Origin of the sequence: Actinomadura sp. NEAU-AAG7 (genome assembly GCF_018603865.1) — a bacterium.
GTDB lineage: Bacteria > Actinomycetota > Actinomycetes > Streptosporangiales > Streptosporangiaceae > Spirillospora > Spirillospora litoris.
In genome coordinates, this window is sequence record NZ_JAHFZY010000004.1 from 337,451 (window position 1) to 451,463 (window position 114,013).

General features: G+C 71.9%; 108 protein-coding genes (2 of these 108 cut by a window edge). 72 read left to right on the forward strand and 36 right to left on the reverse strand.

Annotation, left to right across the window (positions count from 1 at the left end; all coding sequences use genetic code 11):
* Positions 1-724 carry the beginning of a glycoside hydrolase family 15 protein gene (locus tag KLI87_RS20595; RefSeq protein ID WP_246250580.1) on the reverse strand. It extends 773 nt beyond the left edge of the window, so only the first 724 of its 1,497 coding nucleotides appear in the window; it begins with the start codon at positions 722-724; its stop codon lies off the left edge, out of view.
* A 454-nt stretch (positions 725-1,178) separates the two neighbouring features.
* Here KLI87_RS20595 and sucC point away from each other — a divergent pair, with 454 nt between their 5' ends.
* The 3 genes from sucC to KLI87_RS41055 all read left to right on the forward strand — a co-directional run bounded on the left by sucC (position 1,179) and on the right by KLI87_RS41055 (position 5,248).
* Positions 1,179-2,357: an ADP-forming succinate--CoA ligase subunit beta gene (sucC, locus tag KLI87_RS20600; RefSeq protein ID WP_214618306.1), complete on the forward strand. Its 1,179-nt coding sequence runs from the start codon at positions 1,179-1,181 to the stop codon at positions 2,355-2,357.
* The gene (sucD, locus tag KLI87_RS20605) at positions 2,357-3,244 is read left to right on the forward strand and encodes a succinate--CoA ligase subunit alpha (protein WP_214618589.1); all 888 of its coding nucleotides are present in this window, start codon (positions 2,357-2,359) and stop codon (positions 3,242-3,244) included. The genes sucC and sucD overlap by 1 nt, the downstream gene beginning before the upstream one ends.
* Before the next feature lie 159 nt (positions 3,245-3,403).
* Positions 3,404-5,248 (forward strand): DUF6350 family protein, encoded by a 1,845-nt coding sequence (locus KLI87_RS41055; protein ID WP_308166088.1) that lies wholly within the window; start codon positions 3,404-3,406, stop codon positions 5,246-5,248.
* A gap of 7 nt (positions 5,249-5,255) precedes the next feature.
* On the opposite strand, the gene KLI87_RS20615 is transcribed toward KLI87_RS41055, so the two are convergent.
* Positions 5,256-5,696 (reverse strand): DUF4190 domain-containing protein, encoded by a 441-nt coding sequence (locus KLI87_RS20615; RefSeq protein ID WP_156219608.1) that lies wholly within the window; start codon positions 5,694-5,696, stop codon positions 5,256-5,258.
* Between the two features lie 87 nt (positions 5,697-5,783).
* On the opposite strand from KLI87_RS20615, the gene purN reads away from it, so the two are divergent.
* From purN to KLI87_RS20630, 3 genes are all read left to right on the forward strand, one after another.
* Complete coding sequence (purN, locus tag KLI87_RS20620) at positions 5,784-6,446, forward strand: phosphoribosylglycinamide formyltransferase (RefSeq protein WP_156219607.1); 663 nt, start codon at positions 5,784-5,786, stop codon at positions 6,444-6,446.
* A complete protein-coding gene (gene purH / locus KLI87_RS20625; RefSeq protein ID WP_214618307.1) occupies positions 6,427-7,989 on the forward strand; it encodes a bifunctional phosphoribosylaminoimidazolecarboxamide formyltransferase/IMP cyclohydrolase in 1,563 nt (520 codons plus the stop codon). The genes purN and purH overlap by 20 nt, the downstream gene beginning before the upstream one ends.
* 311 nt (positions 7,990-8,300) lie before the next feature.
* Positions 8,301-8,480, forward strand: coding sequence for a hypothetical protein (locus KLI87_RS20630; protein WP_156219606.1), 180 nt, complete (start codon positions 8,301-8,303; stop codon positions 8,478-8,480).
* A 5-nt stretch (positions 8,481-8,485) separates the two neighbouring features.
* On the opposite strand, the gene KLI87_RS20635 is transcribed toward KLI87_RS20630, so the two are convergent.
* A complete protein-coding gene (locus KLI87_RS20635) occupies positions 8,486-9,079 on the reverse strand; it encodes a GNAT family N-acetyltransferase (protein WP_214618308.1) in 594 nt (197 codons plus the stop codon).
* Between the two features lie 194 nt (positions 9,080-9,273).
* On the opposite strand from KLI87_RS20635, the gene KLI87_RS20640 reads away from it, so the two are divergent.
* Entirely contained in the window at positions 9,274-10,122 is an 849-nt protein-coding gene (locus KLI87_RS20640) for a bifunctional methylenetetrahydrofolate dehydrogenase/methenyltetrahydrofolate cyclohydrolase (protein WP_156219604.1), read from the forward strand.
* A 637-nt stretch (positions 10,123-10,759) separates the two neighbouring features.
* Here the strand turns inward: KLI87_RS20640 and KLI87_RS20645 are convergent.
* Entirely contained in the window at positions 10,760-11,494 is a 735-nt protein-coding gene (locus KLI87_RS20645; protein ID WP_214618309.1) for an FHA domain-containing protein, read from the reverse strand.
* Positions 11,495-11,766: 272 nt separating this feature from the next.
* Between KLI87_RS20645 and KLI87_RS20650 the strand changes: the two genes are divergently transcribed.
* The 5 genes from KLI87_RS20650 to KLI87_RS20670 all read left to right on the forward strand — a co-directional run bounded on the left by KLI87_RS20650 (position 11,767) and on the right by KLI87_RS20670 (position 19,634).
* On the forward strand, positions 11,767-12,195 hold the full coding sequence (locus tag KLI87_RS20650; protein WP_156219602.1) for a DUF3017 domain-containing protein: 429 nt from the start codon (positions 11,767-11,769) through the stop codon (positions 12,193-12,195).
* Between the two features lie 128 nt (positions 12,196-12,323).
* The gene (locus tag KLI87_RS20655) at positions 12,324-13,541 is read left to right on the forward strand and encodes an NADP-dependent isocitrate dehydrogenase (protein ID WP_214618310.1); all 1,218 of its coding nucleotides are present in this window, start codon (positions 12,324-12,326) and stop codon (positions 13,539-13,541) included.
* Positions 13,542-13,807: 266 nt separating this feature from the next.
* Positions 13,808-14,797, forward strand: coding sequence for a malate dehydrogenase (locus tag KLI87_RS20660; RefSeq protein ID WP_156219600.1), 990 nt, complete (start codon positions 13,808-13,810; stop codon positions 14,795-14,797).
* Positions 14,798-15,168: 371 nt separating this feature from the next.
* Positions 15,169-16,938: an HSP90 family protein gene (locus tag KLI87_RS20665; protein WP_214618311.1), complete on the forward strand. Its 1,770-nt coding sequence runs from the start codon at positions 15,169-15,171 to the stop codon at positions 16,936-16,938.
* Positions 16,935-19,634 (forward strand): hypothetical protein, encoded by a 2,700-nt coding sequence (locus tag KLI87_RS20670; protein ID WP_214618312.1) that lies wholly within the window; start codon positions 16,935-16,937, stop codon positions 19,632-19,634. The genes KLI87_RS20665 and KLI87_RS20670 overlap by 4 nt, the downstream gene beginning before the upstream one ends.
* A gap of 63 nt (positions 19,635-19,697) precedes the next feature.
* On the opposite strand, the gene galK is transcribed toward KLI87_RS20670, so the two are convergent.
* Both galK and galE read right to left on the reverse strand, forming a co-directional pair.
* The gene (gene galK / locus KLI87_RS20675; protein ID WP_214618313.1) at positions 19,698-20,837 is read right to left on the reverse strand and encodes a galactokinase; all 1,140 of its coding nucleotides are present in this window, start codon (positions 20,835-20,837) and stop codon (positions 19,698-19,700) included.
* On the reverse strand, positions 20,834-21,787 hold the full coding sequence (galE, locus tag KLI87_RS20680; protein WP_214618314.1) for a UDP-glucose 4-epimerase GalE: 954 nt from the start codon (positions 21,785-21,787) through the stop codon (positions 20,834-20,836). The genes galK and galE overlap by 4 nt, the downstream gene beginning before the upstream one ends.
* 347 nt (positions 21,788-22,134) lie before the next feature.
* On the opposite strand from galE, the gene trpS reads away from it, so the two are divergent.
* From trpS to KLI87_RS20695, 3 genes are all read left to right on the forward strand, one after another.
* Positions 22,135-23,214, forward strand: a complete 1,080-nt coding sequence (gene trpS / locus KLI87_RS20685; RefSeq protein ID WP_156219854.1) for a tryptophan--tRNA ligase — start codon at positions 22,135-22,137, stop codon at positions 23,212-23,214.
* On the forward strand, positions 23,204-23,788 hold the full coding sequence (locus tag KLI87_RS20690; protein WP_308166089.1) for a 2'-5' RNA ligase family protein: 585 nt from the start codon (positions 23,204-23,206) through the stop codon (positions 23,786-23,788). The genes trpS and KLI87_RS20690 overlap by 11 nt, the downstream gene beginning before the upstream one ends.
* 123 nt (positions 23,789-23,911) lie before the next feature.
* Entirely contained in the window at positions 23,912-24,922 is a 1,011-nt protein-coding gene (locus KLI87_RS20695; RefSeq protein ID WP_214618315.1) for a YihY/virulence factor BrkB family protein, read from the forward strand.
* Between the two features lie 36 nt (positions 24,923-24,958).
* On the opposite strand, the gene KLI87_RS20700 is transcribed toward KLI87_RS20695, so the two are convergent.
* Entirely contained in the window at positions 24,959-26,158 is a 1,200-nt protein-coding gene (locus KLI87_RS20700) for a D-alanyl-D-alanine carboxypeptidase (protein ID WP_308166090.1), read from the reverse strand.
* Between the two features lie 495 nt (positions 26,159-26,653).
* On the opposite strand from KLI87_RS20700, the gene KLI87_RS20705 reads away from it, so the two are divergent.
* From KLI87_RS20705 to KLI87_RS20765, 13 genes are all read left to right on the forward strand, one after another.
* The gene (locus KLI87_RS20705) at positions 26,654-27,820 is read left to right on the forward strand and encodes a glutamate--cysteine ligase (protein WP_214618316.1); all 1,167 of its coding nucleotides are present in this window, start codon (positions 26,654-26,656) and stop codon (positions 27,818-27,820) included.
* Between the two features lie 385 nt (positions 27,821-28,205).
* The gene (locus KLI87_RS20710) at positions 28,206-29,567 is read left to right on the forward strand and encodes a M20 family metallopeptidase (protein ID WP_246250576.1); all 1,362 of its coding nucleotides are present in this window, start codon (positions 28,206-28,208) and stop codon (positions 29,565-29,567) included.
* Between the two features lie 198 nt (positions 29,568-29,765).
* Positions 29,766-30,836, forward strand: coding sequence for a BMP family protein (locus KLI87_RS20715; RefSeq protein ID WP_246250573.1), 1,071 nt, complete (start codon positions 29,766-29,768; stop codon positions 30,834-30,836).
* 85 nt (positions 30,837-30,921) lie between these two features.
* Positions 30,922-32,460: an ABC transporter ATP-binding protein gene (locus KLI87_RS20720; protein ID WP_214618317.1), complete on the forward strand. Its 1,539-nt coding sequence runs from the start codon at positions 30,922-30,924 to the stop codon at positions 32,458-32,460.
* Entirely contained in the window at positions 32,457-33,692 is a 1,236-nt protein-coding gene (locus KLI87_RS20725; RefSeq protein WP_308166091.1) for an ABC transporter permease, read from the forward strand. The genes KLI87_RS20720 and KLI87_RS20725 overlap by 4 nt, the downstream gene beginning before the upstream one ends.
* On the forward strand, positions 33,689-35,038 hold the full coding sequence (locus KLI87_RS20730) for an ABC transporter permease (RefSeq protein WP_214618318.1): 1,350 nt from the start codon (positions 33,689-33,691) through the stop codon (positions 35,036-35,038). The genes KLI87_RS20725 and KLI87_RS20730 overlap by 4 nt, the downstream gene beginning before the upstream one ends.
* Before the next feature lie 32 nt (positions 35,039-35,070).
* Positions 35,071-35,478 carry a cytidine deaminase gene (locus KLI87_RS20735; protein ID WP_156219592.1) on the forward strand — a complete coding sequence of 136 codons (408 nt, stop codon included), beginning with the start codon at positions 35,071-35,073 and terminating at the stop codon, positions 35,476-35,478.
* Between the two features lie 9 nt (positions 35,479-35,487).
* Complete coding sequence (locus KLI87_RS20740; protein ID WP_214618319.1) at positions 35,488-36,765, forward strand: thymidine phosphorylase; 1,278 nt, start codon at positions 35,488-35,490, stop codon at positions 36,763-36,765.
* A gap of 88 nt (positions 36,766-36,853) precedes the next feature.
* Positions 36,854-38,719: a Xaa-Pro dipeptidyl-peptidase gene (locus KLI87_RS20745; protein WP_214618320.1), complete on the forward strand. Its 1,866-nt coding sequence runs from the start codon at positions 36,854-36,856 to the stop codon at positions 38,717-38,719.
* An 836-nt stretch (positions 38,720-39,555) separates the two neighbouring features.
* Positions 39,556-40,374: a helix-turn-helix transcriptional regulator gene (locus KLI87_RS20750; protein WP_214618321.1), complete on the forward strand. Its 819-nt coding sequence runs from the start codon at positions 39,556-39,558 to the stop codon at positions 40,372-40,374.
* Positions 40,371-40,583, forward strand: a complete 213-nt coding sequence (locus tag KLI87_RS20755) for a DUF397 domain-containing protein (protein WP_156219589.1) — start codon at positions 40,371-40,373, stop codon at positions 40,581-40,583. The genes KLI87_RS20750 and KLI87_RS20755 overlap by 4 nt, the downstream gene beginning before the upstream one ends.
* A 148-nt stretch (positions 40,584-40,731) precedes the next feature.
* Positions 40,732-41,001, forward strand: a complete 270-nt coding sequence (locus tag KLI87_RS20760) for a DUF397 domain-containing protein (protein ID WP_214618322.1) — start codon at positions 40,732-40,734, stop codon at positions 40,999-41,001.
* A gap of 1,122 nt (positions 41,002-42,123) precedes the next feature.
* A complete protein-coding gene (locus KLI87_RS20765; RefSeq protein ID WP_214618323.1) occupies positions 42,124-43,749 on the forward strand; it encodes a TlrC/CarA/OleB/SrmB family ABC-F type ribosomal protection protein in 1,626 nt (541 codons plus the stop codon).
* A 116-nt stretch (positions 43,750-43,865) separates the two neighbouring features.
* On the opposite strand, the gene KLI87_RS20770 is transcribed toward KLI87_RS20765, so the two are convergent.
* A complete protein-coding gene (locus KLI87_RS20770) occupies positions 43,866-44,396 on the reverse strand; it encodes an NUDIX hydrolase (RefSeq protein ID WP_214618324.1) in 531 nt (176 codons plus the stop codon).
* A gap of 461 nt (positions 44,397-44,857) precedes the next feature.
* Between KLI87_RS20770 and KLI87_RS20775 the strand changes: the two genes are divergently transcribed.
* Positions 44,858-45,340 (forward strand): hypothetical protein, encoded by a 483-nt coding sequence (locus tag KLI87_RS20775; protein ID WP_214618325.1) that lies wholly within the window; start codon positions 44,858-44,860, stop codon positions 45,338-45,340.
* Positions 45,341-45,483: 143 nt separating this feature from the next.
* Here the strand turns inward: KLI87_RS20775 and KLI87_RS20780 are convergent, their stop codons facing one another.
* Positions 45,484-45,666 (reverse strand): hypothetical protein, encoded by a 183-nt coding sequence (locus KLI87_RS20780; RefSeq protein ID WP_156219584.1) that lies wholly within the window; start codon positions 45,664-45,666, stop codon positions 45,484-45,486.
* A gap of 252 nt (positions 45,667-45,918) precedes the next feature.
* Here KLI87_RS20780 and KLI87_RS20785 point away from each other — a divergent pair, with 252 nt between their 5' ends.
* The 3 genes from KLI87_RS20785 to KLI87_RS20795 are packed head-to-tail and all read left to right on the forward strand — an operon-like array spanning position 45,919 to position 48,697.
* Positions 45,919-46,779 (forward strand): CPBP family intramembrane glutamic endopeptidase, encoded by an 861-nt coding sequence (locus tag KLI87_RS20785; RefSeq protein WP_214618326.1) that lies wholly within the window; start codon positions 45,919-45,921, stop codon positions 46,777-46,779.
* Positions 46,780-46,797: 18 nt separating this feature from the next.
* The gene (locus KLI87_RS20790) at positions 46,798-48,000 is read left to right on the forward strand and encodes a sensor histidine kinase (protein ID WP_214618327.1); all 1,203 of its coding nucleotides are present in this window, start codon (positions 46,798-46,800) and stop codon (positions 47,998-48,000) included.
* A gap of 4 nt (positions 48,001-48,004) precedes the next feature.
* Positions 48,005-48,697: a response regulator transcription factor gene (locus tag KLI87_RS20795; RefSeq protein WP_308166092.1), complete on the forward strand. Its 693-nt coding sequence runs from the start codon at positions 48,005-48,007 to the stop codon at positions 48,695-48,697.
* A 100-nt stretch (positions 48,698-48,797) separates the two neighbouring features.
* On the opposite strand, the gene KLI87_RS20800 is transcribed toward KLI87_RS20795, so the two are convergent.
* Positions 48,798-49,937, reverse strand: a complete 1,140-nt coding sequence (locus KLI87_RS20800) for a protein-L-isoaspartate(D-aspartate) O-methyltransferase (RefSeq protein WP_250904066.1) — start codon at positions 49,935-49,937, stop codon at positions 48,798-48,800.
* Positions 49,938-50,931: 994 nt separating this feature from the next.
* On the opposite strand from KLI87_RS20800, the gene KLI87_RS20805 reads away from it, so the two are divergent.
* A complete protein-coding gene (locus KLI87_RS20805; protein WP_214618329.1) occupies positions 50,932-51,465 on the forward strand; it encodes a hypothetical protein in 534 nt (177 codons plus the stop codon).
* A gap of 130 nt (positions 51,466-51,595) precedes the next feature.
* Here the strand turns inward: KLI87_RS20805 and KLI87_RS20810 are convergent, their stop codons facing one another.
* From KLI87_RS20810 to KLI87_RS20830, 5 genes are all read right to left on the reverse strand, one after another.
* Positions 51,596-51,961 (reverse strand): Mth938-like domain-containing protein, encoded by a 366-nt coding sequence (locus KLI87_RS20810; RefSeq protein ID WP_214618330.1) that lies wholly within the window; start codon positions 51,959-51,961, stop codon positions 51,596-51,598.
* Positions 51,962-52,046: 85 nt separating this feature from the next.
* Positions 52,047-52,487 (reverse strand): VOC family protein, encoded by a 441-nt coding sequence (locus tag KLI87_RS20815; protein WP_156219580.1) that lies wholly within the window; start codon positions 52,485-52,487, stop codon positions 52,047-52,049.
* A gap of 177 nt (positions 52,488-52,664) precedes the next feature.
* The gene (locus KLI87_RS20820) at positions 52,665-54,083 is read right to left on the reverse strand and encodes a caspase family protein (RefSeq protein WP_214618331.1); all 1,419 of its coding nucleotides are present in this window, start codon (positions 54,081-54,083) and stop codon (positions 52,665-52,667) included.
* Positions 54,067-54,423, reverse strand: coding sequence for a hypothetical protein (locus tag KLI87_RS20825; RefSeq protein ID WP_214618332.1), 357 nt, complete (start codon positions 54,421-54,423; stop codon positions 54,067-54,069). Before KLI87_RS20825 ends, KLI87_RS20820 begins: the two co-directional genes overlap by 17 nt.
* Before the next feature lie 169 nt (positions 54,424-54,592).
* Positions 54,593-55,012 carry an ArsI/CadI family heavy metal resistance metalloenzyme gene (locus KLI87_RS20830; protein WP_156219577.1) on the reverse strand — a complete coding sequence of 140 codons (420 nt, stop codon included), beginning with the start codon at positions 55,010-55,012 and terminating at the stop codon, positions 54,593-54,595.
* Positions 55,013-55,091: 79 nt separating this feature from the next.
* Between KLI87_RS20830 and KLI87_RS20835 the strand changes: the two genes are divergently transcribed.
* The 4 genes from KLI87_RS20835 to KLI87_RS20850 are packed head-to-tail and all read left to right on the forward strand — an operon-like array spanning position 55,092 to position 57,418.
* Positions 55,092-55,457 (forward strand): helix-turn-helix transcriptional regulator, encoded by a 366-nt coding sequence (locus KLI87_RS20835; protein ID WP_156219576.1) that lies wholly within the window; start codon positions 55,092-55,094, stop codon positions 55,455-55,457.
* Positions 55,454-56,521 (forward strand): ACR3 family arsenite efflux transporter, encoded by a 1,068-nt coding sequence (gene arsB, locus KLI87_RS20840; RefSeq protein ID WP_281378165.1) that lies wholly within the window; start codon positions 55,454-55,456, stop codon positions 56,519-56,521. Before KLI87_RS20835 ends, arsB begins: the two co-directional genes overlap by 4 nt.
* Entirely contained in the window at positions 56,508-56,924 is a 417-nt protein-coding gene (locus tag KLI87_RS20845; RefSeq protein WP_156219575.1) for an arsenate reductase ArsC, read from the forward strand. Before arsB ends, KLI87_RS20845 begins: the two co-directional genes overlap by 14 nt.
* Positions 56,921-57,418, forward strand: coding sequence for a GNAT family N-acetyltransferase (locus KLI87_RS20850; RefSeq protein ID WP_250904067.1), 498 nt, complete (start codon positions 56,921-56,923; stop codon positions 57,416-57,418). The genes KLI87_RS20845 and KLI87_RS20850 overlap by 4 nt, the downstream gene beginning before the upstream one ends.
* Positions 57,419-57,470: 52 nt before the next feature.
* Here KLI87_RS20850 and KLI87_RS20855 read toward each other — a convergent pair whose 3' ends face one another.
* Both KLI87_RS20855 and KLI87_RS20860 read right to left on the reverse strand, forming a co-directional pair.
* Positions 57,471-58,034, reverse strand: coding sequence for a dihydrofolate reductase family protein (locus KLI87_RS20855; RefSeq protein ID WP_214618333.1), 564 nt, complete (start codon positions 58,032-58,034; stop codon positions 57,471-57,473).
* 67 nt (positions 58,035-58,101) lie between these two features.
* Positions 58,102-59,034 carry a sigma-70 family RNA polymerase sigma factor gene (locus KLI87_RS20860; protein ID WP_374225463.1) on the reverse strand — a complete coding sequence of 311 codons (933 nt, stop codon included), beginning with the start codon at positions 59,032-59,034 and terminating at the stop codon, positions 58,102-58,104.
* 167 nt (positions 59,035-59,201) lie between these two features.
* On the opposite strand from KLI87_RS20860, the gene KLI87_RS40220 reads away from it, so the two are divergent.
* The gene (locus KLI87_RS40220) at positions 59,202-60,578 is read left to right on the forward strand and encodes a hypothetical protein (protein ID WP_250904068.1); all 1,377 of its coding nucleotides are present in this window, start codon (positions 59,202-59,204) and stop codon (positions 60,576-60,578) included.
* 46 nt (positions 60,579-60,624) lie between these two features.
* On the forward strand, positions 60,625-61,470 hold the full coding sequence (locus tag KLI87_RS20870; protein WP_214618334.1) for an FkbM family methyltransferase: 846 nt from the start codon (positions 60,625-60,627) through the stop codon (positions 61,468-61,470).
* On the opposite strand, the gene KLI87_RS20875 is transcribed toward KLI87_RS20870, so the two are convergent.
* Positions 61,447-61,716, reverse strand: a complete 270-nt coding sequence (locus KLI87_RS20875) for a hypothetical protein (RefSeq protein WP_156219571.1) — start codon at positions 61,714-61,716, stop codon at positions 61,447-61,449. The genes KLI87_RS20870 and KLI87_RS20875 overlap by 24 nt on opposite strands.
* Entirely contained in the window at positions 61,713-61,985 is a 273-nt protein-coding gene (locus KLI87_RS20880) for a hypothetical protein (RefSeq protein WP_156219570.1), read from the reverse strand. The genes KLI87_RS20875 and KLI87_RS20880 overlap by 4 nt, the downstream gene beginning before the upstream one ends.
* 154 nt (positions 61,986-62,139) lie before the next feature.
* Here KLI87_RS20880 and KLI87_RS20885 point away from each other — a divergent pair, with 154 nt between their 5' ends.
* Complete coding sequence (locus KLI87_RS20885) at positions 62,140-62,514, forward strand: hypothetical protein (protein ID WP_214618335.1); 375 nt, start codon at positions 62,140-62,142, stop codon at positions 62,512-62,514.
* A gap of 52 nt (positions 62,515-62,566) precedes the next feature.
* On the opposite strand, the gene KLI87_RS20890 is transcribed toward KLI87_RS20885, so the two are convergent.
* Positions 62,567-62,887 carry a winged helix-turn-helix domain-containing protein gene (locus tag KLI87_RS20890; RefSeq protein ID WP_156219569.1) on the reverse strand — a complete coding sequence of 107 codons (321 nt, stop codon included), beginning with the start codon at positions 62,885-62,887 and terminating at the stop codon, positions 62,567-62,569.
* A 282-nt stretch (positions 62,888-63,169) separates the two neighbouring features.
* On the opposite strand from KLI87_RS20890, the gene KLI87_RS20895 reads away from it, so the two are divergent.
* The 4 genes from KLI87_RS20895 to KLI87_RS20910 all read left to right on the forward strand — a co-directional run bounded on the left by KLI87_RS20895 (position 63,170) and on the right by KLI87_RS20910 (position 65,474).
* Positions 63,170-63,499, forward strand: a complete 330-nt coding sequence (locus KLI87_RS20895; RefSeq protein WP_156219568.1) for an STAS domain-containing protein — start codon at positions 63,170-63,172, stop codon at positions 63,497-63,499.
* 152 nt (positions 63,500-63,651) lie between these two features.
* A complete protein-coding gene (locus tag KLI87_RS20900) occupies positions 63,652-64,512 on the forward strand; it encodes a trypsin-like serine protease (protein WP_214618336.1) in 861 nt (286 codons plus the stop codon).
* A 166-nt stretch (positions 64,513-64,678) separates the two neighbouring features.
* Positions 64,679-65,050, forward strand: coding sequence for a VOC family protein (locus KLI87_RS20905; RefSeq protein ID WP_308166094.1), 372 nt, complete (start codon positions 64,679-64,681; stop codon positions 65,048-65,050).
* 67 nt (positions 65,051-65,117) lie between these two features.
* Positions 65,118-65,474: a cupin domain-containing protein gene (locus tag KLI87_RS20910; protein WP_156219566.1), complete on the forward strand. Its 357-nt coding sequence runs from the start codon at positions 65,118-65,120 to the stop codon at positions 65,472-65,474.
* A 39-nt stretch (positions 65,475-65,513) separates the two neighbouring features.
* On the opposite strand, the gene KLI87_RS20915 is transcribed toward KLI87_RS20910, so the two are convergent.
* Positions 65,514-66,557, reverse strand: a complete 1,044-nt coding sequence (locus KLI87_RS20915; protein WP_214618337.1) for a S1 family peptidase — start codon at positions 66,555-66,557, stop codon at positions 65,514-65,516.
* 326 nt (positions 66,558-66,883) lie between these two features.
* Here KLI87_RS20915 and KLI87_RS20920 point away from each other — a divergent pair, with 326 nt between their 5' ends.
* On the forward strand, positions 66,884-67,405 hold the full coding sequence (locus KLI87_RS20920) for a GtrA family protein (protein WP_214618338.1): 522 nt from the start codon (positions 66,884-66,886) through the stop codon (positions 67,403-67,405).
* Positions 67,406-67,414: 9 nt separating this feature from the next.
* Positions 67,415-68,500, forward strand: a complete 1,086-nt coding sequence (locus tag KLI87_RS20925) for an adenosine deaminase (protein WP_156219563.1) — start codon at positions 67,415-67,417, stop codon at positions 68,498-68,500.
* Here KLI87_RS20925 and KLI87_RS20930 read toward each other — a convergent pair whose 3' ends face one another.
* Genes KLI87_RS20930 through eccCa form a run of 3 tightly spaced genes read right to left on the reverse strand, consistent with a single transcriptional unit; the run spans position 68,501 to position 73,904 of the window.
* On the reverse strand, positions 68,501-69,541 hold the full coding sequence (locus KLI87_RS20930; protein ID WP_214618339.1) for a DUF6177 family protein: 1,041 nt from the start codon (positions 69,539-69,541) through the stop codon (positions 68,501-68,503). It lies immediately after the preceding gene.
* The gene (locus tag KLI87_RS20935; protein ID WP_156219561.1) at positions 69,538-69,912 is read right to left on the reverse strand and encodes a hypothetical protein; all 375 of its coding nucleotides are present in this window, start codon (positions 69,910-69,912) and stop codon (positions 69,538-69,540) included. The genes KLI87_RS20930 and KLI87_RS20935 overlap by 4 nt, the downstream gene beginning before the upstream one ends.
* A complete protein-coding gene (gene eccCa / locus KLI87_RS20940; protein WP_214618340.1) occupies positions 69,909-73,904 on the reverse strand; it encodes a type VII secretion protein EccCa in 3,996 nt (1,331 codons plus the stop codon). The genes KLI87_RS20935 and eccCa overlap by 4 nt, the downstream gene beginning before the upstream one ends.
* Positions 73,905-73,995: 91 nt before the next feature.
* On the opposite strand from eccCa, the gene KLI87_RS20945 reads away from it, so the two are divergent.
* A complete protein-coding gene (locus tag KLI87_RS20945) occupies positions 73,996-74,865 on the forward strand; it encodes a hypothetical protein (protein WP_156219560.1) in 870 nt (289 codons plus the stop codon).
* On the opposite strand, the gene KLI87_RS20950 is transcribed toward KLI87_RS20945, so the two are convergent.
* The 5 genes from KLI87_RS20950 to KLI87_RS20970 all read right to left on the reverse strand — a co-directional run bounded on the left by KLI87_RS20950 (position 74,855) and on the right by KLI87_RS20970 (position 79,223).
* The gene (locus tag KLI87_RS20950; protein WP_214618341.1) at positions 74,855-76,018 is read right to left on the reverse strand and encodes a hypothetical protein; all 1,164 of its coding nucleotides are present in this window, start codon (positions 76,016-76,018) and stop codon (positions 74,855-74,857) included. The genes KLI87_RS20945 and KLI87_RS20950 overlap by 11 nt on opposite strands.
* A gap of 10 nt (positions 76,019-76,028) precedes the next feature.
* Entirely contained in the window at positions 76,029-77,354 is a 1,326-nt protein-coding gene (locus KLI87_RS20955; RefSeq protein ID WP_214618342.1) for an EsaB/YukD family protein, read from the reverse strand.
* A 61-nt stretch (positions 77,355-77,415) separates the two neighbouring features.
* Complete coding sequence (locus KLI87_RS20960; RefSeq protein WP_308166095.1) at positions 77,416-78,357, reverse strand: TNT domain-containing protein; 942 nt, start codon at positions 78,355-78,357, stop codon at positions 77,416-77,418.
* A 173-nt stretch (positions 78,358-78,530) separates the two neighbouring features.
* Positions 78,531-78,836, reverse strand: a complete 306-nt coding sequence (locus KLI87_RS20965) for a pore-forming ESAT-6 family protein (RefSeq protein WP_214618343.1) — start codon at positions 78,834-78,836, stop codon at positions 78,531-78,533.
* A 51-nt stretch (positions 78,837-78,887) separates the two neighbouring features.
* Positions 78,888-79,223, reverse strand: a complete 336-nt coding sequence (locus KLI87_RS20970; protein ID WP_156219556.1) for a hypothetical protein — start codon at positions 79,221-79,223, stop codon at positions 78,888-78,890.
* Between the two features lie 307 nt (positions 79,224-79,530).
* Between KLI87_RS20970 and KLI87_RS20975 the strand changes: the two genes are divergently transcribed.
* The 8 genes from KLI87_RS20975 (at position 79,531) to KLI87_RS21010 (ending at position 88,564) form a co-directional block, all read left to right on the forward strand.
* Positions 79,531-79,836: a hypothetical protein gene (locus tag KLI87_RS20975; RefSeq protein ID WP_156219555.1), complete on the forward strand. Its 306-nt coding sequence runs from the start codon at positions 79,531-79,533 to the stop codon at positions 79,834-79,836.
* Complete coding sequence (locus KLI87_RS20980) at positions 79,833-80,186, forward strand: DUF6507 family protein (protein ID WP_156219554.1); 354 nt, start codon at positions 79,833-79,835, stop codon at positions 80,184-80,186. The genes KLI87_RS20975 and KLI87_RS20980 overlap by 4 nt, the downstream gene beginning before the upstream one ends.
* 155 nt (positions 80,187-80,341) lie before the next feature.
* Positions 80,342-82,753, forward strand: coding sequence for a hypothetical protein (locus tag KLI87_RS20985; RefSeq protein ID WP_214618344.1), 2,412 nt, complete (start codon positions 80,342-80,344; stop codon positions 82,751-82,753).
* A gap of 36 nt (positions 82,754-82,789) precedes the next feature.
* A complete protein-coding gene (locus KLI87_RS20990) occupies positions 82,790-83,440 on the forward strand; it encodes a hypothetical protein (RefSeq protein WP_156219552.1) in 651 nt (216 codons plus the stop codon).
* A 19-nt stretch (positions 83,441-83,459) separates the two neighbouring features.
* A complete protein-coding gene (locus tag KLI87_RS20995) occupies positions 83,460-84,389 on the forward strand; it encodes a hypothetical protein (protein WP_214618345.1) in 930 nt (309 codons plus the stop codon).
* A gap of 190 nt (positions 84,390-84,579) precedes the next feature.
* Positions 84,580-86,871, forward strand: coding sequence for a hypothetical protein (locus tag KLI87_RS21000; RefSeq protein ID WP_214618346.1), 2,292 nt, complete (start codon positions 84,580-84,582; stop codon positions 86,869-86,871).
* 118 nt (positions 86,872-86,989) lie between these two features.
* Positions 86,990-87,874 carry a hypothetical protein gene (locus KLI87_RS21005; protein ID WP_214618347.1) on the forward strand — a complete coding sequence of 295 codons (885 nt, stop codon included), beginning with the start codon at positions 86,990-86,992 and terminating at the stop codon, positions 87,872-87,874.
* 27 nt (positions 87,875-87,901) lie between these two features.
* Complete coding sequence (locus KLI87_RS21010) at positions 87,902-88,564, forward strand: PH domain-containing protein (protein ID WP_214618348.1); 663 nt, start codon at positions 87,902-87,904, stop codon at positions 88,562-88,564.
* A gap of 16 nt (positions 88,565-88,580) precedes the next feature.
* Here the strand turns inward: KLI87_RS21010 and KLI87_RS21015 are convergent, their stop codons facing one another.
* Genes KLI87_RS21015 through KLI87_RS21025 form a run of 3 tightly spaced genes read right to left on the reverse strand, consistent with a single transcriptional unit; the run spans position 88,581 to position 91,486 of the window.
* Positions 88,581-90,200, reverse strand: a complete 1,620-nt coding sequence (locus tag KLI87_RS21015) for a phospho-sugar mutase (protein ID WP_214618349.1) — start codon at positions 90,198-90,200, stop codon at positions 88,581-88,583.
* Positions 90,197-90,997 (reverse strand): purine-nucleoside phosphorylase, encoded by an 801-nt coding sequence (locus KLI87_RS21020; protein WP_214618350.1) that lies wholly within the window; start codon positions 90,995-90,997, stop codon positions 90,197-90,199. The genes KLI87_RS21015 and KLI87_RS21020 overlap by 4 nt, the downstream gene beginning before the upstream one ends.
* 36 nt (positions 90,998-91,033) lie before the next feature.
* Positions 91,034-91,486 carry a gamma-glutamylcyclotransferase gene (locus KLI87_RS21025; RefSeq protein WP_214618351.1) on the reverse strand — a complete coding sequence of 151 codons (453 nt, stop codon included), beginning with the start codon at positions 91,484-91,486 and terminating at the stop codon, positions 91,034-91,036.
* Between the two features lie 127 nt (positions 91,487-91,613).
* Here KLI87_RS21025 and KLI87_RS21030 point away from each other — a divergent pair, with 127 nt between their 5' ends.
* Complete coding sequence (locus KLI87_RS21030; RefSeq protein ID WP_214618352.1) at positions 91,614-92,999, forward strand: NAD(P)H-quinone dehydrogenase; 1,386 nt, start codon at positions 91,614-91,616, stop codon at positions 92,997-92,999.
* A gap of 123 nt (positions 93,000-93,122) precedes the next feature.
* On the opposite strand, the gene KLI87_RS21035 is transcribed toward KLI87_RS21030, so the two are convergent.
* From KLI87_RS21035 to KLI87_RS21045, 3 genes are all read right to left on the reverse strand, one after another.
* Positions 93,123-93,440, reverse strand: coding sequence for a DUF5313 family protein (locus KLI87_RS21035; protein ID WP_156219544.1), 318 nt, complete (start codon positions 93,438-93,440; stop codon positions 93,123-93,125).
* The gene (locus tag KLI87_RS21040; protein WP_214618353.1) at positions 93,440-94,777 is read right to left on the reverse strand and encodes a hypothetical protein; all 1,338 of its coding nucleotides are present in this window, start codon (positions 94,775-94,777) and stop codon (positions 93,440-93,442) included. The genes KLI87_RS21035 and KLI87_RS21040 overlap by 1 nt, the downstream gene beginning before the upstream one ends.
* 134 nt (positions 94,778-94,911) lie before the next feature.
* Entirely contained in the window at positions 94,912-96,681 is a 1,770-nt protein-coding gene (locus tag KLI87_RS21045) for a biotin carboxylase N-terminal domain-containing protein (protein WP_214618354.1), read from the reverse strand.
* Positions 96,682-96,884: 203 nt separating this feature from the next.
* Here KLI87_RS21045 and KLI87_RS21050 point away from each other — a divergent pair, with 203 nt between their 5' ends.
* The 7 genes from KLI87_RS21050 to KLI87_RS21080 all read left to right on the forward strand — a co-directional run bounded on the left by KLI87_RS21050 (position 96,885) and on the right by KLI87_RS21080 (position 102,573).
* Positions 96,885-97,934, forward strand: a complete 1,050-nt coding sequence (locus KLI87_RS21050) for an SPFH domain-containing protein (protein WP_308166096.1) — start codon at positions 96,885-96,887, stop codon at positions 97,932-97,934.
* A 7-nt stretch (positions 97,935-97,941) separates the two neighbouring features.
* Positions 97,942-98,271 (forward strand): hypothetical protein, encoded by a 330-nt coding sequence (locus KLI87_RS21055; RefSeq protein ID WP_156219543.1) that lies wholly within the window; start codon positions 97,942-97,944, stop codon positions 98,269-98,271.
* Positions 98,272-98,418: 147 nt separating this feature from the next.
* A complete protein-coding gene (locus KLI87_RS21060) occupies positions 98,419-98,961 on the forward strand; it encodes a hypothetical protein (protein WP_156219542.1) in 543 nt (180 codons plus the stop codon).
* Between the two features lie 292 nt (positions 98,962-99,253).
* The gene (locus KLI87_RS21065; RefSeq protein ID WP_214618355.1) at positions 99,254-99,526 is read left to right on the forward strand and encodes a WXG100 family type VII secretion target; all 273 of its coding nucleotides are present in this window, start codon (positions 99,254-99,256) and stop codon (positions 99,524-99,526) included.
* 76 nt (positions 99,527-99,602) lie between these two features.
* Positions 99,603-99,836 carry a hypothetical protein gene (locus KLI87_RS21070; RefSeq protein WP_156219541.1) on the forward strand — a complete coding sequence of 78 codons (234 nt, stop codon included), beginning with the start codon at positions 99,603-99,605 and terminating at the stop codon, positions 99,834-99,836.
* Positions 99,833-101,998 carry a hypothetical protein gene (locus tag KLI87_RS21075; protein ID WP_214618356.1) on the forward strand — a complete coding sequence of 722 codons (2,166 nt, stop codon included), beginning with the start codon at positions 99,833-99,835 and terminating at the stop codon, positions 101,996-101,998. The genes KLI87_RS21070 and KLI87_RS21075 overlap by 4 nt, the downstream gene beginning before the upstream one ends.
* Positions 101,999-102,018: 20 nt before the next feature.
* The gene (locus KLI87_RS21080) at positions 102,019-102,573 is read left to right on the forward strand and encodes a hypothetical protein (protein WP_214618357.1); all 555 of its coding nucleotides are present in this window, start codon (positions 102,019-102,021) and stop codon (positions 102,571-102,573) included.
* A gap of 3 nt (positions 102,574-102,576) precedes the next feature.
* On the opposite strand, the gene KLI87_RS21085 is transcribed toward KLI87_RS21080, so the two are convergent.
* Positions 102,577-107,007 (reverse strand): FtsK/SpoIIIE domain-containing protein, encoded by a 4,431-nt coding sequence (locus tag KLI87_RS21085; RefSeq protein WP_214618358.1) that lies wholly within the window; start codon positions 107,005-107,007, stop codon positions 102,577-102,579.
* Positions 107,008-107,371: 364 nt separating this feature from the next.
* Between KLI87_RS21085 and KLI87_RS21090 the strand changes: the two genes are divergently transcribed.
* The 9 genes in view from KLI87_RS21090 to KLI87_RS21130 are tightly spaced (at most 45 nt apart) and all read left to right on the forward strand, a layout consistent with a single transcriptional unit that may run on beyond the window.
* A complete protein-coding gene (locus KLI87_RS21090; RefSeq protein WP_214618359.1) occupies positions 107,372-108,244 on the forward strand; it encodes a hypothetical protein in 873 nt (290 codons plus the stop codon).
* A gap of 2 nt (positions 108,245-108,246) precedes the next feature.
* Entirely contained in the window at positions 108,247-109,221 is a 975-nt protein-coding gene (locus KLI87_RS21095; protein WP_246250564.1) for a hypothetical protein, read from the forward strand.
* Positions 109,222-110,520, forward strand: a complete 1,299-nt coding sequence (locus KLI87_RS21100) for a CpaF family protein (protein ID WP_156219537.1) — start codon at positions 109,222-109,224, stop codon at positions 110,518-110,520.
* Positions 110,521-110,565: 45 nt separating this feature from the next.
* Positions 110,566-111,549 carry a type II secretion system F family protein gene (locus tag KLI87_RS21105; protein WP_156219536.1) on the forward strand — a complete coding sequence of 328 codons (984 nt, stop codon included), beginning with the start codon at positions 110,566-110,568 and terminating at the stop codon, positions 111,547-111,549.
* Positions 111,546-112,463 (forward strand): type II secretion system F family protein, encoded by a 918-nt coding sequence (locus tag KLI87_RS21110; protein ID WP_214618360.1) that lies wholly within the window; start codon positions 111,546-111,548, stop codon positions 112,461-112,463. Before KLI87_RS21105 ends, KLI87_RS21110 begins: the two co-directional genes overlap by 4 nt.
* A 37-nt stretch (positions 112,464-112,500) precedes the next feature.
* Complete coding sequence (locus KLI87_RS21115; protein ID WP_156219535.1) at positions 112,501-112,722, forward strand: Flp family type IVb pilin; 222 nt, start codon at positions 112,501-112,503, stop codon at positions 112,720-112,722.
* A gap of 5 nt (positions 112,723-112,727) precedes the next feature.
* A complete protein-coding gene (locus KLI87_RS21120; protein WP_308166097.1) occupies positions 112,728-113,186 on the forward strand; it encodes a pilus assembly protein in 459 nt (152 codons plus the stop codon).
* Complete coding sequence (locus KLI87_RS21125) at positions 113,183-113,656, forward strand: TadE family protein (protein WP_250904069.1); 474 nt, start codon at positions 113,183-113,185, stop codon at positions 113,654-113,656. The genes KLI87_RS21120 and KLI87_RS21125 overlap by 4 nt, the downstream gene beginning before the upstream one ends.
* Positions 113,656-114,013, forward strand: the 5' portion of a protein-coding gene (locus KLI87_RS21130; RefSeq protein ID WP_250904070.1) for a TadE/TadG family type IV pilus assembly protein. The gene runs 92 nt beyond the window's last position; 358 of the gene's 450 nt are visible here — the first part of the coding sequence; the start codon lies at positions 113,656-113,658; its stop codon lies off the right edge, out of view. The genes KLI87_RS21125 and KLI87_RS21130 overlap by 1 nt, the downstream gene beginning before the upstream one ends.

Consider the following 114,013-nt stretch of genomic DNA (forward strand, 5'->3'; position numbering starts at 1 on the left):
GCGGGTCGCGGCCGTCGGCGACCGCCGTCCCGTCGGGGTTGTAGCGGGCGGCCCACAGCCCGTTCTCGTGCTGGACGTCGGCCAGGAACCGCAGGACGCGGCGCGCCTCCGGCATGTGGCCGGTCACGGTGAACGCGGCGGCGGCGAACGCCGAGTCGCGCGGCCAGCAGTACCGCCACGCCCCGTACCAGGACGCCAGCGAGGCCCCGTTCGGGCGGGTGAGCAGCCGCAGGTCGAGCAGCGCGCGCGAGGCCATGTCGCGGTACTGGTCGCCGTAGCGGCTCCGCTCGGTCCATCCGTCGCCGGGGACGGCGCCGTCCGCGAGCCAGGCGCGGTCGGAGCGGACGACGGCGGCCACCTCCGGGTCGTCCGGCGGGACGATCACCGACGTCTCCGACCCGGACGGGACGAGCCGCACCCGGCCGTCCGCCAGCCGGACGGCCGAGCTGCCCGCCAGATACGTGGCCCCCTTCGCCTCCGAGACCGGCAGCGGCACGCCGGTCACCGGCCAGCCGCTGCCGCCCACCAGCCCGGGGCCGGCCCAGCCGGGGCCGGGGCGGTCGGGGATCGTGGAGCCGGTGGTCGCCACGAGGCCGGCCGCGACCAGCAGCGCGGCCGCGCGCCTGAAGCGCCGCACGCCGCGCGGCGCGGGGCGCGTCCGGCGCCGCGCGGCCCGCGGCGCCGGGCGCATCGGGTACGGCGCCGCGCGCCGCCCGTCGGCCATGGCGGTCCGTCCCCTTTCGGCGAGGTCTGGGTACGCCGCGGACCGTTGTGCAGCACGCGATCCGGGCGCGTCAATGCCTGAGCGCGAATAAGTACATCAAACTATGCCTATTGGTTCATCCCTCTCAGGTGCCACTCCGGTTCTCCCCGCTGGTTCGAGCGTCCCCGTTCCGCGGCCTCGAAACCCTGGCCGCTCCGCCGGGCCGCCACCCCGTCAAGCTGCGCCTTCGCCATCTCCGCGAACCCCCCGAAACCCCCGTGTTCACCCGGCCGAGGCCGTCCCGTTCACCGCGCGTGGCCGACACGGGACGGTGGAACCGACCCGGCGGCATGACCATGGACACGGGTTGACTAGGCTGCATCGACGGAGCGGACCGCAGAGTGCCGGCCGCACGGAGAACCGTGTACCCCCACTCGTGTGGTCATCAGGCTGTCGATCCGTTAAAGGACGCCTCGTGGACCTGTTCGAACATCAGGCGAAGGAACTCTTCGCCGAGTACGGGGTACCGGTGCCCACCGGCAAGGTCGCCCATACCCCCCAGGAAGCCCGGGCGATCGCGGCGGAGCTGTTCGCCGCGGGAAGCTCGAAGGTCGTCGTCAAGGCCCAGGTGAAGACCGGTGGCCGCGGCAAGGCCGGCGGCGTGAAGCTGGCCGACACGGCCGACGAGGCGCAAGCGCTCGCCGGCCAGATCCTCGGCATGGACATCAAGGGCCACACGGTCCACAAGGTCCTGATCGAGGAGGGGAGCGCGATCGCGCAGGAGTACTACTTCTCCTTCCTGCTCGACCGCGCCAACCGCACGTTCCTGTCGATCTGCTCGGTCGAGGGCGGCGTGGAGATCGAGGAGGTGCCGCACGACCGGCTCGGCCTCGTGCAGGTCTCGCCGCTGGACGGCGTCGACCGGGCCAAGGCCCGCGAGATCGCCGAGAAGGGCCGGCTGCCGGAGGAGGCCCGCGAGGGCGCCGCCGAGCTGATCGAGCGGCTGTGGGCCGTGTTCGTCGACGAGGACGCGACGCTCGTCGAGGTCAACCCGCTGATCCTCACCGAGGGCGGCGAGGTCAAGGCCCTCGACGGCAAGGTCTCCCTCGACGACAACGCCGCCTTCCGCCAGGAGCACGACAAGCTGGAGGACAAGGCCGCGGCCGACCCGCTGGAGGCGGCGGCCAAGGCCAAGGACCTCAACTACGTGAAGCTGGACGGCGCCGTCGGCATCATCGGCAACGGCGCGGGCCTCGTCATGTCCACGCTGGACGTCGTCTCCTACGCCGGCGAGGAGTTCGGCGGGCAGCGCCCCGCGAACTTCCTCGACATCGGCGGCGGCGCGTCCGCCGAGGTCATGGCCGACAGCCTGGAGATCGTCCTGTCCGACGCCGACGTGAAGTCGGTGTTCGTGAACGTCTTCGGCGGCATCACGGCCTGCGACGCCGTCGCCAACGGCATCGTGTCGGCCTACAAGCTGCTGGCCGAGCGCGGCGAGACCGTCAACCGGCCGCTGGTCGTCCGGCTGGACGGCAACAACGCCGAACTCGGCCGCAAGATCCTGAGCGACGCCGGGCTGACCGGCGTGCAGCAGGTCGACACCATGGACGACGCGGCCAGGCGCGCCGCCGAACTCGCAGCGGCAGGTGCATGATGGCCATCTGGCTCACCGAGAACAGCAAGATCATCGTTCAGGGCATCACGGGGTCGGAGGGCACCAAGCACGGCCGCCGCATGCTCGCCTCGGGCGCGCAGGTCGTCGGCGGCGTGAACGCCCGCAAGGCCGGGCAGACCGTCGACTTCGACGGCACCGTCCTGCCGGTGTTCGGCACCGTCGCCGAGGCGATGGAGCGCACCGGCGCCGACGTGTCGGTCGTGTTCGTCCCGCCGAAGTTCACCAAGGACGCCGTCGTCGAGGCCGTGGACGCGGGCATCCCGCTCTGCGTCGTGATCACCGAGGGCATCCCGGTGCACGACACCGCCTACTTCTGGGCGTACGCGGAGTCCAAGGGCAACAGGACCCGCGTGATCGGGCCGAACTGCCCCGGCATCGCCTCCCCCGGCAAGTCCAACGCGGGCATCATCCCGGCCGACATCACCTCGCCGGGCCGCATCGGCCTGGTGTCGAAGTCGGGCACGCTGACCTACCAGATGATGTACGAGCTGCGCGACATCGGCTTCTCCACCTGCGTGGGCATCGGCGGCGACCCGGTGATCGGCAGCACCCACATCGACGCCCTCAAGGCCTTCCAGGACGACCCCGAGACCGACGCGATCGTGATGATCGGTGAGATCGGGGGCGACGCCGAGGAGCGCGCCGCCGCCTACATCGAGCAGCACGTGACCAAGCCGGTCGTCGGCTACGTCGCCGGGTTCACCGCCCCCGAGGGCAAGACGATGGGCCACGCGGGCGCGATCGTGTCCGGCTCCGCCGGCACCGCGCAGGCGAAGAAGGACGCCCTGGAGAAGGTCGGCGTCCGCGTCGGCAAGACCCCGAGCGAGGCGGCCGTGCTGATGCGGGAGATCATGAAGAACCTCTGATCGCCCGACCGACCGTCGAAAGTCGAAAGACGCCCGAGCCGCCGGCACGCGGCCCGGGCGTCTTTCGTTGGCGCCCGCTTGGCCGACCCCTGGGACGACAAAGGCGACACGCCGGGCGAGGGAGCCGCCCGCGCGGTGCCGTGATGCCAGCATGGACCGGTGAGCGACGTGAGCCCGGGACAGCGCAGGGCGGAACCCCCGAGAGCGGGCCGCCCACCCGAGGCGCGGCGGCTTCCCGAGCCGGGCCGAGCCCCCGAGCCGGGCCGGGGCCCGGACGCGGGCCGGGGTGAGCGGCCGCCGTCCCGGCCCGGCGCGGCGGGGCGCCCGCTCGCGGTGGCCGGGCTCGTGGCGGCGCTGTGGTGCATCGGCATCGGGCTCGCCGTGCTCACCACGATCACGCTGATCGGCTGGATCGCGGCGCCCAAGACCGCGCTCGGCCACGGCATGTCCGGCGTGTTCCGGACGGCCGTCAACTTCTGGCTCGTGTCCCACCACGCGGGCTTCTCCGGCCCCCACGGACGGGTCGGGCTGCTGCCGCTCGGCCTGCTCGTGCTGCCCGGCGCGCTGCTGCACCGGGGCGGCGCCTGGATGATCCGCGGCCTCGGCGTGCCGGAGCGCCCCCGCGTCGCGGTCGTGCGCGTCGCCCTCGCGCTCGCCGCCCCCTACGCGGCGCTGGCCGGGCTGCTGGCGCTCGCCGCGTCCTCCTCCGCCGTGCGCCCCTCGGCCTGGCAGGCGCTGGTCGCCTGCTTCCTCGTCGCTACCATCGCCGGCGGGCTCGGCGCGGCGCGCGCGGTCGTCGCGGCGCAGGTCGCCGCGCAGGACAAGGGCGAGCGCCTCAGGTCCGGGCTCGGCGCGCTGCTGCGGCTGCTGCCCGACCGCCCCCGCTCGCTCGTGATCGGCGTCGCGGGCTCGCTCGGCGTGCTGTGCGCGTCCGGGGCGCTGCTGGTCGGCGGGTCCCTCGCGACCCACATGTCGGACGCGGACGGCCTGTACGGCGTCCTCGCCCCCGGCATCGTCGGCGGCGTCCTGCTGCTGGTGGTCGAGTTGGCCTACCTGCCCAACGCGGTGATCTGGGGCATGGCGTACGCGATCGGCCCCGGCTTCTCCGTCGGGGCGGGCACGAGCGTCTCGCCCACCGGGGTCTTCCTGGACTCGGTCCCCGCGTTCCCGCCGCTGGCCGCGCTGCCCGAGCCGGGCCCGGCCCCGGCGGTGTCGCTGCTGGCGCTCGCCGCGCCGTTCCTGGCGGGCGGGGTCGGCGGCGTGCTGACGGTCCGGTCGCTGCCGAGTTCGACGTCCGAGGGCGCGCCGCTGTGGGGGTTCGTCTCCGGGACGCTGACCGGCGCCGTCCTCGCGCTGCTGGCGGCCCTGTCCGGCGGCCCCCTCGGCGGCGGGCGGCTGGCGACCGTGGGCCCCTCGTTCTGGCAGGTCGGGCTGATGGCGGCGCTGGAGGTCGGCATCTCCGCCGCGATCGCGGCGTGGATGGCGAACTGGCTCGTCCTGCGCCGCCCGGCCCGCGCCGACGCCGAGGCGGTGCGGCGTCCGAACAAGCGCAAGGCCAAGAAGCGCGAGGCCGCGAACAAGCCCGCCCGCCCGGCCGAGCAGCAGCGCCCCGCCCGGACGCGGCCCGCCGAGCCGGTGGCCGAGCCCGCGCCGCCCGCGATCATGCCGGTGCCCGCGCCCGTCCCGGACGACCTGCCCGCGGCGTCCGCCTCGCCCTACGCGCCGGGCCCGCTGGAGTTCGAGGAGGCCGAGCCGGTCCTCGCGCCCCGCCGCCGGGCCCGCGCCAGGAGCCGGGACCGCGACCCGCTGCCCGACCTCGCGGAGGAGTCCCGGCCCGCGCCGCCGCCCGACGACGGGACGGTCGTCCTCGAAGGCCACCTGGACGACGAGCCCGCGCCGCCGCCCGCGCCCGAGCCGGTCCCGCCGCCGCGCGAGGACCCCGAGCGCACCGAGAACCGGGGCGGCGCCATCTACGTCCTGCGCGAGGAGCCGCCGGGGGAGTGACCGGCGGTCAGAGGCCGACGCCGAGGTCCTCGATCGTCCCCTTGGGCAGGCGCAGCTTCTCGTCCATCTTCGGGTAGTAGTGGTCGTGGCACGCCTGCCTGTCGGCGACGGTGTTGGAGCCGTTGAGGCACTTGTTGAAGCCGTCCAACTCCCGCGCCAGGTACGCCGCGGTCACGATCGCCAGCAGCGAGATCGCCAGGCCGATCGAGCCGAGCACGATGCCGGCGGTGGCGCCCGGCGCGGTCGCGCTCGCCCGCCGCGCCAGCCGCTGCGCCCTGATCCCCACCACCAGCGACGCGATGCCCAGCACGAACCCCAGCGGAAAGAAGAAGAACGTGGTCAGCAGGGCGAGGCCGCCGAGCCACAGGGCCCGCATGCCGGTCCGCTCGGCGGGAGGCCGTCCGGCCGGTGCCGTTCCCCCGCTCCCTTGCCCCTGCCGGTCGCTCACGTCCGATTCCTCCCGTGGATTCCTGGGCGTCGAGCGAGGCCGATAGGCTTCGTGCGAACCGAACAACCCCACGTCCGCCAGGGAGTCATGGTGTCCGCCCGGCTCGTCGTCCTCGTCTCCGGCGCGGGGACCAACCTACAAGCGCTGCTCGACGCGTGCGCGGATCCAGCCTACGGCGCCCAGGTGGTGGCCGTGGGCGCGGACCGGTCCGGCACCGGCGGCGTCGAGCGCGCCGAACGCGCCGGGCTCCCCGCCTTCACCCGGGCGATCCCCGACTTCGCCTCCCGCGACGCCTGGGACGAGGCGCTCACCGCCGCGGTCGCCGCGCACGAGCCCGACCTCGTCGTCTCCGCCGGGTTCATGAAGATCCTCGGCCCGCGCTTCCTCGCCCGCTTCGGCGGACGCACCGTCAACACCCACCCGGCGCTCCTGCCCTCCTTCGCCGGCGCCCACGCCGTACGGGACGCCCTGGCGTACGGAGTGAAGGTCACGGGCTGTACGGTGCATTTCGTCGACGAAGGCGTGGACACCGGCCCCGTCATCGCCCAGGAGACCGTCCAGGTGCGGCGAGGCGACGACGAGGAGTCCCTGCACCAGCGGATCAAGCGGGTGGAGCGCCGCCTCCTGGTCGACGTCGTCGGACGTCTCGCCCGCGACGGCTGGACGGTGCAGGGCCGGCGCGTTTCGATGAAGAGCAGTGATTCGTCCGAATACGAGGGGAGCTCGGCCGGTGAGTCGGGTGGCGATTAGGCGCGCGCTGATCAGCGTGTACGACAAGACCGGGCTGGAAGACCTCGCCCGGGGCCTGCACGAGGCCGGGGTCGAGCTCGTCTCCACGGGCTCGACGGCGGGGCGGATCGCCGCCGCCGGCGTCCCGGTCATGAAGGTGGAGAAGCTCACCGGGTTCCCCGAGTGCCTGGACGGGCGGGTCAAGACCCTGCACCCCAACGTCCACGCGGGCCTGCTCGCCGACCGGCGCAAGGACGACCACCTCCAGCAGCTGGAGGACCTCTCCGTCGAGCCGTTCGACCTCGCCGTCGTCAACCTGTACCCGTTCGCCGAGACCGTCCGCTCCGGCGCGACGCCCGACGAGTGCGTCGAGCAGATCGACATCGGCGGGCCCACGATGGTGCGCGCCGCCGCGAAGAACCACGCGTCGGTCGCGGTCGTCGTCGACCCGTCCGCCTACGGCACCGTCCTGGAGGCCGTCCGCGCCGGCGGCTTCACGCTGGAGGAGCGCCGCCGCCTCGCCGCCCGCGCGTTCGCGCACACCGCGTCCTACGACGTGGCCGTCGCGTCCTGGTTCGCCGGCGAGTACGCCCCCGACGAGACCGCCGCCGAGACCCGCTGGCCCGACTTCCTCGGCGCGACCTGGCAGCGCGCGAACGTCCTGCGGTACGGCGAGAACCCGCACCAGCGCGCCGCCCTGTTCACCGACGGCTCCGGCGGCGGCCTGGCCGGGGCGCGGCAGCTCCACGGCAAGGAGATGTCCTACAACAACTACGTGGACGCCGACGCCGCCCGCCGCGCCGCCTACGACTTCGACGCGCCCGCCGTCGCGATCATCAAGCACGCCAACCCGTGCGGCATCGCCGTCGGCGCCGACCTCGCCGAGGCCCACCGCAAGGCGCACGCCTGCGACCCCCTCTCGGCCTTCGGCGGCGTCATCGCCGTGAACGGCCCCGTCACCGCCGACCTCGCCGCGCAGGTCGCCGAGATCTTCACCGAGGTCCTCGTCGCGCCCGAGTTCGACGACGCCGCGGTCGAGATCCTCACCCGCAAGAAGAACATCCGCCTCCTGCGCTGCCCGAAGGCCCCCGCGACCACCACCGAGTACCGGCGCGTCGACGGCGGCGTCCTCCTCCAGGAGGTCGACCACCTCGACGCCCCCGGCGACGACCCCTCCGCCTGGGAGCTCAAGGTCGGCGCCCCCGCCGACGAGGCCACCCTCCGCGACCTCGCCTTCGCCTGGCGCGCCGTCCGCGCGGTGAAGTCCAACGCGATCCTCCTCGCCGCCGACGGCGCCACCGTCGGCGTCGGCATGGGCCAGGTCAACCGCGTCGACTCCGCCAAGCTCGCCGTCACCCGCGCCGGCACCGACCGCGCCGCCACCGCCGTCGGCGCCTCCGACGCGTTCTTCCCCTTCCCCGACGGCCTTGAGGTCCTCACCGCCGCGGGCGTCCGCGCCATCGTCGAACCCGGCGGCTCCGTCAACGACGACAAGGTCATAGCCGCCGCCGAGAAGACCGGCACCACCCTCTACTTCACCAACACCAGGCACTTCTTTCATTGAGCGCCCTCGGCGTCGGGCCTGGCGGCCCTCCTTCAACGGGCGCTCGGCGATCGCTGGCATCGCTTCGAACTCGCCTGGCGGCTCGCTTCGCGATCAGTTTCTTGCTTCGCTCGAAACTGCCTTCGGACGCGATCGCGGCGTTCCGGTCGGTTGACGGCTGAGGTTAGAACAGCCGGCGGCGAGGTGTGGGTGGGGCTGCGCCCCACCCACAGGCGGCCTGGTCTCTTCACCGATTTTCGTTGGTAGCCTCTGCCTGGCCGCGCTCCTGAACCCTCCCTTGACCTCTGTGGGGCGTCGCCGTTGGAGGTGCGATGGACGTGGTGGTGGCCCTCTTCGCCGGGTCGGTCGTCCAGACCGGCGGCCTGCTGATGGAGTCCCGGCAGGTGATCGGGCTGATCGCCGCGATCCTGGCCGCGATGCTCGCGGCGCAGCTCGGCTGGCACGGCACCGACCGGCTCATCGCCTGGCGGCAGCGTCCCGACGAGGACTGAGCGGGTCAGCGCAGCCGGGCGCGCAGGGCGGTCCCGGCGGCGGGCCAGTCGTCGTCGGTCATGCCGTAGACGGCGGTGTCGCGGACCGAGCCGTCCGCGCGGATCCGGTGCTTGCGGTGGACGCCCTCGAACGACGCGCCGAGACGCTCCAGCGCCCGCCGCGACCGCTCGTTGGACACGTGGGTGTGCCAGCCGACGCGGATCGCGCCGAGGTCGTCGAAGGCGCGGCCGAGCAGCAGGAGCTTGGCCTCGGTGTTGACGCCCGTCCGCTGCCAGCGGGTGCCGAGCCGGGTGTGCCCGATGCACAGCCCGCGGTCGGCCGGCGCGACCTCGTAGTAGGAGGTCTCGCCCGCGACCTCGCCGGTCACCGCGTCGATCTGGGCCCACGGCAGCCGGACGCCGCGCTCGCAGTCCGCGAGCGCCTTCCCGATCGCCTCCCGCGTCTCCTCGACGCTCCGGGGCTGGGCGCTGTTCTGCCACGTCCAGATCGCCGGATCCTTGAACGCCTCGAACAGGCCCTCGGCATGGCTCAGGGACAGGGGCTCCAGCCGCACATAGCGGCCGCTCAGGACCGGACGGTCGTACCACGAGCTGCTCATCCGCTCACGCTAGGACCCGCGATGCCGCGCCCGGCAGGGCCACTTAACCGCTATTTCGGCGGGCCACTCGGCGGATACGATGGCGGTCGACGCGACTGGCGCGGTCAAGGTGGATCACCACCGGGGAGCGAACACAGTCCGGACACCGCGCGCCTGGGTGGACGGGGCCCTGGCGACACAGCGCGGAGGAACACATGACGGCTCAGATCCTGGACGGCAAGGCAACCGCCGCCGAGATCCGCTCGAACCTCAAGGCACGCGTGGAGGCGCTCCGCGACCGCGGCGTCTCCGTCGGTCTCGGGACGGTGCTGGTCGGCGACGACCCCGGCAGCCACTCCTACGTCAACATGAAGCACCGCGACTGCGCCGAGGTCGGCATCGAGAGCATCCGCCGCGACCTCCCCGCCACCGCCACGCAGGACGAGGTGGAGCGCGCCGTCGCCGAGCTGAACGCCGACCCGTCCTGCACCGGCTACATCGTCCAGCTCCCACTGCCCAAGGGCCTGGACGAGCAGCGCGTGCTGGAGCGCATCGACCCCCTCAAGGACGCCGACGGCCTGCACCCGGTCAACCTCGGACGCCTCGTGCTCATGCAGCCGGGCCCGCTGCCGTGCACGCCGAAGGGCATCGTCGACCTGCTGCGCCGCTTCGACGTCCCGCTGAAGGGCGCCGAGGTCACCGTCGTCGGGCGCGGCATCACGGTCGGCCGCTCCCTCGGCCTCCTGCTGACCCGCCGCAGCGAGAACGCGACCGTCACGCTCTGCCACACCGCGACCCGCGACCTGGCCGCGCACACCCGCAAGGCCGACATCGTGGTGGCCGCCGCCGGCGTCCCCGGCCTGATCACGGCCGACATGGTCAAGCCCGGCGCCGCCGTCCTGGACGTGGGCGTCTCCCGCGTGGACGGCAAACTGGCCGGTGACGTGGCCGACGACGTCAAGGACATCGCAGGCTGGGTCGCCCCCAACCCCGGCGGCGTAGGCCCGATGACCAGGGCCATGCTCCTGGCCAACGTCGTCGAGGCCGCAGAAGCCACCCCCTGACCACCGCCCCGAGAGCGCCCTCCGAAGTGACCCCATGGCCACGCGGGCGCGTCGATTGACCGGTGGGGCGATGCCGAAGGCGAGCCCCACCGGAAAGATCGCGAAGCCCGATGCCGCGCCTCGGAAAGCCTTGCTAACCCGCACCGACCTGCACAAGGACGTCCGTAAGCTCAGCCCGCAGTGACCGGAACGTTGCGATCGCGTCCGAAGGCAGTTTCGAGCGAAGCAAGAAACTGATCGCGAAGCGAGCCGCCAGGCGAGTTCGGAGCGATGCCAGCGATCGCCGCAGTGCCCGCCGAAGGAGGGCGTCCAGCGCCCGACGCCAAGGGCGCTGCTTCAGGCACAGCGAGCCGCCAGGCGAGTCGGAGCGATGCCAGCGATCGCCGCAGTGCCCGCCGAAGGAGGGCGCCCAGCGCCCGACGCCAAGGGCACTGCTTCAGGCACAGCGAGCCGTCAGGCGAGTTCGGAGCGATGCCAGCGATCGCCGCAGTGCCCGCCGAAGGAGGGCGTCCAGCGCCCGAGGCCAAGGGCGCTGCTTTAGGCACAGCGAGCCGTCAGGCGAGTCGGAGCGATGCCAGCGATCGCCGCAGTTTTTTGGTGTCGGGCGCCCGAGCGCCCGACACCAAAAAACTGCAATCTAGCTAGCTCTGCGGCCGGCGGCGTGGGCCGGGCGGCCCGGTGCGGTGACGTGTCCGGCGGTGTGCCCCGGAGGGCCGGGTCTGCGCGGTTCGGCGCCCCGGACCCCGTTCGTCGCGCGGCCGTCCATGGGGCGGCCCTGCTGGGGGACGTGCACCGGCGGCAGCGGGCGGACGAGGCCCATCGCGATGACCTCGTTCGCCAGCCGTGTCCGGCGGTTGGCCCCTTCGGGGATCCGGAACTTCTGGTAGAGCCGCAGCAGGTGCTGCTTGACGGCCGCCTCGGTGACCACCAGCTCGCCCGCGATGTCGCGGGCGGTGGCGGGCGCCACGAACGCCTCGTCCGAGAGGGCGGGGCGGCAGAGCGCGGTCAGCACGTCGACCTCGCGGCGGGTGAGCTCGGGAGCGACGGCACGCCGCAGCTCGACGTCCGGGTCGACCTCCTCACGGGGGATGCCCCCCATCCGGCAGCGCGCCGTGCCGAAGCTCACGACGTCGCCGTCTTCCAGGACACGGCGGGCGATGGGCCGGCCGTTGACTCGTGTTCCGTTACGGGACAGGCCCATGTCGACTACATACACATACGGGCCGCGTCGAACGATCTCTGCGTGCAAACGGGACACACTCGGGTCGTCGAGGCGGATGTCGACTCCTCTCCCTCTCCCGACCGTCGTAACGTCGGGGCGCAGCGGCACCACCAGCCCGCTGTCCTCGATCCGCATGAACGGCCCCTCCACGGCAGTCCTCCCAGCTAGTTAGCGACCCCTGTCCGACGGGTTACCCGGGCGCGTCACCGTCACACCCTCCTACCGGTGAGTAGCACCGACGGCACAAGGCATTCAGGACCCACGGGCACCCCGTGCGCCCCATCCGTTTCCGTCGCCGCGCGGCGGCGGAGGGCGCGTCCCGCGCCCGGTGGGGTCGGGAGTCGTCCACAAGCGCGCGGACGGTGTCGTGTCGCGCGCCGAATGGCATTACCGTGAAGGTTCACGAAGGGGGCGGACTGGTCATGAGCACGGAGGTGCACCGGCGCAGGCGGCGGGCGCCGCGCCGCAGGGGGGCCGCGCCGCACTGGCTCGGGCGGCTGCCGTACCTGCTCGTCCTCAGCGGGGTCGCGGGCGGCCTCGCGCTGTGCGCGGTGGACCACTTCCGCAAGGGGTCGGGGCTGATGGCCGCCGCGCTGCTGCTCGGCGCGCTCGCCCGGCTGCTGCTGCCGGAGTCGCAGCTCGGGCTGCTGGCCGTCCGGAGCCGCTCGATCGACTGCTGGACGCTCGTGATCCTCGGTGAGATGGTCGCGTTCGTGGCGTTGAGCATCCCCCCGATGGACAAGACCGGTCTGGTCCTCGCCGGGGCGTTCGGCGTCCTGATCGCCGCGGCGATGGTGGTGCGGGGTCTGCGGTTGCTGATCTCCGGACGGCGGGAGGGCCCGCCGGGCTGACGCCGTCCGCGCCGGGGCGGGAAGGGGCAGGTCGAGCCCAGGTCTCGACCTGGTCACAGCCTCGGCTAGCCTAGCCGGGCGAACCTTACAAGGACTGCTGGCCGGTGTAGGAAAGGGACAGCAACAGCATGCCCAAGATCAAAGTAGCGGCCCCCGTCGTCGAGCTCGACGGCGACGAGATGACACGGATCATCTGGAAATTCATCAAGGACCAGTTGATCCTGCCTTATCTGGACGTCGACCTGAAGTACTACGACCTGGGGATCGAGTACCGTGACGCCACGGACGACCAGGTCACCGTCGACGCCGCCAACGCCATCAAGCAGTACGGCGTGGGCGTCAAGTGCGCCACGATCACTCCGGACGAGGCACGCGTCGAGGAGTTCGGCCTGAAGAAGATGTGGCGGTCCCCGAACGGGACGATCCGCAACATCCTCGGCGGCGTGATCTTCCGTGAGCCCATCGTCGCGTCCAACATCCCGCGGCTGGTCCCGGGCTGGACGAAGCCGATCATCATCGGCCGCCACGCGCACGGCGACCAGTACAAGGCCACCGACTTCGTCGTTCCCGGGCCGGGCAAGGTGACGATCACCTACACCCCCGAGGACGACTCCGAGCCGATGGAGTTCGAGATCGCGAACTTCCCCGGCGGCGGCGTCGCGATGGGCATGTACAACTACGACGACTCCATCAGGGACTTCGCCCGGACGAGCATGCGGTACGCGCTCAACCGGGAGATGCCGCTGTACATGTCGACGAAGAACACGATCCTGAAGGCCTATGACGGCCGCTTCAAGGACCTGTTCCAGGAGATCTTCGAGGCCGAGTTCAAGTCGGAGTTCGAGGCCAAGGGCCTGACCTACGAGCACCGGCTGATCGACGACATGGTCGCCGCCGCGCTCAAGTGGGAGGGCGGCTTCGTCTGGGCGGCCAAGAACTACGACGGCGACGTCCAGTCCGACACGCTCGCGCAGGGCTTCGGCTCCCTCGGCCTGATGACCTCCGTGCTGATGACGCCCGACGGCAAGACCGTCGAGGCCGAGGCCGCGCACGGCACGGTGACCCGCCACTACCGGCAGCACCAGCAGGGCAAGCCGACCTCGACCAACCCGATCGCGTCGATCTTCGCCTGGACGCGGGGTCTGGAGCACCGGGGCAAGCTCGACAGCAACTCCCAGCTCGTCGGCTTCGCCAAGGCCCTCGAAGAGGTCTGCGTCGAGACCGTCGAGGCCGGTCAGATGACCAAGGACCTGGCCCTCCTGGTCGGGCCCGACACCGAGTGGCTGACCACCCAGCAGTTCCTTGAGGCCCTCGACACCAACCTTCAAAAGAAGGTCGGCGCCTGAGCCGCGCCGGCTCGCGCTCCCCGCTGCCGCGGGGGTGAGTCTCCGAAGGCCGTCCCGGATCGACATCCGGGACGGCCTTCGCGCTTGCGCGGGCCGGTCCCGGCACCTGGCCGTCGGGCGGGACGGGCCGCGCGATAGCCTGGCCTCGCAACTGTCTCGACGGCGAGAGAACCCGCGGCGGCGCGGCTCTCCGGCGGTCGGGTTGGAAGGATTTCGCAGGATGGCCGCCTGAGCCCCGTCAGGTCCCTCAGCAGGAGAAGAAGGTAATGACGCGCACCCCAGTCACCGTCACCGTCACCGGCGCCGCGGGCCAGATCGGCTACGCGCTGCTGTTCCGCATCGCGTCCGGGCAGCTGCTCGGCGCGGACGTACCCGTGCGGCTGCGGCTGCTGGAGATCCCCCAGGCGGTGAAGGCCGCCGAGGGCACCGCGATGGAGCTGGACGACTGCGCGTTCCCGCTGGTGTCCGGCATCGACATCCACGACGACGCCGTCAAGGCGTTCGAGGGCGCGAACGTCGCGCTGCTGGTCGGCGCCCGGCCGCGGACGAAGGGCATGGAGCGCGGCGACCTGCTGGAGGCCAACGGCGGCATCTTCAAGCCGCAGGGCGAGGCGATCAACGCGGGCGCGGCCGACGACATCAAGGTGCTGGTGGTCGGCAACCCGGCCAACACCAACGCGCTGATCGCGCGGTCGCACGCGCCGGACGTCCCCGCCGAGCGGTTCACCGCGATGACCCGCCTCGACCACAACCGGGCGCTCGCGCAGCTGTCGAAGAAGGCCGGGGTGTCGGTCTCGGAGATCCGCCGGATGACGATCTGGGGCAACCACTCCGCCACCCAGTACCCGGACGTCTTCCACGCCGAGATCGCGGGCAAGAACGCCGCCGAGACGGTCAACGACCAGTCCTGGCTGGAGAACGACTTCATCCCGACCGTCGCCAAGCGCGGCGCGGCGATCATCGAGGCGCGGGGCGCGTCGTCGGCGGCCTCCGCCGCGTCCGCCGCGATCGACCACGTGCACACCTGGGTGAACGGCACCGCCGAGGGCGACTGGACGTCGATGGCGGTCGTGTCGGACGGCTCCTACGGCGTCCCCGAGGGCCTGATCTCCTCCTTCCCCGTCACCACCAAGGACGGCGAGTGGTCGATCGTCCAGGGCCTGGAGATCGACGCCTTCTCCCGGACGCGCATCGACGCGTCGGTGAACGAGCTGTCGGAGGAGCGCGACGCCGTCCGCAAGCTCGGCCTCATCTGACCCCGGTTCCCCGTTGCGAGCCCCGGACCCGCACGGCGGGTCCGGGGCTTGATCGCGTCCGGCCCCGTCGACCTTCTCGGTCGCCGTCGATCCAACGTCGAGACCGTGATCGTGGCGGGGCGGCTGCTCGACGGGGCCTCGGTCGGCTCCGGCGGGCGCTTGCGGCGTCGCGCGACCACCTCTTTGCGGCGCGACGCCGTCCGTCGGCCGGGCCCCTTCTGACTCACCGCATCGCCTGGGACACCGAGCGCGCCCGAGCGCCGGGACCCCCTGTCGGCCCGGGGCTCACGCATGTGAGAAACCCAGTCAAGTCGCCGGTACCGGCCGCTAAGGTGTGATCCGCTCTTATCGGTGATCGTGGAGGCGGCGGGGTGGCAGAACAGGCGTTCCAGGTCGATCTGCGCGGCGTGGTGGATCTGCTGAGCCGCCATCTGTACGCGAGCCCCCGGGTCTACCTGCGGGAGCTGCTCCAGAACGCGGTGGACGCGATCACCGCGCGGGGTGACGGCGACGGCCGGGTGGTGATCGAGACCGGCGGCGGGACGCTGCGGGTCCACGACGACGGGATCGGGCTGACCGAGGCCGAGGTCCACACGCTGCTGGCCACGATCGGCCGCTCGTCCAAGCGCGACGAGCTGGGTTTCGCGCGCCACGACTTCCTCGGCCAGTTCGGGATCGGGCTGCTGTCGGCGTTCCTCGTCGCGGACGAGATCGAGGTGGTCACGCGCTCGGCGCGCGGCGGCGCGGCGGTCCGCTGGACGGGCCTGTCCGGCGGCAGCTACCGGGTCGAGCCCGCCGAGCGCGAGGAGATCGGCACCACCGTGACGCTGCGGGCCCGGCAGGGGTCGGCGGAGCTGCTGAGCCCGCGGGTCGTGGCCGACCTGGCGCGCTCCTACGGGTCGCTGCTGCCGGTCGAGCTGGTCGTGGACGGCGTCCGCGTCACCGGCGACGGCCCCGCGTGGCAGGGCGCGCACCGCGACCCGGCGGCACGGCGCCGCGCGCTGGAGCAGTACTGCGAGGAGCTGTACGGGTTCACGCCGTTCGACGTGGTCGACCTCGACGTCCCGGAGGCGGGGCTCACCGGCGTCGCGTTCGTCCTGCCGCATCCGGTCGCGCCGACCGCGCGCGCCGCGCACCGCGTCTACCTGAAGCGGATGCTGCTGGCCGAGGGCGTGGAGGGGCTGCTGCCCGAGTGGGCGTTCTTCGCGCGCTGCGTCGTGGACGCGGGGGAGCTGCGCCCGACCGCGAGCCGCGAGGCCCTCTACGAGGACGAGCTGCTCGACTCGGTGCGGGCGAGCCTCGGCGACGCGCTGCGCCAGTGGCTGGTGCGGCTCTCCGAGACCGATCCGCCCCGGCTGCGCGGTTTCCTGCGCCTGCACCAGCTCGGTGTGAAGGCGATGGCGCTGCACGACGACGACATGCTGCGGATCGTGGACCGCTGGCTCGACTACGAGACCTCCGCCGGGCCGATGACGCTCGCGGAGTTCAGGCGGCGCCACCCCGAGGGCCGCTTCACCCCCGGCGTGGACGAGTTCCGGCGGCTGTCGGCGGTGGCGGCCGCGCAGGGCGTCGGGCTGGTCAACGGCGGCTACGTCCATGACACCGAGATCATCGAGCGGCTGCCGGACATCGACCCCGACATCCGGCTCACCCGGTTGGACACCGCCGAGCTGACCACCACGTTCGGGGTGCTCGACCCGGCGGCGGAGCTGGCGCTGCGGCCGTTCCTGGCGGCGGCGCAGCGGGCGGTGGACCGGCTCGGCTGCGAGGTCGTGCTGCGCGACTTCGACCCGGCCTCGCTGCCCGCGCTGTATCTGACCAGCCGCGACGCGCAGTTCCAGGAGGAGCTGTCGCGGGCGCGCGACGAGGCGGGCGAGCTGTGGGCGGACGTGCTCGGCGCGGTCGGCGCGACGTCCGCGCCGGAGCGGCCGCGGCTCGTCCTCAACCACCGCAACCCGCTGACCAGGCGCGTGACCGCGCTCGCCGAGGACGGCCTGATCGAGCTGGCCGTGCAGGGGCTGTACGGGCAGGCGCTGCTGCTCGGCCACCATCCGCTGCGGCCCGCCGACACGGCGGTGCTGAACCGATCCTTCATCGGCCTGCTGGAGTGGGCCGTCCACGCCCCGGAGGCGCCCGAATGAGCATCGACGACGTCTACGCGTTGATGACGCGGTCCGAAGAGCTGCCCTACGGGGAGGCGCGCACCGTCCTGGTCGAGGACGCGCTGCGCCGCGCCGAGGCCGTGGACGACGACGTGCTCGCGTTCCAGGTGCGGATCCGGCTGACCAACGCCTACCGCTACGGCGGCGAGCCCGCGAAGGCGTTCGCGACGTTCAGCCGGACGCTGGCCGACCACGACCGCGACCCGTCCCGCTTCAGCGAGCTGCGGGGGCTGCTGTGGCAGATGAAGGGGATCGTGAACTCGCTCACCGAGTTCCCCGAGGTCCCCCTGGACCGGACGTACGCGGTGCTGGACGACATGGAGCGCCGCTACAAGGCGGCCGGGTACAGCCTCCAGGCGGTGTACCACTACCGGAACCTGGTGGCCCGGCATGTCGGCGACGCCTCCGCCGAGGACTGGTACGAGCGGTGGCGGGGCGCGGAGCGCGACGACCTGTCGGACTGCGCGGGCTGCGACCCGTCCGGGATGGTGAACCACCTCGTCCGGTACGGGCGGCACGAGGAGGCGTTCGCGGTCGCCGCGCCGGTGCTGGACGCGGAGCTGACCTGCAACGAGCAGCCGCAGGGCATCCAGACCGCGATGCTGCCGGTCTACCTGCGGACCGGCCGGGTCGAGGAGGCCCGGGACGCGCACCGCCGCGCCTACCGGGTGCACCGCTCGCAGCTCGCGGACCTGAGCGACATCGCCGAGCATGTGGCGTTCTGCGCGACGACCGGGAACGAGGCCCGCGCCCTGGAGATCGTCGCGCGGCACCTGGGCTGGCTCGACCGCGCGCCGAGCCCGTACGCGGAGATGCGGTTCGCGGCGGCGGCCGCGCTGGCGCTGCGCCGGATCCTGGACGCGGGGCACACCGAGATGACGATCCGGCGGGTGGCGTCGGGCGACCGTCCGGCGGCGGACGTCCCGCTCGCCGACCTGCACACGGAGCTGGCCGGGCGCGCGGGCGACCTCGCGGTGCGGTTCGACGCCCGCAACGGCACCTCCAGCCAGGGCGACCTGGTGCGGGAGGTGCTGGAGGCGGAGCCGCACGTCGAGTTCCTGCCGCTGGGCGAGCACCACCGGCGCGGGCCCGCCGAGGCGGCGGAGCCGGACGTCCCGCACGACGACCTCGCCTCCCTCGACGGCCCCGACGCGCTGCTGGACGAGGCCGAGCGCGCCCGCCGCGCGGGCGACCTGGCCCGCGCGGTCGCGGCCTGGGAGCGGTTCGACGCCGTCGCGGCGGAGCCCACGGCCGCGCAGCGCGCCCGCCGCCTGAACGGGCGGGCCATGGAACTGGAGGCCGGCGGCGACGTCCAGGCGGCGATGGACCGCTGGCGGGAGGCGATCGAGCTGTTCGGCGAGGCGGGCGAGGACGTCCGCCGCGCCCTGGCGCTCAGCCGCCTCGGCTCGGCCCGGATCCGCGAGGGCGACGAGGCCGGGCTGGACGATCTGGTCGCCGCGGCCGACCGCCTCGCCGCCCGGACCGAGGACGAGAGCGGCGGCCTCGAATCCGCCGCGACGCTGATCAGGCTCGCGGGCGGCTGCCTGGACCTCGGGCGCCCCGCCGACGCCATCGCCGCCCTCGACCGCGTCGAGATCACGGCCGAGGGCGCCACGGCGACGGAGGCGCGGGCCGAGACCGCCCTGCTGCGCGGCGGCGCGCACGCGCTGGCCGGGGACCTCGACGCGGCGCTCCCCACCCTGCGCGGCGGCATCGAGACCGCCCGCGAGCTGCGCGACTCCGAGATGCTGTCCCGGCTGACGCTGGCGTACGTGCGGTCGCGGGCCCACCTGGCGCGCGTGCTGGCGTCCGAGGGGCAGGGGCCGACGCCCGCCGGTGAGGAGGAGTTCGCGCTGCTCGACGAGGCGCTCGAACGGCTGCCCGCCGGCACCGCGCTGGCCACGCCCCTGCACACCGAGCGGGGCCTGGCGCTGCTGGAGGCGGGCCGCCCCGCCGACGCCGTCGCCGACCTCGCCGAGGCCGTCGCGGGCTGGACATCGATGGGCGCGCACGAGCAGGCGTTCCGGCTGCGGGTGGACCTCGCCGCCGGGTACCTCTCGGCCGGCCGCCACCTGGAGGCGGCGGAGGTCGCGGAGGAGGCGCTGCCCGCGCTCGGCGAGCCCGGGGACGAGCGGCGCTGCCGCCTGATCCTCGCGCACGCGCAGAAGGAGATGCAGGAGGCGGAGGGCGCGGCGACGTTCCTGTCCCTGGCCGAGGACGCGGCGAAGGAGGAGGACCACGGCGCGACGGCGCACTTCCTGGAGCAGTCCGCCGAGATCCTCACCGGGCTCGACCGGGACGCGCTCGCCGCCGAGCGGTTCGCGCGGTCGGCCGCGTCGTTCGGGGAGGCCGGGGATCCCTACGGCGTCGTCCGCAACCGCCGCCGCGCCGCGATGTGCCTGCTGTGGAGCGGGCGGTCGGACGAGGCCGCCGCCGCGATCGAGACGGCCCGCGAGGCGCTGCCCGGCCTGCCCGCCGACAACGAGCCCGCCCGGATCTGGGAGACGGCGCTCGTCGCCTACGACCAGGCCCGCATCCTCGCCCAGATCGACCGGCTCGCGGACGCGGAGTCGCACGCCTCCGCCGCCGCCGACGGGTTCACGACGCTCGGCGAGACGGACGCGGCGCAGACCGCGACCCGCCTGCGCGACGACCTCAGGTCCGCCCTGGAGTGAGCCGCGCCGGGGCAGGTCGCCCTGGTGAGCCGCCTGGAGTGGGCCGCCTGGAGTGAGCCGCGGTCAGGCCGTCCGCCGCGCCCCGGCCGACGGCACCGCCTCCAGGAAGGCGGGCGGCTGCCAGCCGCGCCTCTCGTAGGTGGCGGTGATCCCGTCGCGGACGCGGGCGGCCCGGTCGGCCGCGGTCAGGACGATCACCGAGCCGCCGAACCCGCCGCCGACCATGCGGCCGCCGCGCGCGCCCGCGCGCAGCGCCGCGTCCACGGCCGCGTCGGCCTCGGGCCAGGAGATCTGGAACTGGTCCCGCAGCGACATGTGCGAGGCGTTCAGCATCGCGCCGAGCTCGGTGACGGCCCCGGCGCGCAGCAGCCCGACCGCGGCCTCGACGCGGTGGTTCTCGGTCACCACGTGCTGGACGCGGCGCCGCAGCACCGGGTCGCGCAGCGAGCCGAGCGCGCCCGCGAGGTCGGTCACGTCCCGCAGGGCGGGGACGCCGAGCCGCGCCGCCGCCTTCTCGCACTCGGCGCGGCGGCGCCCGTAGTCGCCCCCGGCGAGGTTCCGGCTCGCGCGGGTGTTGACGACCAGCAGCGTCAGCCCGGCCTCGGCCGGCGCGAAAGGCACCTTCGACGACAGGCCGCTGCGGCAGTCCAGCAGCAGCGCGTGCCCGGCCTCGCACAGCAGCGAGGCGGACTGGTCCATCACCCCGCAGGGCACGCCGACCTGGTCGTTCTCGGCCCGCTGCGCGAGCCGGGCCAGCTCGGCGGGCTCGATCCGGGCCTCGTGCAGGTCGCGGAGGGCGAGGGCGGTGGCGCACTCCAGCGCGGCCGAGGAGGAGAGCCCGGCGCCCTGCGGCAGGTCGGAGTCGATCAGCAGGGACGCGCCGCCCGTCCCGTGGTCGCGCAGGACGCGCGCCACGCCGACCGGGTAGGCGGCCCAGGCCCGGTCCGGGGGCCAGCCCTCCGCGACGACCGGCCCACCCTCCACGGACGCTCGTACGACGCTCTCCCCGGCCTGCCGGGACACGACCTCGACCACGCCGTCGCCGCGCCGCGCGGCGGCCACCGACACGCCCCGCGAGAGCGCGAACGGCAGCGCGAGCCCGTCGTTGTAGTCGGTGTGCTCCCCGATGAGGTTGACGCGCCCGGGAGCGTGCCAGACCCCCTCCGGGGAGCGCCCGAAGATCTCGGCGAACGACCTGGTCATCGCGAGCGGAGGAAGGTCCAGGCGTCGGCGACCATGGTGTGCAGGTCCCGCTCCACCTTCCAGCCGAGCCGTGTCCTGATCTTCTCCGAGGACGCGACGAGCACGGCCGGGTCGCCGGGACGGCGCGGGGCGATCTCGGCGGGGATCTCCCGGCCGGTGACCTCGCGGCAGACCTCAAGGACCTCAAGGACCGAGTTGCCGCTGCCGCTGCCCAGGTTGAAGATCTCGTGGGTGCCCGGCGCGCCGGCCTCCAGCGCCAGCAGGTGCGCGCGGCCGAGGTCGGCGACGTGGATGTAGTCGCGCACGCAGGTGCCGTCGGGCGTGGGGTAGTCCTCGCCGAACAGGCGCACCGCGTCCCGCTCGCCCTGCGCGGTCTTCAGCACGTTGGGGATCAGGTGGGTCTCGATGTCGTGCCGCTCGCCCTGCCGCCCGTAGGCGCCCGCGACGTTGAAGTAGCGCAGCGAGACCGCGCCGATGCCGTGCAGCCGCGCGTACTCGGTGAGCGTGGTGTCGATCGCCAGCTTGGACGCGCCGTAGGGGTTGGTCGGACGGGTCGGGTCGGTCTCCAGGATCGGCGTCGACTCCGGCTCCCCGTACACCGCCGCCGTCGAGGAGAACACGATGCGGGGGACGCCCGCGACGCGCATCGCCTCCAGCAGCGCCAGCGACTCGCCGAGGTTCTTGTCCCAGTACAGACCGGGCTTTTCCACCGACTCCCCGACCAGCGACTTGGCGGCGAAGTGCAGCACGGCGTCGAACCCGGCGCCGCCGAGCACCTCCGCCGCCGTGTCGCGCAGCGTCCCGCGCACCAGCCGCGCGCCCTCGGGGACGGCGTCCTCGTGCCCGGTGGACAGGTCGTCCAGCACGACGACCTCGTGCCCCGATTCCAGGAGCAGGGCGGAGACGACGCTGCCGATGTACCCGGCGCCTCCGGTGACGAGCAGCTTCACGAGCTACCTCCAGTGGACGGCTGAGCAGACGGCTCTGCGCAGACGGTGCTGAACTAACGGCTGTCGAACTGCGGCTGTCGGACCGCGGCGGGGGTGTCGTCCAGGCTATCCGCAACCGGGTGCGGGGAAGGGGCATCCGGTGGGCCTTGGGCCGTCCGCCCCCCCAGAGCCGACATAGGCGGTGAATATGATGTGCGGGACGCGCAGGCGCGGCGACGCGGCAGACCGTGCCGTCGAGACCGTGCCGTCGGCGCGCGCCCCCGCCCGCGATCCCGCGGGCGGTCGCCCCGCACGAGGCGCCGGCCCGCGAGGAGCCCGGCGGCACCTGAGAGAATCGGTCCGTGGACATGTCCGTAGCTTCCAACCCCGCAGGCGGCTCCTCCTCCGAGGGCGGCCCCGCGCTCCCCCGCGTCTTCTCGGGGATCCAGCCCACCGCCGACTCCTTCCACCTCGGCAACTACCTGGGCGCGCTGCGGCAGTGGGTCGCGATGCAGGACACCCACGACGCGTTCTACTGCGTGGTCGACCTCCACGCGATCACGATCGAGCACGACCCGGCCGTGCTGCGCCGCCGGACCAAGGTCGCCGCCGCCCAGCTCCTGGCGATGGGCGTCGACCCCGACCGCGCCACCGTGTTCGTGCAGAGCCACGTCCCCGAGCACGCCGAGCTGGCGTGGGTGCTCGGCTGCCTCACCGGCTTCGGCGAGGCCGGGCGGATGACCCAGTTCAAGGACAAGTCGTCCAAGCAGGGCTCGGCGGGCACCAGCGTCGGCCTGTTCACCTACCCGGTCCTCCAGGCCGCCGACATCCTGCTCTACAGCCCCGAGCCGGGCCCGGACGCCCCCGACCTGCGGGTCCCGGTCGGCGAGGACCAGCGGCAGCACCTGGAGCTGACCCGCACCCTCGCCGGGCGCTTCAACCACCGCTTCGGCGAGACGTTCGTCGCCCCCGAGGCGTTCATCCCCAAGGACGCCGCGAAGATCACCGATCTTCAGGAGCCGACCGCGAAGATGAGCAAGTCGGCGTCCTCGCCGCAGGGCATCGTGGACGTCCTGGAGGACCCGGGCCCGATGCGCAAGAAGATCATGCGCGCGGTCACCGACACCGGCTCCGAGGTCGTCTACGACGAGGAGAAGAAGGCGGGCGTCACCAACCTGCTGCGGATCTACTCCGCGCTGGAGGGCACGTCCGTCGCCGATCTGGAGGCCCGGTACGCGGGCTCGGGCTACGGCCAGTTCAAGAAGGACCTCGCGCAGGTCGTCCTCGACACCTTCACGCCGATCAGGGAGCGCACGCTCCGGCTCCTGGACGACGAGGAGCGGCTCGAACGGCTCCTGGCGCACGGCGCGGGCCGCGCCTCGGCCGTCGCCGAGCGGACGATGGAGATCGTCCGCGACCGGGTGGGATTCGTGGGACGTGGTCGCTGAGCGGGCGGACGCGGGAGGCCGCGGGACGGGCACGCGCCCGCCCGGCGTGCGGATGATCGGGGTGGCGATCCCGATCCCGGACCCCCACGGCGCGCTGCTGCAACGCAAGCGCGCCTCGTTCGGCGATCCGCTCGCGGGCGCGATCCCGACCCACATCACGCTGCTGCCGCCCACCGAGGTGGACGCGGCGGCGCTCGGGGCCGTCGAGGCGCACCTGCGGGCGATCGCGCGCACCGAGCGCCCGTTCCGCATCCGGTTGCGTGGCAGCGGAACGTTCCGTCCAGTCTCACCGGTCGTGTTCGTAGCTCTGGCCGAGGGAATCGGTGGTTGCGAGCGGCTCCAGGCGCGTGTTCTGTCGGGGCCGCTCGACCGTCCGCTCGACTACCCGTACCACCCGCACGTGACGATCGCGCACCACCTGCCCGACGAGGTCATGGACCGCGCGTTCAAGGACCTCGCCGGATACGCCGCCGACTTCGACGTCTGGGGGTTCTCCCTGTACGTGCACGGCGGCGACGGCGTGTGGCGCCCCCAGCACGACTACGTGTTCGGTTCCGGAAGCGCGGCCCCCTGACGCTGGAGGCGCGGACCCGGGCGCCGTGCCCCGAGGACGCGCAACCCCTTTCGGGCAACGGAATGTTCAACCCGTGATTACCGTGCGCTGCATCGGAGCGCCGGATGTGGGTACGTTCCGTCCATGCGGCAGGTGATCACGAAGGTCAGGCGGGGGAGCGAGGCCCGAATCCAGGCCCGCCTGGGCGCGGGACGTGAGCTGCTGCGGGGCTGGCGCGCGCGCTGGAAGTGGTTCGACCACCTGGGCCGGGCGTTCGAGCGCTACACCGACCGGCGCGGCGAGCGGCTCGCGGCGGCCCTCACCTACCACGCGTTCCTGTCCTTCTTCCCGCTGCTCGCGCTCGCCTACGCGCTGCTCGGCTACCTCGTCGGCGTCAGCACGCAGGCGCGGGACTACTTCGTGAAGGCCGTCAACTCGCTGCTGCCCGGCCTGTCCGACGAGCTCCAGGTGGAGCAGATCGCCCAGTCCAAGACGGCCGTCGGCATCGTCGGCGTGGCCGCGCTGCTGTTCACCGGGCTCGGCTGGGTCGACGTGCTGCGCGAGTCCCTGCGCGACATCTGGGACAACAAGCCGACCGGCGGCGGCAACTTCGCCAGCAAGCGGCTGTGGGACCTCGCCGTCCTGCTGTTCCTCGGCGTGATCCTGATCTGCGGCATCGCGGTCTCGACCATCACCACCTCGGCGACGCACACCGTCCTGTCGTGGATGGGGCTGGAGGACGTCACCGGCGCCGGGACGGCCCTGCGGCTGCTGTCGCTGGCCGTCGCCATGGCCTTCGACACCGTGATCTTCCTGGTGCTGTTCACCCGGCTCTCGGGCACCCGCGCGCCCTGGCGGCGGATCGCGCGCGGGGCGCTGTTCGGCGCGGTCGGCTTCGAGCTGCTCAAGCAGGTCGCGACGCTGCTGATCGGCCGCACCACGCAGAACCCCGTCTACGCCTCGTTCGCCGTCCTGGTCGGGCTGATGGTGTGGATGAACATCGTGTCCCGGTTCGTGCTCTTCGTCGCCGCCTGGACGGCCACGCGGCGCGTCGTCATGAGCGCCGACGAGGGCAACCCGGAGCGCACCGACCCCGGCACCGAGCCCCGGGACAGGATCGACCCGATCCCGAACCGCCCGGCGACCGCCCGCTGACCCCCGGTGCCCCCGTCGGTTCGCTGACCCCGCGGGCTACGGGTTGGGGTCCTCGTAGGACGGCTCGCCCGGCGCGGCCGCCCGCGCGGCGGGCAGCGGCCCGTAGCGGTACCGGCGGCGCCGCCGCAGCACCGCCGCCAGCACCCCGATCGCGAGGACGGCGCCGACCGCGCCGCCGCCCACGAGCAGCCACATCCGGGTCGAGTTGTCGGAGGCCAGCGGGGCGTCGGGCAGCAGGCCGCCCGAGCCGTCCTTGCCGGGCTCGGGCGCGTCGCCGGGCGGCACCAGCGCGCCCACCGGCTTGGTCTTGCCGCGCGCCGCGAACCCCCAGTCCAGCAGCTTGACCGCGTACGGCGAGGGCGGCTGGTCGGCCCGCATCAGCGAGATGACGATCGTGTGCCCGCCGCGCCGGGCGGCGGCCACGTAGGTCTGCCCGGCCGCGACCGTGTAGCCGTTCTTGCCGCCGAGCAGGCCGTCGTAGCCGTACCGCTCGCCCGGCAGCAGCTTGTTGTGCGTGTGGATCGGGTACCCGCCGACCTTCTTGCCCTTCTTGCGCTCCTTCTTGGTGGGCGGCGCCGGGAACTGGAAGTCGATCGCCTGCACGTAGCGGCGGTAGTCGGCGCTCTTCAGCCCCTCGCGCAGGATCAGCGCCAGGTCGTAGGCCGAGGTGTGCTGGGTCCGCACGTCCAGCCCGAGGTCCTTGTCGAGGCCGTTCGGCGACCCGGCGAGCGTGTCGCGGGCGTTGATCCGCCTGGCCTCGGCGTTCATGTCGGCGATGGTCTTCTTCAGCCCGCCGTCCGCCTCGGCGAGCGTCACCGCCGCGTCGTTGGCGGACATCATCATCAGCGCGTGGAAGAGGTCGGACACCTTGTACGCCATCTTCGGCGTCAGCCCGACCTTCGTGCCCTCCACGTCGCACGCCTTCTGCGAGGGGTGGACGAGCCGGTCGGGATCCAGGCGCGGGACCAGGGTCAGCGCGGTCAGCGTCTTCAGCGTGCTCGCCGGCAGGTAGCGGCCGTGCGGGTCCTTGGCCGCCAGCACCTCGCCGGTGTCGCCGTCGGCGACCAGGTACGAGGACGCCTTGATCTTCGGCAGCGCCGGGACGCCCGCCATCTGGTTGACGACGACCCCGCGCCCCGCGAGCTGCGGCCCGCCGACCGGGTCGGCCGGCGGCGCGGCCAGCGCCGGCGGCGCGGTGAGGGCGACCGCCAGGAACGGCACGGTGATCACCGCCACGGCGCGGCGCGTACGGGTCCGCGATGCCTGTAGGTCTGGTAGCAAGCTCCCGCCGCTCCTAGCTTCCGCAGCTCCGCGGCTGCCCCCAACGCCCATGACTCCCCCGAAGACTAGGCGACGTATCCGGAGGAGAGGTACCCGGACCGGGAGACACCATCCTCGGGATGATTCGGGACTAACCGAGCGTAGGGGACACCCATCATCCGTTACAGTCTGTCATGGGCGGTATTTTGGGACGGGCTGACTAGTTCGATCTAGTGGTGTCGCGGACGTGTTCGATGACCGAAAAGTGTGGCTCGGCCTTGTTCGTCGCCCGCCCGTACGAGTCAATTGGTCCACAAAGGGCATGGAGAACCGGCGAGGCGACGGGCGCGGGCGCCATCATGGAACGAACACGTGACCTGGACCGGCGTTTGTCCAGGCTTAGGGACCCGCTGGCTGAATTGCGCCACGTGCCACGCAACGACCTGCAAGGATTGTGGACGGAGGTTGGCCGTGGCCATTGACTTCAACGCATCGAACGGGGCGACGCTCGGAGTCGAGTGGGAGCTCCAGCTGGTCGATGCGGAGACCAGGCACCTGCGACAGGACGCCCGCGAGGTGCTCGCCGCCCTGCCCGTCCTCGGCGAGATCACGGGGCTCCCGAAGATCCGGCACGAGCTGATGGAGTCGACGGTCGAGATCGTCACCGACATCTGCCACACCGTGGGGGAGGCCAAGAACGACCTCGCGGGCACGCTGTCGGCCCTGCGCGGCGCCGCCGCCGAGCGCGACCTGACGCTCGCCTGCACGGGCACCCACCCGATCAGCGACTGGCGGGACGCGGTGATGGCGCCGATGGGCCGCTACGCCCAGCTCATCGAGGAGATGCAGTGGCTGGCCCGCCGCATCCAGACGTTCGGCGTCCACGTCCACGTGGGCGTCTCCGACGGCGCCAAGGCGATCCCGATCGTGAACGCGCTGTCGGCCTACCTGCCGCACTTCCTGGCGCTGACCGCCTCCAGCCCGTTCTGGAGCGGCAGCGACACCGGGCTGGCCTCCTGCCGGGCCGTCGTCTTCGGCCAGCTTCCAACGGCCGGACCGCCCCACTTGCTGGACGACTGGGCCGCGTTCGAGGATTACATGGACACGCTGCTCCGCGCCGGAACGATCCGCAGCATCAAGGAGGTCTGGTGGGACATCCGTCCGCACCCGGACTTCGGCACTGTCGAGATCCGCATGTTCGACGGGATCCCGACGATGCGCGAGGTGGGCATGGCCGCCGCGCTGTGCCAGAGCCTCGTCACGCTGTTCGACCAGCAGCTCGACCGCGGCTACACGCTGCCCAGGCCCGCCGCGTGGGTGGTACGCGACAACAAGTGGAGGGCGACCAGATACGGACTCGACGCCATCGTCATCACCGATGACACTGGTAGTACCGCACCACTCCGCGACGACATCTACGAGCTGATCCGCGAACTGGAGCCGGTGGCCGACCGGCTCGGCTGCGCGGAGGAGCTCAAGGTGGCCGGGGAGGTGCTCGAACACGGGGCGCCGTACGAACGGCAGCGCGCGATCCGCGCCGAGGGCGGCACGTTGGAGCACATCGTCGACGCGGCGATCACCGAGCTCGCGGAGGACAGGTTCGTCACACTGGGGGAGGTCGCACATGCCGGGACCTGAGGGACCGGCCGGCGCAGGCGAGAAACCAGCGGGCCCCCGGCCCCGGCGGCCCGGCCCCCGGCCGGGGGAGCGGGCCGGGGCGGGGCCTGACGCGGGGTCCGGGGCCGAGGCGGGGGCCGACAACGGTTCGGACGCCGGATCGGACACCCGGTCCGGCACGGGACCAGGCACGGGATCCGGCAAGGGGGCCGGTCCCGCACGGGCGGACGGGCCCGCCCCGCGCACGAACAAGCCGGCCCCGCGCGCGAACAAGACCGGGGGGACCGGTGAATACCAGTACGAAAACGAAGGCGAGAACAGCACCACCGACCAGACCACCGGGCGGGCGCCCTACGGCCCCGCCCTCGCGCAGGGGGCGCACATGACACATCCGGGACACGGGGTGATGCCCGGTCTTGAACCTCCCACCGCCCCGGGCCCCGAGGGCTCGCAGGACGACGCCGGGGTACCGGCCGTGTCCGGCGCCGCGGCGGCACCGTCCGGGGCCGGCGGCGCCGCGTCCGTCCTCGGCGGCGCGGCGCTGCAACCGCAGCTCGACGCCTTCCTCACCCGCCACGAGGACGAGCTCGTCGCCTTCCGCCGCGACCTGCACGCCCACCCCGAGCTGGGGTACGCCGAGCACCGCACGACCCGGCTGATCGCCGAGCGGCTGCGCGCCGCCGGCCTCGAACCGCGGATCCTCCCGCGCGGCACCGGCCTGTTCTGCGACATCGGCCCCGCCGACGGCACCACGGTCGCGCTGCGCGCCGACATCGACGCCCTCCCCCTCCAGGACGAGAAGGAGCACGTCCCCTACCGGTCGACGGTTCCCGGCGTCGCCCACGCCTGCGGGCACGACGCGCACACCACGATGGTGCTGGGCGCGGGCCTGTTCCTGGCCCAGCAGGCGGAGGCGGGGCTGCTGCCCGGCCGCGTCCGGCTGCTGTTCCAGCCCGCCGAGGAGACGCCGGGCGGGGCGCTGGACGTGATGGCGGCCGGCGGTATCGCGGGCGTGGACCGCGCGTTCGCGCTGCACTGCGACCCGCGCATCGAGGTCGGCCAGCTCGGCCTGCGCACCGGGCCGATCACCGCCGCGTGCGACAAGGTGTATGTGAAGGTCACCGGGCCCGGCGGGCACACCGCCCGGCCGCACCTGACCGCCGACCTCGTGTACGCGCTCGCCAAGATCGTCACCGAGCTGCCCTCGGCGCTGTCGCGGCGGGTCGACCCGCGCTCCAGCCTGTCGCTGGTGTGGGGGCGGATCTCGGCGGGGTCGGTCGCGAACGCGATCCCCGACGACGGGATCGCCGAGGGCACCGTCCGCTGCCTGGACGACGACGCCTGGCACCGCGCGCCGGAGATGATGAAGGCGCTGCTCCAGTCGGTCGCCGCCGCCTACGACGTGGAGGCGTCGCTGGAGTACGTCCGGGGCGTCCCGCCGACGGTGAACGAGGCGACCAGCGTGCAGATGTTCCGCGACGCCGCCGCGCAGGTGATCGACGAGGAGGGCGTCGTGCCCACGCCGCAGAGCCTCGGCGGCGAGGATTTCGGCTGGTACCTGGAGTCGATCCCCGGGGCGCTGGCGCGGCTCGGCGTCCGCACGCCCGGCTCGCCCGGCGAGTACGACCTGCACCGGGGCGACTTCGACATCGACGAGCGGTGCCTGGCCGTCGGCGTCCGGGTGCTCGCCGCGACCGCGCTGACCGCGTTGTGGGAGGCCGGACGCCCCGGTGACGCCGAGCCGATCGAGGGCGCGGCCCTGGCCTAGCCGTCCGGCATCCGCACTCACCCCCGGGACGTCCCGTCCCGGGGGCCTCTGACCTGTGGCGATATGCCTACGCATTGGTAACGGACCTGTTGCGAAACGGCGCACGCCGGGAGCAATCAGCCAACCGCCAGGTAACGTCCGATCGATTTCGGTCGCCGGACCGGCCGACCGTGGGTGGGGAACGGAAGGAGCGCTACCTTGCGCCGTGGTTTGAAGCGCCGTGGTTTGAAGATCTCGCTCGCCACCGTGACGGCCGCGGCGCTGTCTCTCGGCGCCGCCGGGTGCGGCGGCAAGAAGGCCGGCGACAGCGGTGACGGCGACGGCAAGAAGGCCCTCAAGATCGGGCTCGCCTTCGACATCGGCGGCCGCGGCGACCAGTCGTTCAACGACTCGGCGGCGGCCGGCCTGGACAGGGCCAAGAAGGACCTGAACGTCTCCACCGAGGAGATCTCCGCCAAGCCCGACGAGCCCCCCGCCGACAAGGAGTCGCGCCTGCGGCTGCTCGCCAACAAGGGCTACAACCCGATCATCGGCGTCGGCTTCGCCTACACCGAGTCCCTGGTCAAGGTCGCCAAGGACTTCCCGAAGACCAAGTTCCTCGTCGTGGACGCCGACCAGTGCAAGGTGTCCGGCCCGAACGTCAAGGGCGCCTGCTTCTCCGAGGAGCAGGGGTCGTTCCTGGTCGGCGCCGCCGCCGCGCTGAAGTCCAAGACCGGCACGATCGGGTTCATCGGCGGCGTCAACGTGCCGCTGATCAACAAGTTCGAGGCCGGGTACACCGCGGGCGCCAAGAAGGCCAAGCCGAGCATCAAGGTGCTGCCCGCCAAGTACCTGACGCAGCCGCCGAACTTCGACGGGTTCAAGAACCCGGCGCTCGGCAACGAGGCTGCCAAGGGCCAGCTCGACGCGGGCGCCGACGTGATCTACCACGCGGCGGGCGGCGCGGGCATCGGCGTGATCAACACCGTCGGCCAGGAGAAGAAGTGGGCGATCGGGGTCGACTCCGACCAGTACAACCAGCCCGCCGTGGCCGGGGCGAAGGAGTTCATCCTCACCTCCATGGTCAAGCACGTGGACCTCGCCGTGTTCGACTTCGTGGAGAGCGTCGCCAAGAACACCTTCCAGCCCGGGACGAAGACCTACGACCTCAGCAATGACGGCGTGGGCTACGCGACGTCCGGCGGCAAGGTCGACGACATCAAGGCCAAGCTGGACGGGCTGAAGGCCGACATCGTCGCACGCAAGATCACCGTCCCGACCAAGCCGTAGCGATCCGGCCGGGCCCGCGCGCCGCCCCCTCGGGAGGGCGCGCGGGCCCGGTGGTCCGGCGACGTCCGAGGCAGGAGGGGGACCCGTGTCCGACCAGGTGGCGGCCGTCCGGCTGACATCGATCACCAAGCGGTTCCCCGGCGTGGTCGCCAACCGCGACATCAACCTCACGATCGAGCGCGGCGAGGTGCACGCGCTGTGCGGTGAGAACGGCGCCGGGAAGTCCACGCTGATGAAGATCCTCTACGGGATGCAGCGTCCGGACGAGGGCGGCATCGAGGTCGAGGGGGAGAAGGTCGCGTTCCGCACGCCGGCGGACGCGATCGCCCGCGGCATCGGCATGGTCCACCAGCACTTCAAGCTGGCCGACAACCTGACCGTGCTGGAGAACGTGATCCTCGGCGCCGAGCCCCGCGGCAAGGGGTGGCGGCGCGGCCGGATCGACTTCGCCGCCGCCCGCGAGAGGATCCGCGAGATGTCGCGGGCCTACGGCCTGCGCGTCAACCCCGACGTGCTCGTCGAGACCCTCGGCGTCGGCGAGCGGCAGCGCGTGGAGATCCTCAAGGTGCTCTACCGGGGCGCCCGCGTGCTGATCCTGGACGAGCCGACCGCCGTGCTCGTCCCGCAGGAGGTCGAGGAGCTGTTCGGCAACCTGCGCGACCTGCGCGCCGAGGGCCTGACCGTGCTGTTCATCTCGCACAAGCTCGACGAGGTGCTGTCGGTCGCCGACACGATCTCGGTGATCAGGCGCGGTACCACGGTCGCGACCCGGCTGGACCCGGCGCAGGTCACCTCGCGGCGGCTCGCCGAGCTGATGGTGGGCTCGGAGCTTCCCACCCCGGAGCTCCGCGAATCCACCGTCACCGACGACGTCGAGCTGGAGCTGTCCGGGCTGACCGTGCTGGCGCCCGGCGGCCGTCCCGTCGTGGACGAGGTGTCGCTGCGCATCCGGCGCGGCGAGATCGTCGGGCTCGCCGGGGTCGAGGGCAACGGGCAGAGCGAGCTGATCGAGGCGATCATGGGCATCCGGCACGCGGACGCCGGGACGATCACCTACGGCGGCGACGACGTCACCCACTGGACCACCCGCCGGCGCCGCGAGGCGGGCATCGCCTACATCCCCGAGGACCGGCACCGGCACGGGCTCGTCCTGGAGGGGACGCTCTGGGAGAACCGGATGCTGGGCCACCAGACGCGGCGCCCGAACGTCCGGGGCCCGTGGGTCGACCGGCGCGGCGCGCGCCGCGACACGACCCGGATCGTCCGGGAGTACGACGTGCGGACGCCGGGCATCGACGTGCCCGCCGCCGCGCTGTCGGGCGGCAACCAGCAGAAGCTGATCGTCGGACGCGAGATGTCGGGCGAGCCGCGGCTGCTGATCGCCGCGCACCCGACCCGGGGCATCGACGTGGGCGCGCAGGCCGCCATCTGGGACCACCTGCGGCAGGCCCGCGCGGACGGCCTCGCCGTGCTGCTGATCAGCGCCGATCTTGAGGAACTCATCGGAATGTCCGACACCCTGCACGTGATCCTGCGGGGCCGTCTCGTCGCGGAGGTCGACCCGCGGGAGGTCACCCCGCAGGCGCTCGGCTCCGCCATGACCGCCGCGGGAGACCCGTCGTGAGCGGCCCGGAGGGCAAGGCCCCGGTGCCCGCGAAGCCTTCGGAGAAGGACCCCGGGGCGGTGCCGGAGACGGTGCCCGCCTGGAAGGCCGTCCTCCAGGGCCTGGGCCCGCGCGGGCTGGCGCTGAAGATCGGCGCGCCCGTCCTCGCGCTGCTGATCTCGCTCGCGATCACGGCCGCGCTGCTGCGGATCACCGGCGCCGACCCGGTCAGCTCGATCCAGAGCATGATCGACTACGGCACCACCGAGAACTCGATCGTCGACATCATCAACCGCGCGACCCGCTACTACCTGTCGGCGGTCGCGGTCGCGATCGGCTTCCGGATGGCGCTGCTCAACATCGGCGTGGACGGCCAGTACCGGCTCGCGGCCTTCCTCGCGGCGGCGCTCGGCGGCGCGCTGACCCTGCCCGCCCCGTTCGGCCAGATGCTGGTGATCATCGCCGCGATGCTGATCGGCGGGCTGTGGGCCGCGATCGCGGGCGTCCTCAAGGTCACCCGCGGCGTCAGCGAGGTGCTCTCCACGATCATGCTGAACGCGATCGCGACCGGCCTGATCGCCTACCTGCTGAACGACAAGCGGCTCGCCGAGGTCCGCCCCGGCAGCAACAACGTCGCGACCCCGCAGATCCCCTCCGACGGACGGGTCGGCCCGCTGAACGGGTTCCTGTCCTCGATCGGCATCGACCTGCCCGGCCAGGTGTACGGGCTGCTGCCGCTCGCGATCGTCGTCGGCGTCGTGTTCTGGGTCGTGATCAACCGCACCCGCTTCGGCTTCGACCTGAAGGTCTCGGGCCTGTCGCCCTCGGCCGCGCGGGCGAGCGGTGTCAGCGCCCGCCGGATGATCGTGATCACGATGGTCGCCTCCGGCGCGGTCGCGGGGCTGATCGGCATGCCCGAGCTGCTCGGCGCCTCGTATGAGTACTCGCTGAACTTCCCGGCCGGGCTCGGCTTCACCGGCATCACGGTGGCGCTGCTCGGCCGCAACCACCCGGCGGGCATCGCGCTCGCCGCGCTGCTGTTCGCCTTCCTCGACCAGACCTCCGACGTCCTCCAGGAGGTCGACGTGCCGAAGGAGATCGTCGGGGTGATGCAGGGCGTGGTCGTGCTGACCGTCGTCATCGTCTACGAGCTGATGCGCCGCTGGGAGATCAGGCTCCAGCAGCGGACCGTCGCCGACGAGCTGGCCACCGGCCACGACCTGGCCCGCGAGTCCGCTGGGAGCGCCTCATGACCGCGACCGAAGCCGTCGCCAAGGTGAAGGCCGCGGCCCCGGCGCGGCTGCGCTGGCCGCACTACCTGCTGATCGCGGCCGGGCTGCTGGTGCTGCTCTCGCTCGTCCGGGTGCTGGACGGCGCCGACGACGTCACCTCCAGCGGGACGGTCAGCGCCGCGCTCCGGCTCGCCGTCCCGATCTTCCTCGCCGGGCTCGGCGGGCTGTGGGCGGAGCGCTCCGGCGTGATCAACATCGGCCTTGAGGGCATGATGATCCTCGGGACGTGGACGGGCGCGTGGGCCGGATACCAGTGGGGCCCGTGGGTCGGCGTCCTGTTCGGCGTCCTCGGCGGGATGCTCGGCGGCCTGCTGCACGCCATCGCGACCGTCACGTTCGGCGTCGACCACATCGTGTCCGGCGTCGCGATCAACATCCTCGGCCTCGGCCTCACCCAGTTCCTCGCCGGGCTGATCTTCACCACCGGCGAGGCGAAGGCGCTCGGCGGCGGCGCCCGGCAGTCACCGTCGGTCGACCCGATCCGGACGGTGACGCTGCCGGTGCTGTCGGGCGGCGAGATCGGCGGCTGGAAGAGCCCCGACTGGCTCGGCTCGCTGGAGCGCCACCACTGGTTCCTCCTCTCGGACGTGGCGGGCATCCTGCGCGGCCTGACCAACGGCATGTCGCTGCTGACGCTGGTGGCGATCCTGCTGATCCCGGTGAGCTTCCTCGTCCTGTGGAAGACGGCGTTCGGCCTGCGGATCCGCTCCTGCGGCGAGGACCCCTACGCCGCCGAGTCGCTCGGCGTGCACGTCTACCGGATGAAGTACGCCGCCGTCATGATCTCCGGCGGCTGCTCCGGCCTCGCGGGCGCGTTCCTGGTCACGGTCGCCGCGCCGTTCTACCAGGACGGCCAGACCGGCGGCCGCGGCTTCATCGGCCTCGCCGCGATGATCTTCGGCAACTGGCGTCCGGGCGGCCTCGCCTCGGGCTCGCTGCTGTTCGGCTACACCGACGCGATGAACGTGCGCGGCGGCGGCCAGTCGGTGCACGCGCTGCTGCTGTTCGTCGCCGTCCTGCTGGTGGCGGTGGCGGCGTGGCAGGCCGTCCGCGCGAACCGGATGCGGCCGCGGGTCACCACCGACCTCGGCCGCCGCGAGGTCCGCAACGCGACGATCGGCGCCGCCCTGGCACTGGTCGCGGCGGCGGGCCTGCTGGCGTGGTTCCTGCTCAGCGACAGCGTCCCGGGCGAGCTGGTGTCGTTCACCCCGCACCTGACGACGCTCCTCGTCCTGGCCCTGGCCAGCCAACGCCTCCGCATGCCCGCCGCCGACGGCCTGCGGTACCGCCGAGGCGAGGCTCGTTAGTACTGGGGCTCCGAAACGGGGATCATGAAGGTATGACCGACATCGACTGGCCCGCCCTCCGCGACGCCGCATGGGTGGCGATGGAACGGGCCTACGCCCCGTACTCGAAGTTCCCCGTCGGCGCCGCCGCGCTCGTGGACGACGGCCGCGTGATCACCGGCTGCAACGTCGAGAACGCCTCGTACGGCCTCGTGCTGTGCGCGGAATGCGCCATCGTGTCGGCCCTCTACGGACCGGGCAAGTCGGAGAACCCCCGCCTGGTGGCCGTCGCGGTCGTCGACCGGAACGGCGACCCGCTGATGCCGTGCGGGCGCTGCCGCCAGCTCCTCTGGGAGCACGGCGGCCCGGACATGCTGCTGGCGACGGCGCGCGGCGTCCTGACCATGAGGGAAGTGCTCCCGGACGCGTTCGGCCCCGAAGACCTGACCACCCGCATCTGAGAGGACCCTGTGGACGCCATCGATGTCATCCGCGCGAAGCGGGACGGCGCGGAGCTGACCCCCGAGCAGATCGACTTCGCGGTCGACGCCTACACGCGCGGCACGATCGCCGACGAGCAGATGTCGGCGCTCGCGATGGCGATCCTGCTGAACGGGATGACCCGTCCCGAGGTGGCCCGCTGGACGGAGGCGATGATCCGCTCCGGCGAGCGGATGGACTGGTCGGCGCTCGACCGGCCGACCACCGACAAGCACTCCACCGGCGGCGTCGGCGACAAGATCACCCTGCCGCTCGCGCCGCTCGTCGCGGCGTGCGGCGCGGCCGTCCCGCAGCTCTCGGGGCGAGGGCTCGGCCACACCGGCGGTACCCTGGACAAGCTGGAGTCGATCCCCGGCTGGCGGGCGTCGCTCTCCAACGAGGAGATGCTGGACGTCCTGACAGAAGCGGGCGCGGTGGTCTGCGCCGCCGGGACGGGCCTGGCCCCCGCCGACCGCAAGCTCTACGCCCTGCGCGACGTCACCGGCACCGTCGAGTCGATCCCGCTGATCGCGTCCTCGATCATGTCCAAGAAGATCGCGGAAGGCACGGGCGCGCTGGTCCTGGACGTCAAGGTCGGCTCCGGCGCGTTCATGAAGACCGCCGCCGACGCCCGCGAGCTGGCCGAGACCATGGTCGCGATCGGCACCGACCACGGCCTGCGCACGGTCGCGCTGCTCACCGCGATGGACCGCCCGCTGGGCAACGCGGTCGGGAACGCGGTCGAGGTGGCCGAGTCCGTCGAGGTGCTGGCGGGCGGCGGCCCGTCCGACGTCGTCGAACTCACGGTCACCCTGGCCCGCGAGATGCTGGCCGCCGCCGGAATCACCGACCGGGACCCCGCCGACGCTCTGGCGGACGGCACCGCGATGGACGTCTGGCGCCGCATGATCACCGCCCAGGGCGGCGACCCCGACGCCCCGCTGCCCTCCGCCGCCGAGACGCACCAGGTGATCGCCCCGTCCACCGGCGTCCTGACCAGGCTGGACGCCTACGGAGTCGGCGTCGCCGCCTGGCGCCTCGGCGCGGGCCGGGCCCGCAAGGAGGACCCGGTGTCCTTCGGCGCGGGCGTCATCTGCCACGCCAAGCCGGGCGAGAAGGTGACTCAGGGTCAACCCCTCCTCACCTTGCACGCCGACGACGCGTCCCGCTTCGACCGCGCCCTCGAAGCGCTGGACGGCGCCTACGAAATAGGTTCCGACACCAGCGTCACCGGCCTCCAACCCCTGGTGATCGACCGGATATCGTAAACCGGCCGGTTTGTTAACAATCACCGTTGACGGGCGTTCCGTACCCCACGAAGCTGATCAGGTTTCATTCAGTTTCGGAGGAGCAACGGTGCGACTCTCACTACTCTCCGTGGCGGCCGTCGCGGGCGCCACCGGCCTCATCGCCGGCACGATGCCCGCGTTCGCCGACACCGGACGCCCCGACGCGGGGCGCCCCCACATCGTCGTCAAGGACGGCAAGACCCAGCCGGCGTTCTCCTTCGCGGACGCCGTGCGCGAGAAGGTCTTCGTCGAGACGAACGTGGACAGCGACAACGACGGCAAGCGCGACCGGGTCTCGGTCTTCGTCACCCGCCCCAAGGAGACGAACGGGCGCCTGAAGGTCGCCTCGATCCTTGAGGGCAGCCCGTACTTCGCGGGGCTCCACGACACCCCCTACCACCCGGCCGACGTCACCGACTACCCGCGGCTCGCCGAGTGGAACGTCCCAACCGCCCCGCCCGGCCCGACGAGCTACTCCCGCGTCTACTACGACAACTACTTCGTCTCCCGCGGCTACGCCGTCCTCGCCGCCGACACGCTCGGCACGGGCGACTCCGACGGCTGCCCCACCGCCGTCGGCCCCAACGAGACCGAGGGCATGACGCAGGTCATCAAGTGGCTGACCGGCAAGGCCACCGCCTACGACGCGTCCGGCAAGAAGATCCGGGCGGACTGGTCGACCGGCGACGTCGCGATGGCGGGCAAGTCCTACGACGGCACGCTGCCCCTCGCCGCCGCCGCGACCGGCGTGCGCGGCCTGAAGACCGTCGTGTCGATCTCCGGCGTCTCCAACTGGTACGACGAGTACCGCGCGAACGGCGCCGTCGTCGCCCCCGACGGCTGGAACGGCGAGGACCTCGACCTGCACGCGAAGGTCGTCCTGTCCCGCAAGAACCCGGGCGTCTGCGAGAAGGTCATCCGCAAGCTCGAACCCGGCATGGACCGCGTCACCGGCGACTACAACCGCACCTGGGACCTGCGGAACTTCGCCAAGAGCGCGCCCGACTTCAAGGCCAGCGTCTTCATGACGAGCGGCCTCGCGGACTGGAACGTCAAGCCCATCCAGATGTCCCTCCTCTGGGAGGGGCTGAAGAAGGCGCACGTCAACCGCAAACTGTGGATCCACCAGGCGGCCCACGACGAGCCCCTGGACGTCCGCAAGGGCGAATGGCTGGAGGCCCTCAACCTCTGGTTCGCGCACGAGCTGTACGGCGTCCGCAACGACGTCATGCGCCAGCCCCGCGTGGACCTGGAGCGCACGCCGGGCCAGTGGGAGACGCACCGGGACTGGCCCGACGCGTCCGCCCGTCCGACGGAGCTGGGCCTGTCGACCGGCACCCTGGGCAAGCGCGGCCACGGCACCGACTCCCTGGTGGACGCCCCGTCCCGAACGGTGGAGGAACTCGCCGCCAACGAGGACAAGCCGGACCCGAACCGCCTGATGTACCTCACGCCCAAGCTGACGAAGGCCACCAAGCTCAGCGGCACCGCGAAGATCAAGGTCCGCGCCTCGGTCGACGGCAAGTCCCCGTACCTGTCGGCGATCCTCGTCGACTACGGCACGGACACGCGCATCTCGGGCTTCGCGCCGACCTCGGGCACCTGGTGCTACGGCGACTCCATCCCCACCGACCAGGGCTGCCGCACGAACCGCGGCTACAGCACCGCCGTCACCCCGTTCAAGGTCGTGACGCGCGGCTGGATGGACGTGCGCAACCGTCACAGCGCATCGGTCACCGAGCCCATCAAGGCAGGCAAGGACTACACGTTCTCCTGGCCGATGCAGCCCTACGACTACATCTTCAAGCCCGGCCACCGGATCGGCCTGATGATCGTGGCCACCGACCACGCCTACAGCCTCCGCTACCCGGCGGGCACAAAGGTCAAGGTAGACCTCCGCAACTCCTCCCTGACCCTCCCCCTGACGAAGTAACGCACTGAAGGCCCCGCCAGCACCCACTGGGGACTGGCGGGGCCTTCCCATGCCTACCGCTAAGACCGGGCCAGTTCCCGGACGACGAGTGCGACGGCATACTCAACGTCACTCACCGGAGTGATACGTCGCCCGTCACCCCAGGTGAACCACCAGGCCCCTTCAAAGAAGTCGCACCCGACCTCAACCAGCCTGTGCGGCCGCCCCCGCCACACCACACTCAACCCCGCCGGCGCCCCACGCCGCTCAACCACCCCGCACGCCAGTTCCGGACGTAGGTCGAGGACGGCTCGCAGCGCACCCAGATGCGTCTGCCGGTCGCTCATAGGGGCGGGAAACGCCTGCCAGCTCACACCCATGACACACCCATGACGGTTCACCTCGCAGTTGTCGGTTGGAAGCGGCGCGGCCGGTGGTCCGGGGGGCATGACACCGACCGCGCCGCGCTCATCCAGACCGCGACGAGCCCTTACGGGCCCGCCGAGCCTGTTGCTTGAGGGCCTCACGCAACAGCGACGCAGAGGGATGCATGAGCGTCGGCTCCACACCCACTCCTGGGTCATGCAGGCTGGCGACCCACTCACCCAGCCGACCGTCCTGCCGCACGGCCCGCCAGATCCGCCACCCACCGAAGTCGCCTCGCAGTGACTCCAGCTCCCGCTCGTCCCGCGCTCGCCCGTCCATCACCGACCCCTTGCTCGCCCACCTGCCCGATTTCGTGCGACAACCTTCACACGCTCGACTACGCTGGGGAATCACTTGTGCACCACCAGCGACGTACCACAGGCGAGATCGATCGCACCCGCCGCCCGGGTGCAGGCCCCCCGGAGGTCGAGATGCCAGCGCAGTCTGAGCCTTACGAAGCGCCCGCCATCGTCACGTTCGCGAAGGAACTGGAGTGGCGCCGGACGCAGGCCGGGCTAAGCAAGAAGGAACTAGCCGAAAAACTCGGCTTCGCAGACTCCTACGTAGGCCAGGTCGAGCTGCGCAAGAACCTCCCCTCCGAAGAATTCGCCGCCGCCCTCGACACGTTCTTCAAGCTGGACGGCCTCTTCATCCGCCTACTGGACCGCATCAACGACACGAGGCACCTGGCGATCCTTCCGCCGGGCTTTACCGAGTACCTTGGGTACGAGCGCAAGGCCAGCCACCTCCGCGTCTTCAGCACCAACCTGGTCAGCGGGCTCTTCCAGACCGAGGCGTATTCCAACACGGTGATCAGTGCGATCATGGGGTCCGAGTCGGCCAGGCTCGTCGCCGAACGCATGGAACGTAAGGCAATATTCGAGCGAGAGGACGCGCCTCACACCTTCCTCGTCCTGGACGAAAATGTCATCCATCGGAACGTGGGCGGCGCGGACATCATGCGAGAACAGCTCGGCTATCTGTTTGAAGTGGCACGTCGTCCCCAGACCCAGTTGCAGGTAGTCCCCTACAAATCCGGCTACCACGCAGGCCTCGCGGGCAGCTTTGCCCTCCTGAGTTTCGAAGATGGGCCTGATGTCGCCTACACCGAGTCTTCTGGGGAAGGGATACTGCTGAAGCAGCGCGACAGGATCGCACTCCAGGCCGTAACGTGGGACCTGGTCCAAGGTCACACGCTCTCTGTGGAGGAGTCGTTGGCCATGATCCAAGACGCGATGGAGAAGCTATGAGCACCTCAGACGTGTCAGGTATCCGGTGGCGCAAGAGCAGCCGCAGCGCCCACCAGGGCGGCGAGTGCGTGGAAGTCGCGGACACAACGTCCACGATCATGGTCCGAGACTCCAAGAACCCAGATGGCCCCCGCCTAGCCTTCACCCCCACCGCCTGGCAGACGTTCACCAACAACATCAAAGCGGGACGCCTGGACGCAGAAGGCTAGCCGTCCCGCTACCAAAGCACTGCCTCCTTAGCGGTGCTCGATAGTGCTTCTCTGGGAAGGGCCGGTGACCGGCGCTTGGTAGGAAACCAAGTAGTCCGGTCACCGGCCTACCAAACAGTCCTTCCCAGAAAGGCGCGACAGAGAAGTTATGAGCACCTCAGGTGTGTCAGGTATTCATTGGCGCAAGAGCAGCCATAGCGGCCATCAAGGCGGCGAGTGTGTAGAGGTAGGCCAGTGGCGCAAAAGCAGCCACAGCGCCCAGCATGGAGGTGAGTGTGTGGAGGTCGCAGACATGACGTCCGCGATCATGGTTCGAGACTCCAAGAACCCGAACGGCTCTCGCCTGGCCCTCACCTCCGCCGCCTGGCAGATGTTCACCAACAACGTTAAAGCAGGACGCCTGGACGCAGGGGGCTAGTCGCCCCGCTATCAAAGCTCTGCCCTCTTAGCTGTGCTTCTTTGGGTAGGGCCGGTGATCGACGCTTGGTAGGAACTAAGCAGTCCGTCACTGGCTCTACCTCATTAGGCCCTCCCCGGAGGGCGAATTCCTCGCCATGAGGGATTAGCGCAAAGCCATCCGCGATCTGTTGTGCGCCCTCCAGGGACGGTGAGCGCCTCCTCGGAGTGGGATAAGGGGGTGGGGCGGCAAGCGCGTACTGCGACCCTCACCGAGGCGATGAGGACCTGGCTGGCCAAGGTCGCGCTCGTGACGTTCATAGGGTTGCGAACGCTCGCAGGGGCGATGAGGACGCGAGGGTGACGCGGTAGCGAATCAGCTTCGCAAGGTTGCGAACCCTCGTAGGGCGATGAGGACGATCGTGGGCAGCGCGACGGCCGCTGTCGTCCAGGGTTGCGACCTTCGCAGGGGGCGATGAGGACGCTACGCCGTAGCCGGAGATGTAATCACGCTATCTCGTTGCGAACCCTCGCAGGGGCGATGAGGACCGTCGAGCTGGCCGATGAGTACTCCGACCGCACGGGTTGCGAACCCTCGTTGGGGCGATGAGGACCACCAGTGGCTGGACCTGTTCCACCCCGGCGAGACGTTGCGAACCCTCGTTGGGGCGATGAGGACCCCACGGTAAAGCCACAGGTCTGTTAAGGGAAGCGCGGCCTGTTGGACGCAGGTTCTTCAGCGATCCGGCGGTTGTGTCGTCGGGCCCGGTGTGTCGCTGAAAACGTGGCCTAGGAGCCGGGCCGTCCGCAGGTTACAAGCCTTCAGGGGCGAAGAGCGCCCCTGTAAGGAGCTGGACGCTCCGATGCCCTTGGTGCGGTTGCGAAGCCACGGGGAGATGAGGACTAGGCGCGAGACGTGTTCGGTGTCGTGGGCGTCGCTGGGGTTGCCGCAGGACGGTCTCTCTGGTACTTGTGACTGCATGGGAACTCTGTGATCGTCGCATCTGACGCGCATCTTCAGGCGTAGAGCCACCGCTCCGCCGCGCGTCGCCGCGTTTCAGCCGGCCGTCCGGGTCTCCCCGACCTCCTTGTCTCGGCGCGCGGTTGCGACCTTCCCTGTTGCAGCGATTCTTCGGAGGCGCTATTGCGCACCGCCCAATTCGTCCTATCCGACATCACCCTGCGTTTCGACGATCACGTCGTCCTCGACCGCGTGTCCCTCACGATCAAGCCTGGCGAGCGGGTCGGCGTGATCGGCGAGAACGGCGCGGGGAAGACGACCCTGCTCAGGCTCATCGCGGGCCGCGAGCGCCCCGGCAACGGCACCGTGCGGATCACGGCGCCCGGCGGCGTCGGGTACCTGCCCCAGACGATCGAACCGCCGTCCTCGGCGACGGTCCAAGCCGCCATCGACCTGGCGCTGGCCGACCTGCGTGACCTGGAGGCCCGGATGCGCCGGGCCGAGGCGGCGCTCGGCGCGGCCACCCCCGATCAGGTCGTCGCGTACGGCGACCTGGTGGCGGAGTTCGAGGCCCGGGGCGGCTACGAAGCCGACACCCGCGTCGAGATCGCGGCCCGCGCCCTCGGCGTCCCGGGCCTGGACCGCGCCCGTCCGCTCGGCACCCTGTCCGGCGGCGAGCGCTCGCGGTTGATGCTGGCCGCGACCCTCGCCGCGTCCCCGGAACTGCTCCTGCTGGACGAGCCCACCAACGACCTCGACGACGCCGCCGTCCACTGGCTGGAGGAGCACCTGCGTCATCACCGCGGAACCGTGATCGCCGTGACGCACGACCGCACGTTCCTCGACCGGGTGACGTCGACCATCCTGGAGGTGGACGAGCGGACCGTCCGCCGGTACGGCGACGGTTACACCGGCTACCTGGCCGCCAAGGCCGCGGACCGGAGGCGACGGCGACACGAGTACGAGGTCTGGCGGGACGAGAAGCGCAGGCAGGACAAGCTGGCCGACGCCAACATCGACCGGCTCTCCGCCATCCCTCGCAAGGCCCCGGCCGCCTTCAGCGGCGCGGGCGCCTTCCGCGCCAGGTCCCGTGCCCACGGCGCGATGAGCCGGATCAGGAACGCCCGGCAGCGCGTCCGGGAACTGGCCGAGAACCCGCTCACGCCCCCGCCGGACCCGCTGCGGTTCGAAACGACCCCGGCGGACGGAACCGTCGCGCCGGGCCCGGCGGCCGAACTGGCCGGCGTCGACGTTCCCGACCGGCTCCACGTCGAGTCACTGCGCATCGAGCGAGGTGAACGCGTACTGGTCACCGGTCCGAATGGCGCGGGGAAGACGACGCTGATGCGGGTCCTGGCGGGAGACCTGACGCCTTCCGCCGGACGCGTCCAGCGCTGCGCGGATGTCGGTTACCTGCGTCAGGAGGAAGCGGAGGCCGTCGGCGACACGCTCCTGCGCGCCTTTGCCGCAGGCCGTCCAGGCGAGGCGGAGGAGCATGCCGCCGAACTGCTCTCCCTAGGGCTCTTTCGCCCAGCCGACCTGACCAGGGCCGTCCGCCATCTGTCAGCAGGTCAGCGCCGCAGGCTGGAACTGGCCCGCCTGATCACCGGACCGGCGGGCCTGATCCTGCTGGACGAGCCCACCAATCACCTCTCACCCCTGCTGGTGGACGAACTGGAGGAGGCCCTGGCGGACTACACCGGCGCCCTGGTCATCGTCACGCACGACCGCCGCATGCGGGCCGCGTTCACCGGACGCCACCTGGAACTCGACCGAGGAATGCTGCGCGAACAGGAAAGGGCCGCCTGACCGCGGAAGGGGGGCGCGGGAACATAGGGCGGCGGAGTCGGTGAAGACCTCGGGCACCTCATTCTCCGCCGCCCCCGGCCGGGGAGCTTCGCGAATGAGCCGCACCCAAATGAGGTTTACCGGTGGGTGAGATCACCCATGCTCGACTGCCGGAAGGGTGTGCTTATGACAATGGGGGCGGCGGCTGGGCCGTCCGGCCAGAGCCATAGGGCGCCCGCGGTGGTGCGGTCGTTCAGGTAGGCAACCGTCGGATCCCTTCGGGGGCTGAACCGGTGTGCCGCAAGCCGGGCGACGGCCTCCTCGAACGGAACCCAGGCGGCCTCCAGCACCAGTCCGTCAGGATCGGCGACGTCGATCCTGCCTTCGGGCTGCGCGGTGGCGAATGCAAAAACCGTCCACTCACCGTCCCATCCGGGCTCACCGGTGACGGTGTACTGGGTGATGAAAGCGAGAGCGGCCGGGCCGGCCACCGTCAGCCCGGTCTCCTCGCGCACCTCCCGGACAAGTGCCTGATGTACAAGCTCGCCGGGCTCGGCCAAGCCTCCCGGCAGAACCCACTGGGGGGCTTCGCCAGGATGCTGCTCACGGACCATGAGCAACTGGCCATCGTGTTCCACGATCGCGGAAACGATGATCCCTGAGGTCATCGGCATGATTGCAAACCCTCCAGGGGCAAGAGCGACCGAAAGGATCTCAGATGGAGTTCAGGCTCGTGAAGCCCACGGTGCGAACCCTCGCAGGGATGATGAGGGCCTGGACCAGGTGATCGTCAACCAGCCGGTGCGCTACTAGTTGCGAACCCTCGCAGGGGGGATGAGGGCCCCACGGTAAAGCCACAGGTCTGCGAAGGGAAGCATGGCCCCTGCTGTGGCCGTGGTGTGTGGTGTTGGCCGACTCAGAAGCCGGTGCGGGGCCGCCGAGCAGGTCCGTATGGAGCGCTTGGTCGCGTGGGATGTTGGCGACGTCGTGGCCAAGGCGGTCCTGCTGGCCCTGGGCGGCCAGGGCCGCTATCTCGCAATGGACGGCCGTAGGGTCTCATAATGGACGTCCGATAAGCGGGACAATCCTGCACTGCGATTAGTTTTCTCGTGTCGGGAACACCATCGCCATGTCCATCCATCAACAGCACTATTCGGAAAGCGCCACCGCCCATGCGGGTGCGTCGATGCCCCGCGCCATCGACATAGCATCGAAGTTGATGGTCCTCGGCGCAGTGGTGTCCCTCGCCAACACGATAACCGCACTGGTCGCTCCGGGTGTGATCCACACCAGCACCACGAACAACGGTCACTCGCACAGCGCCACCGTCTATGGCCCGGCGGCCGTTATCGGCGGCCTCCTCGGGCTCGCGTTCTGGCTGTGGATGGCCTGGCTCGTCCGGCGCGGTCGCAGAAGCGCACGGATCGTGTCGACGATCCTCATGTCCCTCGGCATCCTCGGTGTGTTCATCGACATCGCCGGTTCGGCGCCGCCATGGTTCAAGGCCCTCAGCGTCATCCCCACTCTGATCGGGGTTGTGGCGGTCGCCCTGCTGTGGCGCCGGGATTCTTCGGCCTTCTTCAACCGGACGCGTGACCCTGCGACGTCATAGAACTCCGTTTGCTCCTTCGCGTCCCTTTCCTTGGGAAAGGGACGCGAGCATGTGGCGAGCCTTCGGTCGCTGTCTTTCGGCACATGCTGCAAAACGTCCTCGGCGAACGCACGGCCACCCTGGCAGGGTCGCCGTGGTCGATTTCACGCAGGTGCAGTGACCTCTGCCTGGCAGGCGAGGCACATCAGTGTGTGCTCCACTACGCGGCCCTGCTCGAACCGCTGACCCAATTCGACGGCGTACTCGTCGCATTCAGGGCACGTCCAAGGGCCGGCCTCGCCCTGCTTCACCGAACGGATCATGTAACTCCACTCATCCTCGCTCATCCCGGGAGGCTACCGCCGCCGCGTCGGAGCTGTTCCGGCTCTGCCGTGCCCTGCCCGTCCGCGTCCTGGCCGTCCTGCTCAGCGATGTGATCCCCGCTGTCGGGCGGTTCCAGCGCGACCTCACCGCCGTCGGCGGCGCATCCCCCGTGAGAGCTACAGGTGTTGTCCATGTGCGGGTGATTCGCGTGGGGCGCCGGATTTCTAGCGTGGTCGTCAGGTCGCAGCCGGTGCGGCCGCTACAGGGAGGCCACGATGAGTACAACGTCCACCGCACCCAGCCAGGACACGGGCCCCGAAGCTCGTGGGGGTCGTCTCGGCCGGATCGTCCGATCTCCGCTCGGCTGGATGCTGACGGGCCTGGTCGGCGTCGGCTTGGTCTCGGGGCTGACCGCCACGGGCCCTGGTCCGGTTCCGGCGTTGGGCGCGGTGGCCGCCGTGGCCGTGTACTGGCTGGTCATGCGCCGTGTCGCGCGACGGGAGACGCCGGAGATCTCCCGGTGGGGGGCCGGCCGGGAGGCGCTGCTGGGCGGCGCGATCGGCCTGGGCTTCGTGCTGGTGTCCACCTTGCTGATCACGGCGTTCGGGGGCTACTCGTTCTCCTGGGCGGACCATGGCTTCATGGCCGTCGTGTGGTCCGCGGTCATGGTGCAGATCGGTGCCGCGGTCACCGAGGAGTTGTTGTTCCGCGGTTTCGCGCTCCAGGCTCTGGAGCAGATGTGGGGCAGCAGGGCCGCCATCGTGATCACCGGGCTGTTCTTCGGCATCGTCCATCTGGGCGCTCCGGGAGCCAACGCGTGGAGTGCGCTGGCGATCGCCTTGGAGGCGGGCGTGATGCTCGGCGCCGCGTTCCTGTGGCGGCGTAGCATCTGGTTCGTCGTGGGCCTGCACTTCGCCTGGAACACCACCGAGCAGCTTCTCGGCATCCCGGTCTCCGGGCACAGCTCCGACGGCCTGTTCACCGTCGACGTGCACGGCTCCACCGCGCTGAGCGGCGGTGGCTTCGGCCTGGAGGCGGCGCTGGTGTCCGTCGTGATCGGTGTGCTGCTCGCCGTCCGGATGTTCGTCCTGGCCCGCCGCGGCGGGCGTCTGCTGCCCCGTCGTCAGGCCGGCTGACCGGAGGAAACGGTAGTGATGTCCCTTCAGGCGCCCTGGGGCCGTGCGCCGCTCGACTGGTGGGAGGAGCGGGACGCCTTCCTCAAGGACGGCGCCCTCGCCCTCGTGCTGGCCCTGTTGGCCTTCGTTCCCACCCTGTCCAACATCGGAGCGCAGATCGGAGATCTGCCCGGTCGGCCGGCGAGCGCGCTGAGCGTCGGGCTGATCCTGGCCCAGACCCTGCCGCTGGCGGCCCGCCGGAGGTGGCCCGCGGGATGTCTGGTCCTCGTCGCCGGCCCGTTCGCCGCGTACCAGGCGCTGGGCTTCGCGACGACGTTCGGGAGTCTGGGGCTCTATCTGGCCCTGTACTCGGCCGGGGCCCACCAGGTCCGCTTCCGCCATGCTCTGGCGGGCGTGGTGAGTGCGGGATATGCCGTGCTGGCCCTCGTCCTGGACCGCCTCGGCTCACCGCAGGGCATTGCGGACTATCTCGCGTTCTATCTGGTTCTGGCCGCGTTCTGGCTGGTGGGGAGCACTGTGCGCACACGGCGGACGGAAGAGGCGCAGCGGCGGCGGCTGGCAGCCGAAGTGGCCACGGCCGGAGAGCGGGCACGGATCGCCAGCGAGTTGCACGACGTGGTCACCCATCATGTGACGGCCATGGTGGTCCAGGCGGACGCGACACAGTTCCTGCTCGCCTCGGCACCGGACAAAGCCGGCGAGGGACTCTCGGCCATCAGCGACACCGGCCGCCGGGCGTTGGGAGAACTGCGATACCTGCTCGACGTGCTGGACCCGACCGGCGAGTCGGCGTCCGCGGACCAGGCACCCACCCTGGGACGGCTCGGGGACCTGGTCGAGCAGGCCCGCAGGTCGGGGCAGCCGGTCGAGTTCAGCGAGCATGGCGAGCGGCGAGAGCAGTCCGTGGACGTGGAACTGGCCGCGTACCGGGTGGTGCAGGAGGCCCTCACCAACGCGATGAAGTACGCCGCCGGGCGGACGACACGGGTCCTGGTCCGGCACGGCGAGGAGCGCATCGAGATCAAGGTGACCACCGACGGGCCCGCCGCCTCCCCGGCGGCCGCACCCGCCGTCCGGGAGCCGGGCCCTGCGGGCGGGCGTGGACTGGCGGGGCTGCGCGCACGGGCGCGGATGGTCGATGGTGAACTTGAGGCCGGTCCCCGGCCCGAAGGCGGGTTCGAGGTCCACGCCACGATTCCGTCCAAGCCCGCATCGGAGTGAACCCGTGAGCGATGCGCCGCCACCGATCCGTGTGCTCGTCTGCGACGACCAGGCCCTGGTGCGCACCGGCTACGTCACCATCTTCTCCGCCCAGCCCGACATGGAGGTCGTCGGAGAGGCCGAGAACGGGCACGAGGCGGTCCAGGCCGCGCGGCGCCTGCGCCCCGACGTGGTGGTGATGGACATCCGGATGCCCCTGCTCGGCGGCATCCAGGCGACCCGGCAACTGGCCGGTCCCGACGCCGAGGCACCGCCGAAAGTGCTGGTCGTCACCACCTTCAACGTCGACGCCTACGTCTACGACGCGCTGCGGGCCGGGGCCAGCGGCTTCCTCCTCAAGGACGCGCCCCCGGCGGAGCTGGTCAACGGCATTCGGACGGTCGCCAGGGGCGAGGCCCTGCTGGCCCCCGCCGTCACCCGCCACCTCATCGGCCACTTCGCCGAACACCTGCGTCCGGCCGATACCTCCCGGTCGGCCAGGGAGGACGTGGTACGGGCACTGACCCCGCGCGAGCTGGAGGTGCTCCGGCAGATCGCCGAGGGGCTGTCGAACGCGGAGATCGCCGCGGAGCTCTTCATCACCCCCGAGACGGTCAAGACCTACGTGTCGAGGATCCTGGCGAAACTCGGCCTGCGCGACCGGGTCCAGGCCGTCGTCCTCGCCTACCGGATCGGGCTGGTGTCCTCCACCGGCTGACCCCTGCCCTTGTCGACCGGAGCCTCAGCGCGCGGTGTCCGCAGGGTCGTGCAGCGGTCGCCTGTGCGAACAGGCATCACGGACGGCGTGGACGCGGGCGTCAGCGGCTGATGATGTTGGACGGGTCGTCGCGCCAGACCACCTGGCGGTCGGGGCCCACGGTCAGTCCGAACGCCGTCTGGGCGGGGCGGCCCCATCCCACCCACCGCATGTACGCGTCGGCGACCTCGTCCCACAGGCGCCGTGGACCGGCCTGCCACACCTGGTGCTCGCCCTCGCCCTGCCGGACCCGCGCCCAGGACGTGGCCGCCGTGTCCGCCAGCTCCAACTCGGTCACGCAGTCGCGGGTGCGGGGCGCGCCCATGACGTCCGGGAGCGCGGCGGTGATCGCCACATCCGCGCCGTGGCTGCCGGTCACTTCCGCGGGGTCGAGATGGGTGGCGGTCTCCTCCGCGTCCGTGATGTCGTCGGGGATCCACAGGGTGCTGCGCTGGGCCCGGAGGACCATGTAGTCGGCGCCGCCGGCGAGTCGGCCGGACGCGCGGCCGTCGCCGGTGACGGTCAGTACCGCCTTGTGGCCCTCGCCGTACTCCGGCATCCACGGGAGGACGAGGCGTCCGCCGGGCCGGGTCTGCTCGACCCAGGTGTAGGGGATGCGGTCGACGCCGCAGGTGGCGTGGACGCCGTCGAACGGCGCGTGGTCGGGGGCGCCGAGCGTTCCGTCGGCGGCGATGACGTGCGGGTCGAACCCGGCCATGACCAGCGTTTCGTGGGCGGTGAGGGCGAGGCCGGAGTCGATCTCCACGGTGGTGACGTACGCGCCGAGTGCGGTGAGGAGCGCCGCCGTCCAGCCGGTGCCGGTGCCGATCTCCAGGATCCGGTGACCGGGTCGGACGTCGAGCAGTTCCAGGAACGCGACGACGACGCCCGGCGAGGAGAGCGAGGACGTGGCCTCGGCAACGCCCCCGGCGGGGTCGCCGGCTCCGTCGGCGGCCTGGGTGACGATGGACCCGTCGCTGTACACCGCGTCCCACCAGCCGCTCGGGTCGGCGTCGCGGTCGATGCCGTGGCGGGGGCCGGGGCCGTCCGCCGCGTACCAGCCGCGGGTCGGCGCGAACAGGTGGCGGGGGACGGCGTGCAGGGCGTCCCGGATGCGAGGGCTGGTGAAGCGGCCATCGACCTGGAGCGCGTCGGCGAGGGCATCGGTTCGCGCGCCCATGTCGGTGGTGTGGACGGTCATTTGCCCCTGCCCTTGTCGGGTTTGCCCTTCTCGTCCTTCTCGGCCGGGGGGATCGGCGCCCCCGGCCGGTCGGCGTCGCCTTCGCTCTTGTCGCTGTGCCTGCCCATGGAGGGTTCCCTTCGCGGCGGGGTCATGGTCGGCCTGGTGTCCAGAAGACCAAGGGCGTCACCAATCGTACTAGCCACATGACCGAGAGTGGTCGGTTACAGAGCAGTACGTTCGCCCCGGCCGTCCCCGGTGCGCTCGACGACGTGTGCGGCGACAGAGTGGTTCGCGCCGCTTTCGGCGCCCCCGCGCGGCTGGGCGGCGGACGGTGTGGTCGCAGGGAGCGAGTTCGGCGACCACCTGGCAAGGATTGTGGGGCCTCGACGAGCTGTGCCGCGGGTTCGGCGACGTCGCTGTGGCGGCTGGGGGCCGGTCACCACGCTGCGACGCTCGCCATTGCGGTGCCGGACGTCTAACCGGATTCTCGCCAGGCAAGAAGCGCTAACGTGCGGTGTGCGCAAGGGCCCGGCGCGTTCACCCAATCGGGTCGTCTGAAATCGAAGATGGCGATCGGACGTCCGTCGCGTGGGGTGCGACCGAAATGCGGCAGAAGCCAGCGCGAGGCGGACGGTCGGTGTCGCGCTGCCTGTCCACGCTGTCTTTGCGGCGTCACCGGCGTGGGAAGAGCATCAGCCGAAAATAGAGCGACCGTATCCGGCCACGACCGATGCGGGGCGACCCTCTTCTTTGGCGCCGGTGTTCGACCCTACAGTCGAAGGAAGAGCGTTCCCCGTCATATCGTGAGCCTGGTCGCGGCGGAATACCCTCCGTTCGTGTCGGCTTTTTGAATCCTTCGGTCCTGACTGAGATGGGTCGGGCTGCATGCGGCTGCTGAAGATCGCGACAATGGTAACGAAAGGGAGAGGCTGACATGTGGAGGAGTCCCCATTTCGCCCGCCAAGGGAATCGTTCTCTCCCTGGCGGGAGGCTTCTGTTCTGGTCGCGCCGTATGTGGGCGCTGACGATCACATGCGTGTTGTCCGCGGCGATGTCCGTTGTCGGTGCCGGTACGGCGCACGCGGGCCTGATGCAGTTCGAGAACGGGTTCGAGGGCGATCAGAGCACGAGCTGGGAGTCGGACTCGGCGGGCGACGGGAGCGCCGGCATTGAGATCAACAGCGGCAATGCGCGAACGGGTGCGAACAACGGCTGGGTGAGGGGGCAGTTCGGCGGGGCTTCTGAGAAGACCTGGGTGTACACGGCCGGGGTGCCGAACGTCGCCGGTGCCGGGTGCGTCGCGCAGATCTACGTCAGGCCGCGCCTGCGGACCACGCTCGTCCTGGAAATCTGGACCCCGAGCGGCGGTAAGCGTTACAGCGTTGATCGTACCGTTGATGGCGGCGGCTGGCAGCGGGTGTACACCGATCGCTGGCCGCTGTTCGGCGAGCAGAACATGCAGTTTCGTATCGTCCTGCACGGAAGCGGCGATGCCGGCGTGAACTGGGTTCGCCTGGACGATCTCGTGATGCAGTGCTACTGGTGACGCCGGTTGATCCAAGAACGCGCTGAGGGCGGCTTCGAATGCCCTGCCTGCTGCGGTCGGCCGAAGAAGGACCGGCGGACCGGGTCCCGCGCACGCTGAAGAATCCCGATCGACTTCGTGGCGAGGAAAGTCAGCACGTTGAGTGGAAGAGGCCGCCGACGGGCTTGGTCTGTGCCAGCTCGTTGTAGAGCTGGACCGCGACGGTCGTTTCCTCCATGCGCACTTCGATCCCTGCGGCTTCCAGGACCTCCGACGTTTCGGGCATGGTGTTCAGGCGAAGCTTCATGCCCCGGCTGAGCACGATCACCGTGCAGCCGTGGTCGAGGAGTTCCTGGACGTCCGCGGGTTGGATGCCCGGCTCATGTCGGGTGCCGTGCTCGGACCAGTCCCAGGGGCGACCGCCGCCCGGGTACAGCTTGAAGTCCTTGCCCGGTGCCAAGCCCTCCACCTCCATGCGTCCCCAGGAGATGTGCGTGATCTGAGGTGACCTGTCCATATGTCTCCTCCTAGGGCGATGAGGACGCGCGGTGCCCGCACTTCGCGTGCGGGTGCCGCCGACTGGTGGAGGCGGCCGACCTGGATCAGCTGAGCGGCTCGGCCAGGCCGACGACGATGCCTTCGGGGCCGCGGACGTAGCAGAGCAGGTAGGCGTCCTCGAAGCGGACGATCTCGCCGACGAGTTCGGCGCCGCGGGACTTGAGCCGGGCGACCACGTCCTCGATGTCGTCGACGGCGAACATGACGCGGCGGATGCCCAGTGTGTTCGCCGGCGCGTTCTGGGGCTCCTGCCTGATCGCCGCCGGTTGGTGGAAGCGCGCGAGCTCGATTCCGCTGCTGCCGTCCGGGGTTCGCAGCATCGCGATGTCCTGCCGGACGTCGTCCACGCCGATGACACGTTCCACCCAGCGTCCCTCAAGGGGGCCCTTGCCTTGCAGTTCCAGGCCGAGTTCGACGAAGAACGCGATAACGGCCTCTAGGTCTTCGACAACGATGAGCACGTTGTCCATCCGCTGGATCGCCATGCGCCGAGCGTAGTGGCTGCGGGTGGACCGACGGGTGCGCGTGGCGGTCAGCGTCGGTGCGACAGCCAGGCCACGAGCGTGCCCAGCAGGACGAGGATCATCACGATGACGGCGACGATCACGACCAGGGTGAGGTGCATGGTGGTTCCTTTGTGCGAGGGCGCGGGGATCGAGGTCCTAGTTCGACCGGGTCCATGGCGCCCGTCCTGGCAACAGTTCTTCTAGTTCGCGGCCGCGTTGTAGTTGGTCGAGGTAGCAGATGCGGATCCAGCCGGTCGCGCGGTCTTCCCAGGGCGGGCGTCGAGGCGAGTGGCCCAGCCGCGGTGTCCGGTGAGCGGGGCGACCCCACGGGGTCGGCTTTCTCCATAGCATCAGGGTCGGCCGTTCGCGGCCCGTGTTCGCCACTTCCAACGTGGCGATCTCGTCCCAGGTGTAGTTCGCCCGGCGCGATCCCCACACGATGGAGACCCCTTCGGGGCCGATGTTCAGGCGGCGGGGGCGAACCAGTTCGGCCAATGTCAGGCAGAACTGCACCAGGATGATGACGAAAAGCGCTAGAACGGTCCCGAGGATCGCTCCGATGATGATCAGGGGCACGATCGAGGTCTGGGAAGTGGATTCCGTCGCGTAAGGCAGGAAGACCGAGGGCGCGAGAAGCATGAAGGCCAGGTGCTGGGCCCCCAACCGGGAGGTCAGTACCTTGCCGGCCCGGATGCGGCTGCTGAAGACCGGTGTGCTGGTTCCGGAGGGCGCCGGGGAGGGGGTGGTGATCGGGCGAGGGGCCATCCAGCCAGAGCCGGAGTTGAGCACCGGATCGTCGTCTCGGGGCCGGGGGAGCCGGCCGTAGGCGGTGTTGCGGGACAGGCCGAAGTGGTGGACGGTGTCGGTCCCGCGCTGGTTGGGGCGGGGCAGCCCGCGGCGGTGCAGGCGGTGGGCCAGGGGGCCGTAGAGGCTGTGGAAGGTGAGGAGTTCGGGGCCGTCCGGCAGTCCTTCGTTGATGAGGTCCAGCAGTTCCTGGGTGAAGGACGTGCCGGTGGAGTGCTGCTGGTGGAAGGGGACGACATGGGCGGGGCCCTCGGCGGCGGTCAGCGTGTAGACGCCTTCGATGCTCGTGCTGTCGGCGACGGTGTCCAGGGCGCTCAGCGCGCTGATGGCCCGGCCTGAATAGCAGCAGTCCAGGATGACGACCGAGACGCGGGCGGGGCTCGTGCCCAGCGCGCGTTGGATGTGGTCGAATTCGACGCCGGTCAGGTCGGGGTCGGTGGCGGTGGTGTCGGTCAGGGTGAGGGTGAGGTTCCCGCGTTCGCTGATGACGCCGTGGCCGACGTAGTAGAGCAGGAAGGCGCCGGTCGTGGTCTCGGTCATGCGCCGGATCCGCTGGACCAGCCATGCGGCGCCGTGGGGATTGGTGATGGTGGTCACCTGGTCGCGCGGCCAGCCGCCGCGGGCAGGGTCGGTGAGCATTTCGTACATGCCCGCCACGCTGTTGGCCGCGGCGGGAACACCGGTGAACCCGTCGTCGTGGAAATGTGACGTGCCGATCAGAAGGGCGCGGGAGTCGGCCAGATCGGTGCGCGGCTCAGTCGGACGCGCCATGGTGGTGCCGCAGCAGTTCCGCGATGAGACGCGGAGCCTCGGCGGCGTCCGCGGTCTCCAGTTCCAAGCGGTCTCCGGTCTCGGTGGTGAGGGTGAACCTCACTTTCGGGCGGCGGCTTTGAATCCAGGCCGGGAGGGTCTGCGCCAGCACGGCGGACACGCCGCCGGAGCCGACCGCGACCATCACCGCGTCCAGCGTCCCGCCCAGTTCCTCTGCTCCAGGTGGCCGCCGCTGGACGCGGACATGCCCGGCCAGCCGCCGGTCGGCGCGCAACCACTCCAGGAGGCGGGCGCGTTCACCGGCCTCGTCACCGCCGGTGACCCTGATCTGAAGATCCATACATCCCCAACCCGGCCGCCCGAGTTCGCACTCGGTATGCTCCCCGTCGCGCCGTTCGCAGCATCTCAGGAATGCGGATGCCGTGCGCCGAATTGGCCGGGGAGTGCCAAGGTCCGGTTTCGGACGGCCGGGATCAACGCGCGGTCACCGCGCGAGGACGTTCACCGGGTCAGCCGCAGGAGCAGCCGTCGAGGGTGGCGGTGCCGTTCTTGTTGAGGACGTCCGCGTCGGCCTTGACCGTGTAGACCTCCCAGGGCTCGGTGCCCGGGGCGGTGACCCACACCTTGTCCTGAAGGGCGTAGCAGCAGGAGGTGTCGTTCTCCTCGAACGTCGCCAGCCCGGCGTCGGTCAGGCGGGTGGTCGCGGCGGCGACCTGGTCGGTGGTCTCGACCTCGACACCGAGGTGGTCCAGCCGGGTCGGGTCGCCGGTCTCGCCCTCCAGGAGGACGAGCTTGAGCGGGGGCTCGGCGATGGCGAAGTTGGCGTAGCCGGGCCGGACCTTGGCGGGCTCGGCGCCGAACAGCTTGGAGTAGAACGCGATCGATCCTTCGAGGTCGGCGACGCGTAGGGCGAGCTGGACACGGGACATGATGGTCTCCTCACCGGCTTGTATCGATGTTCCTCTATCTATCGTTGCCATCTGATTCGAGGGATGTCAATATAGAAGCATGTCGAATCAAGCGCTCCAGGTGCTCGGCCAGGACGGCGTGGCGGGCTGCTGCCCCGGCCTGCTGACCGCGCCGCTGGCCGCCGACGAGGCGGGTGAGCTGGCGCGGGTCTTCAAGGCGCTCGGCGATCCGGTGCGGCTGCAACTGCTGTCGATGATCGCCTCGCGGGCGGGCGGTGAGGTGTGCGTGTGCGACCTGACCCCCGCGTTCGAGGTGTCGCAGCCGACGATCTCCCACCACCTCAAGCTCCTGCGCGAGGCGGGGCTGATCGAGGGGGAGCGGCGCGGCACCTGGGTGTACTACCGGCTCGTCCAGGAGACGACCGATCGGCTCGCGGCGATCCTCACCCGGTCCGGCGTCCGTTGAGCGGCGCGGCGCGGCTGTCGTTCACCGACCGGTACCTGGCGGTGTGGATCGGGCTCGCGATGGCCGCCGGGCTCGGCCTCGGACGGCTCGTCCCCGGCCTCGGCGACGCCCTGGCGAAGGTCGAGACCGGCGGGATCTCACTGCCCATCGCGCTCGGCCTGCTGGTCATGATGTATCCGGTGCTGGCGAAGGTCCGCTACGACCGGCTGGACGCGGTGACCGGCGACCGCAGGCTCATGGTGTCCTCGCTGGTGGTGAACTGGGTGGCGGGTCCGGCCGTGATGTTCGCGCTCGCCTGGCTGGCGCTGCCCGACCAGCCCGAGTACCGGACGGGGCTGATCATCGTCGGGCTGGCCCGCTGTATCGCCATGGTGATCATCTGGAACGACCTGGCCTGCGGGGACCGGGAGGCCGCCGCCGTCCTCGTCGCGCTGAACTCGGTGTTCCAGGTGCTCGCGTTCGGCCTGCTCGGCTGGTTCTACCTCGATCTCCTGCCCGGCTGGCTCGGCCTCGGCGACGGGGCGGCGCTCGACGTCCCGGCCTGGCACATCGCCGCGAGCGTCGCGGTGTTCCTCGGCATTCCGCTCGTCGCCGGATTCCTCACGCGGCACTTCGGCGAACGGCGCCTCGGGCGTGAGGCGTACGAGACGCGGGTGCTGCCGGTGATCGGTCCGTGGGCGCTGTACGGGCTGCTGTTCACGATCGTCGTGCTGTTCGCGCTCCAGGGCGAGACGATCACCTCCCATCCGTGGGACGTCGCGCGCATCGCGCTGCCGCTGCTCGCCTACTTCGCGCTCGTCTGGTTCGGGGCGTTCGCGTTCGGCAAGGCCATCGGGCTCACCTACGAGCGGACGACCACGCTGGCCTTCACGGCGGCGGGCAACAACTTCGAACTCGCCATCGCCGTCGCCATCGCCACCTTCGGCGCCGCGTCCGGGCAGGCCCTCGCCGGAGTCGTCGGACCCCTCATCGAGGTCCCCGTGCTTGTCGGGCTGGTCTACCTCGCCCTCGCCCGCCGCGACCGTTTCGCATCCGAAGGGATCCTTTCCCATGCCACCCGGTAAGCCCAGCGTCCTGTTCGTGTGCGTCCACAACGCGGGGCGCTCCCAGATGGCCGCCGCCTTCCTCACCCGCATGGCGGGGGACGCCGTGGAGGTGCGCTCGGCGGGATCGGTCCCGGCGGAGGAGGTGAACCCGGTCGTCGTGGACGCGATGGCCGAGGTCGGCATCGACGTCTCCGCCGAGATCCCCAAGATCCTCACCGCGGACGCCGTCCGGGCCAGCGACGTGTGCGTCACCATGGGGTGCGGCGACACCTGTCCGGTCTTTCCCGGCAAGCGCTACCTCGATTGGCCCGTGGCCGACCCCGCGGGCCGGGGCATCGAGGCCGTCCGCCCCGTGCGGGACGAGATCGAGAGGCGGGTGCGGGGTCTGATCGGAGAGCTCGGCGTCCCGGAGCCCGCATGAGCCCCGGTGTCGTGCCCATGGGACGCGAGCACGCCGACGAGGTCCTGGCCGTCTACCAGGCGGGGATCGACGGCGGCGACGCCACCTTCGAGACCACCGCCCCCACCTGGCAGCGGTTCGACGCGTCCCGGCTCCGCGAGCACCGCCTGGTCGCCCTCGACGGCGGACGGGTGCTCGGGTGGGCGGCGGTCAGCGCGGTCTCCGACCGGTGCGCCTACGCCGGAGTCGTCGAGCACTCCGTCTACGTCCACCCCGACGCCCAAGGACGCGGCGTGGGCCTCCTCCTTCTGCGCGCGCTGCTGGCCTCCACCGACGGCGCCGGGATCTGGACCGTCCAGTCCGGGGTCTTCCCCGAGAACGCCGCCAGCCTCGCCCTGCACGCCAAGGTCGGATTCCGCGTCATCGGCACCCGCGTGCGCATCGGCCGCCACCATGGCCGCTGGCGGGACGTCGTCCTGATCGAACGCCGCAGCCCCGTCGCCGGCCGGACATGAGGCCGGGGGGTTCCGGTGCTCCACGCCGCCTCCGGGCCGTTCGTCCGGTGGATCACCCGGCCTCGGGCGTCCTCGTGTAGCACGTGAGGACGGCGGCGCCGATCTGTTCGGACCACTCGCAGTCGAGGTACGCGGTCGGGCCGTCGGCGGGGAAGAGGCGGTCGCCGGTGCCGAGGATCGTCGGGAAGACCAGCAGGCGGTACTCGTCGACCAGGTCCGCGGCCATCAGGGCGCGGACGACGCTCAGGCTGCCGGCGACGATCACGTCGCGCTTCTCGCGCTTGACCGCGTCGATGAGGTCGCCCTCGATGAGCCGCGAGTTCTGCCAGGCGGACGCGTCGGGCAGCGAGCGGGAGGCGACGAGTTTCGCGGCGGCGTTCATGCGTTGCGAGAACGGGTCGTCGCGTCCCGGCCAGAGCCGCGCGAACAGGTGCCAGGTCCTGCGTCCCAGGAGCAGGACGCCGTCGTCCAGCGTGCTTCCGAGGAGGAACTTGTCCCCGTCGGCTGTTCCCGGGCCGTGCCGGAACGCCCAGCCGCCGGTGGGTGTCCCGTCGGCGCCGTCCGGGTCGGTGACGATCCCGTCCAGGGTGGTGAACGCGATGACGATGGTGCTCACGATGGTGTCCTTCCGGTCGATGCTCGCCGTACATACCGGCGGCGTCGGCCGGACTCATCGCGTCCCGCTAGAAAATCCTCTCGGGCAGGGCGAACGCCTGGAACACGTCCGGATCGGAGAACACGACGTTGCGGGCGACCCGGCCGTCGACGACCGTGAAGACCTGCAAGGTGTGCATCCGGAGTTCGCCGTCGGGGGTCGGCGCGTATGCGGCGAGCGCCGGCTGCCCGTTGGCGGTCAGTTGCCGCATGCGCCAGCCGGGGCCCCATATCTCGAACACGCGGTCCATGAACAGGCCGTAGTCGCGGCCGCCCCGGTACCAGAGCGGCACCGGCGGCATCTCCATGACGGCGTCGTCGGTGAGGAGCCGCACCAGGCCCGGGACGTCGGCCGCCTCGAACGCCAGCACGTACCGCTGGATCACCGCCTGGACCTCGGGGTCGTCCGGCTCGGCGACCTCGTCCAGGTCGGCCGCGTCGGCGAGCGCGACGCGGGCGCGTTGCAGGGTGCTGTTGACGGCCGGGACCGTGGTCTCCAACTGCTCCGCGACCTCGGCCGCGCGGAAGTCCAGGACGTCGCGCAGGACCAGCACGGCCCGCTGGCGCGGCGGGAGCACCTGTAGCGCCGCCACCAGGGCGAGCCGCAGGTCGGCCCGCATGCCGGTGTCGAAGCGCGCGTCGGGGAACGGCTGGAGCCAGGGGATGTCGAGCGCCGGTGTGAGGGCCGCCCCGGGATCATCGCTCGGCGCCCCGAGCCCGGACGGCAGCGGGCGCCGTCTCCGTCCCTCCAGCGCCGTCAGGCACGCGTTGGTCGCGATCCGGTACAACCAGGTGCGGACGGAGGCGCGCGCCGCGTCGTACCGGTCGCGGGCCTTCCACGCCCGCAGCATCGTCTCCTGGACGATGTCCTCCGCCTCGTGGAAGGAGCCCGTCATCCGGTAGCAGTGCGCGACCAGCTCGCCCCGGTAGGGCTCGAAATCCATTCCCCCATCATGGCCCACGGCGGAGTCGCGTCGCAGGTGAGGGGCGTCGGCCCGGCCCGTCCGGCTTCCGCCTTCCCTGCGGTGGGCGAATGTGCTTCGCTTGGACGAGGGTCGGCGCCGCCGGAATCGGGGGTCGTTCACCGTCCCGGCAGAGAACGGTCGCTCTCCGAGGGTGGTATCTCGAATTGACGAGGCACGACGGCTCACGCACCGCCAACGCCCTGCCTCCCACCGCACAGTTCGCCGCGCTGGAGCCGATCTGGGCCGGAATCAGCTCGACCGTTCAGCTTCGGGCCCTGCTCGTGTTCGGGGCGCTCTTCAACGAGCGCGTCTACGTGCATGACACCCAACTCGTCGACAATCCGCGGGTCGTGGGCGACTTCGGCAGGTTCGATCTGCGGGAGAGCAACTTCTACCGGCTGCTCCGCGAACTCATCGCGGCGGGCGTCGTGGTGGTCGGCCTCCGGGAGCACAACTACCTCACCGAAGAGGACCGGCTGGACCCGTGCAATTCCCTGACCGAGGTCCTGGACAGCTGGAAGCGCAACAGGCCGGACGGCAAGGGCTGGGTCATCTCCCCGGTCTCCGACGCGCGCGGCAGGATGCTGGAGGAACTCGACGGGGTCATCTCCGCCGACGGTGCCGTCGTCGCCCGCTACGAATACATGCGGACCAAGAACGAGTTCATCCGCCAGGTGCGGGACGCGGCGAACTCATCGGACTCGGTGCTGGCCGGGCTTCTGGCGCGGCAGCCGATCGAGTTGCGGCGGCGCTACGACGAGATCATCTCCAGGCCGTGGTTCTCGCATACGCCGATCTTCGCTCTCCTGCACGATTCCGGGCTCCCGGTCAGCAGCCCGCTGATCCAGATCCATGGCCTGTTCGACGAGACCGCGCACGCGAACGCGTTCAACGCGCGGGTCCTCGGGTCGGACTGGGATTCCGAACAGGGCGCGGGGCTCGCCGAGGCCGTTCTCGCCAATAGCGGGCTCGCCCAGGAGCAGGCCGATCCCCGGGTGGAGGCGGGCGAGTTGATGGAGGCGGCCTATCGCATGGTCGAAGGGCCGCCGCCCGACCTTCTCGCCATGCTCCGCCTCGACGAGATCCTGGAACTGCGCGAGAAGGCCAGGGAGCTCTTCGAGATCCAGTCCTACCTCGAAGTCCCCGACGCCCGGCATGTGGACGACGCGCTGGGCACCGCCCTGGCCGACTGCGCCGCCGACTACTGGCAGAACATCTGCGAGCACATCCGGACGACGCGCCCGCACCTGACCGTGCGCTCCACCAGGCTCGGCATCTTCCTCCGCCGGAAGATGCCGAAGATGGCGCGGATGGCCGAACGGTTCGCCTCGACCGGGCTGTCGACGCTGACCGAGGTGGCGATCAGTTCGGTGCCGTTCGTCGGGAGCGGGCTGAGCGAGGAGACCAAGCGCGGGATGGTCCAGCGCGTGAACCTCGAATTCGTGTTCTTCGCGGAGTCGGAGCGTATGCGGGAGTTGAAGAACTACTATCCGCACCGGGGCTGGATATCGTCCGACACGCGAGCCATCGAGGGCCCGTGAGCGCACGGGGGTTCGCGTGCTCCGCCGCCTGTCTCCGGAGGTGCTGATGGCCGCGGCGCCTTCGCTCGTGGAGTGCGACGGGCTCACCTGGACGGTCCGGCCCGGAAGCGGCGACCGCATCGGCCCCGGCCCTCACGAGCAGGACATCTGGCGGCTCCTCCGGTCGTTCGCCGAGCCCGGCTCGGTGTTCATCGACGCGGGCGCCCACGTCGGCCATTTCGCCCTCCGGATGGCCGGCGCGTTCGCGACGGTCGTCGCGATCGAGCCGAACCCGGACGCCCTGCGCACGTTGCGTGCGAATATCCGGCTCAACGGGATCGGCAATATCGACGTTCGCCCCTTGGCGGTCTACGAGACCCGAACGACGGTCCGGCTCTGGGACCCGTTCAACATGCCCGCCGGCGCCTGTACGCGGTCGCTGGCCACCGGTGAACCCGCACGCCCGCCCGCAGACTGCAAGATTTCCGCGTTGTACGACGGCGGAGACGGATACGGCGCGTTTCTCGGTGAGGTGGAGGCGGTTCCGATCGACCTCATCGCGTCCGGGGTCAACGGCCCGATCGGGTTCATCAAGATTGACATCGAGGGCCACGAGGGAAAGGCGCTCGCGGGCGCGGCGGCGACGGTACGCGAGCACCGTCCGGCGCTGCTCATCGAGATGCACGACCCGATGTACGGCGCGCACATCAAGGACGAGGTCGCCCGGGAACTCGCGCGGCACGGCTACACGTGGCGGGAGTTCTCGCTCTACCAGCGCTCGAAGCTGACGGACTCGGACATGTGCCCCTACATCTACGCCGAGCCGGTCGGCGCGGGGCGCGCACAGGAGTTCCTCGACTTCGCCGAGCACGTCAACAGGGACGCCGCCTCACGCTGGGTGACGACGCCGTGAGACGGCCAGGACGATGATGCTCATCTCGTCTTGGCGAAGCCAGCACAATGCGTCGAAGTCACCGATCGTCGTGGTGAGCAGCCCCGCCTCCTTGTCGATCGTGCGGAGGGCCCCGGAGTCGACGTCCGTCGAGAGGTATTCCAGCGAGTTGAGAACGAACTCGGCGGAGCCCGGATCGTCGCGGTGAATGGCGCGGACGGTCTGCACCGCCGAGGCCGCGAGGAGGATCTCGTGGTATCCGCTCATCGCGCGAGTTCACGGCGCAGGTCGTTCAGCCGCGTCGTTTCCATTCCCGCTTCAAGCTCGGCGATGAGCCGCGCTCCGAGCAGGCGGTCGGCGGCGTCCTCCGCCGCGCTCAGCGCGTCCGCTCCGGCGGCGGCCACCTCGGGGGAGACGACGGCGGCCAATACGTGCCCGCCGTCCTCCAGCAGGACTATCTCTCCCGATGCCGCGTGGTCGACGGCTTTCTGGACCTCGGCGGCGGTGGTGGGAATCCGCAGCGTCCGGTTCATCATTGTCGGGTGGCTCCATTCGCGGACCGCGAAACCTTCGGCTCAACGTTCACCCTGATGCCGTCCACGTTAACACCCCAGGTCAGAACCCAACCGGTGGCTTTTGATGATCAATATGGCCGGTCTCGACCCCGGGCCGCGCGGTACGGTGATGATCATGAGCACCGGAGCTTCCTCACTGGACGGACGGCGTTTCCGGGCCGTCCAGGACACCGTCGGCGGCGAGGTCGGCACCGAGACCGAGTTCACCTACCACGAGCACGACGGCGAGGTCTGGGCCGAGTACGGGGGCGGCGGAGTCCGGCGCGGATTCCTGGTGGGGACGCGCGAGGGCGACCGGCTCGACTTCCGCTACAGCCAGCTCAACACGGCGGGCGAGACGTCCAGCGGCCACTGCGTCACGGTGGTCACCACGCTCCCGGACGGACGGATCCGCCTCGACGAGACCTGGGAATGGGAGTCGCGTCCCGGCTCCGGCACGAGTGCCATCGAGGAACCGCCCCACGCCGACCGGGCCACCCGCGCCGAATGACACCCGTCAGGACGCCCCCGCCGAGCGGGGACGTCCTGCCCAGCGCGGCCCTCTAGGCGAGGGCGGCGGCGTCCTGCCCGGCGAACAGCTCGATCAGGGCCTCCACGTCGTGGTCGGCCTCGGTCGGATGCCGGAAGGGTCGGTGGGCGTTGACGGTGTAGCTGTTGCGGCGCCCGACCCGGGTGCGGGTGATGTACCCCGACTCCTCCAGGTCGCTGATGATGAGCTGCGCCGCGCGCTCGGTGATCCCGATCTCGTGCGCGACGTCCCGCACGCGCGCGTCGGGATCGCGGGCCAGCTGGATCAGCACCCGCGCGTGGTTGGTCAGGAACGTCCATGGCTTGGCGTTCGTCCGGCTCGGTGTCGTCTCCATCCGCTCACCCCTCGTCCGTTGCGCATCCTCGCGCCTCCGAGGGGGCAGCGGGGGATGCTCCCCGGCGGGCGCGAGGTGTGGGTCAGGGTCATTGTACGAGATAGATTTGCCGAATAAGATTTCAGGTAATATCTTTGCCGTGTTCGCCGCCGTCCGTGCCAGTGACCGCTGGGAGGTCCCGTGCTAGTGCGTTCCAACGAGCCGCAGCTCGCATGTTCCGCCCCGCCCCCGACGGGGGCGTCGATCGATGGTCCTGCTCGTCCTGGACGGGGGGAGTTGAGGATGGAGACCCGCTCCTACGGCCGCTACACCGTCCTGACCCTGACGGGACGCCTGGTGGCGGACACGGTGGTCGCCGCCGAGGCGCGCATCCTGACGACGATCGTCCTCGCGGAGCCGCCGCTCTCCCTCGTGCTGGACCTCTCGAAGCTGGACGCGGTCGACTTCCACGGCGCCCACCTGCTGAACAAGGCCCAGTTCGCCGTCCGCGCCGCACGCGGCTCCCTGCACCTCATCGCGCCCGCCGAGGCGCCCGCCCGCGGCGCGCTGAGCCGCTACCTGCTGGGGTCCACGGTGGAGCGGCGGGAGGACCTCAAGCCCCTGACCGGCTGAGACGCGCCCCCGGTACAGGCTGCTGTACCGCGGTTCGGCCCGCTGGCCGGATCGTCCGGCGGGCCGCGGGTCCCTAGCGTCGGGACGAACGATCATCCCGACGCGCGGGGGCCGAGCGAGACCTCCTCGGCTCCCGCCTCCCAGGAGGACCCGTGAAGTCCAGACCGATCGGCTTTTCCAGACCCGCCGGAGGGGCGGCTCGTCCCCTCCGGCTGGTCATGGCCGCGCTCGCCGCGACGCTGCTGTGGTTCGGCGTGGCCGCGCCGGCCGCGCCGGCCTCGCCCGGCCCGTCCCCCATGATCATCGGTGGTTCGGACGCGACCGAGCCCTACTCGTTCATGGTCTCCATCCAGAACGCGGGCGGCCATTTCTGCGGGGGCAGCCTGATCACCGGAGACTGGGTGGTCACGGCGCGGCACTGCGTCGAGGGCAAGAACCCCGCCGATCTTCAGTTGCGTATCGGAAGCCTCCGCAAGGACCAGGGTGGAACGGTCCGCGGGGTCGAGCGCCTCGTCACCCACCCCGAGAGCGACACCGCGACCCACGACATCGCGCTGGTCAGGCTCGACCAGCCGGTCACGGGCGCGCCGGTGCCGGTGGACGTCCGGCAGCCCGCCGGCACCCCGACCCGGCTGCTGGGATGGGGCTGCACCGAGCCCGGCCAGACGTGCGGCGAGGAGAGCACCCCGACGGTGCTCCAGCAACTCGACTCGGCCGTGCGCGAGCCGTCCGCCTGCACCAACGAGGTGACGCCCCTCGACCCGGCCTCCGAGGTCTGCACCGGCAACCCCGAGACCCGCGCCGGCGCCTGCTTCGGCGACTCCGGCGGCCCGCTGCTCCGCCGGGAGGGCACCGGCTGGAAGCTCATCGGCGCGTTCAGCCGCGTCGAGATCAAGCCCCCGGACCCGGGCCAGCCCAGCGAGCCCCCGAACTGCCGCAGCGGAATGGGCATCTACACCGACGTTCCCGCCCACCAGGAATGGATCGACGGCGTCATCGCCTCCACATCCTGAACCAGCACGTCCTGAACCAGCACGTCCTGAACCAGCACGTCCTGAACCAGCACGTCCTGAACCACCATGTCCTGAACCACCACGCCCCGGCGCGACGCCACTTCGCGCCGGGGCGTGCGCACGTGTCGGAGGCACGGCATAGCGTTGCGGCATGGAGGAATATGCGGTGCCTGTTCTGCCCAGTCGGGATCTGGCGGAGACGCTGGAGTTCTATACGCGGCTGGGATTCGAGACGCGGGGGTCGTGGCCGGACGCCGGCTACCTCATCGTGGCGCGCGGGACCGTGACACTGCATTTCTGGCACCATCCCGAGGTCGATCCATTGACCACCGCCGGCGCCTGCTACGTGTACGTCGATGACGCGGACGCCCTTCATCGGGAGTGGGACGGGATCGGCGTCCCCGGCGAGGTGGCCACCGGCAGCCGGCTCGTCCCGCCGCGGGACACCGACTACGGGATGCGCGAGTTCGCGCTCGTGGACCGCAGCGGCAACCTGCTGCGCGTCGGCAGTTCCGCGGCCGCCGGGGCACGAGGTTGATGGCGTGTGTTGACGCAGGTCAAGCCTGGTGCGAGCGTGGGAGGTGATGGTGAAAAGGGGGACCATCATGTTGGAGATCAAGAGCATCGACAAGCCCGACGAGCGGCGCGACTTCCCGAAGGGGCATCTGGAGGTCCTCCAGATGACCGGGCTGGTGTTCGCGCGGGCCACGTTCGAGCCCGGCTGGCGCTGGACGGAGTCGCTCAGGGACATCGCGGGCACCGAGCTGTGCGAGGTGCACCACAACGGCTACATCGTGCAGGGCAGGCTCCGGGTGCGCATGCGCGACGGCGGTGAGCAGGAGGGCGGTCCCGGTGACGCGTTCGTGGTCACACCCGGGCACGACGCCTGGGTCGTCGGCGACGAGGCATGCGTCGTGTTCGACTTCGCCGGGGGCATGGACGAGTACGCCAAGGCCGGCTGAGCGCGGGGCTCCCGGACCGCCGGGAGCCCCGGACCCGGACTACTTGAGCGTGAGGCTCTGCGACTGGAGCGCCTCGTCCAACGGCTGGAAGTACGACTGGTAGTTGGCGCGGCAGGCGCCGGTGGTGCCGCCGGAGACGATCCCGACGGCGACGGTGCCGGCCTGCAGCGAGCCGCCGCTGTCGCCCGGCTGGGTGCAGGCGGTGGTCTCGACCAGGCCGGAGACCGTGCCCTCCTGGTAGTTGACCGTGCGGTCATAACCGCGGATCGTCCCGGTGGTGGTGCCGGTCGTCGAGCCCTTCTTCTGGATCTGGGAGCCGACCGCCGGACGTCCGACCGAGGTGAGCTGGGCGTTGTCGTTCTGGAGCGACCCGTTGGTCACCCGGATCGTGCCGTAGTCGTCGCCCGGGAAGCTGCCGGCCTCCCGGGTGCCGAGGGTCTGGCCGTCCTTGGTCGTCCAGTTCGGGCTGATTCTCGTGCAGTGCCCGGCGGTGACGACGAACTCCGCGCCGCCGCCGACGGCGATCGCCGACACCGAGCAGCGCGAGCCGCCGGTGAGGATCGCGTCGCCGGGCCCGACCATCGGACGCGGCGCCGCCGCCACCCGCCGGACCCGGACGAGATCGCCCATCGCCCTCGCGCGCTTGACGAACGCCTTCGTCGCGGCGTCGTCGTCGGTGCGGGGCACGTCGACCACGACGCTGTTGGAGACGACGTCCACGCCCCAGGCCAGCCCGGTCGTCCCCGCCGTCCCCGCGAGCCGGTCGAGCCTGGCCTTCGCGCCGGTCAGCGGCCGGATGCCGTGGGCGACGACGCGCGCCCGCGCTCCGGCGCCGGTGACCTGCCGCGCGGCGGCCGCGTCGGTCACGTTGACGACGAGGTCGCCCGCGCCGTCGAGGTAGGAGCCCGCCTGCCGGTCGCCCAGCCGGCCGGTCAGCCGGTCGGCGAGCGCGGTCTGCCGGATCTGGGCGTCCTGTGTCGACTGGGCCGTCGCCTGAACGGTCCCGAACGCCGGAAGCGTGATCAACGCCGCGGTGCTCAGCAGGGGGATCGTCGCGCATTTGAGGCGCATTCCACGGTTCACCTTCGTCCACCTTTCGCCGCCGGTCGGGCCGCTGGCGCTCCGGCGGCAGTTCGGGGTTGCGGGGGGCGCCCGACCGCGAGAACCCGCTGGTACGGGGCTCGTGGCCGGCCGTCGTGTGACAGGAAGGTACTTCGCGGAGCTGTCGGTAACCAGATTCCAGCCGCAACTGAAATTTCAGTACACGCTGAATATCAATCAACCACCGGGAGATCATCACGAGGCGCATTGAAATGCCGTCGTACGGCGGTATCCGTCGCGCGGGGTGCGGTGGTGGATCTTGGTGAAATGTCCTCCCGGGGCGGGGTGATCCCGTATAGCCTTGCCGCATGACGATCGCCAGTGCCGTGCTGGAGAGGATTCCCGAGCAGGTGCGGCCGATCATCATCAGGCAGCGGGTGCTGCTCAAGTTCGGGATGACCGGCGGCCTCTGCTACGCCGTCACCACCGCCATTTACTATGCGCTCAAATTCACCCTCTTGCAGAGCAAGCCGGTGACGGCGCTTCTGGTCGCCACGGCGGCGGCGACCGCGCTCTCCTATGTGCTGCAAAGGCGGTGGGCGTTTCGCGTCACCAACGGTCGGCGCCGGTCCAGTGAGATTCTGCTGTTCGTGCTGATCAACGCCATTTCCATGGGGATCAACGCGATCCCGCTCTACGCGGCCCGGTACTGGTTCGGTCTGGCGGAGCCGCACGTGAGCCAGCGGGTGCAGGAGTTCTCCGACTTCTTCAGCGGGATGATTATCGGCACCCTGCTGGCGATGCTGTTCCGGTGGTGGGCCTACCGCAGTTTCGTGTTCTCCAGCCGGAACCTCGCGGGTGAGCAGGTGGAACGGCGGTCGGGGCGGTAGCTTCTAAGGATGAGCGATCGGCCCACACTCGATGAGATCCGGCGCGCGCCCAAGGTGCTGCTGCACGACCATCTGGACGGCGGGGTCCGTCCGGCGACCATCGTGGACCTCGCGCGCGAGAGCGGGTACGGGGCGCTGCCCAGCGGCGACGCGGACAACCTGCGGCTCTGGTTCGAGGAGGCCGCCGACTCGGGGTCGCTGGAGCGGTATCTGGAGACGTTCGACCACACGGTCGGGGTGATGCAGTCGGCGGAGGCGCTCACGCGGGTGGCCTACGAGTGCGCCGAGGACCTGGCCGAGGACGGGATCGTCTACGCGGAGGTCCGGTACGCGCCCGAGCAGCACGTCACCGAGGGGCTGACGCTGGAGCAGGTCGTCGAGGCCGTCCTGGACGGGTTCGCGCGGGCGCGGGCCGACCACGGGATCCGGGTCGGAGCGCTGGTCACGGCGATGCGGCACCAGGCGCGGAGCAAGGAGATCGCGGAGTTGGCCGTCCGGTACCGGGACGCGGGCGTGGTCGGGTTCGACATCGCGGGCGCGGAGGCGGGGTACCCGCCGACCCGCCACCTGGACGCGTTCGAGTACCTCCAGCGGGAGAACGCGCACTTCACGATCCACGCGGGCGAGGGGTTCGGGCTGCCCTCGATCTGGCAGGCGATCCAGTGGTGCGGCGCCGACCGGCTCGGGCACGGCGTGCGGATCATCGACGACATCGACGTGACCGGCGGGGAGCCGAGGCTCGGACGGCTCGCCGACTACGTGCGCGACAAGCGGATCCCGCTGGAGATGTGCCCGACGTCCAACATCCAGACCGGGGCCGCGAAGTCGATCGCGGAGCACCCGATCGGGCTGCTGCGGCGGCTGAGCTTCCGCGTCACGGTGAACACCGACAACCGGCTGATGAGCGGGACGTCGCTGTCGGAGGAGTTCGCGAAGCTCACCGAGGCGTTCGGGTACGGGTGGGACGACCTCCAGTGGTTCACGGTGAACGCGATGAAGTCGGCGTTCGCGCCGTTCACCGAGCGGCTCGAACTGATCAACGGGGTGATCAAGCCGGGGTTCGCGCAGCTGAAGTGGAGCCGCCCGCCCGCGTGATCAGGACGTCCGCCAGCGGCCCGTGCCGGTGGCGGGCTCGGTCAGGTGCTCCATGAGCGTCCGCAGCCGCGTCCAGGCCGCGGTGTCGTCGCCGTCCGCCAGCGGGAACCACAGGCCGGGCGAGGCGGCGTCGCCGATCCGGCGGCCGGTCGCCTCGGCCGAGAGCGCGTGCTCGATCCCGATCTCCGCGACGCCCTCCGGGCCGATGCCCATGGCCAGCGGGGAGGGGACGCCGATCGCGCGGCTCGGGTAGGTGAGGTCGAGCAGCGCGGGCGTCCACTGGACGTTGAGGGTCCGCAGGACGCCCGTCCGCGTGTACCGGTCCGCGAGGTCCTCCAGTTCCTCCAGCGGCGGCTCGCGGTCGGCGGGGCAGGCGAGCGCGAACGTGATCGACTCCTTCACCCCCGAGGTCACGCGGGAGACCTGCACGGTCCCGCCGAAGGGCGGCACGTCCCCGCCGTGCGGGCCCATGAACACCAGCAGGGTCGAGGCGGGGGAGCGGCGGCGGCACAGGTCGGTCAGCTCCGGCGGCGACCACCGCGACAGCGCGGGTTCGGCCGTCCCCCAGCAGCGGGGCGCGGTTCCGGCGAGGGCGCGGGCGAGGTCCTCGATCACGCCGCCGAGCAGCAGGCCCGAGGTGGCGTCGTGGACGACGTTCAGGCTCACGACGAGGTGGTGGCCGAGGTCGTCGTCCGGAACCTCCCGCAGGAACGTCTCGGACGGCCCTTCCTTCGCCTTCTCCGACACGACGAACGCGGCGCCGTCCCACTCAAGGGGGAAGCCGGTGAAGCCGTCGTAGTAGCCCTCGTCCGGTTCCTGGACGACCCACCGCGCCTGCCGGGTGCCGAGCATCATCCGCAGGGGCAGGGTGATCCGGGCGTCGTGCGGCGTGAGGATCTGGAACGCCTGGTCGACGCGCGCGCACTTCTCCATCGCGTCGGTCAGCCAGGACGAGAGCGGCACGAGCGGGCGGTCCTGGATGGCGACGGCGCTCCGCGTCGTGACGATGTCGAGCGCCGCATGCGTGTTCGTCGTGGTCACGGTGCCTCCTCGGGGGCGTTCGGCGGCCAGACGGCGCCGCCCAGCCGCTCCACCATCGCGTCGGCGAACCGGTGCGCGATGCCGGGCGCCCTCGGGTCACCGCCCGAGGCGCGCACCTCCACCCACCAGTAGGGGACGGTCAGACCCGCGTCCACGGCGCCGCCGAGGACGCGGCCGACCTCGCCCTCGACGTCCACGCGCTGCGCCGACTCGATGCTGACCAGCGGCGATCCCTCGTCGTCGCGGAGCAGGATGAGGGCGCCGTCGCCGCCGCCGCGCACCCGCAGGGTCTCGCCCGCCGCCACCATGCTGTCGATGATCGCCCGCACGTCGGGCGCCCGCTGCGTCAGCACCACCATGTCGTAGGTCATCGGGCCTCCTCGCGCACCGGGGTCTCGGCCAGCGCGGTCTGGACGAGCCGCGCGCTCTCGCCCCGCCGGATCCACTGCGCCCGCCCCGGCGGCAGCGACTCGGCGTAGACGCGCGGGAACAGCTGCCCCTCCGACCGGTCCCCGGACATCACCAGCGCGCCCGTGCCGCTCTCCCGCACCGCCTGGAGGAGCGGGTCGTAGAGGCCGCGGGAGGACCCGGCGACGCGGCGGGCCACGACGAAGTGCAGGCCGATGTCGCGGCCGCTCGCGACGAACGGCACGAACGGGGCGAGCGGCTGCTGGCCCGCCGTGGTCAGCAGGTCGTAGTCGTCGGCGAGCACGACGATCCGCGGGCCCTTCACCCCGGCGCCCTCGGGGACGGCGGACGGGTCGTCCGGCATGCGCTCCTGCAACTCCTTGGCGACGCCGCCCGCGAGCCCGGCGCAGATCCTCGGCGTCGGCGCGTAGCCGCCGATGTAGGGCTCAGGCGCCACGTCGCGCAGCGAGCGGCGCGGGTCCATCACCGCGAACACCACCTGCTCGGGCGTGTACCGGGCGGTGAGCTGCTGGACGATCAGCCGCAGCAGGTTGGACTTCCCGGAGCCGCCGTCGCCGAGCACGACGAGGTTCTGGTCGACGTCGAACAGGTCGAGCAGCAGCGGCTCCAGCGCGCGCTCCTCCACCCCGAGCGGCACCAGCCGGGGCTCGCGCGCCGGATCGGGCAGCTCGGACGCCGCGAGCCGGTGCGGCAGCACCCGCACGGGCGGGGTGGACTCGCCCGTCCAGGCGTTGCGGACGGCCCCGACCGCCGACTCGGCGGCGGTGCCCAGCTCGGTCGGGTCGGGCACGGCGCCGAGCGCGGGCACGGCGACATGGCCGAACAGCCCGGCGTCGGTGAGCGCGCGTCCCGGCAGCTCGGCGCTGATCGTCTCGGCGAGCTTGCGGCTGACCGTGGAGTCGGAGGGGTCGTTGAGCCGCAGCTCGACGCGCTGCCCGAACGTGGACTGCGCGGCGATCCGCACGTCGTTCCACCGCAGCATCCCCGCGACGATGTGGATGCCGTAGCCGCCGCCGCGCTGGAGCAGGTCGGAGACCATGTCGTCGATCTCCTCGAAGTCGTTCCTGATGGCGCCGAACCCGTCCACGACCAGGACGACGTCCGCGCACGGCAGTTCCGGAACGCTCCCGGCCGCGTGCATCTGCCGCAGCCGCTGGACACCGTCGATGCCGTGCTGCCGGAACACCTCCATGCGGTGCTCCAGCATCCCGTGGACCTCCTCGACGGTCCGGCGGATCCGCTCCAGGTCGGTGCGTCCCGCGACGCCGCCCACGTTCGGCAGCCCGGACAGCACCTGGAGGCCGCCGCCGACCAGGTCGAGCCCGTACACCGCGACCTGGCGCGGCGTGTGCGTCAGCGCCAGCGACAGCACGAACGTGCGCAGCAGCGTGGTCTTGCCGGTCTGCGGCCCGCCGATGATCGCGACATGCCCGCCCGCCGCCGTCAGGTCGAGGTTCCACACGCCCTGCCACTGGCGGCGCGCGTCGTCCAGCAGGCCGATCGGCACCCGCAGCGGCCCCCCGCCGGCGGGCAGCCGCATGCCCTGCTCGGTGATCCGGACGGGACCGGTCACCGCGTCCAGCGTGGCCATGGACGGCAGCGGCGGCAGCCAGATCATCGGCACCGGGCGGCCGTGCCGGGCGAGCTGGCCGACCAGCACGTCGAGCATCGTGGGGCCGGTGGTCCGCTCCGGCAGCTCGGCCTCGCCGTCGGGCGCGCCCCGCCCCGGGCCGTCCAGCGGACCGGCCAGGTTGTAGGCGGTGAACGGGCGCACCGGAAGCCGGTCGGCGCCCTCGGCCGGCGCCGCCACCGCGCCCCGGTAGGGGCCCGACACGTAGCCGCCCTTGAACCGCAGGTAGATGCTGGTGTCGACCTTGAGGTAGCCGAAGCCCGGCAGCGCCGGGAGGTGGAACGCGTCGGGGGAGTCCAGGACCGTGCGGCTCTCCTCCTCGGAGAACGTCCGCAGCCCGATCCGGTACGACAGGTAGGTCTCCAGGCCGCGCAGCTTGCCGCTCTCGATGCGCTGGCTGGACAGCAGCAGGTGGACGCCGATGCTGCGGCCGATCCGGCCGATCGACAGGAACAGCTCGATGAAGTCCGGGCGCGCGGTGAGCAGCTCGCCGAACTCGTCGATGATCACGAGCAGGTGCGGCAGCGGCGGCAGGTCGGGCCGCTGCCCGCGCTGGTGGTTGTAGTCGCCGATGTTGGCGATGTTGCCCGCGTCGCGCAGCACCTGCTGCCGCCGCTGCACCTCGCCCGACAGGCTCGCGTACACCCGCTCGATCAGCCCGGCGTCGTCCTCCAGGTTGGTGATGACGCCCGCGACGTGCGGCAGGCCGTCGAAGGGCGCGAACGTCGCGCCGCCCTTGTAGTCGACCAGCACCATGCTCGCCTGCTCGGGTCCGTGCGTGGCCGCGAGCGCGAGCACCAGCGTCCGCAGCAGCTCGCTCTTGCCCGACCCGGTCGCGCCGACGCACAGCCCGTGCGGGCCCATGCCGAGGCTGGCCGCCTCCTTCAGGTCGAGGATCACCGGGCGGCCCGCGTCGTCCAGCCCGACCGGGACGCGCAGGAACGCGCGCTCGCCGCGCGGCGCCCACAGCCGCGCGACGTCGAGGTCGCCGGGGTCCGTCACGCCCAGCAGCCCGGCGAAGTCGACCTCGCCGCCCTGCCCGGCGGTCTCGTCCACCGACTCGCGGGACAGCCGCATCGGCGCGACCATCCGGACCAGGCCCTCCAGCATCGCGGCCGGGACGTCGTCGAGCGTGCCGCTCATCTCCACCGGCTCGGGGCCGCGCAGGTCCTCGACGCGGACCCGGTCGCCCTCGACCGTGATCCGCACGCCGACGTCGCCGGGCTCGTGCGTCCGGTCCGACAGCAGGTGGACGACCGTCGCGGCCAGGTCGGCGACCGGGACGCTCTCGTCCGGCCGGACGAGGTCGGCGGCCACCTCGCCGTGCGTGTCCTGGAACACCACCAGCCGCCGCAGCATCCTGAACGAGTCGCGCCGCCCGAGCCCGCGCCGCACCTCGGCGGCGTAGTCGCTGCGCCGCCGCAGCTCGTCGGCCAGCAGCGCCGCCAGCCTCAGCGGGGACGAGGCGATCAGCCGGATCGGCACGCCGCCGTCCCGCCGGTGCTGGTCGTGCACGTGCGGCAGCCACTTGAGCCAGTCCCAGTCGGGCGAGGCGCCGCCGTAGGCCGCGCCGATCGCGACGTCCTCGGGGGCGTGGAAGGCGACGAGCTGGACGGCCATCGCGCGCACCAGCCGCAGCACGTCCGGGCGGCTGCCGATCACGCTGACGTCGCCCGCCATGTCCAGCGGCAGCGTGAGCGGCATGTCCGGCGCGGTGCGGAAGCGCTCGATCACCGCCCGCGCCTCCGACGACATGAACGGGTCGGTCGGGTTGAGCGCGGTGCCCTGCTCGCCCAGCTCAAGCGAGTGGCCGGGCATCAGGCCGGTGCCGACCCTGACCCGCAGGAAGTCGTCGTGCGTGCGGCGCCGCTCCCACAGCCGGGACGGGTCGCGGACGACGTCGTACAGCGCCTCGGGCGGCGGGTCGAGCACCCGGGCCAGCGTCCGGTGCTCCCGCTCCTCCGCCGACAGCTCCTCCCGCAGCTCCTCCAGGAACTCCAGGTAGCGCTCGCGCTGGTTCTTGCGCTGCCGGGTGACCTGGCCCTTGCGCGACAGCAGCAGCGCGCCGCCGCCGAGCACCGCCACGACCAGCAGCACCGCGCCGAACGCCATGAACGCGGGGTTCCGCATGACGGTCATGATGGTGAGCGAGCCCATCATGCCGACCATGGGCAGGATCGTCATGAGCTGGTTGCCGGTCCCGCCCGCCTCGGGGAGAGTGGGAGGGGCCTCGACCTGCCGGGGTTCGGAGTCGGTCCTCGGGTAGACGGTCCGCGCGGGCCGGTGCACCAACCGGGTCGTCACGCCTGCCACCCCTCTTACGTCGAGCGATCCCCGTCCACCCTAATGTCGGACGGGGCGAACGGTACGAAGATCAACTTATCGGGAGTCGGGGATGGAGTTGTTCGAGGTGTCGGCGGACGTGCACGCCCTCATCGAGGACCTGCTGCCCGTCGTCAACCCGGCCGCCCGGTTCGAACCCGCGCTGGCGCAGGTCGTGCTGCCCGTCGGACGGTTCGAGCCCAGCGCCACCACCTGGACGATCCTGGAGCGCTGCGCGCGGGCCGACCGCGTCGCCTGGCCCCGGCTCGTGGAGGAGTGGCTGATCCATGTGAGCGACCGCGCGGCGATGGCGATCGGCGACATCGAGCTGCTGGGGGACGTCCGCAAACGCCTGCGGATCCGCATGGTGCCCAAGCTCACCGAGTCCGAGCGGCAGGGCCTGGCGATCGTCTCCGCCGGGAGGCACTTCGATGCCATGATCATGATCGACCATCCCCGGTACGGCGGGCCGCTCACCCTGGCCAGGGCCTCGCTGCTCGGCCTCACCGACCTCGGCGGGCTCGCCGTGCCGAACACCTACCAGGTGGAGTTGGCGGACGTCGACGTCCACGACCAGCCGCTCACGCTGACCGAGTCGATCCGCGTGATCCACAAGCCCGGCAGCCGGTACGTCTCGGCGCTGGTCGCCGAGCTGCACCACTTCCTCACCGACGCCGGGAGGCCCGGGGCGCTGGTCGCCGTTCCGACGCACAGCACGATCCTCGCGTATCCGATCGTCTCGGAGGCCATGGGCGCGGTTCTCGGCCCGTTCCGGGAGCTGGCGAAGGAGATGTACGCCGCGTCCGACGACCCCACGTCGCCGGACGTGTTCTGGTGGCGCCGCGAGCACGCGCTCGTCAAGCTCGACCCGGACGCGGGCGTCCCGCGGGACCCGTCGCCGCCCGCGCCCAAGCGCCGGTCGCGGCTGCGGTTCAGGCGGTGAGGGCCAGCCGGAGCGCCTCGGCGGCGATGGCGATCGCGGTCAGGCGGGTGGCGTAGGCGAGCCGCCCGTGGTCGAGCGTCGTCCCGACGGCCAGTTGCCGGTCGAAGCCCAGCCGGATCGTGGTCACACCGACCTCGGCGAGGATTCCGGCGGCGCGGTCGACGTCCACGGTCCCCGCCTTGTGCGGGGTGTGCGAGGTGAACACGACCAGGGTGCGCGGGAGCAGGGCCCGCAGGTCGCCCGAGCCCATCCAGTCCAGGACGCGCCCGACGGCGGCCGCGCCGTCCACGGTGGCGGGCGCGACGAGGATCTGCGCGTGGGCGGCGGCGAGGACGGCCCGGTGCAGCGGGGTCCGCGTGCCTGCGCCGTTGTCGGCGACCGTGATCCCGAAGAACCGGCTGAGCTGGACGCCCGCGGACCGGTAGAGCCTCGCGTCGACGAGGCCGCGGCCCGCGCCCACCGTCCCGTAGGTGGTCGGCAGCGCCCACAGCCGCTCGCCCAGCGGCACCAGGAGTTCCCGGACCTGCTCGAACGAGGCGGTGCTCAGGTCGGCGCCGGTGATGTCGGCGACCGGATGCTCGTTGCGGACGCCCAGCCGGAGCGGCAGCGAGCCCATCTCGGGGTCGAGGTCCAGCGCGAGGACCCGGTCGTCGCGGTGGTGCGCGAACGCCGTCGTGACCAGCGCCGACACCGTGCTCTTGCCCGAGCCCTCCCGGACTCCCAGCACCGCGATCCGCCTGCCGGTGGTCACCGGGTGCGCGATCCACCGGCCGTGCTCGGTGACCACGCGCACGTCGTCGGCGGACCGGAACGGGTGCAGCGCGCCCCGGACGACGCGCCGCATGACCGAGTCGCCGTGCACCGGCCCCTGGACGAGCGCCTCCGGTGCCGTGGGCACGACGGGCGGCACCACCGGCGGTGGCGCGGGGCGGGGCGGTGCGGGAGGGGGCGGCGGCGCGGCGTCCACCCGGGGCGGCGGCTGGTCAGGGCGGGTGACCGAGAGGTCGGCCGGCTGACCGAACGCGGGGGGCGGCGCCGGGGGCGCGGGCGGTGGCGCGGGCGGTGGGGAGGGGGTCCGCCGGTGCAGCGTGGGGGCGTCGACGACCGTCAGGTCAAGGTCGGGCGGAGGCGCGTCCCCGTCCTGGTCAGCCACCCGACTCCTCTCAGAAGGTCTCCAGGAGCCGTTCGAAGGTTCCGAAGGTGCCGACGGCGACCGGGACGATGGCCACCACCGCGACCCCCTCGACCCGGTTCATGATCCGGCGCAGCCGCGCGCGCACGTGCTCGGGCTGCTCGGAGGTGAGCACCGCGACCGGGATCGACAGCCCCAGCAGGAGCATACCCAGCACGGGCGCGATGCCCCAGGAGACGTGGTGCGTCCACTGGAAGGCGAGCGCGACGACGATCGCGAGGCCCGAGGCGAACAGCGCGCTCTTCTGCAGGATCAGCGGGAACATCCGGGCGCGGCTGCTCACCACGACGGCGAGCAGGCCCGCGAGCCCGGCCGTCCACGGGTCGAAGTCGGCGGCGGCGCCGATCCCGGCGACGGCGGCGGCCAGCGCCACCGACAGGGTCGCGACGACCATGCTGCGGTGGGCGCCGTCCAGGGCCCGCATGACGTCGCCGCGCGCGACGACGCCGCCCGCGCCGCGCCGGTCGTCCAGCGAGGTCAGCCCGGACAGCGACAGCGCCACCCGCAGCAGCATGCTGAGCAGGACGACGCAGGCCAGCGCGAGGACGGCGCCGACGCGCCCGCCGTCCAGGCCGAAGCCGGCGCCGATCATCCCGGCGGCCGTCAGCGCGGCGGCCAGCCCGCCGCCGACGAGCCCGCCCCGGCCGAGCGGCGAGCCGAGCCCGAGGAGGAGGACGACCCCGGCGGCTATTAGTCCGAAGCCGCCCCACCGCGTCCAGTCCTCCCAGTCGTGGAGGTCGGCGGCGCGCCAGAGCGCGGGCGCGGCGGTGGCGCCCCCGGCGAGGACCATCGCCGTGCCGAGGCGCTCCTGCCCGATGAGCCCGAACACCAGACCGCCGAGCGCCAGGAACGCCGCGACCCCGCCGACGGCGGCGGGTCCCGCGTCGCCGTCGAGCCGTTCGAGGACGGCGATCCCGATCGCGAGCGCCAGCCCGATGAGCGCGCCGGTCGCGTTCCAGCGGACCGCCGCCGGGCTCCAGCGCCACAGTCGCCCGTCGAGCGTGTCGCCGACGACCTCCGGCACCTCGTGGACGACGGGCGCGGGAATCGGCTCGTCGGCCAGCACGAGCCGCAGGACGGCGCCGTCCGGAACCCGCCGCTCGGCGAGCGACGCGCCGGGGTTGAGCACCTCCCCGGCGGCGGTGACGAGGTGCCGGAGCCGGGGCGGGCTCTGCGGCGGGTCGCCGAGCAGTTCGAGCACCTCGGGCATCAGCGCGCCGATCGGCTCCTGGGCGGGGAGCACCATGTCCACCTTGCGGTGCTCACCGACAAGTGTGACCCGGCTCCACGCGGACATCGCACCCCTCCGTCATCGATCCGTCCGGCGAGAACGGACGGTTGATCCTGCTGGCCCCGGTCTATCGCGGTATGGCCGTGCCGGAGACCCGCTCAAGGTAGCCGTTGCGCAGCAGCCAGCGGATCGTGGCCAGCGCGGGCGGCCGGGGGAACAGGCCCGCGTTCACGGTGAACCGGACGCCGCCGCCCGGGCTGCGCGCCGTCGGCGCCGACACCGAGGCCGCGACCGCGAACGGCCGGACGACGCGGTAGCGCTGGTAGTTCGACGGGACGCCGGGGATCGTGCCCACGCGCGCCGCCGGCGGAAGGCCGCGCTGCGCGAACGACGTCCCGAACGGGAACAGCAGCGAGCCGCTCTCCTGACCGAACTGGTCCACGAACCGGCCCTGGGTGAGCGCGTAGGTGACGGCCGCGCCGCCGCCGATGCTCATCTTGGAGCGGACGTCGGCGGCCAGCGCGACCCCCTGCCGCACCGCGTCCCGCTCGGTCTGCGGCGTGAGGGCGTGCGGCGGCGTCTCCTTGACGACCAGCTCCCCGTAGAGCCAGCGGCTGGCCTCGTCCTCGGTGGGGAACTCGGCGGCCACGGTGCCCTGCTCGTACTCGACGATCCCGCCGGTGAAGCCGTCCTTGCTCCGCGCGACCATGTAGTAGCTGGACGTCCGGGACGGCGCCGGACGCGCCTGCCCCGGCAGGACGTAGAGCGTGCTCGGCACGCCCGCCGAGCCGAGCGCGGCCCGCAACTGCCCGAAGTTGACCTGCGCGCCGACCCAGTCGGCCGGGACCGGCGCCGTCGCGCCGGCGGGCGCGAGGGCCTCCTGCGCCTTCGCCCGCTCCTGCTCGTCGAGGCGCGACCGCAGGAACGACCAGCCGACCGTCCCCGCGCACAGCACCGCCGCGACGCACAGCCCGGCGAGGATCTTCCCGACGTTCTCGTCGAAGGTGCGGCGCGTCCGCTGCGGCCCGAACAGCAGCGCGTCCCGGAGCCGCCGGCGCCGCACCGCCACCGACTCCAGCAGTTGGGTGTCGTAGTCGCGTGCCAGCGCGCGCCCCCCTCCAACCTCCCGGCACCGCTGCGCGCGGCACCGCCTGGCTCACCGGCTCGCGGCGGAAGGGACGCCCCGATACGGGACGTCCCTTCCGCCACCTGCCGGTCCTCGGTCCTTGCGACGGGCCGGGCTCAGATCGCCTGGACGGCGGCGCTGGCCTTGCTCAGCGCGGTCTGGGCGTGCTCGTCGTTGCTCTCCAGCGTCGCCTTGACGAGGCGGATGATCTCACGCACCTCGTTGGCGGCGGTGTGCCACTTGACCTCCTTAGCGTGGTACTCGTGGTCCACGCCGGTGGCCTCGAAGTCGGCCATGGCGGTCTTGACGTCGGTGTCGCGCGTGCCGATCAGCGCCTCAAGGCGCGACACGATCGTCTGGATGTTGGCCTGGGCCTCGCCGGAGGCCCCGGTGTCGTAGCTGCGGCGCCCGTTGGCTCCCACGTTGGTGTCCCTTCTCGTCCTGGTCGTGGCCGTCGCCTGCCGGGGGCAGGGTCAGGCGGTCCGGAACTTGGCGCCGTCGAAGTTGGCCGAGGCCATCTGCCGGCCCGCCTCTTCGGCCATCTGCTGGTCACCGGTGGAGAACGCCTTCTCCATCCCGATCTGACCGGTGTTCACGCTGTTCAGACCGACCTTCAGGTCGGCGGTGATCTGGTCGGAGCGGGCCTTGAAGCTGTCGAAGGCGGCCTTGCCCGCGCCGTTGAACTTGCCCGACAGCGGCTCCGCGGCCGCGATCAGCTGCTTGACCAGCCCTGCCAGTTCCTCGCCCGAGGTCCCGGTGTTCCTGGCCAGGGTGACCAGCGTCTCCTGCCCGTGGTCCCAACGTCCCATGGTGTCTCACCTGCCAGTTTGGTCGCCGTGCGCCGACGCTCCGATGAAGTGGATCTTCGACGATAGTTCGTCCGGACCCCCGGCGCCACCGGCCCGAATGAGAACCGGTGTCTCCTCAGAGTAGGACGCGGGAATGACGAGGGTGGTTCCTTATCGATGTGCGCCCACACACGTCCTAAGTGGCTTTACATGGGTCCGGCCCCAAGGTCATCATGAGGAACCGGCATGGTGGGCTTGACAGGAAGTCGGTAGGACGCCGGCAGGGTGTTCGGCAGGAAAAGCATCTCCCCCCGGAGCAGCGAGAGTCATGAAGTTCGAGGTCGTGGAGCCCCCCGAGGCGCCCAGGTCCGAGGTCGTGCACGAGTCTCCCGAGATCGCCCCCGCCGTCGCCGTGGACGCCGAGGACGCGGTCGCGGGGCTGGCCGCGGCGACCGAGCGGCTGAGCGCCGACGTGGCCGCCGAGTCCGAGCGGATCGACGCATCGCTCGCCGAACTCGCGCAGGTCATCGCGCGGAGTTCGGCGCCATCGGATGGCGAGGCCGGGCCGCCCGACAATTTCCGGGCCGATCGGTTCAGGTCCGCCGGGGGCGAGGAAAGGGAACGGGGCGCATGACTGCTTACGACATCGACGGACCCGGGGTGGGCGGCGTCGTGGGGAAGATCGGCGGCTATGTCGCCGGTGAGGGTGGAAAAGGCGAGGGTGGCCTGGTCAAACAGCTCTCGGACTTCGGCAAGCACGTCAGCGAGGCGGGGTCGGCGGCGGCCAGCCAGCCGATCGGGACCGCGCTGAAGGAGTACGTGGAGCACACCACGCCCGGCCTCAAGGGCATGGTCACCAAGACGGCGGCCTGCATCGAGGGCGCGGTGAAGGCGGTCAAGGCCTACAACCAGGCCGACTACGAGATGGTCCAGGAGGCCCAGAAGGGGGCGGCCGAGGCGCCTGCCCCTAAGATCGGTAAGTAGTCTGACATGATGTGACTTATCTCACATAGTCTTGCGCGCCTCGACGTCCATCCAAGACGTCGTGATGGCCTTGAGGGCCGGCGCGTGCGGGACCGGTGTGCGAGGGCCGGTTCCATGTTTCGGTCGCGAGTGCGAGGGGTGCGACGTTGAGCGGTGTGATCGATCCGAACGCGATCCCCATTCCCAAGGCGAACGTTGAGGGCGTCGAGACGGCGGGCCGGGCGCTGAAGACCGACGGGACGACGATCGCGGGCACCGGCCACGACATCGACTCGGGCTGGCAGGCTCTCAACCCCCACTACAACGCGCCGGAGGAGCACCTTCTCCTGAGTGCGACCCATCCGGTGGCCGCCAACGGTGACGCGTTCAAGGGCGAGGTGACCACGGTCGGGGACGCCCTGATCTCCTTCGCCGGTGAGATCCGTCCGATCATCGGCCGCCTCCAGACGCTCAAGGGCAACGCGCAGACGTTCCGGAACAAGATCAAGGACGACGACGACTGGCGCAAGGACGGCGACAAGGTCGACGAGCACAACAAGCTCAACAACGACGTCCTCGCCGCGGTCGCGCAGTACCAGGCCGCCGAGCGGACCTGCGCCAACAAGATCACCGGCATCTTCGGCGGGACGAGGTTCGTCCCCGCCGACGGCAAGCCGGGCAACGGCGAGAAGGGGTACGGGCTCGGCAAGGCGCCCGAGAACGTCGAGACTCCCTGGGCCAAGCCCCAGAAGGAGGACAAGCCCTGGTACAAGGACGCCTGGGACGCCGCCTGGGACTACGGCAAGGGCCTCGTCACGGGCATCGCCGACCTCGTCGGCCTGCACGGTGAGAACGGCTGGGTATGGGAGGGCGACTCCCATTTCTGGTCGAACCTGGGCAACGCCTGGATGGGCAAGCTCGAAGAGATCAGCGGCCTTGTCGGCTTGCACGGCGAGAACGGCTGGGTCTGGGAGAAGGACTCCCACTTCTGGTCGAACCTGGGCAACAACTGGAAGGAAGTCGCCCACTCCATCGTCCCCTGGCGCGAGTGGGGCGACCGGCCGGGATACGTGATCACCACGACGGCCATCAACGTCGCCACCGTCGGCGTCGGCGCGATCGTGAAGAAGCTGCTGGGGCGCAGAGGCGGCGGAAGGCACGGCGACGGCGACGGCGGCGAGAGCCGTCCCGGCGACCGCGACGGCGACGGCAGGCTCGACGGCGACGCGGACCTCCCGAGCAACGGCCGGGACCCGGACCTGGACGCGACCGCCCGTGACCTCCAGAGGCAGATGGACGACCTCGATGTCGATCCTGGCGAGCTGAGCCAGCTCCAGCGCTCTCTGGACGACGCGGAGTCTCTCCCGGACCGCGAGCCCGCCCACGTCGGCGGCGACGACGACCCGCCCGGTTCGGGTGGCGACCACGGGGACAGCGGCGACCCCGGCGGCAACGGCCCCGGCAAGCCCGAGGGCGAGACCAAGCCGGACGTCGGCGACGGCAAGCCGGATGGTGACGGTAAGCCCGACGGCGACGGCACGCCGAACGGCGAGGGCAAGCCCGACGGTAACGGCGACCCGAACGGCGACGGCAAGCCGGATGGTGACGGAAAGCCGGACGGCGACGGCACGCCGAACGGCGAGGGCAAGCCCGACGGTAACGGCGACCCGAACGGCGACGGCACGCCTGACGGCGACGGTAAGCCCGACGGTGACGGCACGCCGAACGGCGAGGGCAAGCCCGACGGTGATGGAAAGCCGGACGGCGACGGCGATCCCCAGCCCGACCCCGAGCGCGAGGGGAAGATCAAGAAGGCCGACCAGCTCGAAGAGTCCCTGCGCAGGGGCGGGCTGTCGGACGAGGACATCGAGCGGCTGCGCGGCGACAACCCGCGCGACGGCGACCAGTGGCAGCGGCTTTCCAAGGCGCTGGAGCAGCAGTTCGGCAAGAAGACCCTGAAGGCCGACCCGAATCTGCACCGGGACGCGCTCAGGTTCGCGATGGACGGAGCGCACAACCCGCGCGAGGTCGCGTACCGGTACGAGTACTACAAAGCGCACTTCGACGAGATCAAGAAGCAGGTCACGGAACAGGCCAAGGCCGGCGAGCTCGATCGGGGCAACAGGAGCAATGACCAGATCGCCGCCGAACGCTTCCGTGACATCGACGTCCGGGCGGAGTTGGAGCGGGACCACCGGCAGGTCCGGGAGGCCCGGCCGAACCCGGATGAGGCGCGGATCGATCCTGAGCTCTCCGGGGACGCCAGTGTCAACGCCATCCGCCAACACGCGGGACAGATCGGCATGGGGCACGACACCTCGACGGCCTACCACGTGCGCAAGCACTACAACGAACTGCCGGAGGTGGAGCGGACCGGCAACGGTCTCGTGCGCGACTTCCTCGACAGCGCTGAACGTACCGTTCGAGAGGGGAGGCTGTCCGATCGCAAGATCGGGAGTGATGGGTCGGAGCGCATGCTGTTCACCCGCGACGTCGGGGGCAAGACTCTGGAGGCCCTGGTCCTCCGGCGCCCGGACGGAAAGCTCATCATGCTCACCTACGGCGGGGAGAAGATCAAAACCCTCTAGTCTGCGAGTCGAGCCATGAGCAAATGGTCGGATGACATGAGCGAAGTCGAAGCCGCGCGACAGAAGCGGCTCAACGCGCTGCTCGAACGCGCGGCGTGGCTTGAGGCGGCCGATCCCGGAGACCAGGACGACGAGGGCATGGCGGTCATGGACGCCCTGCTGGCGGTCTATGACCTCCTGGCGAAGTGGAGGTCGGCCGATCCGGCCGAGGCGGAGGTGATCCGGGCTCGGGTCCGGCTTCCCAGGCTCGCTGAGGTGCTGCGCGGTGAGCGTGCGCAGAGCGCGTTGTCGGCTTACGCCAGCGAGGGCGAAAGGTACGCGTTGCGAGGCCGCAACGACGGCTATCGCGAGGCGTGTGAATTCCGTTCGGCGATCAAGCTGCTGACCGACGACTACGAGGGCGTGGTCGTCGATCCGTTCGCCCAAGAGGAGCTGGACGGCTTCGAGGACGAGCTCCGCGAGGCCGCCGAGGACGCCACTCCCGTCCACCGGTATCAGATCCCTGCCTGGGCCGACCGGTCGCACTGGTGGTGGTGGAAGCCCGACCACATCGACATGAGCATGCGCGAGTACCGCAACCGGATCTTCGCGGGCGACATCGAGGAGTACGAGAGCAAGGCGCCGGGCGCGGCCGACTGGCTGCGGTGCGGGGACGAGGAGTGCTGGTGCTTCACCGCACCGGCATGAGGATGCACGGGGCGGACGCATGGCGAACGAGCAGGGTTCCGGGGGCGCGGCGGCGGGAGTGCCGCGTATCGACCCGGCGGAGCTGAACAGGCGGCTCAACGCCGATGTCGCCGAGGTCGAGGCGCTGGGACGTACCGGCGCCCGGATCGATCCGACAGCCGGGGACATCCCTGACCAGGTGCGAGCCCATGCGGCGCGCATCGGGTTCGAGTCGCCCGTCGATGCCGCCGCGCAGGCGCTGCGGCACATCGCCGAGCTTCCGGCGGGCGAGCGCGGGACCGGATCGCCTCTCGCCCCCTATCACGCAGCCGCCGGACGCACCATCGCCGAGGGCGAGGTGGTCGCCCACAGCGGCAGGCGGGTCGTGTTCCACCGTGCGGCGCCGGTCGCGGCCGGGGTCACGGTGAGGTTGGAGGCGTCCGTCCGGGTGACGGCCGGGGGGCCGGTCTGGCTGGACTCGTTCGGCTGGCCCGCCGTCGAGACCGCCGTCCCGGTGCACGCCTTCGCGGGGACGCGCGCCGACCACCTGGCCGAGGCGATCACCGAGCTGAGTGCGGACGGGCCGTTCGACCAGGCCATGCTCATGGTCTTCGCGACCGCGCTCGGGGATCCCGGCGACGGTGACGACGCCCGGCGGAGAGAGCTGGCGAGGCTGGTCGCCGACCGTCCTGGGCAGCTCGCGGCCTATGTGTCGCAGGCCGGGACGTATGCGGAGTCCGTTCGGGCCAACGGCCCCTACGGCGCGTGCCTCCACCGGTCGGCGCTGGAGTCCTTGTTCGAGAACTATCTGGGGAGTGCCGCGTTCGCCCTCGTCGACCAGGAGGACGTCGACGACCTGGACGAGGTACTGCGCGAGGAGATCCCCGAGGCGGACACGCTGGCCCCCGAGACGATCCCGGTGGGGACACCCGTCCACCACTGGTGGTGGAACCTCGCCGTCCGGGTCTGACCGCGCGGGCCCCGGCGTTCGGCGGCGCGGCGGCCATCCCTTGTCGTGATCAAGTGTGATCTATCACACATGCCCCTTGTTGCCCGGCGCTGCGTCCAACATGTCGTAATGATCTTGAAGGTCGGTACGTGGAGGCCCACGCCGGTTCCGGGTCTCGGTCGCGAGTGCGAGGGGTGCGACGTTGAGCGGTGTGATCGATCCGAACGCGATCCCCATTCCCAAGGCGAACGTTGAGGGTGTCGAGGCGGCGGGGCGGGCGCTGAAGACCGACGGGGAGGCGGTGGCGGGCACGGGCCACGACATCGACTCGGGCTGGCAGGCTCTCGACCCGCACTACAACGCGCCGGAGGAGCAGTTGCTGCTCAGCGCGACCCATCCGGTGGCCGCGAACGGTGACGCGTTCAAGGGCGAGGTGACCACGGTCGGGGACGCCCTGATCTCCTTCGCCGGTGAGATCCGTCCGATCATCGGCCGTCTCCAGACGCTCAAGAGCAACGCGCAGGCGTTCCGGAACAAGATCGAGGACGACGGCGACTGGCGCAAGGACGGCGACAAGGTCGACGAGCACAACAAGCTCAACAACGACGTCCTCGCGGCGGTCGCGCAGTACCAGGCCGCCGAGCGGACCTGCGCCAACAAGATCACCGGCGTCTTCGGCGGGACGAGGTTCATCGCCGCCGACGGCAAGCCGGGCAGTGGCGAGAAGGCCTACGGGATGGGTCAGGCGCCGAAGAACGTCGAGACCCCTTGGGCCAAGCCTCAGAAAGAGGACAAGCCCTGGTACAAGGACGGCTGGGACGCCGCGAAGGGCTGGGCCAAGGGCCTGGTCACCGGGCTCGCCGACCTCGTGGGTCTGCACGGTGAGAACGGCTGGGTGTGGGAGGGCGACTCCCACTTCTGGTCGAACCTGGGCAACGGCTGGATGGGCAAGCTCGAAGAGATCAGCGGCCTTGTCGGCCTGCACGGCGAGAACGGCTGGGTGTGGGAGGGCGACTCCCACTTCTGGGACAACCTGGGCACCAACTGGAAAGAGACGGCCCACTCCCTGGTCCCCTGGCGCGAGTGGGACGACCGGCCCGGGTTCGTGATCACCACCGCCGCCATCAACATCGGCACCGTCGGCGTCGGAGCCGTCGCGAAGAAGCTGCTGGGGCGCAGGGGAGGCGGAGGCGACGGCGACGGCGACGGCGGGAGCCGCCCCGGTGACCGCGACGGCGACGGCAGGATCGACAGCGATGCCGACCTGCCGAGCAACGGCCGCGACCCGGACCTGGACGCGACCGCCGGCGACCTCCGGCGGCAGCTCGACGACCTCGACATCGACTCCGGTGACCTGGGCGACCTCCAGCGCTCGATGGACGACGCCGAGTCGCTCCCGGACCGCGAGCCCGCCCACGTCGGCGGCGACGACGACCCGCCCGGTTCGGGCGGCGACCACGGCGACCCGGGCGGCGACGGCCCCGGCAGGCCCGAGGGCGAGACCACGCCGGACGGCGGCGAAGGCAAGCCCGACGGCAACGACGGCAACCCGGATGCGAACGGCAAGCCCGACGGCGACGGCGCGCCCGACGGTGAGGGCAAGCCGGACGGTGAGGGCAAGCCGGACGGTGACGGCAAGCCGGACGGTGACGGTCGGCCTGATGACGACGGCCGGCCCGACCCGGACCACGAGAAGAAGATCAAGAAGGCCGACGAGGCCGAAGCGTCCCTGCGCAGGGGCGGGCTGTCGGACGAGGACATCGAGCGGCTGCGCGGCGACAACCCGCGCGACGGCGACCAGTGGCAGCGGCTCGCGTCCGCGCTGAACCAGAAGTTCAGCAAGAGGGCGCTCCAGGCCGACCCGAACCTGCACCACGACGCGCTCAGGTGGGCGATGGAGGGTGCGGAGAACCCGCGCGAGGTCGCCTACCGCTACGAGTACTACAAGGCCCACTACGACCAGATGAAGAGGGACGTCGACGCCGCGCGCGCGGCCCAGGAGATCCCTCCCACCGACCAGCGGTCCAGCTTGGCCATCGCCAGCGAGCGCTTCCGCCAGCTCGACCTGGACGCCCTGCTTGAGCGTGACATCCAGCAGGTCCGGGCGACCAGGCCGAACGCGGACCAGGCGCGGCTCGATCCGAGTCTCGGTGACGCGGAGAGGGAGGCAGCGGTGCGCCGGCAGGCCGGCGACATCGGAATGGGCGACGATTCGTCGGCGGCCTACCACGTCCGCAAGCACCTCCACGAGCTGCCGCGCGGGGAGCGCGGAGGTGACGCCGTCCAGGCCTACATGAACTCCGCGGAGAGGACGATCCACGACGGCGACCTGGTCATACGCTCGGTCGGGGACGACGGGACCGAGACCATGGTGTTCGTCCGGAACGTCGCGCAAGCGGGTGAGCCCCACAAGTATGTGGAGGCGCTGATCAAGGTGCGTCCGGACGGAAGGATCGTCATGCCGACCTACAGCAAGGCGAAGATCTTCAAGGGGGAGGTCTAGGCCGTGTCCGCGGCCACGCCGACCGGCGGCGGCGCGGGGGGCGAGGGATGCCTATGCTTCACCGCACCAGGGTGAGGATCTAGGGGGCGGATGAATGGCCGACGAACCAGGTTCGGGAGTGCCGCGTATCGATCCGGCGGAGCTGAGCAGGCGGCTCGGTGCCGATGTCGCCGAGGTCGAGGCGCTGGGGCGTACCGGCGCGCGGGTCGATCCGGCGGCGGGGGGCGTCCCGGGGCAGGTGCGGGCCCAGGCGGCGCGGATCGGGTTCGAGTCGCCGGTCGATGCCGCCGCGCAGTCGCTGCGGCACATCGCCGAGCTTCCGGCGGGTGAGCGGGGGAGCGGTTCGCCGATCGTCCCGTACCACGCGGCCGCCGGACGGACCGTCGCTGAAGGCGAGGTGGTCGCCCACAGTGGCGGGCGGGTCGTGTTCCAGCGCGTCGCGCCGGTCGCGGCGGGTGTCACGGTGAGGTTGGAGGCGGCCGTCCGCGTGACGGCGGACGGGGACGCCTGGCTGGACTCCTTCGGCTGGCCGCTCGTCGAGACCGACGCCCCGGTCTACGCCTTCAACGGTTCCCGTGCCGGCTACCTCGCCGAGGCGATCGCCGGGCTGCGCGGGGACGGGCCCTTCGACCAGGCGATGCTGATGGTCTTCGGAACCGCGCTCGGGGACGATGACGACACGGCGCGGCGGAAGGAGTTGGCGGGGCTCGTGGCCGAGCGTCCTGGGCGGCTCGCGGCGTATGTGTCGCAGGCCGAGACGTATGCGGAGTCCGTTCGGGCCAACGGCCCCTACGGCGCGTGCCTCTACCGGTCGGCGCTGGAGAGCCTGTTCGAGAACTATCTGGGCAGCGCGACGTTCAGCCTGGTCGACCAGGAGGATCTCGACGACCTGGACGAGGAGCTCCGCGAGCAGATCCCCGAGGCCGACGCGCTGGCCCCTGAGGCGATGCCGCCCGGGACGCCCGTCCAGCACTGGTGGTGGAGCCTCGCCGTCCGGGTCTGACCGCGCGCGCCCTGGCATGATCGGGCCATGACCATTCGTTCCACCGGCGGGCGCGTCGCCGCGTTCGCCTGGTTCGCGTTCGCCGTGCTGAACCTGCTGGACCTGGCGTTCAACATCACCGGCAAGGGCGATCCGCACTACACGGTGACGACGGGGACCATCGCGGCGCTGCTGCTGCTGGGCTGCGCGCTCGCCTACGTGCTCGGGATCCGTCCGGCGATCGTCGGGGACGACGACGCGGGCGTCCTCATCCGCAACCCGCTGCGGGACGTGCGGGTGCCGTGGCGGGCCGTCCGGGAGATCGAGGGGACGCACGCGGTGACGGTCCGGTTCGCCGGGCCGGACGGGGCGGAGGTGAAGGCGCGGGCCTGGGTGCACCAGACCTCGCCGCGCGCCCAGGCCAAGGCGGAGGCGCGGGCCCGGCGGGACGAGGCGCACGCGAAGGTGCCCACCGCCAAGCTCAAGGGCCGCACCCCCGCCCTCTACGCCGCGCAGCGGCTCAACGAGATCCGCGAGCGGAACCGCCCCAAGACGCGGTCGGGCGCCCCGGACAAGGCGGCGGCCGCGCGGACGGCCGAGGAGGCGAGCCCCGCGCGGGGCGCCGTCACCTGGTCGGTTCCGGCGCTGACGTCGCTGGTCGTCCCGCTGCTGATGCTCGTGGCGCTCGGGGTCGCCTCCGTGCTCGACTGACTGACACCGTGCTCGACTAGAGGCCCAGCGCGGTCGCGATGGCGGCCTTGAGGGCCTCCAGATCGGCGGCCGCCCGGGTACGGGCCGTCCCCGCCGGGAGGACGACCTCCAGGTAGCACTTGAGCTTGGGTTCCGTCCCCGACGGGCGGACGACGATCCGCGCCCCTCCCTCCAGCCGGAACCGGAGGCCGTCGGTGGGCGGCAGCCCGCCCTCGCCCAGGGCGAGGTCGTCGGACGCGACGACCGCGCGTCCGGCCAGCTCGGTCGGGGGCGCGGCGCGCAGTCGGGCCATCGCGCCGGAGATCAGCGACAGGTCCTCGACGCGGACCGAAAGCTGCGCCGTCGCGTGCGGCCCGTACCGCTCGGCCTGGTCGTCGAGGAGGTCGAGCAGCGTGCGGCCGTCCCGCTTCGCCTCGGCGGCGAGGGCGGCGACCGCGAGGGCCGCGCCGATGCCGTCCTTGTCGTTGACGAGGACGCCCCGGTCGTCGCCGACGCTGTGGCCGAGGGCCTCCTCGTAGCCGAACACGAGCCGGTCCCCGGGCCGCGCCGCCTTCATGATCCACTTGAAGCCGGTGAGCGACTCGGCGAACCGGACGCCGTGCGCGGCGGCGATGTCCGCCAGCAGCGAGGACGACACGATCGTCGTCGCGACCAGCCGGTCGCCGCCGGAGGTGTGCCGCAGGACGTGCTCGGCCAGCAGCCCGCCGACCTCGTCTCCGGTGAGGGCGCGCCAGCCGTCCGGGGTGGGCACCGCGACCGAGCAGCGGTCGGCGTCCGGGTCGTTGGCGATCACCAGGTCGGCGCCGCGCTCGGCGGCGAGCGCCAGCGCGAGGTCGAGCGCGCCGGGCTCCTCCGGGTTGGGGAACGCGACCGTCGGGAAGTCGGGGTCGGGGTCGGCCTGTTCCGGGACGACGAGGGGAGCGGGGAACCCGGCCCGCTCGAACGCCTGGAGCAGGACGTCGCGCCCGACCCCGTGCATCGGCGTGTAGACGACGGAGACGTCGCGCGCGTCGCCGAGGCGCAGGCTCGCCACCGCGTCCAGGTACAGCTCGGTGTCGCGGTGGACGGGCCAGCCGTCGCCGAGGGGGAGTTCGTCGACGCGCCCGACGGCGTCGATCGCGGCGGAGATCTCCGTGTCCCGCGGCGGGACGATCTGCGCGCCGTCGCCCCAGTACACCTTGTAGCCGTTGTCGCGCGGGGGGTTGTGGCTCGCGGTGACCATGACGCCCGCGACGACGTCGTCGAACGTCCGCGTGAAGTGCGCGAGGACGGGCGTCGGCACCGGCTCGGCGAACACCTCGGGCCGCAGCCCCGCCCCGGCGAGGACCGCCGCCGTGTCGTCGGCGAACCGGCGGGAGCCGTGCCGGGCGTCGAACCCGACGATCACCCGTCCGCCGCGCGGCAGGCACGCGGCGAGCCCCGCGGCGGCGCGCATCACCGTCACCCGGTTCATCCGGTTCGGACCCGCGCCCAGCTCGCCGCGCAGCCCGGCCGTGCCGAACTCCAGCCGCGCGCCGAACCGGTCGGCGAGGGCCTTCCCGTCGTCCGCGCCGAGGATCGCGCGCAGCTCGTCGCGGGTCGCGGGGTCGGGGTCCTGCGCGAGCCACAGCTCCGCCCGTGCGCGAAGGTCGCTCATAGCTTGGACAGGACGGTGCGGAGGAGCGCGCCCATGCGCCCGGCGGACGCGCGGCCCGCCTCCAGGACCTCCTCGTGGTCCAGCGGCTCGTCCGACAGGCCCGCCGCGATGTTGGTGACCAGCGAGATGCCGAGCACGTCCGCGCCGCCCTCGCGGGCCGCGACCGTCTCCAGCACGGTGGACATCCCGACGATGTCGGCGCCCAGCGTCCGCAGCATCCGCACCTCGGCGGGCGTCTCGTAGGTCGGGCCGCGCAGCGCCGCGTAGACGCCCTCCGGCAGCGACGGGTCGACCTCCTTGGCGAGGGCCCGCAGCCGTCCCGAGTACGCCTCGGTCAGGTCGAGGAAGGACGCCCCGGTCATCGGGTTCGCGCCGGACAGGTTCAGATGGTCGGAGATCAGGACGGGGTCGCCGACGCGCTGGTGCTCGGGCCGCAGCCCGCCCGCCGCGTTCGTCAGCACGATCGTCTTGGCGCCCGCGGCGACGGCCGTCCGGACGCCGTGCACGACCGCGGCCGGGCCGCGCCCCTCGTACAGGTGGGTGCGGCCGAGGAAGACCAGCGTGCGGTGCCCGCCGCACTCCACGACGCGGATCTTGCCCGCGTGGCCTTCCACGGCCGGGGGCGCGAAGCCGGGCAGGTCGGTGACGGGGACCTCGGTGACCGGGTCGCCGAGCGCGTCGGCGGCCGGGACCCAGCCCGAGCCCATCACCAGGGCGACGTCGAAGGAGTCGATGGACGTGCGGGCCCGCAGGGCGTCCGCCGCGTCCCGTGCCAGTGCGAATGCATCGTTGCTCACATCTGACAGACTATCGCCAAAAATGCCACACTCCGGTCAGTCGCCCAGCGAGGCGCAGGGACGGGTGCGCAGGTCCTTGACATAGTCGTCGGGCGCGCCCGCCTTCTCCGCCGCGTCCGCGAGGATGCCGACGTACCGGGCGGAGGGCAGCCCGCCCTCGTAGTCGTCCAGGACGTACATCCAGCACAGGACGTCGCCGTCGAGCGTGTGCACCCGCACCCTGATCTTGCGGTACACCTCCAGGGCCGCGCCCTCCCAGGCGTCCAGTTCCTTCTCGTCCCAGGGCGGCACGTCGTAGATGACGACGAAGACCTGCTCGAACCGGTCCTCGACGACCGTCGCCAGGGCGCCGTCCCAGCCCTTGTCCTGGCCGCCGAAGGTCAGCCGCCATCCGGTCAGCCAACCGGTGCCGCGCATCGGGGAATGCGGAGCCCGGCTCGCCATCTGCTCGGGATCCATGTTGGAGGCGTACGCCGCGTACAGAGCCACGTTGGCCAAGGGTACGCCACGGGCCCGCGCGCCGCCGGGTGTCGCGGCCGGGCGATACGCAGGGTAAAGGCCCCTCCTTCAGGGGTCTCGGACGGTTCACTCCCGTACGTAGGAAACAATGGGAAACGTGACCCGCATCGTGATCATCGGAGGAGGGCCGGGCGGCTACGAGGCCGCGCTCGTCGCGGCGCAGCTCGGCGCGGACGTGACCGTCATCGAGCGCGACGGCCCCGGCGGCGCGTGCGTGCTCACCGACTGCGTCCCCTCCAAGACGCTCATCGCCACCTCCACCCGCATGGCGGTCATGTCGGAGTCGGCGGGCCTCGGCCTGCGCTTCAACGGCGGCCCCGACGGCGTCGTCGGCGGCCTGGAGGCCGACATGGCGACGGTCAACAAGCGCGTGAAGGCCCTCGCGCGGGCCCAGTCGTTCGACGTCGCCGAGCGGCTCGCCTACGAGGAGGTCAAGATCGTCCGGGGCGAGGCGCGGCTGGTCGAGCCGCACGTCGTCGCGGTCGGCGAGCGCCGCATCCGGGCCGACATCGTGCTGCTGGCGACCGGCGCGACCCCGCGCGTGCTGCCCGGCGCCGAGCCCGACGGCGAGCGCATCCTCAACTGGCGCCAGCTCTACGACCTGCCCGAACTGCCCAGGGAACTGATCGTCGTCGGGTCCGGTGTGACCGGCGCCGAGCTGGCCGGGGCCTACCTGTCGCTCGGGTCGAAGGTCACGCTGGTGTCCTCGCGCGACCGGATCCTGCCCAGCGAGGACGCCGACGCCGCGTCCGTCCTGCAGGACGTCTTCCTGCGTCGCGGCATGAACGTGATGTCACGTTCCAGGGCGGCGGGCGTCGAACGCTCGGGCGACGGCGTGATCGTCACCCTGGAGGACGGCTCCAAGGTCGAGGGCACGCACTGCCTCATGACCGTCGGCATGGTCCCCAACACCGGCGGCATCGGCCTGGAGGAGGTCGGCGTCCGCTGCGACTCGCGCGGGTTCGTGGAGGTCGACAAGGTGTCGCGGACCTCCGTCCCGCACATCTACGCCTCCGGCGACTGCACCGGCGTGCTGATGCTCGCCTCCGTCGCGGGCATGCAGGGCCGCATCGCCATGTGGCACGCGCTCGGCGAGGCCGTCCAGCCGCTCAAGCTCGGCTGGGTCGCCTCCAACATCTTCACCGACCCCGAGGTCGCCTCGGTCGGCGTGACGCAGCGGATGGTCGACCTCGGCGACGTCAACGCCCGCACCGTCATGCTGCCGCTGTTCACCAACGCCCGCGCCAAGATGCAGGGCTTCGAGGACGGCTTCGTGAAGGTGTTCTGCCGCCCGGCCACGGGCATCGTGCTCGGCGGCGTCATCGTGGCGCCGCGCGCGAGCGAACTGATCCTCGGCGTGTCGGTCGCCGTCCAGCAGCACCTCACGGTCGACCAGGTCGCCCACACGTTCGCGGTGTACCCGTCGCTGTCGGGCAGCATCACCGAGGCGTCCCGCCGCCTGATGACCGAGCATGCGTACTGAGTTCGTCCGGTCTCGTCCCAGGTGGCAGCCCGCCCGCCTGGTCGTGGGCGTGCGAGCGCGGCATCGCTACGCGATCGACCCGTGGGGGCCGGTACGCGCTCGCGTGACGGCCGGGGCCGCCGGTCAGTGATCTGGTGGGCGGAGGTCGTGGCGGCGTAGGCGGGCGCGGCGCAGGTCGTCGGAGCCGATCGCCACCGCGAGGACGCTGCCCGCCAGCGCCAGCAGCGGGACGCCGACGCGCGTCCACGGCGGGCCGGGCAGCAGCGCCAGCCCGGCGCAGATCGGGAGCATCACGGCCAGGTGCCGCAGCAGGAGGCGCGTGCGCCAGCCCGCGTCGGTGAGGTCGTGCCTGACCCAGTCGCGGTTGCCCGGCGGGAGCCGGAAGCCCAGCGCGTACCCGGCCTGGCGGAGCAGGCCCGGGTCCCCGGGAAGGCGGCCCATCAGAACCCGCCGAAGTCCCCGCCCCCGCCGAAGTCCCCGCTGCCGAAGTCCCAGCCGCCGCCGACGTCGCCCCCGTCACCGCCGAACCCGCCGTCGCCGGGCCCCGCGAACCCGCCGCCGAACCCGCCGCCCATCATCGAGCCGAGCATGGTGCCGATCATCATGCCGCTGAGCAGGTCGAACCCGCCGTATCCGGCGTAGTAGCCGCCGGCGTAGGGCGCGTACGCGGGCCCCGCGTCCCAGTACGGGCGCCGCCCGTCCCCATAGGGGACCATGCGGACGTCCGGGTCCGTCCCGTGCAGGACGGCCTCCGCGTCGGCGGCGCACGCCGGGACGGAGCGCGCCACCCCGCCCGGGGGCGCCCACGTCACGTCCTGGACGGACGGCCCGTGCTGCGGGTTGAAGAAGCACGGCGGACGCCGCTCGGGCACGGGCTCGCCCGCCAGGCGCGCCCGCGTGGCCGTCATGTAGTAGCGGCCGTCCTCCAGCGCCGTCGTGACGCCCTGCATGTCCTCGGGCCGTGCCGCGCGCTCGGTGGCCGACTTCGCGCCGTCGTAGGAGTTCAGGGCGCGCTCGTAGTCCGACCGGGTGCCGGGGTCGAGGGCCGGGTCCATGACGTCGAGGTCGAGCCGGGCGATGTCCTCGCCGAGGAGCGTCACGTCCTCCTCGACGCCGCGCTTCAACTCGGCCATGCGGCGGGCGTCGCGCTCGCGGCCCCGCCTGCGGACGACCAGGAACGCGCCCGCCGCGCCCGCCACCACCAGGAGCAGCACGCCGAGCGTCACGTACCCGGCGATCGCGCTCGACCGCGCCTTGTCGTCGGTCTTGCTCTCGGCGAGGTCGCCGAACCGGATCAGCCGGTCCTTCAGCGGCACGCCGTTGGTGCGGGTGGCGATCTGGTTGATCTCCTTGGAGTCGAGCTTCTTGGAGATCGCGCCCAGGTGGCGGCCGTCGGCGGTGACGGCCGCGTACGTCTCGCCCTTGCCGACGCGGTTCGCGACGGCCTTCAGCATCGGGCCCACCTGGGCCTGGGTGATGTCGTCGCGCACAACGACCGCGCGGATGTCGGCGTCGCGGTCGCGCCCCAGCGCCGCCCTGACCTCGTTCTGGTCGGCGGCCGAGAGCGCGTTGCCCGCGCCGCTCGTCACGTACAGGCGCGAGTTGATCAGACCGTTGGCGATCTGCCCGACCGTGTCGTCCGCGCGGACGGCGCTCACCGGCGCGGCGGCGCCGGCCGGTGCGGCGGCCCGCGCGGGTGCGGCCAGGCCGAGCGCCAGCAGGACGGTGACGATGACCGTCGCGAGCAGGCCGCGGCGGGCCCGTCTCTCGGAGCTCATGGTATCGATCAGCCCCCTCTACCTGCTACGACGTGTGGGCGCCACGACTCGTTCCCACGGCCGCCCGTCGCAGGGGTCCCTGCCCGTTGAAACGGCCCGGAACCGCCCCGGATCCGCCCGATGCCGGTCGCGGGTCAGGAGTCCTTGATCTCGCAGATCACCGCGCCGCTGGAGACCGTCTGGCCGACCCCGGCGGACAGGCCGGTGATCGTTCCGGCCTTGTGCGCGGTGAGGGGCTGCTCCATCTTCATCGCCTCCAGGACGACGACGGTGTCGCCGGCGGCGACGGTCGAGCCGTCCTCGACGACGAGCTTGACGATCGTCCCCTGCATCGGGCTGACCAGCGAGTCACCGGACGCCTGGGCGCCGCCGCCCTTCGCGCCGCCGCGCCGCCTCGGCGCCGCCGCCCGTCCGGGCGCCGGGGCCCCGGCCGACGCGCCGAGCCCCGCCGGCAGGACGACCTCGATGCGGCGCCCGCCGACCTCGACGGTGACGCGCTCGCGCTCGCCCGCGTCCTCCTCCTCGGCGGCCGGCGCCGCGTAGGGGGCGATCCGGTTGTCGAACTCGGTCTCGATCCACCGGGTGTGGACGGAGAACGGCGTGTCGTCGTCGGCGGGGACGAAGGCCGGGTCGTCCAGCACCGCGCGGTGGAAGGGCAGCACGGTCGGCATGCCCTCGATGACGAACTCCGCCAGCGCGCGCCGCGCCCGCTCGACCGCCTGGCGGCGGGTGGCGCCGGTGACGACCAGCTTGGCGATCAGCGAGTCGAACTCCTGCGGGACGGTCTGCCCCGCGCCGTAGCCGGTGTCCAGGCGGACGCCGGGGCCGGTCGGCGGCTCCCAGCCGGTCAGGGTGCCGACGGCGGGCAGGAACCCGCGCCCGGCGTCCTCGGCGTTCAGCCGGAACTCGATCGAGTGCCCGCGCAGCTCGGGGTCGCCGTAGCCGAGCTCCTCGCCGTCGGCGACCCGGAACATCTCGCGGACGAGGTCGACGCCCGCGACCTCCTCGGTCACCGGGTGCTCGACCTGGAGCCGGGTGTTGACCTCCAGGAAGGAGATCGTGCCGTCCTGGCCGACGAGGAACTCGCACGTCCCCGCGCCGACGTAGCCGGCCTCCTTCAGGATCGCCTTGGACGAGCGGTACAGCAGGTCGAGCTGCTCGTCCGAGAGGTAGGGCGCCGGGGCCTCCTCGACGAGCTTCTGGTGCCGCCGCTGGAGCGAGCAGTCGCGCGTGGAGACCACCACCACGTTCCCGTGCTGGTCGGCGACGCACTGCGTCTCGACGTGGCGCGGCCTGTCGAGGTAGCGCTCGACGAAGCACTCGCCGCGCCCGAACGCCGCGACCGCCTCCCGGACGGCCGACTCGTACAGCTCGGGGACCTCCTCCAGGCTGCGGGCGACCTTCAGCCCGCGCCCGCCGCCGCCGTACGCCGCCTTGATCGCGATCGGCAGCCCGTGCTCGCGGGCGAACCCGACGACCTCGTCCGCGCCCGACACCGGGTCGGTGGTGCCCGCGACCAGCGGCGCGCCCACCTTCTGCGCGATGTGCCGCGCCTGCACCTTGTCGCCGAGCGCCTCGATCGCGGACGGCGGCGGACCGATCCAGGTCAGCCCCGCTTCCAGCACCGCGGTGGCGAAGCCGGCGTTCTCGGCCAGGAAGCCGTAGCCGGGGTGGACGGCGTCCGCTCCCGACTCGGCGGCGATCCGCAGCAGCTTGCCGATGTCCAGGTAGCTCTCGGCGGCGCCGCGCCCGTCGAGGGCGAACGCCTCGTCGGCGATCCGAACGTGCAGCGCGTCCAGATCCGGCTCGGCGTACACCGCGACACTGGCCAGACCGGCGTCGCGGCACGCACGGGCTATACGGACCGCGATCTCACCGCGGTTGGCGATCAGGACCTTGCGCACGTGGGTCTCCTCCCTAACCTCGCACGCAGTCTAGATAACCGCGCGGCCCGGATTTCGTAACCCCCTCTTTATTGCTGTTTTCGCTCACGAATGAAGGTCCTGGCTCATACCCGCCCCGAACCGGTGGATCCACGACAGACTCCCGTCCGTCTGATCAACGAACCGGCGGCCGGAGGGCCGTGGGCTGGGAGAGGAGCCAGGACGTGGCCGAGAAGGAGTCGAGGGGCGGCGCGGCGCGGAGCGCGGCGCTGCGGGTGCCGAGCAGGCGCAACGCCATCATCATCGCGGTGGTCCTGGTCGTGGTCGCGTGGCCCGCGCTGAGCGCCCTGCTCGGCGGCTTCGAGCGGACGAGCGGCGGGGAGATCGCGGTCGTCCGCAACGGCGGGTTCTTCGACAACAACCGCATCCGCCAGGTCATCGACCCCGGCTCCGGCCGCAAGTGGGTCGGGCTGTACTCCAAGGTCCACAAGTACCCGGCGCAGCAGCGCTTCTACACGATCACCTCCGACGCCCGCAAGGGCGAGGAGTCGGGCGTGGACGTCGTCACCGTCCCGAGCGCCGACGGCGTCAACATGGGCATCGAGGGCACCCTGTACTTCACCCTCAACCAGGACCACCAGGCCATCAAGGCGTTCGACGACAAGTACGGCACCCGCAAGTTCCGCAGCGCGGACGGCAAGAGCTACTCCCCGTTCGACGGCGACAAGGGCTGGTCGGCGTTCCTCGACCAGGTCGTTCGCCCGGTAATAGACAACGACCTGCGCAGCCAGGTCAACAGCTTCCGCTGCGCCGAGCTGGTCTCCTCCTGCGCCCTGGTGCAGAACGCCTCCACCAACGCTCCGGCGCGGCCGCAGCAGCCCGCCCAGCCGGGACAGCCCGCGCAGCAGCCGCAGAGCAACAACGCCAACATCGCCAAGGTCCAGAACTCGATCAACACCAGCCTCGCCGCCGACCTGGACGGCACGCTCGGCGGCAAGTACGTGACCAACATCCACTTCAACCTCGTCCGCGTCACGCTGCCGGAGAAGGTGCAGGACGCCGTGGACCGTGCCCAGGCCGCGTTCGCGCAGGTCAGCGAGGCCCAGGCCAAGGTCGCGACGGCCAAGGCGGAGGCCGCCGCCAACAAGGCCCGCCAGGACGGCTACAACAAGTGCCCGACCTGCGCGCGGATCGAGGAGCTGAAGGCGCTCCCGCAGGGCATCACGGTCTACGCGCCCGGCAACCCGAACGGCTCGCTCCTTCCCCGGAGGTGACACGTCCGTGCGGTTCCTGATCATCCTGGTGATGCTGGCGGTGGCGGCCGTCGTGGTCGTCCTGCTGCTGTACGCGTTCGGCGGGCTGTCCGCCGACGGGCGGCGCCGGCGGGAGCCGTCCGCCCGCTGGGAGGCCCGCACCGAGTCCTCGGACGGCGTCACGACCGTCCTCGTCCGGCAGGTCACCCGCGACGCGTCCGGCGCCGTCCTGGCCGAACTGGGCCGCCAGACCGTCGCCGCCATCCCGGACGGCGACGCCGACTGGGAGACCCGCTACCACGAGGCGATGGCCCAGGCCCGCTCCCGCGTCGCCGCCCTGGAGGTGGAGTCGGGTTGACCGCTGCCGCGCCCCGCCCCTCGCGGGGCGCGGCCGGGGTGTTCAAGTGGTGCTCCCGGACGGCCCGCGGGCGGTGTCCCGGCGGTGCCGGGCCGGTGTATCTTCGCCTCGGACTCAGCGGGGGAGGACCCGGCCGGAGGAGGCCCGATGGCGCGCGCGTGGACCCGGACCGGCCTGTCGGTCGTCCTGGCCGGGTGCGTGCTGGTGCCGGCCTCGTCCGCCGTCCGGGAGCCCTCGCCCCGGGTGGACGCCGACACGACCCGCCAGCTGACCGCCGCCGCCCGCGCCCTGCTGGTGCGCCGGTCGGAGGCCCTCGTCCAGCGGCGGCACCGCGACCGGCGCGCCCCCACCGAGGTGCTCGGCGTGCGGATCTCGCCGGGGGTGGCGCGGGTGCAGGAGCGCGCCGTCCGCGAGCTGGAGAACCGCAACCGCGCGCCGGTCGAGGGCGGCCCCGCCTACACCGGCGCCCGCACCCGGCTGGACGGGGGCGAGGCCATCCGGACGGGCGACCGCATCACGCTGGAGGCGGTGGAGCACACCGAGGTCCGCTACGACACGGGCTCGCTGGTCCAATCGGTCCGGCGCAGATTCGAGTTCCGGACACGCGGTGAGCAGATCACACTGGTCGGCGAACGCGTCCTCGACCCGGCGGCGCACCCGGTCAACGACCCGGAACCTCCGGCTCGCTGATGTTACTTTCTGGCCAATGAACTGTTTCCCTGGGAAAAGGTCATCCAACGCAGTCTGAAAGGGTCTTGACGGACGGTAATGACGCACGTCACGAGATTGCGCAGCGTCACGCCACGACACGTAAACGCCCTTCTGTCCGGGAGCGGGTGACCACAAGCGGACAAGGAAAGATGGTAGGAATGTGGCTGTTTAGGTAGGCGTACGGGTGGATTTAGGTGATCGAGTGGGCGTAGGCTGGCGCCATTCTTGACGGCACGGTAGGCAAAGTCGGTGGGCGACGAAAGGTCGAGCAGTGAGCGGTGACAGGCGCGGCGCCAACATCGGCGAACTGGAGGAGCTGTCCCGGATCTTCAGCAAGCACTCCCGCAATCTCGACGCGCTGATCAAGGATCTGAACGGGCGCACGGTCAGCAGCTCCCAGGCCTGGTGGGGCCCCGGCGCCGACCGCTTCCGCTCCGCCTGGGCCGAGGCCAAGACCGCCTTCGACAAGATGGCGCTCGCCCTGGAGCAGGGCGGCCAGGACATCAAGAAGGCCCAGCAGAACATCGAGGCCGCCACGCGCTGACGTCCGCCCCCCAAGACCGCGGGTCCCGGCCCATCCCCCCGAGGCCGGGGCCCGCACCATTCCCTGGAGGAAGGGCGTGAACCAGGCCGAGGCCGCCCGCCTGCGGTTCCTTCTGAGCCGCATCCAGACGCTGTCCGACCAGCACTGGCACACCTTCACCGCGTCCCGCCGCGCCATGGACGACCGCGCCTGGGTCGGCGGCGCGGCGGCCCGCTCCTTCGCCGCCAGACTGGAACGCAACGACGCCGCCCTGCGCGCCGCATTACAGAGGGCGCTCCGGCTCGTCGAGGACGAGCTCCGCCGCGCATGACCGCGGACGGATGGCTCGGCCCCGACGCCTGCGGCGTCAAGCTCGCCGAGTTCGAGCACATGACCGAGGACATGACCCGCGCCGCGCCCGCGCTCCGCCGGCTCGCCGACGACCTCTGGCAGGCCCTGCACGGCGCCGGGGTCAGCACGGCCCCCGCGATGGAGATCAAGCGCATCGCCGCCTGGACCGAGGACGCCGCGACCGACCTGCGGCGGCGCAACCTGCTCGCACGCGACCTCGACCGGCAGCACCTCGCCTTCACCGTCTGCCGCGCCGACGGCACCTACCTGCGGCTCCCCGACCGCTACACCGACCAGGTCGGCTACGCCGCCGGCCGCCGCGAAGCCGACCTGTTCCGCCGCGCCGCGAGCGGCGACGCCGCCGCCCGGACGGAGCTGCGGCGCCTCCAGCCGTCCGACATCACCCCGCTGTTCGCCAAGGGCCTCCTCGAAGCGCTCGGCCCCGAGGAACTCCTCAAGCTCCCGATGGCGCTCTCGCTGAAGCTCTCCGGCGACATCACTCAGCACCGCTCCGGCACCGACGCCGACGCCGCCGACACCCGCGCGATCCTCGCCCTCCTCGGCCGCGCCGTCGCGCTCGGCACCGACGGCCAGGGCAAGGGCTACCTCGGCGAGGACTACCTGCTCGCCCTCCGCCGCGCCGGCCGCACGACCTTCCCGCCGCGCAGCACGCTCCCGAACGGCGTCGCGGGCTACCAGTCCCTCGCCACGCTGATCGGCTCGACGGACACCCGCTTCTCGTTCCACTTCGTCAACGTCGTCGGCAACGACATGATCGCCTACGACAGCGGCGTCCGGAAGCGCCTGGGCCAGCTCCCCCTCACCGACCTCGCCACCCGGTACCGCCTGGGCAACGCCCTCGACCCGTCCACCACCAAGGTCAAGGCGGACGACCGCAAGACCGACTTCCTCTCGCCCCTCCTCACGGCGGCCGCCGCGTCCGGCGCGGAGGCGGCCCAGGCCCTCCTCACCCGCGAGTGGAACGGCCCCCAGCAGCTCGGCGCCGTTCCGGGCATCAAGGTCACCAACCTCGAATACCTCCTGCACGACCGCCGCGCGGTCTGGGGCGAGTCCGACCACGGCGCGGCCCTCGGCAAGACCATCGAGGCCGCGGCCACCGGCCAGGACCCCGAGTCCTCCCGCCTCGCCTTCGAGATCGCCAAGCTCCTCGCGGACGACGCCCGTCCGAACTACCCGGTCAAGGACGGCAAGGTCACCGTGGGAGACAAGTCCCCCCTCGCCGCCCTCAGGAGCGGCGACCTGGCCGACGCCATCGCCCGCCCGCACCACTACGACGAACTCTCCGGGCTCCGCCCCGGCATGGCCAAGGTCCTCGTCGCCCACCTGGACCGCCTGCACGACCTCGTCCGCCTGGCCAACTACGACGAGCGCCCCGGCTCCACCGGCCTGACCGGCGACGACCTCGACTACCTCCTCCTGGACATCACCCGCGACGCGCGGGCCTACGAAACCCTGATCATGGGCCAGCTCGCCCACTCCAAGATCACCATCGACCGCACCGTCGCCCGCGACGGCGACCTCACCAACGCCGTCGTCGGCGAGGGCCGCATGTTCGGCCACCTCCTGGAGGCCCGCCACCAGTCCGTGGGCGCCGAAGAGGCCCGCCTGGCCGAAGACCTGGAACGCATGCGCAAATACGTCGGCTACGGCGTGGGCCTGGTCCCCCTGGGCACCGACATGGTCGCCTCGAAATCCCCCCTGGGCGGCAAGGCCTACGCCGCCGCCTCCGCCAAGGCCACCACCCAAATGACCAACTGGCTGGCAAAACGCCTGGCCGACAAGGCCGAACCCGCCATAGTGGCCCCCACAACCGAAACCGAGAACCTGGAACGCCTCCTCAACCAGATGATCACATCCTCCCTGGTATCCCACGGCCGCCTCGACGGCCCGAAGGTCGCCGGGAAATCCTTCGCGGAAAAAGGGAGCTCGCCCAAGGTGCGCCCATTCGAGGAGCTCGATGCCATCGAAACGGACGAGCTGCTTCGATGGGCTAATGACAGTAAAGGGCTGGCGCGATTGAATGATGCTAGCATGAATTCTATTCGCAATGGCGCGGTGAAGGCGGCGGGTCATTACCGCGACAAGGATGGGCATAACGCTATCCCTTCCACGCAAAGATGATTCCGATGCGGCGGCCTGGGGTGACTGTCTGCGTCCTGGCCGGGCTATTGGCTGCCGGTTGTGATTCGGGCTCGGCCGACAAGCCGCCCGCCCCGGACCTGCGCCCTGTCGCGGATGGTGAACCATATCTGTGCGATTTGGTGCCAGAGGGGGCATTTCGAATCGTCACTGGGCTAGATATCGCCCTCAATGTCCGCTGGGCTGGGCCGCAGAAGGATGATGGCCTTTGTCTCGCTCACGCGAAGTCGCGTAGTTCGCCCCTGGGGATCCATTGGTCATATAACGACGGCGACAAGACCGTCGGCTTTCAGTACAACCAGTGGACGGAAGACGTAAGGCATCCACTTCCGGCTGATTTGGGCAAGGGGTTGGCGATTCCCACTGCCTCTGACTCTGCTCTGCGGCCGAACTATGTGATCGGCGTCTTCTCGTGCGGGAAGAAGCGGCCGTGGATCAGCATCGACTTCGCTCCGGTGGTGCGGGGGCGGGATGCTGTGCGGGATATGGTGGATTTCATGCGGATCGCCGAGAGGCGGTTCGGGGAGATTCATAAGTGCACGCCCCGGCCGTCTTGAGAATCAGTCGGCGGGGGGCAGGGCTACCTGGATCTGGGTTGACAGGCCGCTGGCCACGAAGAGGCCTCGGCCGGTCGGGCCTATCAGCGGGGCGTTTCGGGGGAGGCGCAGGTTGAACAGTTCGCCGTCGTCCGGGGACTCTATGGAGAGCAGGACGCCGGAGCGGGAGCGGCGGGTGTCGGAGAGGAAGCCCCGGTAGCCGCGGGTCAGGTCGGTGGTGGTGCCGCCGATGACGACGGCGTGCTCGCCGTCGCGGGCGGTGCGCAGGACGTCGCGGAGGGCGTCGTCCAGGTCGGTCTCGTCCAGGAGTTCGGCGTCGTCGACGATGACGGCGTAGCGGTGTTCGTCGCCGATCGCCTTTTCCAGGTCGTCGGGGTCGGAGTCGGAGGTGAGGACGCCGAGGACGCCGGGGCGGCCCTGGAGGAGGCGCAGGGGCGAGCGGCGGGGGGTCACGAGGACCACGGGGACCAGGCCGCCGCCGACCGCGGGGTCCAGGAGGGAGTGGACGATCGTCCGGAGGGTCGTGGAGCGGCCGGAGCGGGGCGGGCCCGCGACGGCGAAGCCCGGACCCTCGTTCAGGAGGTCGATGCCCACGGGGGCGAGGGTGTCGCCGCCCACGCCGACGAGGGCCCAGAGGGCCGAGGGGGCGAGGAAGTCGGCGTCCAGGGCCATGGCCTCGCGGTAGGTGACGCGGACGGGGAGCTCGTCCACGCGGAGGGGGCGCTGGCGGCGGGGCAGGCGGCCGTAGCGGGTGACGGAGGCGCGGGCGATCTCCTGGAGGACGGCGACCTGGGACGTGCCGGACGGGTCGTCCGAGAGCAGGCCGATCTGGGATTCGCGCAGCGGCGCGCCCGGGGTGACCGACTCCAGGGCGCGGCCCGGGGGCATCGCGGCCGGGACGTGCTTCTCCTGGAGGCCCGCGTAGCCGTAGTCGTTCGGGTCGGACATGCGCAGGATGAGGCGGCGGTCGAAGACGGTGGAGATCTGCCCGCCGAGGCCGGAGCGGTCGCCGGTGAAGACGGCGCGCAGGCCGACGGCGGCGCCCTCGCGCAGGAGGCGGAGGGTCTGGTCGACGAGGCGGCCGTAGTCGTAGTGCTCGAACGCGCCGAGGAAGCCCTCCCAGCGGTCCAGGAGCAGGATCATCCAGGGGAGGCGGTCGGTGGCGGCGACGGCGGCGCGCTGCTCGGGGAGGGAGGCGAAGCCCGCTCCGGCGAGGAGCTGCTGGCGGCGGGCGACCTCGGCGGACAGGGCGGTGAGCAGGCGCTCGCAGCGGTCGAGCTGGTCGCGGCTGACGACGGCGCCGCAGTGCGGGAGGGAGATCAGGGGGAGGAGTGCGCCCGCGCCGCAGTCGATCGCGTACAGGTGGGCGTCGTAGGGGGAGCACGCCCCGGCGAGGGCGCCCGCGATGGTGCGTAGGGCGGTGGAGCGTCCCGACTGCGCGGAGCCGGCGAGGTAGAGGTGGCCGCCGGTGGTGAGGTCGAGGGCGAGTTCCTCGCGGGACTGGACGGCGGGCAGGTCGGTGACGCCGAACGGGATCGGCGGGACGTCGGCCACCGAGCCCCCGGCGGCGGTGCGGGGCGTCAGGCGGACCTGGTCGGGCAGCGGGTTGAGCCAGGGGGAGGGCTGCCGGGCGATCCCGGCGCGGCGGGCGGCCTCGTCGATCGCCTCGACCAGGAGGGCGAGGTCGGTGGCGAGGTCGTCGGGCGCCTCGCGGGGCGCGGGGAGGGGGCGGCCGAGCCGCTGCCAGGGGAGCGGCAGGATCGTGGTGCGGCGGTCGGTGGCGCCGGGGCGGCGGCCGCCGATCCGGGCGGACTGGACGGCGTGCAATGAGCCGCCGGAGCGCACGTAGCAGCGGCCCGGCGTGGACTTGGAGATCTGCGCGGCCTCGGGGGAGTCCAGGACGTCGGTCGACTCGTCCGGGTCGGTGACGCGCAGCGCGACGCGCAGGTTGGTGTTGGCGCGGATGTCGGCGGTCACCACCCCGGCGGGGCGCTGGGTGGCCAGGATCAGGTGGACGCCGAGGGAGCGGCCGCGGCGTCCGATGTCGACCAGGCCGGTGACGAAGTCGGGCAGGTCGGTGACCATGGCGGCGAACTCGTCGATGACGAGGACGAGGCGCGGCATCGGCGGCAGCCCGGGGTTCGCGGGGCGCAGGTCGTTGTAGTCGTCGACGTCCTTGGCGCCGCGGGCGAGCAGGACCTCCTCGCGGCGCCGCAGCTCGGCGGACAGGGACTCCAGCGCGCGTTCGGTGGCGTGGCCGTCCAGGTCGGTGACCATGCCGACGGTGTGCGGGAGGCGGGCGCAGTCCTTGAACGCGGCGCCGCCCTTGTAGTCGATGAGGACGAACGTCATCTCGTCCGGGCGGTTCGCCACGGCCAGCGAGGCGATCAGGGTCTGGAGCAGCTCGGACTTGCCCGCGCCGGTGGTCCCGGCGATGAGCCCGTGCGGGCCGTCGGCGCGCAGGTCGACGCGGTAGGGCTGGTGGGGGCGGCCGGTGCGGCTGCCCGCGCCGATCCCGATGGGGACGCGGGTGGTGCGCCCGCGGGTGCGCGTCCAGGTGCGCAGGATGTGGTCGGCGGTGGGCTCGGGCATGTCGAGGAGGTCCAGGAGCCGCACGGTGGACGGGATGGCCTCCTCCGCGTCCTCACGGGACACGTCGCGGACGGGGGCGAGCGCGCGGGCCACGCGGTCGGTCCAGGAGGGGGAGACCTGGTCGGCGAGCACGGGTCCGAGGACGTCCAGCCCCTGGCCGCGCAGGTGGACGTAGGACGGGTACCGCGCGTCCCAGGCGGCGACGGCGGCGCACTCCTCGGGCAGGAGGCGCTCCTCGTCGTCCACGCACACGGCGTAGAGGCCGAACTCGGGGCCGCGCGAGAGCAGCATGGGCATGCCCGGGACGCGGCGCAGCGTGCGCGCCCCGTCCAGCACGATGAGGATGTTGTACGGGACGGCGTCGGCGGCCTTCCCCTGCCCGAAGAACTGCGCCCCGGCCTGCGCGGCGCGGCGCCGCTCGGTCACCCGGATCGCGAGTTCGGTGACGCGGCGCGCGACCGACTCGGGGTCGGTGCCGACGAGCGCCACGCAGTCCTCGCCCTCGCGCGGCGCGCAGTGCGGCAGCCAGCGCACCCAGTTCCACTCCTCGCCCGCCTCGGCGTCGGCCGACAGCACGACGACGGCGAGGTCGCGGGGGCTGTGCAGGGCGGCGGCCTGCGCGACGATCCAGCGGGCCAGCGCGCGGGAGGCGGGGCGCGGGCCGGTGAGCCCGAGCACCCCGAGCTGCGCGAGCGGCAGCGCGACCGGCACCTGCTTCGCGACCGGGACCGGGACGTCGCCGGTCAGCTCGATCCGCGCGGGCAGGTCGGCGAGGCCGAGCCGCAGGTGCAGCGCGTCGGGGTCGTCGCGGCGGCGCTCCCACAGCCGCCGCCGGGGGCCGGTCGCGGTCAGCAGCACCTCGGCGGGGTCGGGGTAAAGGGCGCGGCGTTCGGCCTGGTCCTCGCGCCGCAGCCGCTCCAGTTCCCCGTCGAACTCGCCTGCCTTGCGCTGGTACTCCTTCAGCGCCTTCTTGTACGACTTGCGCCCGTGCATGCGGTCGCCGATCCACTCGCCGACCGTCATCATCGGCCAGGCGAGCGCGAACAGGGCCCACCACCACTGGCCCATCGCGAACGCCATGACCAGCCCGAACACCGAGAACAGCAGCGCGCCGAACAACCGGAGCCGCTCGCGCGGGTTGCGTTCGGGACGCTCGGGCACCTCCAGCGACCGGACGTGGCTCCCCGGGTTCAGCCGGGGCGGGCGGTTGAACGCCAGCCCGCCCTCGGGCAGCGGCTCCAGGTGCGTGTCGGGCGCGGCGCTCGGCATCAGCGCGAGCACGCTGGAGCCGACCGACAGCAGCCCCCCGGCGGGCCAGCGCGCGGGATCGGCCAGCGGCTCGCCGTCGAGGGCGGCCCGCGTCATCGCCGACGGCTCGACCAGCACGTCTTCCACCCCGACCGTGATCCGCAGCGACCGGGCGGGCACCGACGGGTCGTCCAGCCGGACGTCGACGTCGTCGCCGAAGCCGACCGTGGCGACGCCGAGCCCGAGCCGGTGCACCGACCCGGCGGCCGGACCGCCGACGACGCGCACCTCCACGAGCCCGGACGGCTCGGCCCGCACGGTGGCGGCGGCGCCGCGCCGCTCGACCGCGACGACCGCGCCGTCGCGCAGCTCCTTGACGGCGAGGGCCTGCGGGTCGAGCATCCGCCCGTCCATCCACAGCGCTTTCCGCTCGGCCTCCGCCTGCTGGGCGTCCTTGGAGAAGCGGGGCACCGGCCGCTCGTCGAGCGTGGCCGACAGCGACCGCGCGACGCCGTCCACGGTGGCGCCGGAGTCCACGGTGATCACGACGTCCCGTGGCCCGCCGCCGGTCAGCGCCGTGAACGAGATCCGCATCCGTGCCCTCCTTGTGCGCGGCCCTCCGCGCCGTCCTCCGCGCCGCCGTGCACAGCTTAATTACCCGGCCTCCGGCGGGGTGGCGACTCGCGCCCGGACACCGGATCGGGGCACTGTGCCACGGCATCCGTTTGATCCTGAATGTGGTCAGTGACTCGTGTGACTGGTGGTAAGTCACGAAGTGACCGGGGGAATCGCAGGTCACGGCGGTGCGCTCCGGCGGGCGGGCGCTTCACCTCACCGAATCCATTGACGTGGCGTCGTCGGCACCGCAAGCATGGATCGCTCGGTGATGCGGAGACCTCGCGGCGCGAGGCCCCCGCGGTCCGGGAAAGCGGTGCGGGAAGGAGCTCGTGGCGAGCGCATGAAGTCCAACCAGTCGACCGTCTCGGCGAGCCCGCCGGGCGGCACAGCGGGGCTGGGCCGGTCCGGACTCGGGACCTCGGGCGGGCAGCGGCTCCCCACGTCCCCGCGCGAGCGCAAGCCGGCACTCGCCGCGCTCGCGGTGCTGCTGATCCTCGGCGGCGCGCTCGCCAGCGCCTACCTCGTGATGGCGAGCGGCCAGCGGGTGTCGGCGATCCGGATCGCGCAGCCGGTCGCGGCCGGGCAGCGCATCCCGCCGGGCGCGCTGGAGGAGGTGCCGGTCGGCGACACCGGCATCCAGTACATCAACTGGTCGGAGCGGCAGAACGTGGGCCGCTACTACGCGGCCGTCCCGCTGGTGAAGGGCGCGCTGCTGACCAACTCCATGATCAGCCGGGCGGACGACGCGGCCAAGGGCCGGGTCGTCGTCGGGCTCGCGCTCAAACCGGGCCAGCTTCCGGCGCGCGACGTCGAGACCGGCAGGCGGGTGACGCTCTACGCGGTCGGCGGCGGGACGAGCGGCGGCCCCCGCGCCGGAACCGTGCTGTCCGCGGACGCGGTCGTCGTCGGCGTCGGACGCGGCGGCGGCGACCGGCTGCGCTCGGACCAGACGTCGGTGGACGTCGCCGTCCTGCCCGCCGACGCGCCGCTGCTCACCCAGGCCGCGTCCGCCGGGACGGTCGCGCTCGCGCTCGTCCCGGAGGGGACGAAGGTCGCGCAGCCGCCCGCGGGCAAGCAGCCGCCCGCCACCGAGGAGGCCCCGCCCCCGCAGCAGCCGGGCGGCACGCAGAACCCGGGGACGCAGAACCCGGGCACGCAGAACCCCGGAACCCAGGGGCCCGGCGCGCGGCCCCCTGCCACAGGCGGGAACTGACCGTGGCCCTCATCGCGCTCGCGGCCGACAAGGGGGCGCCGGGCGTCACCACCGCGGCCGTGGCCCTCGGCGCCGTGTGGCCGCGTCCCGTGCTGGTCGCCGAGTGCGACCAGGCGGGCGGCGACCTGGTGTACCGGCTGCCCGCCGCGCCGTCCGACTCCGGCCGGGGAGGCCAGGAGCAGGACCGCGACGGCGGCATGCTGAACCCGTCGCGCGGGCTGCTCAGCCTCGCCGCGACCGCCCGGCGCGGGCTGCGCCCCGAGCAGGTCGCCGAGCACTGCCAGCGGCTCGTCGGCGGGCTGGACGTGCTGGTCGGGCTCACCAACGCCGAGCAGGCGCAGGCCATGACGTGGCTGTGGGGCCCGCTCGGCCGCGCCTTCGCCGGCCTCGCCCCCGTCGATGTGATCGTCGACTGCGGGCGGCTCGGCGCGGGCACGCCGCTGACCGACCTGCTGCGCGAGGCCGACCTCGTCGTCCTGCTGACGCGGGCGACGCTGGAGCAGGTCGCGCACCTGCGCGAACGCGTCGCCGCGCTGTCGGAGGACCTGCGCGGCGGCCCGCCGCTCGGCGTGCTCGTGCTCGCCGACCCGAGGGACTTCCGCGGCTCGATCGCCGAGGTCGACCGCATCGTCGCCGGCGCGCGCGGACGGTCGCCGGGGGACGCGGGCGCCGAGCCCGCCGGTCCGCCGCCGCCCACCGTCACCGTGCTCGGCGGGCTGGCGCTCGACCCGAAGGGCGCCGCGCTGCTGTCGGGAAGCTGGGGCGGCCGGCTGGACCGTTCGCTGCTGATCCGCTCCGCCCGCGAGGTCGCCGCCGACCTGGTCGGACGGCTCCAGCCCGCGCCCGCCGCGCCCTACGGCCCCGCCCCGGGACGTCCCGCCGACTCCTCGCCCGGCGTGCACGGCGTCCCCGCCGGGGCCGGGTACGCGGGCGAGCAGGTCCCCGCGGGCGGGCGCGGCGAGAAGGGGGACCGGTAGATGGACCACGGTCTCGTCAAGCGGCTCCGCCAGGAGGTCGGCGACCGCCTCGCGCAGCAGCGCCGCCTCGACGCCGCGCACGGCATGCCGCCGATGACCGGCGAGGACGAGCGGCAGTTCGCCCGCGCGCTGATCGGGCAGGTGCTGGAGGAGTTCGCGCGCGGCGAGATCACCTCGGGCCGCCGCCCGCCGAACGCCGAGGAGGAAGAGGCCCTCGCGGCGGGCGTGCACGCGGCGCTGTTCGGCGTCGGCCGGCTCCAGCCGCTGCTGGAGGACCCCGAGATCGAGAACATCGACGTCAACGGCTGCGACCGGGTGTTCATCGGCTACGCCGACGGGCGCGAGGTGATGGGCGAGCCGGTCGCCGAGAGCGACGAGGAGCTGGTCGAGCTGATCCAGATCCTCGCCGCCTACAGCGGGCTGTCCTCGCGCCCGTTCGACACCGCGAACCCGCAGCTCGACCTGCGGCTGCCCGACGGGTCGCGGCTCTCGGCGGTGATGGACGTGACCGTCCGCCCCGCGCTGTCGATCCGCCGCGCCCGCCTCGGCAAGGTGTTCCTCGCCGACCTGGTCGGCAACGGCACGTTCAGCCCGGAGCTCGGCCACTTCTTCCGCGCCGCCGTGCACGCCCGCAAGAACATCATGATCGCGGGCGCGACCAACGCGGGGAAGACGACGCTGCTGCGCGCGGTCGCCAACGAGATCCCGGCGCACGAGCGGCTCATCACCGTCGAGCGGGCGCTGGAGCTCGGCCTGGACGCCTTCCCCGACCTGCACCCGAACTGCGTGGCCTTCGAGCAGCGGCTGCCGAACTCCGAGGGGCAGGGCGCGATCTCGATGGCCGAGCTGGTGCGCCGGTCGCTGCGGATGAACCCGTCCCGGGTGATCGTCGGCGAGGTGCTCGGCGACGAGATCGTCACGATGCTGAACGCGATGACGCAGGGCAACGACGGCTCGCTGTCCACGATCCACGCGAACTCCTCGGTGGAGGTGTTCAACCGCGTCGCCACCTACGCGATCCAGTCGGAGGAGCGGCTGCCGGTCGAGGCGACGCACATGCTGATCGCGGGCGCCATCGACTTCGTCGTGTTCATCGAGAAGCACAACGACTACGCCACCGGCGGGCGGCTGCGCCGCTACGTCGCGAGCGTCCGGGAGGTCACGGGCGTGGACGGGCGGGTCCTGTCCTCGGAGGTGTTCGCGCTCGGTCCTGAGGGGCATGCCGTCCCCGCCGCGCCGATCGCGTGCGCGAACGAGCTGGCCGAGCACGGCTACGACCCGTCCGGGGGTGTGTGGTGAGAACACCGTGGTGAGGACGCCGCCCGGTCGAAGCGGAGGCCGGTGATGGGCACGCCGGACGTGATGTTCGCCGTCATCGCGGGCTCCGTGGCCGGCGGCGGGATCGTGCTGCTGGTCCTCGCGCTGCGCGGGCTGCCGGTGCGGACGCGCCCGGTGCGCGGGCGCAGCCGCGAGGAACTCGTCCGCACGCTGACCACCCGGACGGCCGTCGCGGTCATCACCGGGGCGGCGGTGCTGGTGGTGACCCGCTGGCCGATCGCCGCCGCCGGGACGGGCGTGCTCGTCCTCGGCTGGGACGGCCTCGCGGGCGGCGCCGCCGAGGAGCGCCGGGGCATGGCGCGGCTGGAGGCGCTCGCCGCGTGGACCGAGTCGCTGCGCGACACGATCGCGGGCGCGGTCGGGCTCGAACAGGCCATCCCCGCCTCGCAGCGCGCCGCCGCGCCCGCCATCGCGCAGCCGCTGCGCGGGCTGGTCGACCGGCTGCACACCCGCGTCCCGATGCCGGACGCGCTGCGCCGGTTCGCCGACGACCTGAACGACCCGTCCGCCGACCTCGTGATCGCGGCGCTGGTGCTGAACGCGAAGCTGCGCGGCCCCGGCCTGCGCGACATGCTCGGCGCGCTCGCGAACTCCGCCCGCGCCGAGCTGGACATGCGGCGCCGCGTCGAGGCCGACCGGCGCTCCACCCGGCGCAGCGTCCGCATCGTCGTCGGCGTCTCGGTCGGGACGGCGCTCGGCCTCGCCGTGTTCAACCACTCCTACGTCGAGCCCTATGACGACTTCCTCGGGCAGCTCGTCCTGTGCGTGGTCGTCGCGCTGTACGCGGCGGCGTTCCTGTGGCTGCGGCGGCTGGCGAAGTACGAGCTGCCCGGACGGTTCCTCAGCGAGCCGCGCAGGGCCCAGCCGGGCGTGCCCGGCGAGGTGCCGAGCACGGTCGCGGGCTGGCAGGGCGCCGCGTCCGCGACGGGCTCGCAGGAGCTCCCGCTGCGCGGCCGGCACACCATGGACGCGGGCGGAGGCGGCTCGTGACCGGCGCGATGGTCGCCGGGGCGATCATCGGCGGCGGCCTGTACCTGCTGGTCAGGGCGCTGTTCCCGGCGCGTCCCGGGCTCGCCGCGCGGATGGCGGCGCTGGACGCGGCGCGCCGCCGCGACCTGGAGGAGGCCCAGGCCGGGCGCGCGTCCCCGACGCTGGAGCGGGTCGGCGGGACGCGCGCGAAGGTCGGCCGCGAGCTGGTCCGGTTCTGCGAGGCGCGCGGCTGGAAGCTCCGCTCGATCCGCGCCGACCTCGCGATCACCGAGCGGTCGCTGGAGGGGTTCCTCGCGACCAAGTTCCTGCTGCCCTCGGCGGCGCTGCTGTTCATCCCGGTGCTCGTCGCGTGGTTCACGCTGCTCGGGCTCGGCTCGTCGGTGCAGGTCCCCGCGTGGGTGGGGCTGCTGTTCGCGCTCGTGTTCTTCTTCCTCCCCGACATGCAGCTCCGGCAGGAGGCGCAGGCCCGCCGCCAGGACTTCCGGCATGTCGTGGGAGCGTTCCTCGACCTGGTCTCGATGAACCTCGCGGGCGGGCGCGGCGTCCCCGAGGCGCTGATGACCGCCTCGAACGTCGGCGAGGGCTGGGCGATGCACCGCATCCGCGACGCGCTCGGCAACGCCCGCATCACCGGCCAGACCCCCTGGCAGGCCCTCGGCCGCCTCGGCGACGACCTCGACGTCGCCGAGCTGCGCGACCTCGCGGGGGCGCTCGCGCTCGTCGCCGATGACGGCGCGCAGATCCGCAAGTCGCTGGCCGCGCGCGCCGCCTCGATGCGCAGCCGCGAGCTGTCGGACCTGGAGGGCAAGGCCGGCGAGCGGTCCCAGTCGATGCTGGTCGCGCAGCTGTTCCTGTGCGCCGGATTCCTGATCTTCCTGGCCTACCCGGCCCTCATGCGGGTGCTCGCCTCATGACGCCCGCCCGACCCCGCGACCTCCTGGAGGTGCCACGATGAGTCCGCTCAACCCCCTGAACGACCCGTCCGTTCTCTACCTGAGAGCCGTGCTCGGCGCCCGGCTGGCGCGGCTGCGCTCGCGGGAGGAGCGCGGGCGCGGCGCGTCCGCCATCGAATGGGCGATCATCACCGCGATCCTCGCGCTGATCGCGATCACGATCGGCGCGGTGATCCAGAAGAAGATCACGGAGAAGGCCGACAGCATCAAGACGGGCTGACCGCCGTGCGGCCCCGCACGCGCAGGCTGCGCGAGTCGCGGCGGCGGATCCGGTCCGACTCCGGGGTGTCGTCGATGGAGTGGGCGCTGCTCACGCCGATCCTCATCTTCGTGATGCTCGCCGTCGTGCAGTTCGCGATGGTCTACCACGCGCGGCACGTCGCGCTCGCCGCCGCGCAGTCGGGCGCCCGCGTCGCCCGCACGCAGCCGGTCGGCGGCGGGTGGCAGGACGCGGCGTCCCGGCAGGCCGAGGGCGACGTCCGCAAGGTCGGCCCCAACCTGCTCGGCGGCCTCCAGGTGCGGACCGGCGAGGAGGACGACGAGCGCTGGGTCGAGGTGAGCGGCGAGGCGGTCCGCGTGATCCCGTTCATGACGTTCCACGTGTCGCAGCGCTCGCGCGGGCCGATCGAGTGCTTCCGCCCGGACGTCGGCGACGGCGTCGCCTGCCAGGAGTCCGCACGATGATCCGCCTGCCCCGGGCCGTCCGCGAGCGCGGCTCGATGTCGCTGGAGATGGTGCTGGTCACCCCGCTGTTCGTCGCGTTCCTGCTGTTCCTGGCGGGCGCCGGGCGGATGGTGGACGCCCAGAGCCAGGTGGACGGCGCCGCGCGGGACGGTGCGCGCGCCGCGTCCATCGCCCGCAGCGCCCCGTCCGCGCAGGACCTCGCGGAGGAGGCGGCCACGGCGGGCCTGCGCGGCCACGACTGGTGCTCGGGCGGGCCCTCCGTCAGCACCGACGTGCGGGACTGGCGGCCGGGCGGCCGCGTCGAGGTCACGATCATCTGCGACGTCGACCTCGGCGACCTGTCGTTCATCGGGCTCCCCGGGTCCAAGCGGCTCCAGGGGCGCGCGCTCGCGCCCGTCGACACCTACACCTTCCGGGGCGGCGACGGCGAGGGCGAGGGCGGCGACGGCGACGGCGGGGTCGATCCCTGATGATGAGGGCACTGCGCCGCCGGGTCGCCGCGCCGCGTCGCGGGCGCGGGTCCGTCGCGATGTACGTCGTGCTGTTCACCCCGGTCGTGTTCATGCTCGCGGGTCTGCTCGTGGACGGCGGGCTCGCGATCCACGCCCGGCAGCGCGCCGCCGACATGGCCGAGCAGGCGGCCCGCGCGGGCGCCAACGAGATCGACACCGCGGCGCTGCGCGACACGGGCAAGCCCGTGCTCGCGCCGGACCGGGCCCGCGCCGCCGCGTGCGACCTGCTCGACGTCTACCGCGACCAGGTCGCCGCGTCCCGCTGCGACGCCGACGAGGGGGAGGTCTCGGTGACCGTCGAGATCCGCGTCGAAC

Bases quoted from the DNA above. Each gene is read 5' to 3' on its own strand.
- KLI87_RS20635 (WP_214618308.1), bottom strand. From the start codon at position 9,079: ATGAGCAGCTCGTGGTACGACCGTCCGGTCCTGAGCGGCCGCTATGTG.
- KLI87_RS21015 (WP_214618349.1), bottom strand. From the start codon at position 90,200: ATGAGCGACCTTCGCGCACGGGCGGAGCTGTGGCTCGCGCAGGACCCC.
- KLI87_RS20630 (WP_156219606.1), top strand. From the start codon at position 8,301: ATGGACGTGGTGGTGGCCCTCTTCGCCGGGTCGGTCGTCCAGACCGGC.
- KLI87_RS20845 (WP_156219575.1), top strand. From the start codon at position 56,508: ATGCCACCCGGTAAGCCCAGCGTCCTGTTCGTGTGCGTCCACAACGCG.
- KLI87_RS20750 (WP_214618321.1), top strand. From the start codon at position 39,556: ATGCCAGCGCAGTCTGAGCCTTACGAAGCGCCCGCCATCGTCACGTTC.
- KLI87_RS20770 (WP_214618324.1), bottom strand. From the start codon at position 44,396: ATGACCTCAGGGATCATCGTTTCCGCGATCGTGGAACACGATGGCCAG.
- KLI87_RS20760 (WP_214618322.1), top strand. From the start codon at position 40,732: ATGAGCACCTCAGGTGTGTCAGGTATTCATTGGCGCAAGAGCAGCCAT.
- KLI87_RS21115 (WP_156219535.1), top strand. From the start codon at position 112,501: ATGAGTCCGCTCAACCCCCTGAACGACCCGTCCGTTCTCTACCTGAGA.
- KLI87_RS20910 (WP_156219566.1), top strand. From the start codon at position 65,118: ATGTTGGAGATCAAGAGCATCGACAAGCCCGACGAGCGGCGCGACTTC.
- KLI87_RS20880 (WP_156219570.1), bottom strand. From the start codon at position 61,985: ATGATGAACCGGACGCTGCGGATTCCCACCACCGCCGCCGAGGTCCAG.
- KLI87_RS21075 (WP_214618356.1), top strand. From the start codon at position 99,833: ATGACCGCGGACGGATGGCTCGGCCCCGACGCCTGCGGCGTCAAGCTC.
- KLI87_RS20805 (WP_214618329.1), top strand. From the start codon at position 50,932: ATGTGGGCGCTGACGATCACATGCGTGTTGTCCGCGGCGATGTCCGTT.
- KLI87_RS20800 (WP_250904066.1), bottom strand. From the start codon at position 49,937: ATGACCGTCCACACCACCGACATGGGCGCGCGAACCGATGCCCTCGCC.
- KLI87_RS20730 (WP_214618318.1), top strand. From the start codon at position 33,689: ATGACCGCGACCGAAGCCGTCGCCAAGGTGAAGGCCGCGGCCCCGGCG.
- KLI87_RS20815 (WP_156219580.1), bottom strand. From the start codon at position 52,487: ATGGCGATCCAGCGGATGGACAACGTGCTCATCGTTGTCGAAGACCTA.
- KLI87_RS21100 (WP_156219537.1), top strand. From the start codon at position 109,222: ATGGACCACGGTCTCGTCAAGCGGCTCCGCCAGGAGGTCGGCGACCGC.
- KLI87_RS20735 (WP_156219592.1), top strand. From the start codon at position 35,071: ATGACCGACATCGACTGGCCCGCCCTCCGCGACGCCGCATGGGTGGCG.
- KLI87_RS20835 (WP_156219576.1), top strand. From the start codon at position 55,092: ATGTCGAATCAAGCGCTCCAGGTGCTCGGCCAGGACGGCGTGGCGGGC.
- KLI87_RS21090 (WP_214618359.1), top strand. From the start codon at position 107,372: ATGAAGTCCAACCAGTCGACCGTCTCGGCGAGCCCGCCGGGCGGCACA.
- KLI87_RS20810 (WP_214618330.1), bottom strand. From the start codon at position 51,961: ATGGACAGGTCACCTCAGATCACGCACATCTCCTGGGGACGCATGGAG.
- KLI87_RS20775 (WP_214618325.1), top strand. From the start codon at position 44,858: ATGTCCATCCATCAACAGCACTATTCGGAAAGCGCCACCGCCCATGCG.
- KLI87_RS20875 (WP_156219571.1), bottom strand. From the start codon at position 61,716: ATGAGCGGATACCACGAGATCCTCCTCGCGGCCTCGGCGGTGCAGACC.
- KLI87_RS21125 (WP_250904069.1), top strand. From the start codon at position 113,183: ATGATCCGCCTGCCCCGGGCCGTCCGCGAGCGCGGCTCGATGTCGCTG.
- KLI87_RS20780 (WP_156219584.1), bottom strand. From the start codon at position 45,666: ATGAGCGAGGATGAGTGGAGTTACATGATCCGTTCGGTGAAGCAGGGC.
- KLI87_RS21035 (WP_156219544.1), bottom strand. From the start codon at position 93,440: ATGGGCCGCCTTCCCGGGGACCCGGGCCTGCTCCGCCAGGCCGGGTAC.
- KLI87_RS20925 (WP_156219563.1), top strand. From the start codon at position 67,415: ATGAGCGATCGGCCCACACTCGATGAGATCCGGCGCGCGCCCAAGGTG.
- KLI87_RS20935 (WP_156219561.1), bottom strand. From the start codon at position 69,912: ATGACCTACGACATGGTGGTGCTGACGCAGCGGGCGCCCGACGTGCGG.
- KLI87_RS20895 (WP_156219568.1), top strand. From the start codon at position 63,170: ATGGAGACCCGCTCCTACGGCCGCTACACCGTCCTGACCCTGACGGGA.
- KLI87_RS21060 (WP_156219542.1), top strand. From the start codon at position 98,419: ATGGCGCGCGCGTGGACCCGGACCGGCCTGTCGGTCGTCCTGGCCGGG.
- galK (WP_214618313.1), bottom strand. From the start codon at position 20,837: ATGACCAGGTCGTTCGCCGAGATCTTCGGGCGCTCCCCGGAGGGGGTC.
- KLI87_RS20790 (WP_214618327.1), top strand. From the start codon at position 46,798: ATGTCCCTTCAGGCGCCCTGGGGCCGTGCGCCGCTCGACTGGTGGGAG.
- KLI87_RS20955 (WP_214618342.1), bottom strand. From the start codon at position 77,354: ATGTCCGCGTGGAGCCGGGTCACACTTGTCGGTGAGCACCGCAAGGTG.
- KLI87_RS20920 (WP_214618338.1), top strand. From the start codon at position 66,884: ATGACGATCGCCAGTGCCGTGCTGGAGAGGATTCCCGAGCAGGTGCGG.
- KLI87_RS20710 (WP_246250576.1), top strand. From the start codon at position 28,206: ATGCCCGGTCTTGAACCTCCCACCGCCCCGGGCCCCGAGGGCTCGCAG.
- KLI87_RS20850 (WP_250904067.1), top strand. From the start codon at position 56,921: ATGAGCCCCGGTGTCGTGCCCATGGGACGCGAGCACGCCGACGAGGTC.
- KLI87_RS20695 (WP_214618315.1), top strand. From the start codon at position 23,912: ATGCGGCAGGTGATCACGAAGGTCAGGCGGGGGAGCGAGGCCCGAATC.
- KLI87_RS20755 (WP_156219589.1), top strand. From the start codon at position 40,371: ATGAGCACCTCAGACGTGTCAGGTATCCGGTGGCGCAAGAGCAGCCGC.
- KLI87_RS20945 (WP_156219560.1), top strand. From the start codon at position 73,996: ATGGAGTTGTTCGAGGTGTCGGCGGACGTGCACGCCCTCATCGAGGAC.
- purN (WP_156219607.1), top strand. From the start codon at position 5,784: ATGGTGTCCGCCCGGCTCGTCGTCCTCGTCTCCGGCGCGGGGACCAAC.
- KLI87_RS20890 (WP_156219569.1), bottom strand. From the start codon at position 62,887: ATGGAGACGACACCGAGCCGGACGAACGCCAAGCCATGGACGTTCCTG.
- trpS (WP_156219854.1), top strand. From the start codon at position 22,135: ATGTCCGTAGCTTCCAACCCCGCAGGCGGCTCCTCCTCCGAGGGCGGC.
- KLI87_RS20830 (WP_156219577.1), bottom strand. From the start codon at position 55,012: ATGTCCCGTGTCCAGCTCGCCCTACGCGTCGCCGACCTCGAAGGATCG.
- KLI87_RS21105 (WP_156219536.1), top strand. From the start codon at position 110,566: ATGGGCACGCCGGACGTGATGTTCGCCGTCATCGCGGGCTCCGTGGCC.
- KLI87_RS20995 (WP_214618345.1), top strand. From the start codon at position 83,460: ATGGCGAACGAGCAGGGTTCCGGGGGCGCGGCGGCGGGAGTGCCGCGT.
- KLI87_RS20980 (WP_156219554.1), top strand. From the start codon at position 79,833: ATGACTGCTTACGACATCGACGGACCCGGGGTGGGCGGCGTCGTGGGG.
- KLI87_RS21010 (WP_214618348.1), top strand. From the start codon at position 87,902: ATGACCATTCGTTCCACCGGCGGGCGCGTCGCCGCGTTCGCCTGGTTC.
- KLI87_RS20660 (WP_156219600.1), top strand. From the start codon at position 13,808: ATGACGCGCACCCCAGTCACCGTCACCGTCACCGGCGCCGCGGGCCAG.
- sucD (WP_214618589.1), top strand. From the start codon at position 2,357: ATGGCCATCTGGCTCACCGAGAACAGCAAGATCATCGTTCAGGGCATC.
- KLI87_RS20990 (WP_156219552.1), top strand. From the start codon at position 82,790: ATGAGCGAAGTCGAAGCCGCGCGACAGAAGCGGCTCAACGCGCTGCTC.
- KLI87_RS20655 (WP_214618310.1), top strand. From the start codon at position 12,324: ATGCCCAAGATCAAAGTAGCGGCCCCCGTCGTCGAGCTCGACGGCGAC.
- KLI87_RS21085 (WP_214618358.1), bottom strand. From the start codon at position 107,007: ATGCGGATCTCGTTCACGGCGCTGACCGGCGGCGGGCCACGGGACGTC.
- KLI87_RS20820 (WP_214618331.1), bottom strand. From the start codon at position 54,083: ATGGCGCGTCCGACTGAGCCGCGCACCGATCTGGCCGACTCCCGCGCC.
- KLI87_RS20670 (WP_214618312.1), top strand. From the start codon at position 16,935: ATGAGCATCGACGACGTCTACGCGTTGATGACGCGGTCCGAAGAGCTG.
- KLI87_RS20650 (WP_156219602.1), top strand. From the start codon at position 11,767: ATGAGCACGGAGGTGCACCGGCGCAGGCGGCGGGCGCCGCGCCGCAGG.
- KLI87_RS21040 (WP_214618353.1), bottom strand. From the start codon at position 94,777: ATGAGCTCCGAGAGACGGGCCCGCCGCGGCCTGCTCGCGACGGTCATC.
- KLI87_RS20885 (WP_214618335.1), top strand. From the start codon at position 62,140: ATGAGCACCGGAGCTTCCTCACTGGACGGACGGCGTTTCCGGGCCGTC.
- KLI87_RS20825 (WP_214618332.1), bottom strand. From the start codon at position 54,423: ATGGATCTTCAGATCAGGGTCACCGGCGGTGACGAGGCCGGTGAACGC.
- KLI87_RS20975 (WP_156219555.1), top strand. From the start codon at position 79,531: ATGAAGTTCGAGGTCGTGGAGCCCCCCGAGGCGCCCAGGTCCGAGGTC.
- KLI87_RS20785 (WP_214618326.1), top strand. From the start codon at position 45,919: ATGAGTACAACGTCCACCGCACCCAGCCAGGACACGGGCCCCGAAGCT.
- KLI87_RS20640 (WP_156219604.1), top strand. From the start codon at position 9,274: ATGACGGCTCAGATCCTGGACGGCAAGGCAACCGCCGCCGAGATCCGC.
- KLI87_RS20970 (WP_156219556.1), bottom strand. From the start codon at position 79,223: ATGGGACGTTGGGACCACGGGCAGGAGACGCTGGTCACCCTGGCCAGG.
- KLI87_RS20870 (WP_214618334.1), top strand. From the start codon at position 60,625: ATGGCCGCGGCGCCTTCGCTCGTGGAGTGCGACGGGCTCACCTGGACG.